The following is a 112,967-nucleotide window of genomic DNA, read 5'->3' on the forward strand; positions in this document are numbered from 1 at the left end:
CCTCGTGGGAGACGAAGGCCCGCTCCAGCGGCGGCCGGCCGGTCCACGAGTCGCGCACCACCCGCAGCACCCGCTCGGCGCACCGGTGGGCGCGGAGCAGCCGGGTGGGATCGGGGTGGCGGGCCCCGGCGTCGGCGGCGGGGCTGTTGACGGCGTCGCCACGGTACGACGGGACGACGGCACCGCCCGCCGTGCGCTCGTAGGGCGCCGAGCGGGGCTTGCCGTACTGCCCGGCCAGGCGTCCCACCGGCACGGTCACCGCGCCGGAGGCCGAGCGGATCGCCTCCGCCAGGCCGTAGAGCTGGGCGAGCTTGGCGCGCACCTCGGCGGGCCCGGACTCGTGGAAGCGCTCGGCGCAGTCGCCGCCCTGGAGGATGAAGCCCTCGCCCCGGGCGACCCGGGCGACGGCCCCGCTGAGCCGTTCGCACTCCGCCCTCGTGACCAGCGGCGGCATCCGGCGCAGCGCGCCGGTGACGCGGTCGAGCAGCGCCGGGTCGCCCCAGTCGGGCTGCTGCGCGACCCCGCCGCCCCCGCCGATGGCGCCGGTCGCGCCGGTCACGGCGACCCGTCCCGGAGCCTGGCCTTGTCGACCTTGCCCACCGGTGTGAGCGGCAGGCCGGGGACGACGACCACGCGGTCGGGGATCTTGTAGGCGGCCACGCCGCGCTCGCGCATGAACGCGGCGACCGTCCGCTGGGTGGGGGGCTCGTCCCGGGCGACGAGGTAGGCGCAGGTGCGTTCGCCGAGGTAGGGGTCAGGCACCGGGACCACCGCCGCGGCCTTCACGTCCGGGTGGGCCAGCAGGTGCTCCTCGACCTCCTCGGCGGGCACCTTGTCGGCGCCGCGGTTGATGACGTCCTTGACGCGGCCGCGGATCTCCAGGTGGCCGGTCCCGGTGCGGCGGGCGAGGTCGCCGGTGCGGAAGAAGCCGTCGGGGGTGAAGGCCCGGCCGTTGTGCTCCTCGGCCCGGAAGTAGCCCCTGATCGTGTACGGCCCGCGGACGAGCAGCTCGCCCGTCTCCCCGGGCGGCACATCGGCGCCCGCCTCGTCCACGATGCGGACCTCGTCGTGCGCCGACAGCGGCTTTCCCTGGACGCGGGCCAGCAGCTCGGGCGGGTCGTCCGGGGGGCTCTGGCTGAGCAGCCCCTCGGCCATCCCGAACGACTGCTGCACCGGGCCGAGCCGCCGGGCCACGTCGCGGGCCAGGTCCGGGCTGACGCCCGCGCCGCCGAGCTGGACGAGGCGCAGGCTCGACAGGTCGTGGGGGCTCCACGAGGCGGCGTCCACCCACAGCAGCGCCAGCGACGGCACCAGGCCGGTGACGGTGACGCGCTCGTCCTCGATGAGGGGGAAGGCGTCACCGACGCTCGGTGTCGGGCTGAGCACGACGCTGCCGCCCGCGTGGAAGGTGCCCAGCACGCCGGGGCATCCGAGGGCGTAGTTGTGTGCGATGGGGAGTGCGGCCAGGTAGACGTCGTCGGGGCCGAGACGGGCGTTGGCGGCGCTCAGCCTGATGTTGCACATGTAGTCGTCGTGGGTGCGCGGGATCAGTTTCGCGCGTCCGGTGGTGCCGCCCGACAGCAGGAAGAAGGCGACGTCGCCCGGATCGGGCGGCGGCAGCTCGGCGGGTTCGGCGTAGAGCGACGCCAGCGGCTCGAACTCCGCCGGTTCCCCCGCGACGATCACGTGCCGCGGGCCGTCGATCCGCCGGGCCAGCTCGCGGTGGTCGAAGCCCTGATGGACGTCGGGGACGACGTAGGCGGCGGCCTCGGTGAGGGCGGCCAGGTGGCCGATCTCGTCCCGCCGGTGAGGAGGCAGCGCGAGCACCGGGGCGGCGCCGAGCGTCACCAGGGCGAAGAACGTGTCGATCAGCTCCGGCGTGTTCGGCAACTGCACGATCACCCGGTCGCCCCGGCGCAGCCCGAGGCCGTGGAACCCCGCGGCCAGCCGGGCGGCGCGCTCGGCGAGCTCCCGGTACGTCCGCCGGGACGAGCCCGCGACCAGGGCGGTGCGCTCGCCGTGGGCGGACAGCAGGGTGTCGAGGGTCTGGCCGGTCCACAGGCCGAGCGCGCGGTAGCGCTCGGCGGTCTCCGCGGGGCAGGGCACGCATCCGGCGATCATCGTCTCCTCCTCATGGCGGTCCCGCGCACGGCTCGCGCTGCTCACGGCGCCACCCGGACCACCTGCCAGCCGTCGTCGCGGCGGCGGTAGCGCACCCGGTCCTGGATCTCGTCGGCCCGGCGCTGCCAGAACTCCATCTCCTGCGGGGTGAGCCGGTAGCCGCCCCAGTGGCCGGGACGCGGCACCTCCTGGCCGTCGAAGCGGGCGCGTTCGGCGTCGAAGCGCGCGCGCACCACCTGCCGGTCGTCGATCTCGGCGGACTGGTCGCTGCTCCAGGCCAGCAGTTGGAGCGAGCGGGGCAGGGTGGCGAAGTAGGCGTCGGACTCCACCTCGTCGAGCCGGGTGACCGGGCCCTCCGCCCTGACCTGGCGCCCCTTGGCGAGCCAGCCGAAGCAGAGCGCAGCCGCCGGGTTGACGGCCACGTCCGCGGCCTTGCGGCTGGCGTGGTTGGTGAAGTAGACGAAGCCGTGGTCGACGTAGGCGACGTCCACCCAGCGGGCCGAGGGGCGGCCGTGGTGGTCGGCCGTGGCCAGCACGGCGGAGTCGGGCGTCCGCGCGTCGACCGCGCGCCATTCCTCCCGCCAGCGCGTGAACTGCCGGAGCGGATCGGCCGGCGACTGAGTCGGCATTCTTTTCATCTCCTCATTCGGTGGCCTTCTTGAGCCTTTTCCCTATAATCGGCCATATGCACCAAGTCGCACAGGACCTCATCGCCCGGCACCGAGAAATCAGCACTCCCCGAACATTTCACCTGCTCGGCATGGAATGGGATCTCCTGCCCGGCGTCTACGCCCCGCAGCTGTCCCAGTCGGCGGCGCTGTACGCCGAATGGCTGCCCTATCCCGCGCACGGCTCCTTCTGCGAGGTCGGCAGCGGCACGGGATACGTCGCGGTGCTGGCGGCGCTGCGCGGCTGCGCCGCGGTGACGGCGCTGGACGTCAGCGCGGCGGCCGCCGAGAACACCCGGCGCAACGCCGAGCGGCACGGCGTCGGTCCGCTGGTCCAGGTGGCCTGCGGCGACATGTTCGAGCCGCTGACCGGCGAGGACAGGTTCGACGTCATCTACTGGAACTCCAACTTCGTCGAGGGCCGGCCCGCCGACGCCCTGGAGCGGGCCTTCCTCGACCCCGGCTACGCGGCGCACGCCGCCTTCTTCCGCGGCGCCGCCGCGCACCTGGAGCCCGGCGGCAGGCTGCTGCTCGGCTTCAGCGACCTCGGCGACGAGCGGCGCGTGCGCGCGCTGGCGGCCGAGCACGGCTGGCGGGCCGCACTGCTGCGCGCCGCGAGATGCGCCGCGGAAGAAGGGCATATCGAGTACCGCCTCCTCGAATTCAGGCGACGCGGCTGACCGAATTCGCCGGGCCCGCGCGGGCCCGGCGAATGTCATTTGTAGAGGCGCACGGCGAGCGGCACCAATACCACTGTCGCGGCCACCGCCCAGGCGGCGGTGAAAAGCGTCGGCCGCAGTATCTCGCCGCCGCTGGAAAGGCCGACCAGCGCGTCGGTCGCGAGCGACAGCGGATTGGCCCGCACCACGGGCCGCAGCCATGCGGCGAACTGGTCCGCCGGCACGAAACCCGACGACAGGAACAGCAGCAGCGTGACGGGGGTGCTGAGAGCCCCGCTGACCGCCTGCTCGCTCTTGGCCGACATGGCCACGACGACCGCGAGCCACAGGAAGATCCACGCGAAGAGGACGACGACCGCGAAGAAGCCGAGCGCGGCCAGCGGCCCCCGGGCGAAGCGGAACCCGACCGCGTGCGCGACGCCCGTGGTGACCGCCGCCACCAGCAGGACCCGCGCCAGGTCGCCGACGATCCGGCCCGCGAGCACCGACACCCGGCCGATGTCCATGGCCCTGAACCGGTCGACGATGCCGCCGCGCAGGTCGGTGAAGAACCCGAGGCCGGTGCCGACCGCGCCGTAGGCGGCGCTGAACAGCACGATGGCCGGGGCGAGCCGGTCGATGTAGCGGCCGCCGGACGCCTCGTCCACCAGCTCGCCGAAGACCAGCAGCATGAGGAAGAGCAGGATCAGCGGGAACAGCAGCGAGTCGGCGACCAGTTGCGTGCTCTTGGCGAAGCGGCGCAGGTTGCGGCCCGCCAGCAGGCCCGTCTCGGTGATCACGCTCATGCCGCCCTCCGGAACGCCTGGACCGCCGCCGCCGAGAAGACCGCGAGCAGCGCCGCCAGCCACGCGACCGCCTTCAGCACCGGCCCGGCCGTCGGGCCGCCGTCGGCGAGCGCCCGCAGGGCGTCCAGCACGACGCTCACCGGCTGGTGCCGCACGAACGGCTCGATCCAGCCGGGGAAGGCGTCGGCGGGCACGAAGGCCGAGGACACCATCAGCAGCGGCAGGTAGACGACGTGCAGCGTCGAGGAGACGGCCTCGGGATCGCGGGAGACGAGCCCGACGGCGCTCGTGCCCGCCGAGACCGTCAGCGCGAAGCCCACCGACAGCACCACGAAGCCCAGGGACGCCACGGGCCCGGCCTGGAACCGGAAGCCCGCCGCGTACCCGGTCGCGATGATCACCGCGAGGGCCAGCAGCGCCCGGACCGCGTCGGCGGCGATCCGGCCGACCACCACGGCGCCCCGGCTGATCGGCAGCGACCGGTAGCGGGCCAGCATGCCGCTCCGCCGGTCGGCGGCGAAGAAGAAGGCGGCGGTGATCGCCACCGAGAACATCCACTGCACGACGATCGCCGGGGGGAGGAACTGGGCGTAGTCGACGCCGCGCGTCCGCAGCAGGTTCTGGAACAGCGCCAGGAACCCGAAGACGAACACGATCGGGAACACCACCATGGTGCTGACGGTGTCGGCTATCGAGTTGAGCCGGAGGTTGCGTCCCGCCAGCAGCATTCCCTGCCCGAAGAGGTTGGCCGGGCCCGCCTCTGTGCCCGTGGCCATCAGCCGACCTCCTCGGGTTCCCGGTCGGCCTTCGCGCCGGTCAGCGTGAAGAACACCTCGTCGAGCGTGGGGCGCCGCAGCCTGATGTCGTCGGCGCCGATCCCCGCCTCGCGCAGGACCGCGACGACGTCGGTCAGCGTGCCGGGGTCGGCGCCGCGGACGGTGACCACCCCGCCGGACTCCGCCACGTCGCCGAACCGCTCCCGCAGGACGCGCAGCGTCCGCTCGCGCGGCTCGGCGCGCACCTCGCACACCTGCCCGCCGACCTGGTTCTTCAGCTCGTCCGGGGTGCCCTGCGCGATCACCCGGCCGTGGTCGATGACCACGATCCGGTCGGCCAGCCGGTCCGCCTCCTCCAGGTACTGGGTGGTGAGGAGCAGCGTGACGCCCTCCGCGCGCAGGCGGTCGACCATGTCCCACATCTCCTGGCGGCCGACCGGGTCGAGCCCGGTCGTCGGCTCGTCGAGGAAGAGCACGGGCCGCTTGACGACCAGGCCCGCCGCCAGGTCCAGGCGCCGCCGCATGCCGCCGGAGTAGGACTTGACCGGCTGGTCGGCGGCGTCGCCGAGCCGGAACCCGTCCAGCAGTTCGGCGGCCCGCGCGGCGGCGGCACGGCGGTCCAGCTTGAGCAGCCGGCCGAACAGGACGAGGTTCTGCCGCCCGGTCAGCATGTCGTCGACGGCGGCGAACTGCCCGGTCAGCGCGATGGAGGCGCGGACGCCCGCCGGGTCGCGGGCCACGTCGTGCCCCGCCACCGAGGCCCGGCCGCCGTCCAGCGGCAGGAGCGTGCTCAGGCAGTTCACCGTCGTGGTCTTGCCGGCGCCGTTCGGGCCGAGCAGGCCGACCACGGCCCCCGGCTCGACCGTGAACGACACCTCCTCCAAGGCGGTCTTCTTGCCGAAGACCTTGCGGAGGCGCTCGACCTCGACTCCCTCTTCACGCATGAGCGCTACCTCCCGATGGGGGCGGTCCCGTGCCGCCCGGACCTGTCAGCCGTCCTGCTTCACCGGGGTCTGCTGGTGGAAGACGAGTCTCCAGCCGCCGTCCCCGCCGCCGCGCTCGTAGACGCTCGTCATGTAGAGCTGGAAGGAGAAGTCCGCCTCGGTGAGCCGGATGGTGGCCCTGTAGGTGATCAGCGCCGACCCGTCGCCCAGGGGCAGCACCTTGACGTCGTCGAGCGTGTAGTCGTCGAACGGGGACTTGTTGGCCTCGATGTCGTCGGCCAGCTCGCGGCCGGTCTGCAGGCCGTCGGGCTCGACGCAGACCGTGCGGTCGGTGACCAGGCCGCGGTAGAAGTCGCCGTCGCCGACCGAGATGGCCGCCCAGCCCTTCTCCTCCAGCTCGCGCAGCTCGTTCTCGATGCTCATCAGGGGCTCCTTTCCGTTGGTGATCGTCATGGGCTCAGGGGGTGGACGGCCAGCGGCCGGGCACGCCGCAGAACCGCAGCACCTGCTCGACCAGCTCGTCCTCCCGGGGGATCAGGTAGAAGTGGTCGCCGGGGAACACCCGCAGCCGGAACGGGCCCGCGGTGTGGCGCTCCCATCCGGCGGCCTCGTCGCGGTCCACCTCGGGGTCGGCGGTGGAGACGCACGCGCAGACCGGCGTGCGGATCGGGGCCGGGTCGGCGGGCCGGTAGGTCTCGATCAGCTCGTAGTCGGCGGCGAGCGTCGGCAGGACCAGCTCGCGCAGCGCCGGATCGTCCAGGACCTCGTCGCTGGTGCCGCCCAGCCTGCGGAGGTCCGCCACCAGCGCCGGTTCGCCGCCGAGATGCACCTCGGTCGGACGAACCCGGTCCGGAGCCGGGCGGCCGGACACGACCAGCCCCGCCAGCGGGCGGCCGAGCATGCCCTCCAGCCGCCTGGCCGTCTCGTGCGCCACGGCGGCGCCCATGCTGTGGCCGAACAGGGCGAGCGGCGCCTCGCCCAGCGACGCGAGGGCGGCGGCGGTCGGCTCGGCGAGCTCGTCCATGGTCCGCGCGTGCGGTTCGCGCAGCCGGTCCTGGCGGCCCGGGTACTGGACGCCGTACAACTCGACGCCGTCGGGGAGGCGCGCCCCCCACGTCCTGAAGAATCCGGCGGCGCCGCCCGCGTGCGGGAAGCAGACGAGACGCAGCCGGGGCACGTCCTGGACCCGCAGCGGACGCAGCCACCGCTCCCGTTGCCGGACGGTCATGTCGGTGATTCCTCCAACTCGGTTCTCGCGGCGGCGATCAGCTCGTCGGCGGGCATCGGACGGTGCGGCGGTCCGGACAGGCGCTCGGGGTAGCCGAGGCTAGTGGCCATCGCCTGCCACACCGAGCTCACGGTCAGGTAGTACTGCCCTTCACGTAATGGATCACTGCCCTCACTCACCGCCTCCCATGTGCGCGCGATGGCGCGGCGGGCGCCCTCCGGCCACACGGACGCGAGGATCTCCCGGTAGGTCGGGGGAGCGGCGGGGCCGATCGCGCTGGTGGCGGGCAGGTCGAGGCCGGGGTCGGCGGCGGCGTCGAGCCGGGTCGTCCGCCTCGCCTCGGCGGGCAGGTGCGGACGGGGCGACCACAGCACCGGGCCGTGCGTCTCGGCGAGCGTGAGCGTGCCGCCGTCGGCGCCGATGGTGACGCGGTGCAGCAGGTGGGCGTGGTTGTCGGGGTCCGCCGGGTGCAACTGGTTCTGCACGCGCAGCGTGAACGGGACGCCCGCCAGCGTGCCGTCGATCGTCCGGAACGGGCCGCGTCCCGTCGGGGGCGGCAGGTCGAAGGGCCGAAGGCCGCCCAGCGCCCGGCCGAGGATGTCGAACAGGTGGTAGGAGACCTGCACGCCGCAGGCGGCCTCGACGTACACCGGCCGCAGCGCGCGGGCGGCGGCGATGAAGCGCCGCACCGGAGGAAGGTGAACGTAGTGGCTGTTCACGCGGTAGACGACCCGGTTCCGGCGGGCGGCGCGCAGGGCGGCGGCCAGTTCGTCGCGCAGCAGCGGCCCCTCCTGCAGGACGTGCACGCCGCGATCCATCAGCTCGGCCGCCACCGCGCTGCCGGGTCCCCCGTTGACCTCGCCGAGCAGGACGACGCAGGCCAGGTCGATGTCGCCGGGCACGTCGTCGACCCGCGTGAAGAGCGGGACGTCCGCCTCGTTCGCGCACGCCTTCGAGCGCTCGCCGCCCCTGGCGAGGATCCCGGCGAGCTCGAAGGCCGAGTCGGGCGCGGTGAGAGCGGCCAGGTGGACGCGGCCGAAGCCCGTCCCGCACACCAGCGCGCGCGGGCGCCGGTCCCCGTCCCCGTGCGTGCCGGTGTTCACAGCACCCCCTCCTCGACGCGCGCCCGTGACAGTTCGGTGACCTCCACGGCCGGGTCGTCGCGCAGTTCCTTGAGCACGGCGGCCGGGTCCAGCACGGCGGAGGCGTCGTGGGCGCCGGGCGGCACCCGGCCCGCCGCCACCGCCCGCGTGGCCGTGGCCGCGAGCGCGGCGGTCAGCTCGTAGCTGTCGGCGGCGCGGACGACGAGGACCCTCCCGTCCAGGTCGAAGACGAGCTGGAAGTACGGGCGGCGGCCGAGGGCGTCGAGGCGGGCCGCGAGTTCGAGGTCCTCGGCCGCCTGCCCGATCTCCTTGTCCCTGGCTCCGGACAGCGCGCGGAGCGTCCGCTCGCCGTCGAAGACGCCCCACCATTCGACCTCGGCGAGATCCAGCGTCCGCGCCAGCCGCTGCGTCTCCCCGCTCAGGTAGGGGTAGGCGCTGACACGTCCCGGGAAGTGCGGCAGGACGACGTTCTCCGCCGGGCGCAGCGCGCCGCGCAGCGGCCGGTGCCCCTGCCACGCGGCCAGCGGAGCGGCGTCCTCGCCGTGCAGGGCGGCGACGTAGTCGAGCGCGGCGGCCTTGGTGAAGCGGTCCAGGCCGCCGACGCGGGCGACCAGCCGGAAGGGCCGCCCGACCCGCTCCGCCAGCGCGCGGGGCAGCAGCGCGGACAGGCCGGGCATCATCCCGGCGGCCAGCACCGCCGCGCGTCCTCGGGCCAGGGCCGTGAGGCGGGAACGGTCGAGCTGCTCTCCGGCCACGTCCACGTAGTGGGCCCCCGCCCTCAGCGCGGCCAGCGCCACCGTGTCGCCGACGCTCGCCGAAGGGCCCGCGCAGTTCACCACCACCGCGCAGCCGTCGCAGAACTCCGCCAGCGCGGCGGCGTCGTCGACGTCCACCTCGACGGCCTCCGCTCCGGGCGGGGCGAGGCTCCGCACCTTCGCCAGGTCCCTGCCGCCCAGGCGCGGCCGCCCCCGCAGGCGGCGCACGAGCGCGCGGCCCACCGCGCCGTAGCATCCGGTCACGCCGACGGTCACGACCGCTCCCACCCTTCGGCCAGCAGGGCGGCGACCTCGTCCACGTGCGGCGGGCGCAGGCAGCTGAAGTGGTCGCCGGGGACGTCGGCCACCCTCAGCTCGCCCAGGCACAGCTCGCGCCAGAACCCGGTCATGTCGTCGCGCAGCCACGGCAGGAAGCGCGTGTCGCCGAGCTGGCGCAGGAACGTGATGTCGCCCGCGTACGGCTCCGGCTCGTGCGCGCCGACCGCGCGCAGGCTGTGCCGCACCACCTGGTAGAAGGCGGCGACCTGCCGTTCGACGTCGGCGTCCGCGTGCGCGTGGCGGCTCGCGGCGCGGCCGATGGCGGCCAGCCGTTCGTCCTGCGGGCGCCTCGCCTGGGCGCGGAAGACGTCGGCGACCGGCGCCAGCGCGCCGGTGAGCGCGGTGACGCGCCCGGCGGGCACCCTGTCCTCGTCTTCGCGGAGCAGCAGCTCGAAGACCTCGGACATCGTCCGCTCGTCGCCGGGGTAGCCCGCCTCGGCCGGGTCGGCGCCCATGACCTTGGCGAAGACGTACTCCACCACGAGGTCGTCCTCGATGATCCGGGGCAGCGTGTAGCTGCTGATCACGGTGAGGCTCGCGACCTCGGAGCCCGCCTCGGCGAGCTGCCTGGCGATCTCGGTGGCCAGCAGGCCGCCCATGCAGTAGCCGACGACGTGGAAGGCGCCTGCGCCGGTGTCGAGCAGCGCGCGGGTGTAGCCCGCGGCCCGGCGTTCGATCAGGCCGCGCGGGTCCTCGGCCAGGTAGGAGTCCACGTCGGTGATCGCGAGCCCGGCGAGCGCGCCGCCCTTGCCCGCCAGCAGCCGCGACAGCGCCCGGTAGGGGGCGAGCGTGCCGCTGCCCTCGTGGACGAGGACGCGCAGCGGCCCGCCGTCGCCGGGCTCCCCGCCGAGCGGGACGAGCGGGACGAGCGGCGACGCGTCGGCGCGCCCGGCGGCGCCGTCGCGGTCGCCGTCCGCGCGCAGCGCCTCGGCGAGCGCCGCCACCGTCGGCCGGTGCAGGATCTCGCGGACCAGGTCGTCCCAGAGCACCCCCTCCGCGGCGGGGACGCGGGCGCGGAGCGTGGCGGCGAGCTTGGCGACCACGAGGGAGTCGCCGCCGAGGTCGAAGAAGTCGTCGTCGCGGTTGGGCGCGGCCACGCCGAGCACCTCGCCCCAGACGGCGGCGAGCTCCCGTTCCAGGTCGTCGCGGGGCGGGCCGCCCGCCGAGGCGCGGCTCGCGGCGGCGTGCGGCAGCCAGGAGCGCAGCGCGGCCGTGTCGACCTTGCCGTTGCGGGTCAGCGGCAGCTCGTCGACGACCTGGAGGTGCGCCGGGATCATGTACTCGGGCAGCCGTCCGGCGAGGTGCCCGGCCAGCGCGGCGACGTCCAGCGGCCGCCGGTCCGCCTTGAACCGGGCGGCGAAGACGTGCTGCCCGAGCGGGGCCGTCACGTCGTCCGGGCCGGGGAGGCACACGGTCGTGTCGGCGCCCGCGTCGAGCAGCAGCCCGAGCCACTCGTCGCGGCCGAGGAAGGTCTGGTCGAGGCCCTTGCGCGAGTCCTCGTAGTCCCATTTGCGCGGGTCCTTCTCCGGCATCATGAACTCCATCGAGGTCATGATCTGGTAGCTGTCCTCGGTGGTCTCGACGAACACCAGCCAGCCGCCGGGCCGGAGCAGCTGCGTCAGCCGGTCGAGCACCCGTCCCGCGTGCCGGGAGTTGTGCAGGACGTTCACGCAGACGACGACCTCGAAGTCGTTGGGCCGGTACCCCTGCTCGCGGAAGTCCTCGTTGATGTCGAACAGCCCGTACCGCACCCAGGGCCGGTCGCCGAAGCGCTCGCGGGCCTCGTTGAGGAAGAACGGCGAGACGTCGGTGAACAGGTAGTCGACGTCGTACTCCGCGAGCGCCGGGATGAGCTGCGCGCTGATGCCGCCGACGCCCGCGCCGACCTCCAGCACCCGCAGGCCGCCGTCGTGCCGCCCGGCGATGCGGCGCAGCATCGCGATGGCGGCGTGGTTGACGTAGCGGCTGATGACGTTCTCCCGGTAGGCCGCCTCGGAGATCTCCAGGCGGCCCTCGGGGAAGAGCAGCGGCAGCGGGTCCAGCTCGTCGCGGACCAGCTCGGGCAGGCGGTTGGTGCTGGTCCTGAAGTAGTCGATCAGGACTGCGGGGTAGCTGTCCTCGCGTCGCAGCTCGGCGACCGACTCCCAGGCGGCGTCGAGGTCGTGCTCGGTGGCGGTGCGCACCGCGCGGCGGACGTTCCCGTCCCGCCGCAGGAACCCCTCGTCCTCCAGGACGCGCAGCCAGCGGCGCACCAGCCGGTGGTGCCGGGGGGCCGCGCCGACGGCCTCGATGACCTCGTCGGTGGTGGCGGCGTCGCCGGGCGCGCCGAACAACCCCCGGCGGACGAGGGCGCGCATGATGCCGACGACGGCGGCCCTGTCCAGGCGGGCCATGAACTCCATCAGCTCGTCGCGGTCGAGGTGCGCGGTGTGCGCGTCGCCCGCGCGGGAGCCCGCCGCCCGCAGTTCGTCCGCCAGTGCTTCGGCGGGCTCGCGCGGGCGGTCGCCGCGGGCGGGCTCGGCGAAGGCGGCGAGGCGGCGCTCCAGCCCGTCGCCGTCGACCAGCACGTGGGCGGCGGCGACCGCCGGGTGCTCCTGGACGGCGGCCTCGACCTCCGCGAGCTCGATCCGGTGCCCGCGGATCTTGACCTGCCGGTCCTCGCGGCCGAGGAACTCGATCACCCCGTCCTCGCGGTAGCGGCCGAGGTCGCCGGTGCGGTAGAGGCGCTCGCCGGTCTCCGGGTGCCGGACGAACCGCTGCCGCGTCTTCGCCTCGTCGCCCAGGTACCCGAGCGCCACCCCGGCGCCGCCGATGTACAGCTCGCCCGCCACCCAGTCCGGGCACGGCCGCATCGCCGCGTCCAGGACGTGGAAGGTCTGGTTGGCCAGCGGCTTCCCGTACGGGACGCTCGTCCAGTCCGGGGAGAGGTCGCCGATGGGGTGGCAGATCGACCAGATCGACGCCTCGGTCGCGCCGCCGAGGCTGACCAGCTCGGCTCCGGGCAGCCGCGCGCGGGCGGCCGCGGGGAGCGTGATCGGGATCCAGTCGCCGCTGAGCAGGGCCAGCCTGAGCGTGCGCAGGTCGGTCCCGGGGTCGGCGTCCAGGTAGTGGACCAGCATCTGGAGCTGCGCCGGGACGGAGTTCCACAGCGTGACCCCGTGCTCGGCGACGAGCCCGGCCCAGCGGGCCGGGTCGCCGCGCTCCTGCGGGCCGGGCAGCACCAGCGCGCCGCCCGCGGCCAACGGGCCGAAGACGTCGTAGACCGAGAGGTCGAAGCCGAGGCCGGCCAGGCCGAGCACCCGATCGGCGGCGGTGACCGAGAAGCGGCGGTTGATGTCGGCGACCGTGTTGAGCGCCGCCTCGTGGGAGATCATCACGCCCTTCGGCTCGCCGGTGGAGCCGGACGTGTAGATGACGTAGGCGAGGTCGCCGGGACGGGCGCGGCTCGTGGGAGCGGGCGCGGTGGACGGCGGCGCCGTGTCGACGTCCACGCAGCGCACCCCGGCCGGGCGCTCGCCGATCCAGGACTGCGTCAGCGCGGTGGCCACCCCGGCGTCGGCCATGATGCGGTCGCGCCGGGCGGGCGGCTGGGCGGCGTCCACCGGCAGGTAGGCGGCGCCGGAGAGCAGCGTGCCGAGCACGGCGACGACCTGCTCCCAGCCCTTCTCCATGAGCACCGCGACGGGCGCGTCCCCCGCCTCCGCGAGGCTCTCGGCCACGGCGGTCGCCCGCGCGAGCAGCTCGCCGTAGGTCAGCGTGCGCTCCGCCGTGACGACGGCGGGCGCGTCCGGCGTGGCCAAGGCTTGGGCGACGACCGGCTCGTGGAGCAGCCCCCCGGGACGGGGCGCGGCGGTCGCGTTGGCGCGGTCGCGCCGCTCGGCCTGCGCGGCGGGCAGCCCGACCGGCGCGGCCGACGTCCACGCGGAGTCGGCCGCGGCCAGGTCGAGGAGCAGCGTGCGCAGCGCGGCGAACAGGTCCTCGATCAGCCCGGCGGGGAAGACGCCGTCGCGCACGTCGGCCCTGACCTCCAGGACGCCGTTCTCGACCAGGGCCTGGCAGTCGATCCACACCTGGGGCGTCCGGCTCCCGCCGTGCACCACCTCGGCCAGGCCGCGCATGCCCTCGTTCTCGTCGCTGAGCCCGACGGTGCTGGTGAAGACGACCGGGTACAGGGCGGTCCGCCTGCCCTGCCGCCGGGCCATCTCGCGCATCAGCTCAACGCCCGAGTAGAGCCGGTGGTCCAGGTCGTCCCAGAGGCGGCGCTGGAGCGCGGCGGCGCGGTCGGCGAAGCGGTCCCCGGCGCCGTCCACCTCAAGGAGGCTGACGGTGGTGAAGTCGCCGACGAGCGAACCCACCTGCGGGTGGAGCGGATGCCGGTTGAGCAGCGTGAGGTTGAGGCAGAACGCGGGCTGGCGGCTCCAGCGTCCGACGACCTCGGCGAACGCGGCGAGCACGGCGGTCGAGGGCGTGACGCCGTGCTCCGCCGCCCGTTCGCGCAGCCCGCTCCACTGGCCGGGGGAGAAGCGGACCGCGTGGCGGGTGAAGGAGCCGGTCGCCTGGACGTCCCGGTCCTCGCGCAGCGGCAGCTCGGGCGCGCCGGGCAGCTCGTCCAGCCGGTCCTCCCAGTAGCGCCGGTCGCGCTCGCGGGCGGGGCCGTCGCGCAGGCCTCGGGCCGCCGCCACGTAGTCGCGGAAGGTGATCTCCAGCGGCGGCAGTTCCGCGTCCGGGTCGAGGTAGAGCCGCTTCAGCTCGGTGAGCAGGAGCTGGATGCTCAGGTAGTCGGCGATGAGGAAGTCGATGGAGACGTGCAGGAGGTCGCGGTCGCCGGTCCGGGTGATCCGCAGGTCGAACAGCGGCCAGACGGCGGGGTCGTAGCGGCGGCCGTCCATCGCGCTCCGGGTGGCGGCGACCCGCGCGTCGACCTCGGCGGGGGAGCGGCCCCGCAGGTCGGCCACCGCGATGCCGTACCGGGGCGTCTCGGGGGCGGTGACCTGGTAGCCCTCCACGTGGACGGTGCAGCGCAGCATGTCGTGCCGCTCGACCAGCCGGTTCCAGGCGTCCTCCATGCGCGGCGCGTCCAGGTCGGCGAACGCCAGCTCCGCGTAGACCTGGCAGGCGGTGCCGCCGTAGTCGAAGGCGTCGCCGCGGCCGAGCAGGTAGGCGGCCTGCACGTCGGTGAGGGGGAACGGCTCGTGCCGGGCGCCGGGCTCGGGCGCCAGCTCCGGCGGGGCCGGGCGGGTCAGGTGGTCCAGCAGTTCGTCCTTGCGGGCGGCGAGCTGCGCGCGCCGCTCCGCGGTGAGGACGCCCTCGGGAGCGCGGAACCGCAGCCGGCCCGCCTCCTCCCACAGCTGCACGCCCTCGCGGGCCAGTTCGGCGATGAGCTGACCAGCCGTCATATCGTGCCCTCCTCGAAGGCTCCGTCGTCGAAGGCCCCGTCGTCGTCGCGTCGCTCGATCAGGGCGGCGTGCCCGGCGATGGTCGGCTCGGCGAACAGCGCCCGCAGGGGCAGCTCGACGCCGAACTCGATCCTGATCTCCTCGGCCAGGCGGGTGGCCAGCACGCTGTCGCCGCCGAGGGTCACGAAGTTCTGGTGCCTGCCCACGTCGGGGACGTCGAGCAGCGCCCGCCAGATCCCGGCGAGGGCCTCCTCGACGGGGCCGGTGGGCGGGGCGTCCTCCGGCGGGCCGTCGCCGTGCTCCTCGACCAGGCGGTTCAGAGCGTTCCGGTCGATCTTTCCGTTGGGGGTGAGGGGGAGGTCGGGGACCTGGACGACCGGCTCCGGGATCATGTACGGCGGGAGCCGCCCGGCCAGCCAGTCGCGCAGGTCGCCCCCGTCCAGGTCACCGGCCGGGACGACCAGCGCGGCCAGCCCGCGGGCGGCGCCGCCGACCGTGGTCGCCACCGCGCGCTTCACGCCCGGGTGGGACAGCAGCGCCGCCTCGATCTCGCCGAGTTCGATGCGGTGGCCGCGGACCTTGACCTGGTGGTCCACCCGGCCGAGGAACTCCAGCGTCCCGTCCGGCCAGTAGCGGCCCATGTCGCCGGTGCGGTACCACCGCATCCCCTCGTGCTCGACGAACTTGGCGCGGGTGGTGTCCGGGTCGCCCCGGTACCCCTCGGCCACTCCCGCGCCGCCGATCCACAGCTCTCCCGGAGTCCAGTCCGGGCAGTCGCGCCCCAGCGAGTCGACGACCCGGAAGCACTGGTTGGCCAAGGGGCGGCCGTAGGGCACCGACACCCACTCCGGCGGCACCTCGGCGGGCACCGGGCAGTAGTTGGACCAGATCGCCGCCTCCGTGGCGCCGCCGAGCGCGATCAGGCGGCACTCCGGCGCGACGCGCGCGAGCCGGGCCGACATGTCCAGCGGGACCCAGTCGCCCGACACCATCGCCAGCCGCAGCGAGCCGAGCTGCCCGCGCTCGGCGACCAGCAGCATGTCCAGCAGCGCGGGGACGGTGTTCCACACGGTCACGCCGTGCTCGGCGACCAGGCGCGCCCACCGGGCGGCGTCGCGGCGGTCGTCCTCGTCCACCATGACCAGCGACCCACCGGCCGACAGCGGTCCGAACACGTCCCATACCGACAGGTCGAAGTCCAGGGCGGACACCGCCAGGACGCGGTCGTCCGCGCCGACGCCGAAGCGGGCGTTGACGTCCAGCACGGTGTTCAGGGCCGCGCGGTGGGAGACCTCCACGCCCTTCGGCTCGCCCGTGGACCCGGACGTGAAGATCACGTACGCGCTCGCGTCCGGCTTCACCTCCACCGGAGCGTCCAGCGGCTCCCCCTCGGGCGGTTCGGTCAGCAGCAGGCGCGCGTCGGCGCGGCGCATGATCTGCTCGCGCCGGGCCTTGGGCTGGTCGACGCCGATCGGCACGTAGAGCGCCCCCGCCGCCAGGACGCCCAGCACCGCCGCGATCTGGTCGGGGCCCTTCGGCAGCGACACCGCGACCGCATCGCCCGCGCGCACACCCCGCTCGCGCAGGAACCCGGCCACCCGCAACGCCCGTCCGGCCAGCTCGCCGTAGGAGACGCCGGGGCGGATCGCCACGCGGGACGGATCCCGGCGCGCCCGCTCGAAGAAGCGGCCGTGCAGCGTGCCCTCGGGAACCGGCGCCGCCGTGTCGTTGGCCGCCGCCCGCACCGCGAGCTGCGACGCCGGGACCAGCGACGGCGCGGGCGCGTCCCAGTCGGAGTCCAGCAGCCATTCCAGCAGCCGGCCGTAGCCGTCGGTCATGGCGTCCAGGACGCCGGGCGGGAACAGGTCCTCGACCGCGTCCCAGTTGACGACCAGCCCGCCGTCGACCTCGACCACCTGGTGGTCGATCCACACCTGCGGCGTCTGCGACACGCCCCAGACCGGGTCGGCGAAGAGCGTGCCGGTCAGGGCGCCGTCCTCGTCCGCCACGCCGAGCGTGCTGGTGAACACCACCGGCATGGCGGCGTCGGACGAGCCGGTCCGCCTGGCCAGCTCGCGCATCACCCACAGCGCGGACACGTCGCTGTGGTCGAGGTCGCGCGCCACCCGGCGCTGGAGCCTGCGGGCGCTGTCCAGCCAGGTATCGCCCGGCTCGTAGGCGACCAGCAGCAGCGAGGTGAAGTCGCCGAGGACCCTGTCGATGTCCGGGTGCACCTGGCGCCGGTCGAAGAGGGTGAGGTTGATCGTCATGTCGCGGCGGGCGCTCCACGCGCCGAGCGCGTCGGCGAACGCCGTGGCGAGGACGGTCGAGAGGGTGAGGCCGTGCCGCCGGGCGGTGTCCTTGACCGTCCGCCACTGCTCGGCGGGGACGCGGATCTGGCGGCGGGTGAAGCGCGGGCGGCCGAGGCCGGCCGGGTCGGCGGCCAGCGGGAGCTGGGGCGCGGGCGGCAGCTCGCCGACCCTGGCCGACCAGTACTCCTCGGCGTCCCGCCGCGCCTGCGGGTCGGGCCCGACCGTGAGCACGTAGTCGCGGAAGGACGGGCCGGTCGGCGGCAGGTCGGCGCCGGGGTCGCGGTAGAGGACGTCGAGCTCGCGCAGCAGGGTCATGATGCTGAGCGCGTCGAAGACGATGTTGTCGAAGCTGACGCCGATCCGGACGCGGCCCTCGCCGTACCGCACGGCCCGCACGTCGAACAGCGGCCACCGGGTGACGTCGATGAGCTGGTGCGACATCGACCCGCGCAGCTCGGCGAGGGCCTCGTCGGCGGCGCCGTCACCGGCCTCCGTGACGGGGATTACCAGCTCCGGCGCGGTGGGGAGGATGCGCTGCGCGCCGTCGGGCTGGAAGACCGCGCGCAGCATCTCGTGACGTTCGATCAGCCGGTTCCACGCCGCCCCGAAGCGGGCCAGGTCGAGGCCGTCGAAGTCGTACTCGGTGTAGAAGTGGCAGCCGACGCCGCCGAGCGCGAAGGCGTCGGTACGGCCGAACCAGTAGGCGCGCTGCACGTCGGTGGGCGGGAACGGCTCGTACCGGTGTTCCGGGTCGGCCCGCAGGACGGACGCCTCGGCGGCCTCGTCCTCCCCGCCGAGCCGTACCGTCCGGGCGAAGGCGGCCAGTTCGGGGTTGTCGAACAGGTTCGTCAGCTCGGCGCCCGCGACTCCTTCGGCGCGCAGGCGGAGGATGAGGCGGGTGGCGAGGAGGCTGTCGCCGCCGAGCGCGAAGAAGTTCTGGTCGCGGCCCACCGCCGGTACCTTCAGCACCTCGGTCCAGATCGCGGCCATGACGCTCTCGATACCGGGACGGGGCGGCTCGAAACGTTCCGCACGTCCGGCGAGTTCTCCGGTCAGGATCGTCCGGACCTCGGCGCGGTCGACCTTGCCGTTGGCGGTGAGCGGGAGGCCGGAGATCTGGGCGATGTGCTCGGGGACCATGTACGGGGGCAGACGGTCGGCGAGGTGCGCGCGGAGGTCGTCCTCATCGAGCCGCTGCTGATCGCCGGACGGGACGACGACGGCCGCCAACTGATGGGCTGCGCTCTCGACCGTGGTGGCCGTCGCCCTTTCGACCCCGGGATGGGAGAGCAGCGCCGCTTCGACTTCCCCGAGTTCGATGCGGTGGCCGCGGACCTTGACCTGGTGGTCGATGCGGCCGAGGAACTCCAAGGTGCCGTCCGGCCAGTAGCGGCCCATGTCGCCCGTGCGGTACCAACGGACTCCGTCGTGCTCGACGAATTTGGCGGCGGTGGTGTCGGGGTCGCCCCGGTAGCCCTTGGCGACTCCCGCTCCGCCGATCCACAGTTCTCCGCGTCCCCAGTCCGGGCAGTCGCGGCCTTGCGGGTCCACGACGCGGAAGCACTGGTTGGTCAGAGGTCTGCCGTAGGGGACGGACACCCATTCGGAGGGAATTCGGGGCGGCACCGGGCAGTAGTTGGACCAGATGGCGGCTTCGGTGGCGCCGCCGAGCGCGATGAGCCGACATCGCGGCGCCGCGTGGGCCAGGCGGGCGGACAGGTCCAGCGGGACCCAGTCGCCGGACACCAGGGCCAGCCGCAATGAGGGGAGCGGGCCGTCGGCGGCGGTCAGCAGCATGTCCAGCAGCGCGGGCACGGTGTTCCACACCGTCACCCGGTGCTCGTTCACCAGCCGCGCCCACCGCGCGGCGTCGCGCCGCTCGGCTTCGTCGATCATGACCAGCGAGGCGCCGGCCGACAGCGGGCCGAAGACGTCCCAGACCGACAGGTCGAAGTCCAGCGCCGACACGGCCAGGACGCGGTCGCCGCCGGTGACGCCGAAGCGGGCGTCGACGTCCAGCACGGTGTTGAGGGCGGCGCGATGGGCGACCTCGACGCCCTTCGGCGCGCCCGTGGACCCCGACGTGAAGATCACGTATGCGCTGCTCTCCGGGTCCACGGCGACGGGGGCGTCCAACGGCGGGACGTCGGGAAGCTCGTCGGGCGCCAGGGTCAGCGTGAAGCGGGCGCCGGCGGTGCGGACGATCTGGTCGCGCCGGGCGGGCGGCTGGTCGACGCCGACCGGGACGTACATCGCCCCGGCGGCGAGGACGCCGAGGACCGCCGCCACCTGGCCGGGGCCCTTGGGCAGACACACCGCCACCGCGTCGCCCGGCCGGACGCCGTTCCGCTGGAGGAACCCCGCGACGCGCAGCGCCCGGCCGGCGAGGTCGCCGTAGCTGATCGCGGGCCCGGCGGCATGGTGCACGGCGGGCCGGGACGGGTCGCGGCGCGCCAGCTCGAAGAACCGTTCGTGCAGGGTCCCTTCGGGGAGGGGCGCGGCGGTGTCGTTGACCGTCGCGCGGACGGCGAGTTGGGCGGGCGGTACCAGCGTCGGGACGGGCGCGTCCCAGTCGTTCTCCAGCAGCCAGTCCAGGAGCCGGTTGTGACCGTCGGCCATGCCGTCCAGCACGCCCGGCGGGAACAGCTCCTCGACGGCGTCCCAGTTGACCAGCAGCCCGCCGTCGACCTCGACCACCTGGTGGTCGAGCCACACCTGCGGCGTCTGCGACAGCATCGAGCCCAGCCGGCCGAGGCTCCGCCGCACGTCCGCGCCGACGAGGTCGCCCATGCCGAGCGCGCTGGTGAACACGACCGGCGCGGTGACCTGGTCATGGCGGCCGCCCCGGTTGAGGTCGCGAAGGACCTCGACGCCGGAGTAGGCCGAGTGCGCCGCGTCGCGCTGGAAACGCGCTTGCAGCGCCGCGACGCGCTCCGCGAACGTCTGGGGCCGCGACAGGTCCACCTCCAGCAGGACGAGGTTCGAGAAGTCGGCGACCATGTGCTCCACGTCCGGGTGGATCGCCTGGCGGTCGAACAGCGGGACGTTCAGCACGAAGCGCGGCGCGCCGCTCCACAGCCCGACGACCTCGGCCAGCGCGGCGGCCATGGCCATCGGCAGGGTGACGCCGTGCGCGCGAGCGCGCCCGGCCAGCCGCTCCCGCTCCCCGGCGGTGAGCTTGCGGTCGCGGCGCACCACCCGGACCCGCTCCACCCGCTCCGGCTCGACGGCCAGCGGCAGCGGCGGCCCGGGCGGCAGCTCGGCCAGGCGGTCGGCCCAGTACCGGCGGCCAGCCTCGCGGTCCTTCGCCCGCAGCGGCTCCCGCTGGGCGAGGTACTCGCGGAAGGAGTAGGTCAGCGGGGGCAGCTCGGCGTCCTCGCCGCGATAGAGGGCGGCCAGGTCTTGCAGGACGATCTGGATGCTGCGGACGTCCGCGACGAGCAGGTCGATGTTGACGTGCAGGCGGTAGGCGCCGCCGGGCAGCAGCGAGAGCGCCAGGTCGAGCACCTCGCCGCGCTCGACGTCCAGCCGCCGGTGCGACAGCAGCTCGCGCTTCCTGAGCAGGGCCTCTTCGGCGTCCTCCGCCGTGCTCAGGTCGTGGACGGTCAGGCCCGGCCAGGGGCTGTGCGGGAGAACCTGCTGGGTGCCGTCGTCGAGGAAGCGGGCGCGCAGCAGGTCGTGCCGCTCGAACAGGGCGCGGGCGGCGCGCTCCAGGGCGTCGCGGTCGATGGCGGTGCCGTCGAACTCGATGTAGAAGTGGCAGCCGACGCCGCCGAGCACCTGGCGGTCGCGGCGGCCGAACCAGTAGGCGTGCTGGAGCGGGGTGAGGGCGAAGGGGGCGTCGCGGTCGACCGGTTCGGCCTCGGGCCGCGGCAGGGCGACGGCGCCGCACGACCGGAGCAGCGCGTGCCATGACTCGATGGTCGGCGCCTCCACGAGGTCGGTGAACTTGACGTCCAGGCCCCGGCGCAGCCAGTCGTTGGCGAGCTGCATGACGCGGACGGAGTCGAGGCCCAGCGCGATGAGGTCCTCGCCGTGGTCGAGGTCCTCCGGGCGGACGCCGAGCAGGTCGGCCGCGGCGCGGGCGATCTCGTCCAGCGCGGGAGCCGGTGCGGAGGGGGCGGCGGCCCGGGCGCGCGAGCCGGGACGATCGGCGTCCGATGCGGCGCTCAACGGGACGGGCGGGGCGGCCAGGGTGTCGACGGCGCGGACCGGCAGCAGCCCGCGGCGGTAGCGGGTCACGAGGTCCGCCCGGTCGCCGGTCAGCGATCCCGGGTCGACGAACGCCACCGTCTCCACCACCGCGCCGCAGGCGTCGAGGGCGGCGCCGCGCACCCGGCGGGCCGACGGCCCGGCTCCCGGAACGGATTCCACCAATGCCGTCAGGCTTCCGTCCGGAACGGTCTGAATGGCGCGGCATGGCGATCCGGTCAGCTCGTTCACGGCCGCTTCGAGGTCGTTCGGGGAAAGCACCCGGCCGTGCGCGGACAGGCAGTACGAACGCATCGCCGTTTCCGTCATGGCGCATAACACTGGCATATACCTAAGTGCCTGACCAATCTTGAATTAGTGGAATGCAGTCCGCGGGTAGCCATTCGACTATTAGGGTTGCCTAACCTAACCGGTCGGCCCGGAAGAGTTCATCAGCGGGAACGTGCCACAGGTGCCCGGTCGACGCACCGCCCCAAGTCGGGAGGTGCTCTTTCGAGGTGCCCGTCCGGGCACTTGCCTCCGCTCCGGACCGCGCTTAGCTTCCGTCGATGATGTCCGGAGATGTCCGGAAGGAGAGGGGATGCCGCCCGCACTCACCGAGGAAGCCCGGGACGCCGCCGCGGCGCACGCGCTCGGCGCCGAGTACGTCACCGCGCTCGGCAAGATCATCAACAGTCATGTGCGCAATGAGGCGGCGGGGGCGGCGGTCTTCGACGAGCCGTCCATTTCGCTCGCGCCCACTCCGCGTGACAAATGGCTCGCCTGCAGAATGGCGATGGAGGAGTACGGCCACCATCTGAAGTTCAACAGACTGGCGAATGAGCTGGGGCTTGAGGACGCCCGCGACCGGCCGCCGCTGTCGGTCTTCGACTACCAGGTGGAGTCGTGGACCGGATATGTGATGACCAAGGCGATCGTGGATCTGGCCGAGGTCGTGCTCATGGAAGACCTGTGCGACTGCTCGTATGTGCCGCTGCGCGAGCTGTGCCGGTCGCTGATGCCGGAGGAGCGCTTCCACGTCGGGTTCGGCGCCGCGCGCGCCAGGCGGCTGGCCGCCGATCCGGGCGCCCGCGAGGAGGTCCGCTCGGCGGCGCACCGCCTCATCGCGATGACGCTGCCCTTCTTCGGCCGCAGCGACTCCCGCAACAACGAGACCTTCCGCAGGTGGGGCATCAAACGGCTGACCAACGACGAGGCGCGGGCGGAGTTCGTCCGGCGCACCCGGGCGCTGCTGTGCGACGACCTCGGCCTGGACTACCCGGAGGTGGCGACGCGTTGGCCCGCTACTACGAGCTGAGCGCCCCGCCGGAGGGACTCGCCCGCGACCTCGGCCCCGGCGGCGACCGCGTCGCGGCCCTGCTCGACGGTGTGTCCGCGCACGTCCCGCCGGACGGCGCGCACCGGCGGAGAAGCGAGGAGCTGCCGGAGACGCTCGCGGGCGCGCCGGTGCGGCGGGTGCCGGACGTCTCCGCGGCGGTCCTCGACCGCGTGGCGCCCGACTGGCTGGCCTCCCTGGAGCGCCGACGGCACGACGCGCGGCGCCGGCTCCTCGGAGCCGGCCGCGCGGACCGGCTGGAACTGGCCGAGCACGTGGCGATGCTGGTCGCGACGCCGCGGCTGCGCCCCGCCGACCCCGGGGACGCCGACGCGCTGGCGCTGTCGGGCGCGGTCCTCTGGCTGGTCGGCACCCTCGTCGCCGGCGCGCTGGCCGACGACCGCGCCGACGCGCTCGCCGAGCTGGTCACGGGCGGCTGGTGGCCGGTGGGCCCGGTGGACGGCGCCTTCCTCACCGCCCCCCTCGACCTGCCGCGCCGCCCCCGGGGCGGCCCGTCCGAAAGGCCCCGCCATGCCTGAGCCTCCGTCCGGCCGCGCCACGGTCCGGACGCCGACCGCCCCGAGGCGCGGCGGGCGGGTCGCGCAAGGCCCGCCCGCGAACCTCGCGCTGCGTCTCGACGCCCTGGCCCGCCGGGACGGCCGGTGGCGGCGGCCCGCCTTCCACAGCGCCGAGCGCTCCTGGACGCACGGCGAGGTGCACGCCCTCGCCGCGTCCGCCGCGTCGGTCCTCGCCGGGCAGGGCGTCCGCCCCGGTGACCGGGTGCTCATCGCGCTTTGCGACGGCATCGCGTGGGTGACGGCGTTCCTCGCGGCCGCGCGGCTCGGCGCGGTCGCCGTCCCGGTCAACCCCGAACTGGTCCCCGACGAGCACGGCTTCCTGGCCGACGACTGCCGGGCCCGTCTCGTGGTGGCGGAGGACCGCCTCGTCGGACGCTTCGACGGCGCCGCCGTCCTGGCGGGCGAGCGGCTGGTGCGGCTGGCCGCGGACGCCCCGTCCGGACCGGCCGCCGCCGTGACCGGCGACACGCCGCTGTACGCGCAGTACACGTCCGGCACGACCGGCGTCCCGAAGGCGGCGCTGCACCGCCACGCCGACCCGGCGCGCTACCAGCGGGCCGCGGGCGACGGCGTGGTGGGCGTGCGGCACGACGACGTGACGCTGTCGGTCTCGAAGCTGTTCTTCGCCTACGGCCTGGGGAACGCGCTGGTCTTCCCGCTCTTCTCCGGCTCCGCCGCCGTGCTCGTGCCGCACCGGCCGGCGTCGGCGGAGATCGCCGAGATCGCGGCGCGGCACGGCGTGACGCTGCTGTACGGCGTGCCGTCCGCGTACGCCAACCTGGTGGCCGAATGCCCGCCCGGTGCGTTCCCCTCGGTCCGGGTGGCCGTCTCGGCCGGCGAGTCCCTGTCCGTCTCCCTCGGCGCCAGGACCGGCGAGGTTCTCGGCGTTCCGGTCCTGGACCAGCTCGGCTCCACCGAGGTCGGCCACGCCTTCTGCTCCAACACCGCCTGGCGGGACGAGCCCGGCACCGTCGGCCGCCCGCTGCCCGGATACGAGGTCGAGCTGCGCGGCGAGGACGGCGCGCCCGTCACCGAGGGCCAGGGAGAGATCTGGGTGCGGGGCGCCTCGGTCATGACCGGGTACCTGGACCGGCCCGCCGAGACCGCACGGGCGCTGCGCGGCGGCTGGCTGCGCACCGGGGACCTGGCGGAACACGTGGACGGCGGCGCGCTGAAGCACCGCGGCCGCAACGACGACATGGAGATGGTGGGCGGCATCACCGTCTCCCCCCTGGAGATCGAACGCGTGCTGGCCGAGCACCCGGCGGTGTCCGAGGCCGCCGTGGCGGTCATCGCCGACGAGCACGGCGCGCGGAAGCTGCGCGCCTTCGTGGTGCCCCGCCCCGGCGCGCCCGGCGCGGACCGCGCCGGGCTGGCGGACGAGCTGATCGCCCTGGCGCGGCTCCGGCTCGCCCCCTACAAGGTGCCGCGCCGAGTGGAGTTCCGGACCGGACTGCCGCGCACCGCGACGGGCAAGCTGCGCCGCTTCGCGGTGCGCACGGGAGAGTGGTGACCATGTCGAGCCCGCGCCTGGCGTGGAACGAGCCGTCCGGCCTGACCCCCGTGCCGGACCGGCGCCTGGGCGCCCCGGCGGTCGTGGACTCCTGGCTGGTCGCCGACGGGCGGGTGCGCGACCTGATGCTGCACGGGCGGCGCTTCCTCGGCGCCTGCGCCGAACGGGTGCCGGGGCTGCCGCCCGCGACCGTCCTGGACTTCCTGGACGCGGTGCGCCACTGGCTGCCGCCGCGGGGCCGCTGGTTCCCGAGGATCGAGGCGTACGGCGGGCCCGAGCCCCGGCTGGCGCTGTGGCCGAGGCCCGCGCCCGCTCCCGGGGCCGGGGAGGTGACGCTGTGGATCCCGCCGGATCCGGATCCGCGCCGGTGCCCCACGGTCAAGGGCCCAGACCTCCGCGTCCTGGCCGGGCTGCGCGAGCGGGCCAGGGCGGTCGGCGCCGACGACGCCCTGCTCTACGAGGGCGGCGGCACCGTCCTGGAGACGGCCCACAGCGCGCTGGTGTGGTGGCGCGGCGACACGCTGTGCGTGCCCGAAGCCGACCTCCCCGTGCTCCCGTCGGTGACCAGGACCCACCTGGAACGGCTGGCCGAGTGCTGGCGGTGCGCCGTCCGGCGGGAGAGCGTCGACCTCGCCGAACTGCCGGGGCTGGAGACCTGGACCCTCAACGCCCTGCACGGCGTTCGCCCGGTGCGGGCCTGGATCGGCGCCGACTCCCGCCGGGCGCCCGCCAGGGTCTCGGCCCGGGCCGCGGACTGGCGGCGGGCCGTGCGGCACCGCGCCGTCCTGCCCGCCGCCAACCTCTGGGAACTGCCGTGCGCACACTGATCGTCGACAACCACGACTCCTACACCTACAACCTGTTCCAGCTCGCCGCCCGTGCCTACGGGGTGGAGCCGGTGGTGATGCCGAACGACGATCCGGGCTGGGCCGAGCTGGACCCGAGCCGCTTCGACGCGCTCATCGTCTCTCCCGGCCCGGGACGCCCGCAGCGGCACCGCGACGTCGGCGTCACGCTCGACCTCGTCCGCGACTCCGGGCTGCCGACGCTCGGCGTCTGCCTCGGCCACCAGGCGCTGGCCTGGCTGTCGGACGCCGACGTGGTGCCCGCGCCCGCGCCCGTCCACGGGCGGGTGGAGGAGATCAGGCACTGCGGGCGCGACCTGTTCCGCGGCCTGCCCCAGGGCTTCCACGCCGTCCGGTACCACTCGCTGTGCGTCGCGACGCCCGTGCCCGCCGACCTGGAGGTCACGGCATGGACCGCGGACGCGGTGGTGATGGGCCTGCGGCATCGCGAGATGCCCTGGTGGGGCGTGCAGTTCCACCCGGAGTCGGTCTCGACCGACTTCGGGCCGACGCTGATGTCCAACTTCCGCGACCTCGCGGCGGAGTACAACGCGACGGCCAGGCCGGGCAGGGGCGCCGTGAACGGCTCCGCTGCGCGGGCGGGGACGTCCGCGCGCTGGTCGCTGGAGGTCGAGCGGATCGCCGCCGTCCCCGACGCCGAGGACGTCTTCACCGAACTGTTCGCGGACGAGCCCTACTCCTTCTGGCTGGACAGCAGCCGGGTCGAGCCGGGCCTGTCCCGCTTCTCCTTCCTCGGCGACGCGGGCGGGCCGCACGGCGAGATCCTGTCCTGCCGCCCGGGGGCCGGCGACGTGGTGGTGCGTGCGGGCGGCCGGGAGTCCACGGTCTCCTCCTCGATCTTCGACGTGCTCGACGCGCGGCTCGCGGCGCGGGCCGTCCCGAGCGACCCGGCGCTGCCGTTCGACCTGAACGGCGGCTACGTCGGCTATCTCGGCTACGAGCTGAAGCGCGACTGCGGCGCTGGCGCGGCGCACGTCTCGTCCATGCCCGACGCCGCCTGGATGTCGGCGAGCAGGTTCGTGGCGATCGACCACGAGGACGGAGCGGCGTGGGCGCTCGCGCTGACCGACCGCGGGCCGCGGAGCCGGGCGGCGGCCCGCGCCTGGGTCTCCCGGGCCGCCGACGTCTGCCGGAGACGCGGGCCGAGGGCGCGACCCGCGCCGCGGCCGGGGCCGGAGTTCGATCCGGAGCCGTGGCTCGTCCGGCCGCGGGAGCGCTACCTGGCCGACATCGAGGAGTGCCTGCGGCTGCTGCGGGCCGGGGAGAGCTACGAGATCTGCCTGACCAACAGCGCGGAGATCCCCTTCGACGGCCCGCCCTACGAGCTCTACCTCGCCCAGCGGCGGCTCAACCCCGCGCCCTACGCCGCATATCTGCGGCTGGGCGAAACGCACGTCCTGTGTTCCTCCCCGGAGCGCTTTCTGAAGGTCGACAGGGAGGGGACGGCCGAGTCCAAGCCGATCAAGGGCACCGCGCCGCGTGCTCCCGAACCGCGCCTGGACGCCGCCCTGCGCGAGGAACTCGCCGCCTCGGACAAGACCAGGGCGGAGAACCTCATGATCGTCGACCTGCTCCGCAACGACCTCGGCCGGATCAGCGACATCGGCACGGTCAGCGTCCCGCGCTTCATGGCGGTGGAGTCCTACGAGACCGTGCACCAGCTCGTCTCCACCGTGCGCGGCCGGCTGCGGGACGGCGTGACCGCCGTCCGGGCGGCGCGGACGTGCTTCCCCGGCGGATCGATGACCGGCGCGCCGAAGTCGCGCACCATGGAGATCATCGACCGGCTGGAAGGGCGGGCGCGCGGCGTCTACTCCGGCGCGATCGGCTTCTTCGGCCTGGGCGGCACCGCCGACCTCAACATCGTCATCCGCACCATGGTGGCGCGCCCGGGCCGCCTGTCGGTGGGCGCGGGCGGCGCCATCGTGCTGGGCTCCGATCCCGCCGCCGAGTACGAGGAGATGCTGCTCAAGGCCCGCGCGCCGCTGCGCGCCCTGGCCGCGCTGTCCGCCCCGGCCGCCCTGGAGCGCGGCGGGGCGGGGCGCGGCGGGCTGGTGGTCAGCGGCGGCGGGCCCGGCGCGCGGCCCCGGGGTCGCGGACGAGTCCGCGGCTGAGCGCGACGGCCGCCGCCAGCGTCCTGTTCGAGCAGTGGAGCTTGGCGAGGATGTTGGCGACGTGCCGTTTGGCGCCGTGCTCGGAGATGCCCAGCCGGCGGGCGATCTGCTTGTTGCTCAGCCCCTCCACCATCAGCGCCAGGGCCTGCAGCTCGCGATCCGTCAGCGTGGTGGGCTCCGCGCCCTCGCGCACCGGAGCCGCCGCGACGGGCCCGGCCGGGTCGACCGGCTCGACGGGGGCGGACGCGGCGGGGGCGGACGGGGCGGCCGGGCCGACCTCGGCCAGGAGCCTGCGCGCCACCGGGTGCGGGATCGGCACCAGCCCGCTGTCCAGGTCGCTCAGCGCGTTCGACAGCACGTCGCGGGTCAGCGTCGGCTCCAGCAGGTAGCCGTCCGCCGGCACGGCGGCCACCGGCGCGAGCGTCTCCCCGGTGACGGTCCGCAGCATCAGCAGCACTCGCACGCCGACGTCGGCGGCCGTGCTCGCGAGCTTCTCCGCCTGCTGGGGCTCGTCGCCGTAGTTCAGGACGAGCAGCGTCGGACGGCCCGAGTGCAGCAACTCCATGCTGTGGTCGAAGTTGCCGCTGGCGACCACGTCGTCCAACGCGTTCAGCTCGCACAACATGGTGCGAAGCCCGCACCGGACGACCTCGCTGCCCAAGGAGACCAGCGCGATGTGGGTGCCGTCCCGCCCCACCTGCCGATTCGAAGCCATCGGGACCTATCGTCGTTCCAGAGAGCAATGACCGTTACTGTATTAATGGACCGCCGCAAACTCGGTCCTCTGTCGTAATACCCTCCAGAACGCACCTTATCCCCGGAAATGAACGTCGTCCCGTGCCATAACAGCCATGAAGCGGCCCCTTTCATCTCCGGGGTGAAGGCGGCGGGCTAAAAGGCGGCCAGGTCCCATACCCGAACCGTCCCGTCGTGGCTGCCGGAGACGGCGATGGCCTTGCCGTTCAGCTTTGTTCCGCTGCTCAGCCGCGACGGCCGCAACCGGTCGTCCAAGCCGTGCCGGGGCGGGTACACCGGCGGCGGCGGTCCCGCGCGGGCTTCGTGGCGCGTCGTTCGCCGAGCGTTCACCCGCCGGTCGGGATCAGCGCGGCGAATCATCATGTCGAACTGGTGCTCTGTGCGCTGTCCCAAATGGAGATCACAGGAGGTCGACCATGGTTTCGGCTTCGCACGTGCGGCGCACGGCGGCGATCGTGTGCGCGGGGGGAGCGGCCGTCGCGCTGCTGGGCTCCGGGCTGGCGGGGGCCTCTGGCGGTGACCGGACGCAGGACGTCCGCCGGGAGGTGCGGGGCGGCAAGGCGCGCAACGTCATCCTGCTGATCGGGGACGGGATGGGCGACTCGGAGATCACGATCGCGCGCAACTACACCAAGGGGGCGGCGGGCCGCCTCGCGCTGGACACGCTGCCGATGACCGGCGCGTACACCACCTACGCGGTCAGCAAGGCCGACCCGCGGCTGCCCGACTACGTCACCGACTCGGCGGCCAGCGGCACCGGCTGGGCGACCGGCCACAAGACCTACAACGGCGCCATCTCGGTGACCCCGGACGGCAAGCCCGTCCCGACGATCCTTGAGCTGGCGAAGCGGGCCGGGTTCCGCACCGGCGACGTCACCACGGCCGAGCTCGGCGACGCGACGCCCGCCGTGCTGACCGCGCACGTGGCCGACCGCGGCTGCCAGGGCCCGGCCGACATGGCGAAGTGCCCGGTGCAGGACAAGGTGAACGGCGGGCCGGGCTCGATCTCCGAGCAGCAGGTGCAGACCGGCGCCGACCTCTACCTCGGCGGCGGCAGGGCCCGCTGGACGCAGACGATCAAGGCGGGGCCGTTCGCGGGCAAGACCGTGATCGACCAGGCGAAGGCCGCCGGGTACACCGTGGTCACCGACGAGGCCGGGCTCGGCGCCGCCAGGCCGGGGCAGCGGCTGCTCGGGCTGTTCGCCGACGTCAACATGCCGCAGGAGTGGACCGGCCCGGCCGCCAAGGTCGGCGGTACCGATCCGGCGAGGTGCGCGCCTGACCCGTCCTTCCGGGGCCCGCACCTGTCCGACATGGCGGCCAAGGCGATCGGCCTGCTCGACGCGCAGTCCAGGACGGGGCGCAAGGGCTTCTTCCTGCAGATCGAGGGCGCCTCGATCGACAAGCGCGACCACGCCGCCGACCCGTGCGGCCAGATCGGCGAGACCGCCCAGTTCGACCAGGCGGTGCGCGTCTCGCTGGACTACGCCCGCCGCCACCCCGACACCCTGGTCGTCGTCACCGCCGACCACGGCCACACCAGCCAGATCATCCCCATCGAGGCGCGGAGCCCGGGCCAGACCGCCACGCTGATCACCTCCGACGGCGCCCCGATGAAGATCAACTACGCCACCAACACCCCCGGCCAGTCCCAGGAGCACACCGGGACCCAGGTCCGCATCGCCGCCCGCGGCCCGCAGGCCGCCAACGTCACCGGCGTGACCGACCAGACGGACCTGTTCCGCACCCTGGGCCGAGCGCTCGGCACCCACTGAGCACTCCGCGATCGGGCCGGTCACGAACCCTGTGACCGGCCCGTCGTCGTACGGTCGGCGGATTCCGCCGTCCATGCGGATCTGCTTGCGGGAGCGTGCCCTTAGTTAGTCGTGTTCCTCGGGAGGGGCGGCTCGGAACGAGCGTAGGTGCGCGAACGCGGCGTCGACGGCGATGCGGAGTGGCTCGACGTCCTTGCGGGTCTTGGCGAGGAGCAGCCCGCCTTGGATTCCGGCGAATACCGCGATGGCCAGTCGCCTGGGATCGGCGTCCGCCACGAGTAGGCCGCGTTCCCGCATGCTCTCCAGGCCGTCCACCAAATACTGCTCCCAGATCGTGAAGCAGCGATCGAGGTCGGCCCGTGCGGTTTCATCGCGGTCGGCGAGTTCGTTCGCGAGCGTGCCGATGGGGCAGCCGGGATGACCGTGCGCCTGGCTTTCGCCGACGAACATGTCGAACCAGCGGCGGATGCCCGCCCAGTCGCCGAGGTCGGTGAGCATGGGCATCTGGGCGTCCAGCACGCGCTCGAAACGGCAGGCGATCACGGCGCGGACCAGGTCGTCCTTGCCCGTGAAGAAGTGGTAGAGCTGGCTCTTGCTCACCTTGGCCATGGCGATGATCCGGTCGACGCCCGCGCCTTTGACGCCCTGGCCGTCGATCAGCGCGTCGGCGGCCGCGACGATCCGATCGCGGCTCCGTCGCCCGCGGTCGGTCATCGGCCTGTCACCCATGAACGCGACTCTATTCGCACTGGACGGTTCCGTCCACTCTGCCTACAGTGGACGGAACCGTCCAGTGCGGTCGGGGGCAAGCCCCGGCCCGGACCATGAAGGGACCGCGGACATGGACAAGCAGGACCTGGACGCCCACAACAGGCGGGTCATCGAGGAATTCAGGGCGCGCGGCGGAAAGGTCGGAGGCATGTACGACGGAATGCCTTTACTCGTGCTCCACCACGTGGGAGCCAGGACGGGCGCGCGGCGAACCAACCCGGTGACCTACCAGCGGCTCGATGAGACCGGCTTCGCCGTGTTCGCCTCCAACGACGCCGCGGCCGCCCATCCCGACTGGTACCACAATCTTCGCGCCCATCCCAGGACGGTCATCGAAGTGGGAGGCCGGACGATCGACGTCCTCGCCCGTGTCGCCGACGGCGCCGAACGCGAAAGGATCTGGTCGAGGCAGAAGGAGCTCAACCCGCTTTTCGCCAAGTTCGAGGAGCGAACGACACGACAGATCCCTGTCGTCATCCTCGAGACCATCTGACACCGCGGAACACCCGCGCCGCCGCGATGGGCGGGGGTTTCGTGCTCAACGCCAGCCGAGGTCGGGTGCCACGTGGGTCAGGATGTTCTCCAGGACGTGGGCGTTGTAGTCCACGCCGAGCTGGTTGGGGACGGTGAGCAGCAGCGTGTCCGCGGCCTGGATGGCCTCGTCCTCGGCGAGTTGCTTGACCAGCACGTCCGGTTCGGCGGCGTAGGAGCGTCCGAAGATCGCCCTGGTCTTCTCGTCGATCATCCCGATCTGGTCGGTGGAGTCGGCGTCGCGGCCGAAGTAGGCGCGGTCCAGGTCGCTGGTCAGCGCGAAGATGCTGCGGCTGACCGACACGCGCGGCTCGCGCCGGTGCCCGGCGTCCTTCCACGCCTGCCGGTAGGCCTCGATCTGCTTGCGCTGCTGGACGTGCAGCGGCTCGCCGGTCTCGTCGTCCTTGAGCGTGGAGCTCTGCAGGTTCATGCCCAGCTCGGCCGCCCACACGCTGGTGGCGTTGGAGCCCGAGCCCCACCAGATGCGGTCGCGCAGCCCCTCGGAATGCGGCTCGACGCGCAGCAGTCCTGGCGGGTTGGGGAACATCGGCCGCGGGTTCGGCTGGGCGAAGCCCTTGCCCCGCAGCACGGTGAGCAGTACCTCGGTGTGCTTGCGCGCCATGTCGGCATCGGTGTCGCCCTCGGACGGCTCGTACCCGAAGTACCTCCACCCGTCGACGACCTGTTCCGGCGATCCCCGGCTGATGCCGAGCTGCAGCCGCCCGCCGGAGATCAGGTCGGCGGCCCCGGCGTTCTCGGCGAAGTACAGCGGGTTCTCGTAGCGCATGTCGATCACGCCGGTGCCGATCTCGATACGCGAGGTCTTCGCGCCGATCGCGGACAGCAGCGGCAGGGGAGAGGCCAGCTGCCTGGCGAAATGGTGCACCCGGAAGTAGGCGCCGTCGGCGCCGAGCTCCTCCGCGGCCACGGCGAGATCGATCGACTGCAGCAGCGCGTCCCGCGCGGACCGGGTCCGCGAACCCGCGCCGTCGCTCCAGTGGCCGAACGAGAGAAAACCGATCCTCTTCACACTGGCGTCAACCACCCCGGCGCCCGCGAGATTCCGGAGCGGTGGCCCTCCCGGGGTTCTTGAGAAGAAGATTGCGGAAGGAGGCGGACGGAGAGGCGCACCACGCTGGGAGGGAACGATGCTGTTCAGGCGGGAGGTCCTTGAGGGGATCGCGGGCGGGCGGATCGATCGGGTGTTCCGGGTGTGGGCCGAGCCGCGGGTCCGTGCCGGGAGCACTCAGCGCACCTGGGCGGGGATCATCGTCATCGACTCGGTCACCGCCGTCACCCCCGAGGAGATCACCGAAGAGGACGCCCTGCGTTCGGGCTTCGAGGACCGCGCGGCCCTGCTCACCGCCCTGTCCAAGAGCACCAAGGAGGGCGGCTACCACCGCGTCATGCTCCATCTGGGCGGCCCCGACCCCAGCGCGGAGCTGGCCGCCAACGGCGACCTGACCGACCGGGAGCTGGCCGACCTCAAAGCCGCCCTGGACGCCATCGACGCCCGCGGCCGCCGCGCCCCCTGGACCCGCGAGGTCCTCCGCCTCATCGAGGAGAACCCCGGCCTGCGCGCCCAGGACCTGGCCGAACGCCTGAGCCGCGACAAACTCCCCTTCAAGGCCGACGTCCGCCGCCTGAAGGCCCTCGGCCTCACCCAGAGCCTGGAGACCGGTTACCGCCTCTCCCCGCGCGGCGACGCCCTCATGGCCTACCTACGCTCTTCGGGCGAATGACCGCCGAATTAGTTGCGAGCCGCAATCCGGTGGCACTCCTCGACAGATGATTATTCGGTGACGCCTGGCGTAGGGTTGATGCCATGGGGGACGGGGAGGCAAGCACTTTATTCACTCGGGTCGGAGCCGCTCTCGTCAGGGAAGTCGAAGGCGGCCCCGGACGGGATATCGGTCTTTCGGAAATCATTGATGAGTGCGTCTCTTCAGAGGGCGGCGACGGGGAGGCCGACGAGGAGGCGGAGGAGCTCGGGGCGGTCGCCGTCAGGGCCGTGGAACTGTGCGGGAACCCGGCGCTGCTCGACCCGCTGGACGACGCCGAGAGAGCCCGGCAACTCCTCCATTTCGGGGTGCTGCTGTCCTACTTGCTCGAAAACGAGGCCCACGGGCTCGCGCCGCGTCCCCTGGAAAGCTATGTCGAACTGATCGTGCGCAGCCCGGACCCGCACGTCGCAGCAATGGTGTGGATGATGGTCTCGGGCATCCTGGGCGGCCTCGGCGCACGGGAGATCAGCGCCGCCGCCGATGCCCGCATCCAGTCCTGGCTGAAGGAAAGCAAACCGCAATTCCGGGACGTCTTCCTCCGCGAGACCAGGGGCGTGGCCTCGGCGGTCGGCGCCGCGCTCCACGACGAGGCCGAGAACCGGACGCACCGCTACCCCGACCTCCGCACCCTCATCGACGAGGCCCCCGAGGAGGACGACGCCGCCGCGCCCCTCCGGGAGAACGAGGCCCACCTGCGCGGACTCGGCCACGGGGCCCTGCGCGCGGCCTCACTCTGCGAGCACGCCACCGAGATCGACGCGCTCTCACCGGAGGAACGCGCCGAAGGGCTCGCGGCGTTCGTCGCCTTCCTCAACTTCGTGGTCGAGAAGAAGGTCTGGCACCTCGCGCCGCGGCCCCTGGCGTCCTATCCGATCCTGTGCCCGCTGTTCGAGGATCCGGTCGTGCGAGCGCACGCCGTGGGCTGCGCGGCGTCGATCACCAGGGAGAGCGGCCGCGTCCAGGACTCGTTCGACCTCCTGCTCACCCTGGAGACCGATCTCCCGCGGATCCTTCCCGAGCAGGCCGTGACGTTCCGGCTGCACGGCGCCAACACCCTGCGCGACCTGCGCCGTCTCGACGAGGCGTCCGACTGGTACGCCCGGGCCGAGCAGGAGGCCGAGCGGCTCGACCCGGGTTCGAGGGCCGCCGTCCTCGACGACATCGCGCACCAGGACCACCGCAGGTCGCACTACACCGGTCGCTCCGAAGGGCGTCCCGGCCGGGGGACGGAGTACGACCCGAACCCCTTCCTTCCGGGATCGGTCTTCAACGATCCCGAGCGGTGGAGGCGCCGGCCCTGGCAGTTGCTGACGCTGGCCCAGAACGCCAGGCACGGCGACGACCCGGTCACCGCGTACGAGGCGCTGACCCATCTGGTCGACGTCGCCGCCCCGTCCGACCACGACCTGCTCGCCTCGGCGCACAACGAGGTCGCCGAGCTGGCCGACATGGTCGGGGCGCCGGCCCGGGTGACGCGGTGGCACGGCTTCCTCTGCCTGTGCGCGACGGTGCTCAGCGGCAACCACCGCGAGCTGGGCGGCAGGCTGTCGCGCCAGGCGACCCGGCTGGCCTCGCTGGACGACCACCTGTCGGCCTTCACGCTGGCCCGCTGGGCGATGGGCGCCGACCACGTCCCGCTCTACACGGCCGGAATCCAGGCCGACATCGGGTACGTGCTGCTGCGCAACGGCACCCTTGAGGCGTCCAGGGAAAGGTTCGAAAGCTCCCTGGAGTCCGTACCCGGGGACGGGCTCGTCCAGGCGCAGAAGGCCATGGTCGAAACGCTGCTGGGCCTGCCCGCCGCCGTGGACGACGAGCCTGGCCGCCGTCTGTCGCCGACCGGGGAGACGGTCCAGGGCGCGGGGGCGGCGCACGCGATCGCCTTCCGGTCCGGGTCCGCGCGGGAGGTCACGGTGGCCGACATCCCGGTCGGACGGGCCGCGGCGCAGGACGCGGTCGGCGCGCTCAAGGTGGCACCCGCGGTGCCGGACGCGGCGGAACGCCTGGCCGCGGCCCTCCGGGAGGCGGCGGGCGGGGCGGCGGAGGTGTCGCTGCGGCTGCGCGAGCCGTGGGAGCAGGTCCCGGTCGAGAACCTCCCCGACGCCACCGGACGTTCGCTGGCGCAGGACCACGTGGTCGTTCGGCGGCACGGCCGCCGCCCGCGTTTCGGGTTGGCGACGGTGCCTTTTCCCGACCGGGTCGAGGTGCTCGGCGACCCGATGGGCCCGGAGGACGCGCTCGGCCTGCCCGGCGCCCTCGACGAGGCCCGGGCCGTCGCGGACCTGTTCGGCACGGTTCCGGTCGTCCAGGACCAGGTCACCTGGGAACGCCTCCGCTACAGCGCCCGCACCGCCGATCTCCTCTGGCTGTCGACGCACTGCGAACCCGTCCCCGAACTCGGCGGAGCCGCCGCCCTCCGCCTCCACGACCGCTGGGTGCTGCCCTCGGAACTGGCCGCCCTGGACGTCAACCCGGGCCTGGTCGTGGTGCTGACGATCTGCGCGGGCGGCCGGGCCGTCCCCCTGGGCCGGGTCAGCGAACCCCCGACCGCCACCGCCTTCCTGCGCGCCGGAGCCGACCTCGTGATCTCCCCGCTGCGCCCCATCCGCGACACGACCTGGTCCCCCCTGATCGTGGACGCGCTGACCCGCACCCTGGACACCGACCCCACCCCGGCCGCCCTCGTCCGGGCCCTGAACGCCGCCACTCCCGGCACCGAACCCTCCGCCCCCTGGATCATGCACGCCTGACCCCTCTCTCCCCGGAGCCTCCATGCGCCTGGAACTTGAAAACAGCGGCCTCGCCCCCGAGGATCTGGCGTCGCTGGGCGACTTCACGTCCTCCCAGCGCCCGACCGGAGAGCGGGGCCCCACCACCGACCTCCTGGTGGGCGTCTCCGCCAACCTGGCCAGCGGCACCCTCTCCGCCACCGTCGCCACCCTCTGGCTCATCTGGCGCCGCCACCGCCAGCGGGCCCTCCTCGACGCGCACACCGCCACCGTCCACGTCGAGTTCGAAACCCCCACCGGCACCCACACGGCGATCATCCATTTCCGCACCACCGGTACCGAAGCCGCCGAAACCCTGGCCGCCAGCGCGCCCCCGGACACCCACACCGTCCGCATCACCTTCACGGCCCCCTGAACCGGAGTCGCGTGCTTCGGTGTCGTTCGCCGGTCAGCGGGTCGATAGCCTGCGCATGTGCTGAAAGCGGTGTCGGGGAGTGAGCGGGATGGCTGACGCCGACGACGTTCGCCGGTTGGCGCTCGCGCTGCCGCACGTGGTCGAGATCGACAGCGACGGCTTCGATTTCCGGGTCGGCGGCAAAGGGTTCGTCTGGTCCTACCCCGAGCGCAGGCCGGGCAAGCCGCGCGTCATCCGGACCGACGTCGCCGTGCTGTACGTCGGCGACGAGGCGGAGAAGCAGGCGCTGCTGCTCGGTGAGCCGGAGCGCTTCTTCACCACACCCGCCTACGACGGGCTGCCTCTGGTCATGCTGTGGCTGAGCGAAGTGGACACCGACCGCCTGGAAGAACTCGTCACCGACGCCTGGCGTATGCGTGCGCCGGACACGCTCGCCGACGCCCTCGACCCCGCCGATCAGCCCGGCACAGAACCCGGCCGCTGACGCGTCCTGCGCCACCTGACCATTACGTGACCTGTTCATGGCCTCTGTTTTGAACGCCTGTTTCCGGGCATCCGCGTTCCGTCCGATGATCCGGCGCACCTTGGAGGAACCACCATGTCGACCGCGATATGGGTCGTCATCGCCGTCATCGTCGTGGCCGCCCTGGTCATGGCCGCGTACCTGGCCCGGAACGCGGCGCGCACGCGGCGGCTCAGGCAGCGGTTCGGTCCCGAGTACGACCGTACCGTGGAGCGCGCGGGCGGCCGGGCGGCGGCCGAGCGGGAACTGCTCTCCCGCGAGCGCCGCCACGACGAGCTCGACCTGCGCGACCTCGACCCGGACCGGCGCGAGCGGTACCGCGAGCAATGGCTCCGCGTCCAGGAGCGCTTCGTCGACGCCCCGGACGCCGCGGTCGAGGAGGCCGACCGCCTCGTCACCCTCGTGATGGGCGAGCGCGGCTACCCGACCCGCGGCTTCGAGGAGAAGGTCGCGCACCTGTCCGTCGAGCACGGCCGCACGATGGAGCACTACCGGCACGCCCACGCGATCAGCGGGAAGGCCGCCGCCAAGCAGGCGTCCACCGAGGACCTGCGGCAGGCGATGGTGCACTACCGCGCCCTGTTCGAGGAACTGCTCGCCGCGCCCGGCGAGCCGACCGGGCGCGAGGCCGCCGCCGGGACGGCGGGACACCGCGGCGACCGGACCACGAGGAGCTGACCCCGATGGAGCACAGGCGACCCGCCGACGAGGCGCCGGGCACGGCCGGTGACACGCGCGTCGCGGGAACCGCGCCGCAGTCGCCGGTCGTCGAGGCCCGCCCCACCGCACCCCAACGCCGCGCCGCCTCCCCGTCCCCCGCGGCCTCTCCGCCCCCCGCCGCCGCCCCGACCCCGGCACCGGCATCCGCATCCGGACCGGCACCGGCATCCGGATCGGCGGAGACGCGGGCGCGGCTGCTCGACCCGGCCGAGGCGGAGCGGTTCCGGGCGCGCTGGCACGAGGTGCAGGCCGCGTTCGTCGACGATCCGGGCGAGGCCGTCCGCCGGGCGGACGATCTCGCGTCCGACGCCGTCGACGCCCTCGGCCGCGCGATCGCCGCACACCGGCGAACGCTCACCGAAGGCCGCGACGACCAGGGGAAACCCGACACCGAGCGACTCCGGCTGGCCCTACACGGCTACCGAGACCTCCTGAACCAGGTAATCGAAGCCTGACCCCCCACGCACAAGCGTCCCCCGGCCGCGGCCGGGGGACGCCGCACACCACACCGTCCCAAGCCTGAGACATCAAGTTGTCCGCCCGCATGGACAAGATCCTTTCGGAGAGCCCGGCAAGAAGTCGGCTATGAAGGCGCGCACGGGAACAATCTCGGTGCGTACGGTGGATTGGTCTCGGCGAGCACACCGTCCGGTCTCTTGGTCCGCGTCGGAAACTGCTCCTTGAATTCATGGCCATCGGGAGCTTGTGGCCGCGGCCTTTTCCGGTCTGAACCTTGACAACAGTTCGGTCGTCTGGGCGCGCCGTCTAAAAGCGTCGCCGCCGTCGGTTCACCCGTTCCGTACAGGCCGCTGGCCTGCGCGACTCCCCGGAAAGATCGGGAGCCGTTCCCGATGGGACCGGGAAACAATTCCCGGGGAGTCGCGGAGACCGTCCCTGGCGGAAGGGCGCCGAGTGGACGCACGCTTAAGCCATCGGTCCGAAGGGACCCGGTCGCGGTAGGCCGGTCCATTCGCGTGGAGGCGGGGCGTGAAGAAGGTCGTTGTCGCTGTGTTCGCCGCCATCCTGCTCGGGGTGGTGACGGTCTGCGTGGTGCTCTTAAAGGTGTGGCCGTTCTTTACGGCCGAGGAACGGTCGGTCACCGGCCTCGCCGTCGATCCGACGTGGCGGCTGGAAGCCCGCGCCCGCCTGGTGGTGACCATGCGGAAGTCGGGCAAGAGGTACGAGACGGTCACCGATCCCGCGGGCACGTTCCGCGTCACCGGCCTGCCGGACGGAGCGTTCACGGTCAGGTCCGCCGACGGGAGGCGCGTCGGCGAGGCCTTCGGAGTGCTGTCCTCGCAGTCGCCGCACGCGCTGGTGCGGCTCATGGTCGCCGCGGCCGGGGCCGGGAGCCTCACCGGAAGGGTCACCGACCCCTCCGCGGGACCGGTCCGCGGCGCGGTCGTCGTCGCCACCTTCGCCGAGTCGCAGCTGTCGGTCAGCACCACCACCGACGACGCGGGCGCCTACCGGCTGGCGGGGCTGCCGACCCTGGGCAACCTCACGCTCACCGCGCGCACCGCTGAGGGCCGGTCCGGGATGGCCGCCTCCTACCTCGTCGCCGGTGCGCCGACGCGGCAGACCGACGTCCAACTGGCCCCCGCCGGACGGGTCGAGCCGAAGCTCGTCAACCGCGACTTCAGCGCCGGGCTGCGCGGATGGACGACCACCGGGCAGGTCACCGTCAGGCCGGGCGGATCGGTGCTCTCCGGGCCGCCGGTCGTCCCGACGACACCGGGAACGCCCACCCAGATCCCTTCCCCGACCGCGCCGCCGACAGCCGAGAACACCCCCACCCCCGGGACCACGCCCACTCCCGAGATCACCTCGGTGCCCGATCCGTCCACGCCGGTGACGACGCCCGCCGCGTTCCGGCTACCCGCCGCCGAGGAGCCCCAGGAGGGGGCGGTGGTCGTCGCGACGCAGGGCGGCACCCCCGGCAGCATCGCCCAGACCTTCAAGGTCACCGATGGACGACTGACCGGCACGCTGCGCTTCCTGTCCGCCGAATGGCCCAGGTACTACGGCTCTCAGTACAACGACGCCTACGCCGTCGTCCTGACCACCCCCGACCAGAGCATGGTGCTGGCGACCGGAAACCTCAACGCGTCGTCGTGGCTGCCCGGGCGGCTCGGGTTCAACGGCATGACGCCGGAGGTCCCGCTCACCGCCGACCTGTCCCCCTACCGGGGCAAGGCCGTGACCCTGCGGCTGTCGGTCTGGAACGTCGCCGACGAGCTCTACCCGTCCGGACTGCTGCTCTCGGCGCTCGTCCCCGCCTCCGGGGAGTGCAAGGACGCCGACCTCGTCGCCTCGCACGGGGCCCGCCGCGACGTCAAGACCGATCGCGGGCTGGGCCGTCCCGCCATCGACACCTGGGACGCCAACCTGAACGGCCGGGCCCACCCCGGCACCGACCTCAGCGAGCGGTTCACGGCACTGGTGAAGGCCACCGCCGACGCGGTCGGCATCGACCCGGGGCTGCTGGCCGCCAACGCGATGGTCGAGCACAACGAGATCAAGACCTACCTGCAGTCCGAGCCCCTGTCCCAGTGGCGGGTCGGACTCGACACCTGGGAGAGCCGGAGCGCCGAAATCCAGAAGGACGTCAAGCTCGCCGCCCCGATCGTCACCAAGCGCACCGGCGACCTTTTCAAGCAGGAGGACACCGAGGACGGGAAGAGCCTCACCGTGCCCGTGATCACCTTCTCCAACGGTCCCAATGCTCTGCTGGCCATGGCCGCATATCTCAAGCACGTCGAGAACGGTCTGCAAAGGCAGGTCGGGGACGCCGCATGGAGCCAGCTGAGCGACCCGGACCGGTTCGAGCTCGTCCGAATCGCCTTCAACCGGCCCGGGACCGCGAGCGCGCTGGCCCGACGGGCGGCCGCGGGCAAGTCCATCGTCATCCCCAAAGGCCCGACCACGGAGATCATCACCAAGCCCGACGGCACCAGGCAGCGGATCGTCCACCCTCAGCGATCCGGAACCGTGACCGCCGCCCAGGCAGTCCACCTATCCCAAAAATTCTTCGGCACCCACCTGAACTGCCGCTAACCTCTGTCCTTCAAGAACGTAGGCCCCAGCCGAAACGGGCTCAGCTGGCTCTCTCATACCCCTTCCACTTTCGATTGGGCCCAAATTTCTGCATCCAGAAGACCGGGTTGCCCTCGATCTTGGCATCACAGTCCTGAGGCCCCGACCCGGGTCGATAGTCGCTCTTGGCCAGCAGGAAGCATGAACCAAGCCTACTTCCAGCGCTGGTAACGGCAATCGCATGGAAGGCGATGTACTCGACCCCCGTCGGTCGGCCGATTGACGGCAACCCGGCACGTGAAATCTCAAAACCGGCAACCCCGTTGATCATCTTAGTCACCCTGAGATCCCTGGGAACGTCGACTAGAATGGACGTGGTTGACCGTCGAGCAAGGATGGCGCCCGGGGGACGAAAACGCATCTGCAATTGATTGATCCCGCACCCCAGATTGAATTCCCCGGACGCGGGGGTTGTGAACCCTTGCGCCAAACCGGAATCCACCGCAACCGCCCCTTGGTCGATCCGCCCCGAGGGGCCCACGGCAACAGGAGTCTGGATCTCATACACGAGCACAAGAGGGGTCTCCGCACAAGGCGGACCCCGAAACGTGACAAGCAGGACAACCTCGTCAAGGCGCTGCTCTTTGGCCTGGGCATTAAAAAGAGGAAAGATGGCCCTATACTTCTTGTCTGATATGGCCGCCGTCAATCCTAATTGCTCAATCTCGCGCGTACCCTTGGACGCACTTCCCGAGGGTGTCCCACCCGAAGTCCCAGAATGGGTTCGAACCAATGGCAGTGCCAGCACCGCCGCTAACGCCACCGCACCGACGGCAGCCGTCAAAACAAGCGCCCGTCTCGTCCAGAAACCAGCAGCCCCGCCCAGAACCCGATCCGGTCGGCTCCCGCGGAACCCGGCCAACGCGGCGATCCGCCCGGCAAAGCCCAGCCCCGTCACTCCGTCCCCCGGTTCACCGATCACCCGACCCGGCGACTCTCCAGAGGACGGCTCGCTCTGCGGGACGATGTTGATGATGTACTGATCCCGGACGGCGGTGTAGGCATCGCGCTCGGCACTCACATGCTGGGAGACCTCGGTGGCGCCGGACTCAGCCGCGACCTCCGACTCGTCCCGGTCAGCTGGCTCACCTGGAGGATCACTTCCCACCCCCAACACGCTACGGACATCCCCCGCGCGGTACCCCTTCGTCGCCCGCACAGGCAGCCGTTAGGCCATGTCCGGCCACGCCACATCCCACACCCCCCTCACAGCCATGCCCCAAAATGCTGTGACCTTGTGCGCGGAGGCCTGGCCCGGTGCGAGGACCGATGGCCGGTCAACGCCGGGCAAGTGTTGTCGTGTGGTGTCCTCGAAGATCTCTGCTTTCGCTAGTCGGGCAGGAGAGCCGCACTTGCCGCGCGGTTCCTGCGGTGAGACTCCAAGGCGAGACCGGACATCTTGCCGCTGCCCTGGGCAAGGACCGTCGTCTCTGACCGCCGCGCACGCAGACTCTCTGTCACCCGAATGGTCGCTATCAGCGACGTCCAGCGGCATTGGCCGCCTACTCTGCCGGAAAGGTCCAGGTCTTCCTCGCGTAGGTCAACGGGCCTTTCCGCAGGTGATGAGGTGCGCCCTCTGCAGGATCCAAACCTGTGCCCACGGCTCTTGAGGGGGCGTACCTGATCCGCACGATCTTCCTGCTGACCTGAGTCAGGGCGCGCCGGTTGGGCTCTTACGCGACCAAACGTTCCGCGCATGTTCCGGATCAAGGCTCCTGACGGGGCTACTGCCTCTTTCGTTAGCTCCGGATCTTGTGTCACGCTAGGTTGTTTAACCAGCGCTGGAGGTGTGCCTTGCAAGCGTCGGGTTACGCCCATGGCAAGGGCAACTACGGGCTACGCATCCGACTCGCTGACAGAGATCGCTTCTTCGATCGAAGCTGGAAACATGTGAACTTGAACCTCTCGGGTGGCCCTGAACTTGTGGTGAACATCAAGCCTTCCTTCTGGCGACAGTGCCCAGAGCTGCTCGGCAAGGAGATCGGAAGATGGCTTCAAGAAAATAGCCTTGCGCCATGGCCAAAGGGCTAGCCACCGCAGATACAGATTGAACCTCTGAGAGGTAACTACTTCGTTGTTAAGCTTCCGAGTAGTCCTTGAACCTCGGCTCGGAGACTGAAGCACATTTTCTTTCCCGACTGCTCGGAGCGCGGATCCGGGAGAAGGCCACGGTCGGCTTGGGACGGGTTCCGTCAAGGGTGGGCGGTAGGCCTTCGGCGAAGCCGACGCGAAGCGCCCTTGACGGGTTCTGGTCGTCGCCATCTCGACAGATCGGGTCGGGAGAGCCCCGTGCAGTTCCCGGCTCAGTTTGCAGGACCCGGGACTGCGGAGTCTGATGGGCAGCTTGGTGAACGTCTTGGACGACGGCGGGGTAACCCGTGGCGGCCCGGCGGGGTTGGGCAGCGGGCGCTGCGCGATGCGCGGCTCGGCGCGCCAGCCGGTGAGCGGCGCCCACGCCGCACGCTCCGGGCGGCCCGGCGCCGCACGCATCAGCGGCCTGAGCGCTGCCACCCCTTGATCCAAAGCAGTTAAATTCGCATGCAAGCTATTTGGTCCGGAGCAAGATCAGAGGCGCCCTAGATCACCAGCCATCGATTCAACCTGGTTTCAGTGTTGCCAACACGCTGCCCCATCAACACGGTACGGTTCTATCACCCGTGGAACGAGAACGTCCGGTCAACAGGAGGCACTCGATGAGTCAGGCCACCCCGGCGATGAGCGCGGCTAGCGTCAAACCGACCAGCTTGCCCATAAGTGAACTGCTGTCTTCGCGTTCACCTGCTGTGGTGCCACAGTACCAACGCGCATACGCTTGGGAAGATGACCAAGTTACCGATCTAATCAACGATGTCAAACTCTTGCTTCCGACCCCCACTAAGTCACGCGGCCATTTTTACGGTGGGATGGTGGCTATCAGAACGGACGATGCCGCTGAACCGAGCGGACATTTTTATGAGATAGTCGACGGACAGCAGCGACTGGCTACATTCTGTCTTCTTCTTGCGCAGATTGCTCTACGTGCCGAGGACCTCGCCGAATCGGCCATGGAGAAGGGAGCGGAACAGGAAGCCTCTCAAATGAAGATGCTGGGGCTGCAGGTCCGCGAAACGTACCTTTACTATCCACGATACGACGTATACCAGGGGACTAAGACGGAGCATGAACGGGTTCGCCTGAGCAAGGCGGATGACGCGGTATTTTGTGCCCTCCTCAGAGGGGATGAAGTAACGCCGAGTCGGGAAAGTCACCACCGCCTGATTGCCGCAGCTAAGCTGCTGCGAAATGAACTGGTCTGGCCTGAGACATCTCAGGCTGACCCTAGCATTGCCCGGAACAGCCTGATCAGGCTTCGTGATGCGACAGTTGACGACTCGTTCGTCATTCATATCGTGGGCGAGAACCGGTCTACAGGATATCGATTGTTCTCGGTCCTAAACGACCGAGGTGCTCGTCTTACGGTCGCAGATCTCTTGAGAAGTCACACTCTGGAAATTCTCGACCTTAATGCGCCACTGCGAGACAATGCGGCGCTGATGTGGGATGACCTCCTGGCCGAGGGGGGTGAGGTGGTAGATGAATTCCTTATGACCTACTACACGTCACTAACAGGAAGGCGGGCCAGACGCGACGATCTATTCGACACCCTTGTTTCACTCCTCTTCGCACCTAGTTCGCAGCCAGCTGAGATCATCGGCAGGCTACAGCAAATGGGAATTGAACTTACTGCCTACATGGCGATACAGGATGGCAAATGGCCATACAAGGAAGAGGATCGACTGCCTAACAAGGTAACCAAGTGGCAGAGGGAGCGACTTGCACATCTCAGGCGAACGCTCCGCCACGAACTCGCCGACCCGCTTCTCCTTGCCGCCCGTGCTCGCTGTGACGAGGCACAGTTCGCCGAGTTGGTGCAATTGATAGAAAAGTTTGCGTTCAGATATAAGAACGTATGCGGTGCTCACGCGACCCCTGCTTCTTCTGCCTACTATGTGCAGTGCAAGACCTTGCGCGATCTCAGCAAACAGGTCGACTTCTCAGATCTTGCCGCCGCACTTCGAAAGTTGATCGAAGCGCGCGCCAATGACAGAATATTTAGGGCGACCATCGAGACTCAACTCAGATACGATGGTGGAGGTGCCGCGAGGGCGAATATACGTCACCTCCTCACTATGATCGAGGCCCACCGTCCATGGATTAAGCAGGGCGCCCATGGCCAGCCGAAGCCGTCAATGATCGCCTTGACGGACATGGATCAGGTCACTATCGAGCACATATACCCGCAGAATGCCAGGCCAGTGGACCCGCAGTTTTCTGGTCAGGTCCATCGACTCGGGAATCTTTCCTATTGGGCGCCGGACGATAATAGCGCAGCAGGCAACGATCCCTTCGATGTCAAGAAGCCCGCATACGCAGTGAGTCAAGTCACGCTCAATCAGGACCTGTCCAAGCTTCCGGCTTGGGACATGGCTGCCTTGGAGAAGCGGGAGAACGATCTCATCAAGGATGCCTGCCTAATTTGGAAGATCTGATACTTGGTATCTGAATATCGCCCATTTGATGAATTGCTGCGATCGCGGGCTGAGTGCGGGCGGTGGCATTGCGGGCCTGGGGCGTGGGGAGTTGCAGGTGGCGGCATGATCCGGTCGGTTGTGTTCGATATTCCGGCGGTAATTGCTCGCGGCTGGCCTACCGAGAGACGTTCCAGACGCAGCAGCGTGAGGACCGTGCCGAGGTGGGGCAGGCTGAGCGGTTCAGGGGTTCTGTACCCCGGATGCGTGTCCGGCGTTGGCCAGGCTTTGGGGTGATGAGCTGTGGGTGGGACGGTGGTGCGGGATCCCATCTGATTGCCACCCTCATGGCGGACCCGTGCTTGAGTCCCCTCGTCAATGGCCGCAGAGAAGGGGGTCCTGTCGTGCTGCCACTGTCATCAACGGCTCAGCCGCCACCCTCGCCTCCCGTTGGCGAGAACTACACCGTCCGTCAAACTGGACCCACGCGTGGTATCAGCCGGACGACCGAATTTCGAAACATTCCAGGTGCGCATTCACGACAGGCGACAGGCCACCATCCAGGCTGAGCCCGCACCGCCTCGACCGCACCGAGATCGGAGGTCGTGTGGGCATTGGCGACGCGCGACCGAACTGTACGTCGCCGCTCACGCAGCCTGGTTGATCGCCCAGCATGTCGATGCCGACCCAGCCCGACTACTCCCGGAGAGAGATCTTGGCGGCCACCTCGGGGATCGGCTTCCAGCGTGGACCCCGTCGCTTCTCCCAGATCTCACGAAGGGCGCGAACCTCTTTATCCACGTCGGCCTCGTTGGAGATCAGGTGCGGTAGGAAGATTTCTCGGCCCTGGAAATTGTAGATCACAACGTACCGGTATCTGGGGCCCTGCTTGGTTTCGATGCCCTGGATCGCCTGCCATGGTGTCGCGATGGTCCGGAACAGTCCGCGCTTCAGGATCCGATCGCGCGACACATAGGTTCGCGTCCGTACCTCGACCCCCAGATAAAGGAGAGGGATCCCGACCAGCAGTCCGAGCACGAGAACCTTGACCGCGGAATGGCTCTCCGTCCGCACAATGAGGATGGCCACGACCAGGAAGAAGAAACCCCACACGAAGGGCATGCCGACGAGCGTCCCGATGTCCGCCCGATACTCGCGTTTGAAGGGGTCAGTAGCCCTTCTCACCTCTGGGGTCACACGTACACCACCCGAAGACCGTGGACCAGATGTTGATCCGCAATCAAATCTAGCGATCGTTCGGGAGCCGGACCAGCCAAAGCGCGCGGAGTTGCCGTTCCACTGAGTCGCCTCGTCCAGCAGCTCCGCCGAACTTGTGCGCACGCTGCACTGAGTGACACGCCTCCTGCGCTCGGTGATCTGAGCGACGAGCTCTCAGCCGGGCGATGCATCCGTGTCGGCCCACGACAGTTGGCAAATCCGTGCGAGCGGTTCCAAGCGAGCCGCCATCAGCGGCAACCGACGGCACTGGCCGCCTACGCCGCCAAAATGGCTCCGGTGTCTTCAGACAGGTCAGCGGACATTTCCGCTGGTGATGGTGGTGGGCCTCCTGCAGGACACCCAGAACATGGGAACAGGCTCGACCAGGCTTCCTATCGTGGGAGGAGCGGTTCTCCCTGCCCGGTGCGCCGCCGGGGAGGCGGAACGGCCGTGACCGAATTGCAGCGGGGCTGGAGTGATCGGGCGATCCGATGGGTGACCACCGTTAGCGTCGTGATGCTGGCCGGGATCGCGCCAGTGTTGTCTTGTCGGGACATGTACACGCTGGTCCGCCAGTATGGCGAGGCCTCGTGGACGGCGGCGCTGTTGCCGGTGTCGGTGGATGGGATGATCGCGGTCGCTTCGATGACGTTGCTGGCCGATTCCCGGCAGGGAAGGCGCAGCGGCTTTCGTCGGGGGCGTTGCTGGTGACTGGAAGCGCCGCTAGCCTGGCGGCCAATGTGGCAGTGGCCGAGCCGTCGCTGGTGAGGAGGCTGATCGCCGCGTGGCCCTCGGCGGCGTTGATAGGTTCCTATGAGTTGTTGATGCGTCAGGTCCGGCACGGCGCTGGGCTGAACACCGAGTCCAGTAACGCCGCCTCCGGCAATGCTCACGCCAGCTCCGAGGTGGCTCAAGGCGCCCCTGAGAAATCTCACAGAACGTTGCGCGTTGCGGTGGCGCGCTCGAAAGCGTCTATTACGGGCCAGGGATGTTATCGAGAGCTGTCCGGCCTGGGCGCCAACTGGATCCAAAGACACGGGATGAATCTCCCCGCACCGGTTCGAATCAAGTACGGGGAACCACGCGCATGGCTGCTCCCGCCACCCCACCGCTGCCAATTGACGATCCCGTCCCGATTCACGACCCCTAACCGCGCGGTCCGCCTCGCTGGTTGATCACACCATTCACGCCTCCGATTAAAACCCGATCGGCATCGTCACGAACTGGTGGGAGCCCAGCCATCCAAGCCACACTTGCGTGGCCATGCTCGGGGTTTCCACCCCTCGCAGAGGGGATGAAGACCGGATCCTCGACGGCCGGGCACGTTGACCTACCTGATGTTGCGACCTCTTACAGGGGCGATGAAGACGACCGCGCAGCTCCGCTCGATCGGGGACCGGGGTGAGGGTTGCGACCCCTCGCAGGGGCGATGAGGACGCCATGCTCCTCCGGCTCGGTGGGCTCGTGCCAGCGGCCATGGATCTGCTGCAGTTTCTAATGGCAGCCAGGGACATCACGCTTCGTCCCTAAAGGGGTCTCGCCGGATGGCATCGCCCACCATTCGCTGTGCCTTGCGGTACGCCTCTAGCGTGGCTACTGAAGCTTGGTCCTGCGCATGAGCGGTTTCCATGTACTCGTCAACTGCGCTCCTGGCATCGTTATCCAAGACGCGTGATTTGAGCTGAGTCAATCTCGTAGCGTTTGACCTTGAAAGCGTCTCGCCGTGCTCCTCGTTCGCGCTCGTATGTGCCGCGGTGGGTGAGGACTTGTCCCCAGATTGCGGCACCTCCGGTGATGATGCCGCCGACCGCGACGCCAGTGGCAGGAACGAGGAGCCTTGCCCAGGCTGTCACCTGCCTAGGATGCCCCAAGTGATCGAGTGGTGGGTCATGCTGCGGGGATCTGGGCTGTCGCGGGCGGCGGACGTGCGCGGCCGGGTTGCGTGGGACGACGTCCTCGATGAGCCAGTAGGTGGAGAACGAAGGGATCGCGGCCAGGCGGCGGCGCCGGGTCCGGGCGGCGAGCGGCGGGTCGTGGTCGTCAAGTTCGGCGCGGTAGGCGTCGACGTCGCCGCGGCGGCTGTCGGCGATGTCGTAGTCGTGGCACCAGGTGAACCAGCGCCCGACGTCGCGGTTGTAGGCGTCGCGGGTGTTGGGGCTGGTGTAGGCGCGCAGCCAGATCTCCATCGCGGCCTCGAGAGTGCCAGGCCCCGCGATCGTCAGGGTCCTACCCAGCGGGTGAGTCCTGCTTCGCGGTGGCCGGTGACGCGCTCATCAGCCCGCAGATCACCGTCCGGATGCCGCGCCGCCTCGCCCATCCCCCGACGACCGCTCCGCACCGCGCTTGAGTGCCGCGCCTTTGCGCGAGACCGACATTGCACGCCGTGTCGCCAGCGGCAAGACCAACGTCGAGATCGCCGCCGGTCTCCACCTCGCGTCCGCCACCGTCAAGGACCACCTGGCCGCCATCCAGCGCCCGCAACCGTGTGGGCATCGCTACCTGGGCCTGGGACGACGTCCCTCCCATTCACGAGCACTGACCGGCACGCCTCATTCAGCGGCGTCGTACGGACCGACGTCGCGGCGCCCGTGCTGCCGACCGCCTTCGTCTCCGTCATCGCGACCGGCAGCGTCTGCGCCATCCGGACCTTTAGCTGTATGCGAAAAGGTCCTGCCGTATGCCTGCCGCCTTGAAGAGGTAGTCGCGTGACGCTTCGAGTTCGCGTCGCAGACGGCCGAGGTCGGCGCCGAGCAGGCGCCCTCGCCACTTGCGGACCTTGCCGGCGACGATCACCGTCTCGACGTTCGTGCGGTCCATCAGCGTGACGACCGCTCCGGGCACGCTGTTGAGCGGGGCCACGTTCAGCGCGGTGGCGTCGAGCACGACGATGTCGGCCTCCGGCCGGGCGTGAGCGTGCCCGTCTTACCGGCGAGCCCGAGGTGTTTCGCACCGTTGACGGTCGCGTAGCGCAGCACGTCCCGGACGGTGAGGAGCCCCGGCGTTCCCTCGGCCGGCGTGGGCCAGTTGTTGGGCGGCACAGGGTCGCCCTGGTCCAAGACGATCTGGTTGACGACCATACGCTGCATGATCATGGCGGAGCGCATCAGCGTGAACGGGTCAGCGGCCATCGTCGTCTCGACGTCGGAGCTCAGCGAGGGCTCCATGCCGAGCTCCTGCAACTTGAGGATCGGCGGGGTGCCGTGCCGCATGACCATCTCGATCGGGAAGGCGAGCGAGACCTGCGCGCCGGCGTCCCGAAACCGTTTCCAGACCCGGTCGGACATCCCGGTCATGTGAATGAACAGGTTGTCCGGCCCCACCCGGACCCCGGCGGTCCCCCGGGCGAGGTCCTCGAAGACCGGCAGCATCCCCCACGACCCGACCGAGTGCGCCGCGATCTTGATGTCCAGCTCGCGGGCGATCGTCCAGGACCGGGTGTACACATTCCTGCCGAGGTGGAGTTCGCCGCCCATGACCATGCTCACCAGCTGGTCGTCCGAGGAGAACCAGCGGTCCCTGATGCGGCGGGCGTCTTCCGGATACCGGGCGGTGGCGCGGCCGTCACCCTCGAAATAGCCGAACGCGGCGCGCCGCCCGGTGTCGATCAGCGCCTGGATCGCCGCGTCGGTGTGCTCGGGGGAATGGTGGATCTGAGATACGTCCAGCACCGTGGTGACGCCCGCGTCAAGCTGGGAAAGTCCTGCGAAAAGGTCATTGATGTACACGTCCTGCGGCCGGTACACCAGCCGGAACCCGTCGAGAATGTGCTTGCCGTAGTTCGGGTCCGCGCTCGGTGACCCTGAGCGGTCGTCGAGGAGCAGACCATTGGCCAGAAACGCGCGCTCCGCCGTCTCGAACAAATGGTGGTGCGTGTCGACGAAACCCGGCATGACGATGCGGCCGCGCGCGTCGATCACGTCCGCGCCGGAGGCCCGCAGGTCACGTCCGACCGCGACGATCTTCTTGCCCTCGACCAGGATGTCGGCGACCTCGAAGTCGCCCACCTTCGGGTCCATCGACATCACCGCCCCGCCCCGGATGACGTAGCGGCGTCCGCGGGCGCCGCTGTCCCTCGGCGGCGGCTGGTCACGGTCCCGCGCGGTGGCCGGAGAGGCCGCGAGCAGGCCCGCGCCGCCCGCCGCCGTGGCCACTGTCGAGGTCTTAAGGAAACTGCGACGCCCCCAAATCGCGGAGCGACATTCTTGCGTCGCTCGTCGTCGTTCTGCTCGCTGGACACGCTCCTCCTCCTTCGGAAAAGGCCCTTCGAAACGCGGTGATCGCAGGTATTCGAGGGCGCGCGCCGCCGCCCGCCATGGCGCAGGGGACGGAACCGACCGCCCTGTCGCCCCCTCGATCAGTGAGTTGATGTGTCAACTAGACGGTACATGATCGAGTTGATGTGTCAACTCCCGGTCTAGGATGTTCCCATGGCGCATCTTGGATTGACCGAACGCGAGCTCCGCGCATGGCGGACCTCCTTCCGGATGGTGGAGCTGCTGCGGGCACGCCTCGAACAGCAGCTTCAGGCGACCAGCGGCCTGTCCAACGCCGACTACACCGTGCTGGCTCTACTGTCCGAATCGCCCGACAGGCGCATGCGCCTCTACGAGCTGTGCCGGGCAGCCGGTTGGGAGAAGAGCCGCATGCACCACCAGCTCACCCGGATGAGCCGGCGGAACCTGATCGCCCGCGAGCGGTGCGGCTCGCGCGGCGTCCATGTCGCGCTCACCGCGGCAGGGCTCGACGCCCTCAGAAAAGCGGTGCCCCGCCACGGCCAAGAAGTCCGGCGCCTGTTCGTTGACCGCCTCACACCCGAAGAGCTCGACCAGTTCGCTGACCTCTCCGCCAAGATCCTCCACAACCTGGAAACGAACGAGCCGTGAGCCGAGCCAGAGAAGGCCACCGAGCGGGTGCCGGTGCACGAAGCCGACCCCAACCCTGGGTCCGGGTCTCCGCGGTGATGGCGGCCCGGACCCGCGAACAGGGCCGCTACCTGGGACGGCGACCGCCGTACGGATACCGGTTGGTGGACGCCGGCCCGTCCTGGACTCGGCGACCGGGACTGCGGTGTGGTTCTCCTCAGCTGCCGGCGGTTCTGGCGATCAGGCGTGCTCGGGTCCGGTCGGAGCTGGCGATGTCGGCGATGGTGAGGGCCATGGCCAGGCCCGCGTCGCGGACGAACCGGTCGCCTTCGGGGCCCCCGGCGGCGGCGGCGAAGGCCGCGGTGTGGTTGCCGTCCTCGGGCGGGAGGTCGAAGGAGAGCATGGGGTGGATCGCGGGGATCCGCAGCGAGACGTTGCCCATGTCGGTCGACCCGAACATCGTGTCCGGGTAGTCGGGAAACGTCCGGCCGACGGCCTTGGCGTTCTTTTCGAACAACGGGGCCAGGTCGGCATCGTGCCGGAACTCGCGGTAGATGGAGGGCAGCGAGACGTACTCGACGGTGGTGCCGGTGGCGACGGCGCCGGCGTCGAAGCAGGGCCGGACCCGGTCCCAGATCTGGTCGACCTCGTCGATGGTGTCGCAACGGATCATGCAGTCGACCACCGCGCGGTCAGCGATGACGTTGACGGCCGCACCGGCCTCCTTGACGAGGTGGTGGACCCGGACGCCGTCGCGCAACTGCTGCCGCAGGAGGGCGATGGCGGTCTGGGCGACGACGGTCGCGTCGCCGGCGTTCAACGCGCGCCAGGGGCGGGACGCGTGTCCGCCGCGACCCGTGTAGGTCACCTGCCAGGAGCGGGACGCACGCAGTGTCGGGACGACGACGTCCTTGAGCGTCGGATGGACCATCATGGCCGCGTGGGTGTCGTCGAAGACGCCGCGGTTGACCATGATCTCCTTGCCGGTGCCGCTTTCCTCGGCGGGAGTGCCGAAGACCCGCACGGTGAGGCCGAGTTCGCCGGCGAAGGGGGCCAGGGCCAGGGCCGCGCCCACGGCCGACGCGGCGATGACGTTGTGGCCGCAGCCGTGGCCTATGCCGGGGAGCGCGTCCATTTCCGCGCAGATGCCTATCGCCAGGTCTCCGGACCCCGCCGACGCCACGAACGCCGTCGGCAGGTCGGCCACGCCCTTCTCGACGGTGAACTCTCCGCCGTCCTGGAGCGCCTCGATGATCGACGCCGACGTCTCGTGCTCCTCGAAGGCCAGTTCGGGGTTGGCGTTGATCCGGTGGGAGAGTTCCAGGACCAAGGGCAGGTTCCGCTCGAACGTGCGCTCGATGCGTTCCTTGGTACCGGTCATCGCGACAGGTCCTTTCCGGTGAGTGCGTGGGTGGCGACCTGGGCGTGCGTGGCGAACCAGACGCCCTCGTGCGAGGCGATGTGTTCGAGCAGTCGGGTGAGGATCGAGAGCCGTGAGCGGTGCCCGATGAAGTGGGGGTGCAGCGTGAGCTGGAAGATCCCGCCCTCGGCGTAGGCGGCGTCGAACTCGTCGCGCCAGATCGACAGCACCCCGCGCGGCGGCGTGTAGGGCCGCGGCGAGGAGAAGCGGTCCATCATGAAGTACGGCATGTCGTCGCGGATCCACTCGACCGGCAGTTCGACGATGCCGGTGGGCTCACCGTCGGCCAGGATCTCGTAGCAGTCGTCGTCGGCCATCAGGGACGAGTCGTACGCCAGTCCCAGCTCGCGGATGATGCGCAGCGAGTGGGACGAGAAGTCCCAGGACGGCGTGCGGATACCGACCGGGCGGGTCCCGGCGAGACGTTCGAGGGTGTCGGCGGCCCGGAAGGCGAGGTCGCGTTCGGCCGCGGCGGGCAGCAGTGTGTTGCGTTCGTGGATCCAGCCGTGCAGCGCCACCTCGTGTCCGGCGTCCGCATAGGACCTGGCTTCGCCGTCGTGCAGCAGCGCGGACACGGCGGGCATGAAGAAGGTCGACGGCGCCTCGAAGCGTTCGAGCAGTTTCAGGATTCGCGGCACGGCGACACGTGCGCCGTACTCACCCTGCGACAGTTTGCCCGGCAGCACCTCGCCGTCCCGCAGTGCCGGTGTCTCGTGATCGGAGTCGAACGACAGCGCCACGGCGACCTTCGCCTCACCGGGCCAGGACCGTGGTCGCAGCGGGCGTCCCGCGCGCACGCGCTCGACGTGCCCGCGCCAGGTCGGCTCGTCCCACTCCCAAGGCTGTTCCAGGGTCACGTCGCCCTCCGGTCGTTGTTCACGACGCCCTCCTCATCGACCGTGAGGGACGGATCCAGCTCCCTCGACGCCTTCGCGAACCGGGCGAGGATCGAGGCCGCCACCTCGGGCCGGGGCATGATCGGGTAGAACTCGACCGGGTGCAGGCAGTGCGGGTGGTGCCCGATCACGAGGTCCGCGCCCGCGTCGATCAGGCGCAGCGCCAACGGCCGCTGGTATTGCGCGAGCGGTCCCTGCGCTTCCGGCAGGTAGCAGAACGGCACGCCCCAGTGCAGTGCCACCGCGACGAGGTCGTTGTCCCGCTTGGCTTCGCCGATCAGGGTCTCGGCCAGGCGGACGTCCGGCTCGTGCGCGCCCGAACGCACGAAGGGCGGCGTGCCCGGGGTCTCGTCCAGGAACCCGCTGTCGAACTCGAAGGTCTGGCGGACCCGGATGGCGCCGATGCCGGGCCGGTCGGCGGTCGCGTTGAAGCCCAGCGGCAGGGCGGAGCAGAAGCTGAAGAACGCCAGGCTTCGCCCGCCGGCGGTGACCACGCGGGGCCGGGTCGCCTCGGAGGCCGACTCGCCGAACCCGGCGTGCCGGACGCCGGCGTCGTCCAGCGCCCGGACGGTGTCGCGCATGCCCTCGGCGCCGTAGTCCAGCGCGTGGTTCGTGGCCAGGGACACGAGGTCGAAGCCGAACGCCGCGAGCTCCCTCGCGCCCGAGGCCGGAGCGCGCATCGCGACCAGTTTCTCGGCGCGCCGCCCGGATTCGGTGAACGGCGCCTCCAGGTTCCCGATGGTCACGTCGCCGCCCCGGAGCAGTCCGAAGGCGGAGTCGCCCGGGCCGGCGGGGTCCACGACCGGGCGCCGGGGCCATCCCGCGGCGACGACGTCTCCCACGATGGTCAGATCCATGCGCACCGTTCCGTATTGCGATACATTATGCCGCAGAGTAGCACGGCAGCGGGCGAGGTCAAGCGTGCCGCCAGTAGAGACGGCAGTGCGCGCGTTGGTACGCTCAGTCCACATGCACATGGCAGAGGGCGACGGCGACAGCGGACAGGGCAGGCCGGGCAGCAGTGTCCGGTCGATGAACAGCGTGCTCAGCACCCTGCGCGTCTTCGAGGAGGTCGCCCTCCGGCAGCCCATCGGCGTTTCGGAGTTGGCCCGCGTGACGGAGATCCCGAAGAGCTCCGTCCAGCGATGCCTGGTGACACTCAGGCAGGCGGGCTGGCTGAGGGTCGTGGACCCTGAGCACGCGCGGTGGGGCGTGACGATGAAGGCGCTGACGCTCGGTTTGCGCAGCGCGGGGGAGCAGGACCTCCGCGAACTGGCGGGGCCCGCGATGAAACGCCTCGCGGCGGAGACGGACGAGACCGTTCTCCTCGGCGTGCGCGACGGCGACGAGTACGCCATCGTCGCCCGGGAGGACACCACGCAGGTCGTGCGCGTGCATCAGGAGATCGGCGCGCGCGTCCCGCTGCGCGCCACGTCGGCCGGTGTGGCGATCATGGCGCGCCTCTCCGACGCCGAGGTGGACGAACTCCTGCGGCACGAGCTCACGGAGTTCGCGCGACACCCCGTGCCGGACTCCGGTGCACTCCGGGAGGAGATCGCGGAGACCGCGGAGCGTGGATACGCGCTCCACGGCTCGTCGTCGTGGTATCGACCGCACGTGGCCTCCATCGGCGCGGCCATCACGAACGCGGCCGGGTATCCGATCGCGGCACTCACGCTCTCCGTGCCAGAGATGCGATATGACCGGTCCAAGGAGAAGGCGTGGGCGCCGCTGGTGATGGCGGCGGCGGACGAGATCAGCCGGCTGCTCTCCTCCGGCTGACCCGTCCGTCCCCGGCCATCGCTCCGGCGGGCGACCCGGCCACGCCCTCGGGCTCCTCGACGATGAAGGCGGTGCCTTCCCCAGGTCGACGAGCACGGTCCGGTAGCGGTCGCGGCTCCGTCATCGAGCATCCGGCGTCGCGGTGCGCTGGCCCGCGCCCTCGTTGTGCCACAAAGTGATACGGCGTACCCTAATCTGGCACATCGCTTTCCCGTCGCCTTGACCTGGGCAATGGCCTCGAAGGAGTGCCGGAATGCCGGCGAACTCGTCAGTCGCCCGTGTCCCCGCGGGCGCTGCGCCACACATGGTCGGCGAGCTCCCCATGCGTCGCGAACCACACGCCGTCGTGCGCCCGGATGTGCTCGACGAGCCCGCGCAACGCGTGCATCCGCGACCGGTGCCCGACGATGTGCGGATGGCAGACCAGCTGGAAGACCGCCCCGTCGGCATAGGCCGAGTCGAATTCGTCCTTCATGATCTCGGCCCAGGCGCGGGGCGGGGTGTAGGGCCGGTAGGGGCCGTAGCGCGTCATCGTGAAGTAGGGCGCGTCGTCGCGGATCCACTCCATGGGCACCTCGACGATCCCCGTCGGCCGCCCGTCCGAGAGGATCTCGTACGGCATGTCGTCGGCCATGAGGGACGAGTCGTACCTGAACCCGAGGTCCCGCAGGATCTCCAGGGTCGAGTCGGAGAAGTCGGCGCTCGGCGTCCTGATCCCGGTCGGCCGCCGCCCGGCGAGGTCCTCCAGGGTGTCCAGGCTGCGGCGCGTGAGATCGAACTCGTCCTTCGCCTCCAGCAGTGCGTTCCGCTCGTGGATCCAGCCGTGCGCACCGATCTCGTGGCCCGCCGCGGCATAGTCCTTGACCTCCCGCGGGTGCAACAGCGCGGACACCGCGGGGATGAAGAACGTGGCCGGGATCCCGGACTCGTCGAGAAGCCGGAGGATCCGGCGGGCTCCCACGCGCGCCCCGAACTCACCCCTGCCCATCGCGCCGGGCGAGGTCTCCCCGTCGCGGAGCGAGATCGTCTCGTGGTCCGGGTCGAATGAGAGCGCCACGGCCATCCGGGCGCCGCCCGGCCACCCCGGCGGCGTCAGGTCGCGTCCCGCTCGTACCGCCCCGGCGTACCTCCGCCACGTGGCCTCGCTCCATTGCCACGGCTCCCGCTCGTCCGGTGTTTCCGCCGCTGGAGTCATCAGTCGAGTGCTCCCTTCCTGGCGCCGTCGGGCATCGTCATGATCGTGGCCATGCCGACCATCGCCGAGACGACGACGTAGATCCAGATCTCGTCCTGGCGCCCGATGCTGGCCAGCCAGGTGGTGAAGTACGGTGCGGTGCCACCGAAGACGGCGACGGCCGTCGCGTAGGGAAGCCCCGTCCCGGTCGTGCGCACCGAGGTCGGGAACAGTTCGGCGTAGATGGCGGCCACGTTCGCCGAGTTGCCCACGAGCAGGACCACCCCGGCGAGTTCGATCAGGAGCAGCGTCCAGAAGCCGCCGTCGTCGAGCAGGCGGTACGCGGGCCACGAGAACAGCGCGAAACCGACCAGGAAGGACATGAACGTGGAACGCCTCCCGAAGCGGTCGGACAGCATGCCGCCGAAGGGCAGCAGCAGCATGAACGCGATGACCGCGATCGTGTTCGCGAGAAGTGCCCTGTCCAGGTCAAGGCCGGCCGTCGTGCTGGCGTAGCCGGGCATGCCGACGACCCACAGGTAGTAGATGATCGTTCCGGGGACCGTGATTCCGACGACGCGGAGCATGCTCGTCTTATGGGCGGCGAACAGCGTCCGCACCGGCTTGTGCGCCTTGCCGGACACTTCCGCGTCGTCGAAGTGCCGGGTCTCTCGCGTGCGGGTGCGCAACCACAGGACGCCCAGCCCCATGGCCGCGGAGACGGCGAATGCGATCCGCCAGCCGAAGCTCTCCGCCTGCTGGTCGTCCAGGACCGAGGTCACGACGAGCGCCAGCAGCGAGGCGAGCAGGATGCCGCCCGCCGTCGACACCTGCTGGAACGATCCCGCGAAGGCCCGTCTCCCCGGTGCCGCGCTCTCGACGATGTACGACACCGAGCTGGGCCATTCCCCGCCGGCGGAGAACGCCTGCACGAGCCTGGCCGTCAGCAGCACCAGTGGCGCGAAGACGCCGATCTGCCCGTAGGTCGGGCACACCGCGATGGCGAGACCCCCTGCGGACATCATGCTCACCGTCAGCACCAGGGCCTTCTTGCGGCCGTACCGGTCGGCATAGGCGCCGAGGACGGCGCCGCCGATCGGGCGCATCAGGAAGCCCACGGCGAAGATCGCCAGAGTGGACAGGAAGGCGGTGACGGGATCGCCGCTGGGGAAGAACCGGCCCGCGAAGACCGGAGCCAGGGAGGCGTAGATCCCCCAGTCCAGGTACTCGATCGCGTTCCCGAGCGCCCCGGCGAAGATCGCCTTTTTCTCTTCGCCGCTCGTCCCGGCCGGTGGTGCGCCTTCGGCCACGGCGAAGGCCTCCTCTGCGGACATGGCTCTCCTTTGGATCGGACGGAGGACGGAGGTAAGGAGGCTCCGCGCACCCGGACGACTGTGGCCGGCGCGGTGGGGGTGACCGCCGCCTCGCAGACCGTAGTATCGTATTATGGTAATCTCGCGTCAAGGTTTGGCCGATTCCGCCGGCCGCGATGGTGTGAGGAAGTGAAGTTCAGCCGTGCCCAGCGCAGAGTTCACCGGCCCGGAGATGACCCCGCTTCGACTCCGGGAGGTAACGGTCCCCAACCGGGTGTGGATGTCGCCCATGGCCCAGTACGCCGCGGGAACCGACGGGAAGCCGACTGATTGGCACCTCGTGCACTACGGAGCGCGCGCGGTCGGCGGAGTGGGCCTGGTCATGGTCGAGTCCGCGGCGGTCGGGCCGCTGCACCGGACCACCTCGGCGGACCTCGGGATCTGGAACGAGGACCAGGCCGCCGCGCACCGCCGGTTGACCGCGTTCATAGCCGGGCAGGGCGCGGTTCCCGCGATCCAGTTGCTGGCGGCGGGCAGGAAGGGGTCACACCAGGTCCCCTGGGAAGGGGAGGGGCAGAACGGCCCGGTGCGCGTGGCGGACGGCGGCTGGGATCTGATCGCGCCGTCGCCGATCCCCTTCGGTGACCTGGCCGTCCCCCGGGAAGCCGACCAGGCGGACATGGACGAGGTCGTCGAGGCGTTCGCCCAGGCGGCCCGCATGGCCCACCTGGCGGGCTACCAGCTCGTGGAGATCCACGCCGCGCACGGCTACATCCTGCACCAGTTCCTGTCACCGCTCGCCAACCACCGGGTGGACGAGTACGGCGGATGCCCGCAGAACCGGATGCGTCTTCCCCTGCGGGTGGCCCGCGCCGTCCGCGACGCCTTTCCAGCGGACAAACCCGTCTCCGTGCGCATCACCGCCACCGACTGGGCCGCGGGCGGCATCTCCATCGACGAGGCGGCGCTGTTCGCCAAGGAGCTGGCGGCCGTGGGCGTCGACCTCCTCGACGTCACGTCCGGCGTGCTGGTGCGCGACCTGGAGGCGCGGCCGCCGGTCAAGGACGGGGTGAACGTCGCGTTCGCGGCAGCGCTCAAGAAGGCATCGGGGCTCGTGGTCGCCCCGGTCGGCCAGATCGGCGACCTCTCGCTGGCCGGCGAGGTCGTCGGCGGCGGCCAGGCGGACGCCGTGCTGGTCGGACGTGCGCTGCTCCGCGACCCGTACTTCGCCTTGCGCAACCGTCCCGGGGACAGGACGGCCTGGCCGAAGCAGTACCACCGCGCGTTGTGAGCCGGATCCACGGCCGGAAGGAAAGAGGAGACCTGGGATGACGATGACCACGAGGGCCGCCGCCGTGCGGCGCCCGAACGACACGACGATCCACTACACGGTCAGCGGTTCGGGCGACGGGCCCACGCTGGCCCTCGTCCACGGCTGGGGCTGCGACCGTACCGACTTCGACGCGATCACCGGCTTCCTGCCCGAGCACTACCGCGTTCTCGCGATCGATCTCGCCGAACACGGCGAGTCCCGGTCCGCGCGGGACGTCTGGACAATGGAGGAGTTCGCCCGCGACGTGGCGGCCGTGTTGGAGGCCGAGTCGGTGGGCTCCTGCGTCGTGGTCGGGCACTCCCTCGGCGGGGCGGTGGCCGTGGAGACCGGGCGGATCCTCCCCGGCGTGGTCTCGCACGTGGTCGCGCTCGACGCCCTGCACTACCTGTCCCTGTTCCCCGCCCAGGACGAAGACCAGGCCGAGGCGGTGCTGCGGCCGTTCCACGAGGACTTCGCCTCCGCCATGCGGGGCATGGTCGAGGCCGGGTCGCCGGAAGGCACCGACCCCGCGTTGAACGACATGTACTTCGCCAAGATGGTCGCCGTGCGGCAGCCGGCCGGCCTGCGGTGCCTCGAAGGGCTGGTGCGCTGGGACATGGACGCCGCGCTACGCGAGGTCAAGCAGCCGATCACGCTGTTCGCGGTGCGCTCGATCATCACGCGGGAGGCCATCGACCGCTACCGCGACCGCATCCGGATCGTGCCCGTCGACCTGGGAAGCCACCACTTCCACGTCGAGTCGCCCGAGGCCACGGCCATGCTGCTCACCGATCTGACGTCCGCCTAGCACGCAACACCCGCAGCGAGCACCCCGACCGCCCGGCTGGCCCGTCGACCGCCCGACCAGCACGCCGACCGCCCGGCGAGCATGTCGACCGCCCGGCGAGCATGTCGGCCGCCCGGACGGCGTGTGATGTCCGACCGACACGTGGCGTCCGGTCAGGGGGCGGGCGGTGCTCGGTCAGGGATGCGGGGGGAGGGCTCTGGGCTCAGGGGATCGGAGGGCCTTCCCGATCATTGTCCGGCTTGGCCGTCGGCGGGCTGCCGCTCCTCGCGTTGACGGGCGGCGAGCTCGCGCAGCGCGATCGCCGCGGCCTTGCGGACGTGGTCCTCGCACGCGGCACGGGCGGCGTCGGCGTCGCCCCGCACGGCCGCGGCGTCATAGATCGCGGCCAGCTCCTTGACGGTCTCCGGCAGACGGTCCTCGGCCTGCAGGGACAGCCCGCGCAACATCTGCACGCGGGCGTGAACACCGCGCAGCATCGAGTCGATGACCGGGTTCACCGCCCCGGCGATGAGGACGTCGTAGAAATCGTCCTTCATCGCCAGCCGCTCGGCCAGGTCGGCCTCGCCGCAGGTGCGGGAGAACCGCCGGACCACCCTGCCCATCTCTTCGCGCTGCTCGGCGGTGGCCCGCTCGGCGAACAGCGCCCCGGCCAGGCCCTCCAGCGCGCCTCGCACCTCGAACAGGGCCCTGGCGTCGAAGGCCGTCAGCTCGGTGATGACCGGGCCGCGGTTGGGCACGATGGTCACGAGTCCTTCCGACTCGAGCTGCCGCAGGACCTCGCGGATGACCGTCCGGGAGACCTCGTACCGCTCACACAGCCGCGCCTCGACGAGCCGCTCGCCGGGTTCGAATTCCGCTGCCAGAATGTCCTGGCGGAACACCTCGAGCACCTGGGCTCGCAGGGGCGCGGCCACACGCTGGACCCGCTGCGCTGCCATACGGTCGTCTCCCCTCAACGGCCAACGACCATATCATGGTAATACACCGGTCAGCGGGTGAGGTCGACCCCCGTCAGCTTCGCCAGGTAGCGGGCGATTTCGGACTGATCCGGGTTCCCTTCGCCGAGGCCGGCGAGCGCGGCCTGGCAGAACCGGACGCAGGCCCGCGACACCTCCGGCGACAGGCCCAGGGAGGTCGCCAGGTCCAGTGCGGTGGTGATGTCCTTGACGGTCAGCGGGAGCGAGAAACCCACCTGGAACCGTCCGTCCAGCACCTCCGGGCCGATCTTGACCTCGGTCGACTGGTTGCGGCCGGTGGAGGCGTTGATGACGTCGAGCATCGTCCGGGGGGCGAGGCCGAACGCGGCTCCCGCGGTGAGCACCTCCAGCGCCCCGACCAGGCCGATGGCCGACAGCAGGTTGTTGAGCGCCTTCAGCGCGTGCGCGGACCCCGCCGGGCCGACGCGCGTCACCGAGGCGCCCATCGCGCGCAGCAGCGGAAGGGCCCGCCGGTAGTCCTCGGCCGGCCCACCGACCATGATCGTCAACTCGGCGGTCGCGGCCTTGCGCGGGCCTCCGGAGACCGGCGCGTCGACCATCGCCACGCCGCGCTCCCGGAGCCGCTCGGCGAGTCCCTGGGTCGCCCGCGGCGCCGACGACCCCATGTCGACGACCAGCGCGCCCGGACGCAGGCGCCCGGCGAAGCTCGCCGGGTCCGCCGGATCGCCGAGCACGCGCCCGACCACCGTGCTGTCGGGCAACATGAGGATCACGACGTCCGCGCCGGCTCCCTCGGCGAGGCTCCCCAACGCCGTCACACCGCCGTAGCGGGCGGCCGCGGCGAGCGCCTCGGGGTCGGCGTCGTAGACCGCCACGGGCACGGACCGCGCGAGGTTGCGGACCATGGGCCGGCCCATCGTGCCCAGGCCGATGAAGCTGACGGTGTCCGCCGTGGCCGGGATGTCAGGCATCGGCGCCCGCACCTCCTTGGAACGCGTCCACGGTCGGCTCCAGGCCTTCGGCGCCGACGACCTCGCGCCACGCCTCGAAGCCGGCCTGGAAGGCCACGACGCCCGCCTCGGGCAGGCTGATCTCGATCGCTTCGAGGATCTCCCGCGGAGTGAGCCCCAAGTCGAGCGCGACCTTGATGTGACTCTGGATGTGCCCCCTCGAAGCGCGCATCACCGTGAGACTGACGATGAAGATGAGCTCCTTCGTCCTGCGGTCCAGCGTCCGCTGGTCGAGGTAGGCCGCGGCGACGAGACCGTTGGCGGCGCGCAGCACGTCGAAATCCTGCTTGGCCATCACCTTGTGGTACTCGAGGACATAGCCCCGGCTGCGCGCCATGTCGTCGATGTAGAGCTGCGGATCCTGGACGCTGGTCACGAGTGTCCCCTCAGATAGTCAACACGATGATCGTAATACAGTAATACCCCCTTGCCAAGCTCCCCTGCCTGCGCTCGCACGAGGTCGTGAAAGTAGAGCCAGTGCCTGTACGACCGGCCCGTCACGACGCGATCCCATCGCCGTCACCTCCGCGTCGGCGGGAACCGGAAACGTAGAGGCCGCCGCGGCTGACAAGTTGCCGGACGATCACGTTGCGCTGGCTCTCGCTGGCGCCCCCGCCGACGATCATCAGCGGGGCGTCGCTGAGATAGCGCTCCACGTCGAACTTGGTGGAGTAGCCGTAGCCGTGGTGGATGGGCACGGCGTTCAGCGCGATCTGCATGGTGACCTCGGATGCGAACAGCTTGGCCATGCCCGCCTCCATGTCCACCCGGCACCCGCGTCGGCCTCGCGGGCGGCGTGCAAGGTGAGCTGGCGCGCCGCGGTCAGGGACGTCGCAATTCGGCCAGGGGGTTGCCGATCGACTGGTGCCGTTGGTCAGGGTCGGGGTCCGCGCGCCGACTTCGATCGCGGCCGGCCCCACCACCCCAGGGTGCGAACCCGGCGTTCCCGGTGAAGGTCGCGCGGTCGAACTTGGCGGTTCCGGTGAAGGTCGTACTGCTGAAGTCGGCAGTTCCTATCTGAGGGCGGCCTCGCGGAGGACAGAGCGCCTTCAGCAACTGTGTGAGCAAGTCCCCGGAGATGGTCACGCCCCAAAGCGTTGATGTCGGACCCGGGACCCAAGGTGGCGAGGTGGGCGGTTCTGGCGTCATGGGACCGATGGACTAGACACAGGTGATCGGCGGCGGTGGCAGCCCCGCACACTGCCGACGGGTCCTCGGCACCAGGATGTTGGCAGGTGTTCTCGTTCTGGGCAGTGGCCATGCGCCAATGCCTACCGAAGCCTCCCGTTTCCCGAGGGAGGACGTCAGCATCGGCAACAACCGGAACCACCAGACGGCCAGGACCAAGAGAAGAATGTCAGTCGCCTAGCCTCACCACCGCCGCCGAGACCAGACAGGGCGGTGAGCTGTTGAGATCAACGCCACAGCGGCGTGGGCGTCTCTCGGCCTGCCCGGCGGTTGTTCCCCAACCCTGTGCGGCATTCAATCCGACCACTCCCACCAGGCGCACGCGGGGTCGGACGGCTCGACGTCCGCCGCAGGGGTCGCCGCTTCGGCGAATGCGTCCTCACCGGAGGGTGCTTCGGGAGGGCGCGCCGGGTCGGGGGAGGGCTCGATGCCGGGTTTGGGTGGGTTTTCTGGTACCCGCTGGGTACCCAGATGGTCGCCATCGGCGGCATCCGGTGGCACTTGGCCGCCTACGCCGTCCGGAAGGGGTGGGCCTTCCTCGGGCAGGTCAGCGGGTGTTTCCGCTGGTGATGGTGGTGCGCCCCCTGCAGGATTCGAACCTGCGCACACGGCTCCGGAGACCGGCACTGATCAAGCGATCCACCAGGAAAGACGGCCGCCTTCCGTCCCACTGTGGACGCAAGTGGAACATGCAACGCCGCTGAGAACCCTTCTATGCGTGGCCGTCATCCGCCTCGACCTGCGTCTCTGCCGACCGGTGTCGGCCTAACCCCACGGAGGCGGAGGGCCATTCGTCGAGTCGGCGGCGCGTGTGACCCCGGTTCTCGGGTCGCCTTCAGTTGAGCTGGTCCTGCCGGGACGACGGCAACATGGGAGGAACCTCGATGACACACCCCTCATCCGGGGGGCGGGAGGGGTCCCCTTCCGGAAGTGCGCTGTTCTTTCGGCGATTGCGCTGAAAAGGTCATACCGTTCGTCTACCTTGTACTTCGTGGCCGAGCATCTGCCTCCAGGAGTGAAAGGATAGAGTCATGTCCAATATCCGCCGCACTGTTGAGAAGCGCCAAGAATGGGGTGCCTGGGCTGGATCGGTGGCCGAGTTGCGACGAATAGGAGAAATGGTCGAGCAATCCTGCCTTAGGCGCAGAGTTGCAATATTGGCGATGTTCGATGAGAAAACTCGCGAAATCCTAGAGGAAATGGGCGACGATAGGGCGCGTTACCGGGAGGAAATGAATCGGCAGCTAAGTAGGGAATCGCTCGCCCGGTCGCTGGACATGAAGGCGACAATCGTCGACGGCGATGACAAGGTATCTGGGCCGCTTGATATTCTAGGGGAACTTGATCGACGCACTGTGGAGTGCGTCCAGTTCGAGGCCGAGTGCTTCGACAGGACATTCAGGGAAAGAGTATTTGTCGAGTTTAAGAAGCCGCACCGCAGTTGGGAGTCTGGTGCTCGACTGGTTGTCGAGTCCTCGGATCAAGGCTGGGGGCGGCAGATTTTTGTATCTGTCGCAGAACAAATTGAAAAGGGTGTGCCGCGTTGGCAGTTCGTTCACAACTTCCCCAGAGGAACCCCATTGCTCTTTTTGATCGTCTACATAGTGCTCTACTTTCCAAGCATAGTTGCCCTTTTGCCTACCTTTGGCGAGATGGACTCGGGCAGTCTAGTGTCGGCCAACATTTTGCTCTACCTCGTCTGTCTTGGCGCAACATTTCTACTCACTCAGCACAAGGTCAGAGCATGGGTATTTCCGCAATTCGACATCACTAGTGAGATGGGGGATTCCACTGGCTCTCGGCGGTTGATTTACATCGCGACGCTGCTCGCATCTATACCTACTGGCATTCTCGTAAACTTGATTTCTTGATCCAGTATCGCCCGATGCCTCGTCAACAATCTCGATGGGATGTGGAAATGCATGGGGGAAGGAGGCAATAAAGAAGCCTCGGCCATCCGTCGGCCGAGGCTTCTTGCGATGACCTGGTGAGTTAGCCTTGAAGGTACCGGAAGGCTGGCTTCGGATGCATGAGAAAGTCGTGATGAGAGATATTCCAGGCGTAGGCGCCAGCCATCGAGAAAGCGACTAGGTCGCCGACCGCGATGCGGTCAGAGCGCACCTCGCGTGCGAAGACATCCTTTGGCGTGCAGAGTTGCCCGACTAGGGTTACGGGTCCGCCAGCCACCGCGGGCTTGTCGCCGTTGATGGGCAGGACGGTGAACGGTTGGTTGTGCTGTTTGGTTACTGGTGTGCGGATGTGCATGGTGCCGCCGCGTAGGACGGCGTACCAATGGCCGTGTGCCTTCTTCACGTCCAGTACTTCGGTGATGTACCACCCGGCGTAGACGCTGATGGAGCGGCCTGGTTCGATGCGCAGTGTTTCGCCCGGCTCGGCGAGTGCGGCGACGTCGGCACCATACTGCTTCCAGTCGAACCGGATGTCGGGAGTGGAGTAGTCGACGGCCATGCCGCCGCCGAGGTTGAACTCACGCGGTCCGGTGTGGCCGATTCTGTCGAGCCACGCGCGGCTCCACGCGAGGATCTCGGCGGACTGAGCGACCATGGCGGAGGCGTCCAAGCCAGACGCCAGGTGCGCGTGGATGCCGCGGAGGCGCACCTGCGGAGAGTTCTCCAGGATGACGACGCACGACTCGATGAGGTCAGGGTCCATGCCGAACGGGCCGCTCATGGCAAGCGCGACGCCGCGGCGGTCGCCCGCGAGGTTGAGGCGTAGCAGGACATCGACCTCACGGCCGGACGTCCGAGCGATGTCAGCCAGGCGGGTTAGCTCGTACGGGCTTTCGACGTGAATGCGCTCGACGCCGAGGTCGAGGGCAAGCCGTAGTTCATCGTCGGTCTTGCCGGGGCCGCCGAACGCCAACCGCGCGTCTGGCAGTGCCTCGCGAACGTGCGCCAGCTCGCCGCCGGACGCGACCTCGATGCCATCGACGTACGGGGCGAGAGCTTGCAGGATCGGCGCGTCCGGGTTGGCCTTTGCGGCGTAGAAGATCTCCGGCGCACCAGGTGCCGAGAGCGCAGCTCTGACCCCGGCTGCGTGCTCGCGCAGTGCGGCGAGGTCGTAGACGAACGCGGGTAGCTCACACTTGTCGGCGAGTGCTTGGGCGTGGTCTTGGACTGGGCGCGTGATCATCGGGTGTGGTCTCTCCGGTTGTCAGGCGAGCGGGAACTCGTATTGAGCCGTGAGGTAGTGGGCGGGGGCGACCGAGATCGTGACCTCGACGGCGCGGCCCTCGGCCGTCATGCCGACATGCGTGATCTCGACGACCGTGCGCTCCGGGCTGATCTCCAGCGCGTGCGCCTCCGCATCGGTGGGTAGACGGCTCGGGATGATCTGTTCGCGCGCCCTGGTCTGCGCGTAGCCGAGTTCGGCAAGCGCGCTCTTGACGCCGCCGACGATCACCGGGCCGTCTTCCTCCAGGACGGTCCCCTCGGCGATGTCGAGCGGGAACCAACTGGCGTTGAGCCGGACGGGAATGCCGCTGGCGAGCAGTCGCCGACGCCGGACGAGGCAGTTCACTTCTCCGGTCGGTAGGCCGAGCGTCTCGGCGACGTCCGCCGGTGGTTCGGCGCGTCCGGTGGTGATCTCGTGTTGTGGCTCCAGGCCACGGGCGCGAACCTCGGCGTCGAAAGCACCGCGGGCGCCCTGGTTCTCGCGGGCCGCCCGGTCGTAGCGCGCTGGTGAGTGGAGCATCGGCGGAAGCCAGGTGACCATGGTGCCCCGTCCCTGCCGAGGCCGGACGATGCCCTCGGCGGCGAGTACCTGCATTGCCCTGTTCACCAAGCTACGGGACGCCCCGTACCGGTCGGCAAGCTCCGGCTCGGCTGGCAGAACGGTCCCGGTGGGGTACCGGCCGTCGATGATTTCTTCTCGGATTTTCGCGGCGATGTCGCGGAACCCGTGGCGCTCCGGTGTGGGCATCTACCTGCTCCTTTCACTGTCTACCCGCTGTCTGCCTGTTGTGTTAGGTCCACCTAACCAGAGTGGACGCCAAACGACAAACGACTGATGTCTCTTGACAACGGCTCCAGGGTGAGCACAATCGAGACTACGACAAACGACAAACGTTTGACGTATGGCTCGATGTGAGGAGTGCTCGGATGTTCCCTCAGAAGTCCGGCCTGTCGCAGTACATCGGCTACGTGATGGTGCTGGCCGCGCTGGCGTTCGCGATCAAGAACCCGGCGGAAGCGGCGCACGCGATCAATCAGTTGCTGGCCAGTCTGGCGACGTTCATGGATGAGCTGGGCTGATCTGCGATGACCGCCCTTCCCGTGCAGACGTCGGCCCTCGGCGCACAAGCCACCAAGCACGCCGCCGAGGGCCGCACCTTCCAACCGATCACGACCCCTGCCGAGGTACCCGTGTCCCGTCCCCTGTCCCCGTTCGCCGTGCTGGCCGAGGTCGACTTGCGTGGCAAGCCGATTGAGGGTGCGCAGTGTCGTTTTGACCCCGAGTTGCACACCGGTCCGGACGGCGCCGAGTCGCCGGAGGAGCGGGCGGCCCGTGAGCTGGTCGCGGTGGAGGTGTGCGAGTCGTGCCCGCTGCGCGCCGAGTGCCTGGACCTGGCGACGCGGATCCGTCCCGAGGGCGCGGTGTGGGCCGGGTTCACCCCGGTTCAGCTCGCCGCCCTGTTCGCCATGTACGAGCTGACGGAGGTGGCGTGATGCACGGCGACCCGACCGTGTTCGCCGCGGTGTTCGTCGCGCTGTATGCCGCGCATGAGGTGGGGGACCACTGGTTGCAGACGCACGGGCAGGCGTGCGGCAAGGGCGCGCCGAGCTGGCGGGGCCGGGTGCTGTGTGTCCGGCACGTCGCGGTCCTGACCGCCGTCAAGGCCGCCGCGGTCACCCTCGCCGCCGTGGTGCTGGGCCTGCCGGTCAACCCCTACGCCGCCGCGGTCGCGCTGGTGGCCGATGGCGTCTCGCACTACTGGGCGGATCGGCGGTTCACGCTGCTGAGGCTGGCGGACTGGTTGGGCCGCACCGTGGCGCCGGGCAAGGGCGAGTTCGCCCGGCTCGGCGACGGCGCCGCCGCTCCGACCGGGACCGGCGCCTACGCCCTGGATCAGTCCTGGCACATCGGCTGGCTGTTCATCGCGTCCCTGCTGGCTTCGCTGGGGGTGGCCCCGTGGTGAGGATCCGCTTGACCGGTCTGCCCGCCGAGGTTGACACCGCCGCCGTCCGCATCGGCCGCGTGGTCACCGTGCTGGAGACCTCCCGGCACTACCCGCGTCGTGGAACTCGGCGCTGGTCTCGCTCTACTTCGACATCGTCTTCGACACCCCGCCGCCGGGCGCCGACCCGGTCACCGACCCGCACTGACCTGTTCGTGCCCGGGACGCCAGCACCTTCCACAGCAACAGGCGTCCCGGGCCCTTCAAAGAAGGAGATTCCACCATGGCCGACTCCGCGACCTCCGGCAAGTCCTCGACCTGGCCTAAGGGTGAGCCCAAGTCCGTCCGGGACGCCTACGACAAGTCCCAGAAGGGCGGCAAGAAGTGACCGCGCTCAACACCGGCCCGCTGTTCGTCTACGACGACGCCGACGACCGTGACCGCGCCTCGGACGGGGTGTCCCGGTACGGCGTCTACCTTCGCCGCAACCCGAGGCTGTTCGCGCCGTGGGACGGCGACGCGCCGGTGACCGATGACCCGGTGGTGTTCGCCGCCGCCGCGTGGCAGGTGGCGACCTCCCCGACCATGGCACCGCCGTACCTGTCTTGGACGGCCGAGCGGATCCAGTCGGTGACCCTCGCCCACAGCGACCACGCCCCCGCGCTGATCGCCCGGGTGCGGGTCGCGGCGCCGCGCCCCGCTCCGCTGGCCGGGCTGCGGGGGTTCGGCGACTGGGACCGCGGCGACCGGTGGAACCGCGGCTACCACACCCCCGACGACGCCGCCCTGGCCCACGCCCCGGCGCTGCTGACCAGCGCCGAGGTGCTGTTCCACCTGCCCGCCGCCGACCTGTACGTCCCGGCCGACGCGCCCGCCCGGCTGACCGTCACTGACGCCAAAGCGTCGGTGAAGCGGCTGGCCCGGCTGCTGCACGAGCGTCTGGTGCCGGTGCTGGCCGCTCTCGACAGCTCGGAGGCGACCGCCCGGGGTGGTAGGCGACTGGTGAGGCCGGTGTGCGGGATTCCCGACCCGGACGGTGAGGACGGGGTGTGCGGCCTCCCGCTGGAGTACGGCATCTGCCCCGACCACGGCACCACCCTCGACACCGACCACGACGGCGAAGGCGACGACGGCTGGGCGGGGGTGGCGTGGTGACCGCGCTCCTGTTCTTTTCGGCCGTGCTGGTGGTGACGGTGCGGTGGCTGTGCAGTTCGCCGCTGCGGCTGGCCGCGGCCGGTGGGGTGCTGGCTTTCGCGCACCCGGTGCCGGTCGTGGCGGTGGCCGTGGTGACGGCGGTGGCGGTGATCGCGGTCGCCGGTCGGGTGATCTACCGGTCGCTGCGCGCCGAGGGCTGGCACCTGGTCACCGTGCACCGTCCCGGCTACGCGGTGAGCCGGGCGGGGGTGACCTCATGACTCGCCGCCGCAGCCTCGCCCGGTTCTTCGACCCGACCGGCGCCCGGTACGGGATCCCCACCTGGCCGTGGCAGATGGCACCGCCGGCGGACGCGACGCCGGATACGTCCTGCCCCGCCACCTGGGCACCTGCCTCGACTGCGCCGACCGTGAACGCGCCGAGACCACGGAGGTGACCGCGGCATGACCGCCACCACCCTGCACGCCGCCGAGACCACCACACCCCGACCGATCATCCCCGACGACACCCCGCCGACCATGCCCACCACGCTTGACGGTGCCACCGCCGCGGCGGGCGAGACGTCGCGCCCAGCTGAAAGCGACGTCTCGCCCGGCGATGCGCGGGGGCGTGCGTTGACCAGTAGCGAGTTCTCCGCGGTCGCGGTGGTCGCCGCGCTGGTGGCGGTGCTGGGCTTGCTGGGGTTTGTGAACAGTTTCGCTGCCGTGGTCGGGGCGGCGGCGCCGTCGTTCGGGCGGCTGGCGTTCACGGTGCCGCTCGGTATCGACCTGGGCATTGCGATCTTCGCCGCCCTGGACATCGTGCTGGCCCGCCTGGACATGCGGATTCGGTGGCTGCGGTTCATCCCGTGGGCGCTGACCGCCGCGACCGTGTACCTCAACATCGCGACCGAGGATGGCGTGTTCGGGAAGGTCGCGCATGCGGTGCTTCCCGCGCTGTGGGTGGTGGCGGTGGAGATCGCTGCGCACGTGATCCGGATCCGCGCCGGGCTGGCCGCCGGAACCCGCATCGACAGCATCCGCGCGTCCCGATGGCTGCTGGCCCCCTGGCCCACGGCCAAGTTGTGGCGGCGGATGGTGCTGTGGGAGATCCGCTCCTACCCTGACGCCCTGGCCCGTGAACGCGACCGCGTCCTGGCCCTGACCGACCTGCAGGACACCTACGGCCGGTGGGCCTGGCGCCGCAAGGCACCCCGGCGGGTCCGCGCCCTGTACCGGCTCGGCGAACTCGTCCCCACGCCCGCCGTGCTGACCGCTGACCGGCCCGAGGCCGAGCCGCCGGGCGCACTGTCCGGGGTGGCGTTCGCCGGACCCGGCGCGGACCGTCCCGCGCTGGAAACCGGACCGTCCACCCCGGCCGTGGCCGGACCGTCCGGCGCGCCGTCCGGAGGCCCGTCCCGGCCCCGGACGCGGACCACTGGGCCCCGGTCCGGTGGACGCAAGCGCGGACCGTCCGGCCGCCGGTCCCGGACCCGGTCCACCAAGACCGCGCCGCCGCCGGATGTGGACGATCTGTTGCCACTCGGCCGTCAAATCGCCGCCGACCTGGCCGCGTCCGGTGAACCGCTGACCCGCAACACCTTGGCCGCCCGGCTCCGCGCGGCCGGACAGAGCGCGGGCAACGCGCGCGTCGGTGGCCTGTTGGGTCGCCTCAAGACCGAAGCACCCCCTGACCCCGCCGACAGTCCGGCCGCCGAGGGCATGGCCGCGGCGCCGTTCGCCGAGGGAGAGAACGCACGATGAATCACGCCAAGGCCATGGGCGAGGTCGTCCGCCTGCCCGTCAAGCACGCCGACCACACTGCCGATCCCGACACCGCGCACGCCCTCGATGCCCCGGCCACCGGATCGGACGGCATCGGCGACGGCATCCCGGACGGCACCCCGCCCGCGCCGGTCCCGGCCGCTGACGACGGGGAGGCGCTTGAGGGCCGCGTGCTGGTCGACCGCCCCGACACGTTCCGGCCGGATGTGCGCGCCCGCCGGATGTCCGGCGAGCGTGTGCAGCGCCGCCCGATCATCGCGCCATGGCTGCGCGACCGTAGCGAGGCCCGCGCCACCATCCGGTGGGCGGTCGGCTACGCCGGACACGTCACCGGCTACCACGCCGCCCGGATCCCGCTGTACTCGCTGCGTCTGGCCGGACGCTCCCCGCGCGGCCTGTTCCGGGTGGTGGTGGGCACGTGGCGGTGGACGTTCGATATCGAGTCGCGGCCGCTGCGCACGCACGCCATCGACCGCCGCAACGACGAGGCGTACCTGAAGTTGATGAGCGAGCGCAACGACCGCGTCCGCGCCCGCATGCTCGTCACTGGCGCCGGGCTGGCCGGTACCGGGCTGGCTGCCATGTCGGTGGTCGCTGCCGGTGGCGTCACCCAAACCGCCGTGCTGGCCGCGCTGGTGCTGCTGCTGGGGTGGATCGGGACGCCGACCGATCGCCGGATCCTGGACACCGCTGTCGTGTCGACCAAGGCGCCCAAGCTCACCTCGGAGATCGTGGTGCGGGCGCTGGCCGCGCTCGGTAACGCCGAGATCAACAAGGCGGTCGGCAAGGGCGGGACCGGGATCACTTTCCCCGCCCCGATCACGCGGGACGGCCCCGGATGGCGCGCTGAGGTCGACTTGCCGTACGGGGTGACGGCGACCGACATCATGGAGCGTCGCGATCGCCTCGCCTCCGGTCTGCGCCGCCCCCTTGGGTGCGTGTGGCCTGAACCTGCGCACGACCAGCACGCCGGGCGGTTGGTGCTGTGGGTCGGTGACCAGGACATGAACCAGGTCAAGCCGGTCGCCGGACCGCTGGCCAAGACCGCCGCCCGCGTGGACCTGTTCAAGCCGGTCCCGTTCGGCACCGACCAGCGCGGACGCCCGGTCACCGTGGAACTGATGTACGCCAACGCCCTGATCGGGGCGATGCCCGGCATGGGCAAGACGTTCGCGATGCGCGTGCTGGCCCTGGCCGCCGCCCTGGACCCGTCTGCCGAACTGCGCGTCTACGAACTCAAGGGCACCGGTGACCTGTCGGGCCTGGAGAAGGTCGCCCACCAGTATGGATCCGGGCAGGATGACGACACCCTCGCCGAGTGCCTGGCCGCGCTGCGCGAGCTGCGCAAGGACCTGGAGCGGCGCGCCAAGGCGATTCGCAAGCTGCCCAAGGACATCTGTCCGGAGAACAAGGTCACTCCGGAACTGGCCGCCAAGCGGTCGCTGGGCCTGTTCCCGTCGGTGTTCATCCTGGACGAGTGCCAGAACCTGTTCGCCCACCCCGACTTTGGTGACGAGGCCGCCCGGCTGGCCATCGACATCATCAAACTCGGCCGCGCCCTGGGCGTGATCCTGCTGCTGGCCACCCAGCGGCCGGACAAGGACTCGTTGCCGACTGGTGTCTCGGCGAACGTGGGGCTGCGGTTCTGCCTGAAGGTCATGGGCCAGACCGAGAACGACATGATCCTGGGCACCTCGATGTACAAGAACGGGATCCGCGCCACCACCTTCACCAAGAAGGACAAGGGCATCGGCTACCTGGCAGGCGAGGCCGACGACCCGCAGATCGTCCGCAGCTACTACATCGACAACCCCGCCGCCGACCGCATCGCCGACCGCGCCCGCGCGCTGCGCAAGGCCGCTGGCACCCTCACTGGCCACGCCATCGGGGAGGACACCGCACCGGCCGCCGACGACGGCGCGTCCCTGCTGGAAGACCTCGCCGCCGTCATGGCGCCCGGCGAGGCCAAGGTGCACTCCCAAGTGCTGGTCGACCGCCTCGCCGAACTCCGCCCGGCTGTCTACGGCCCGTGGAGCGACCTCGACCCGACCGGCAAGGCACGCCAGCTCGCCGCCGCGCTCAAGCCCTACGGAATCGGCACACCGCAGGTTTGGGGACAGGACGAAACCGGCAAGGGCCGCAACCTCAAGGGCGTCCACCGCGACCACATCACCGACGCCCTGAACGCCACCCGCCGCACCGCCCGGTAGACCGCCGCCGCGCCTCTAGGTCTAGAGGCCGCCACCTCTAGACCTAGAGGCCTCTCTAGACACCCATCGGCCGTCTGACCAGTGATCTAGCGCCTAGACCCGCCACCTGCGACAACCGCCCAAACCGCCCTGGAGGCCACTTGTGAGCCCCCTGCTCGCCGCTGCTAGCCACACCGCCCACCCGTCCGCCGCATGGCTCCTGCTCGCCACCCTCGGCGCCGCCGCCTACCTCGCCCACTGCGTCATCTGGCCATATCGGGCCTGCCGCAAATGCGACGGCGCCGGGCGCTTCCGCTCCCCATCCGGCCGCACCTGGCGCTACTGCAACCGCTGCAAAGGCCGCGGTGCGCAACTGCGCACCGGCCGCCGCGTCTGGACCCACCTCAAGAACGTCGACCGCAACCGCCGTTAACCAGCCGCCCAGCCCCGGCGGCGCCGCCGACCGCCCGACAGACAAACGGGCGGCCCGACGCACAAGCCACCAAGCACGCCGCCGGACCGCCCTACCCAACCGTTCACGCGCCCCAACGAGGACTCGCGAAATGGAGGTACGTCCATCATGACGCACAACCCCTCCGAACTTCCGCCTGTCGAGCAATGGCCCATGCTGGCCGCGCCCGACTGCCCCACCTGCCAACGCCCCACCGACGTGGCATGGATCAGCCCCGCCACCATGGCGACCGGCGCCGAGGTCAACGTCTGGCGCTGCCACGCCTGCCCCGCCGACTTCGCCATCCCCGCCGTCCGCTGGCCCGTGCTGGACGGCCCCGACTGCCCGCACTGCCGCACCGACGTCACCTGCTGGGCCGCGCTCGCCCCCGACACCCTCGGCGACCTGTGGACGTGTGAGCACGGGCACGAGTTCGTGCTCACCCCCGAAGGGATCGTCATCACGCCTGGCAATGAGGACCTGTCGGACTGGGCGCCGGTCTGGCCGCGCACCAAGCGCGACCGGCACGACGGTGACCCCGCATGACGCGCCCCGCCAAGCCCGTCGCACCGGTGACCCGAAGGACCGCCGAGTTGCGCCGAGGGAACGCGATCTATGTCCGCGGCATCGGCACCGTGCCCGTGGTCGCGGTGATGCCACTGCCGCGCGGTCAGGCGCTCATCGTGCTGCCTGGGGAGGCGTGATGGGACGCCGGATCACTGCCCCGGCGATGCTGCCCGGGATGCCCGACACGGTCGGCGGGCAGCCCGCCAAGGCCGACGCGCCGCCACCCGCCCGCACCTTGGACGAGGCCATTGCGCGCAGCCATGACATCATCGCCGAAGCCCTGGACCGGTACCCGATCGTGGCGCGGCAAGCGCTGATATCGGGCGGTAACGACTCCACCGTCCTGGCGCATCTGGTGCGCGGCTATCTGGACTCCTCACCCGATGACGCCCTGGTGCACGTCAACACCGGCATCGGGATCGAGGACACCCGCCAATACGTCCGCGACACCGCCGCCGCCTGGGGACTGCCGCTGCGGGAGCTGCACCCCCGCGACTCCTACGAAGACCTCGTTCTCGGCAAGGTCATCGCCCGTACTGGACCCAATGCGGGCAAACGGCAGGTGTGGGTGGGGTTCCCCGGTCCGGCCGGACACAAGGTGATGTATCGCCGGTTGAAGGACGAGCCGTTGCAGCGCAACCGCGCCGCGATCCTTGGCCGGTCGGGCAGGTCGCGCAAGGTGCTGTACCTGGCGGGGATGCGGTGGGGCGAGTCTGACCGCCGGTTCCGCAACGCCCAAGAGATCGACCCGCAAGGCGGCATCGTGTGGTGCTCGCCCATCGTGCACTTCACCAACACCCAAATGGCCGAGTACAAACGCCGGTTCGGTCTGCCGCGCAACGAGGTCACCGACCACCTGCACATGTCCGCCGAATGCCTGTGCGGCTCCTACGCCAAACCCGGTGAACTGGAAGAAATCGAATTCTTCTACCCCCGCACCGCCTACCGCATCCGATCCCTGGAGAAGAAGGCCGCCGACCTGGGCATCACCAACTGCCGGTGGGGCCGCAAACCCCCCACCGGTAGCACGGTCAAGCCCGGCACGGTGGCCGGACGGCTGTGCTCGGGCTGCCCCGAACCCCAGCAGGGACAGACCGACCTATTCCAGCAATGGGCCGCTCAAGGACTGCTGAGCCCCGAACACGCCCGCGCCTTCACCACCCAAACCGACACGTCACCGGGCGGGGCCTGCGCCACCGCCACGCCTGGGGGTGGGGCATGACTCGCCCGCCTACTGGCCTGAACTGGCGCTCGGCCGTGCACTGGGGAGGCGGACGCCGCCTGCCGTGCGCGCACTGCGGAAGGGGCGCGTTCTGCCGCGACGAGCACGGCCACCCCTGCCACAAGACGTGCGCCGAAGCGGTCATGCGGTACGCCACCCGTGGTGCCCGGGACAACGCTGGGCGCTCGTCCAGCGCCCTGGGGTTGGACGGTGAGGCCGCATGACCGCCACCCGAGCTACGGGCAGGACCATGCACACCGCTGCCGCCGCGCTGGCGTGCGCGGCGCGCGGCTGGCACGTGTTCCCGCTGCGTCCCGGCGACAAGCGGCCCCTGCCCCGGTTCACCGACTGGGAAGCCCACGCCACCACCGACCCGGCCCGGATCCGCGCCTTCTGGGGCCGCGGCCCGGCGTTCAACATCGCGATAGCGTGCGGCCCCTCCGAGCTGGTGGTGGTCGACCTGGACACCCCCAAGCCCGGCGAGCACCCGCCCGCCGCCTGGGCGCTGCCGGGGGTGAACGAGGGCGCCGATGTGCTGGCCGTGCTCGCCGAACGACACGGCGAGGCGTTCCCCCCTCGACACCTTCACCGTGACCACCCGCCGCGGCGGAACCCACCTGTACTTCACCACCCCGCCCGGCACTGAACTGCGCAACACCTCAGGGCGGCACGCCACCGGGTTGGGCTGGCTGGTCGACACCCGCGCCGCCGGTGGCTACGTCCTCGCCCCGGGAAGCTTCGTAGATCTGCCGGACGGCACCGGGCCCTACCAGGTCGCCAACCCGGCGGCCCCGGCCCCGCTGCCGCAATGGCTGGCCCGGCTGCTCACCCCCGCCCCGCGCCCCGCTCCGCCCTTGAGTGCCTCGCCTGTCGCCGGGACCGTGGCGGACCTGCCCGCCTACGTCCAAGCGGCACTCAAGGGAGAAGCGGCGCGCGTCACCGCAGCGGTCACGGGTGGCCGCAACCACGCGCTCAACAAAGCCGCCTACAACCTCGGCCGCCTGACCGCCACCGGCGCCCTAGACGCCGACTTGGCCGCGTCCGTGCTATTCGAGGCCGCCTCCGTCCACTTCTGCACTGGCCCCACCGCCTTCACACCCGCCGACGCCCGCGCCACCATCCGATCCGCGCTGGCCGCGGGGGCTCGCAACCCACGCACCATCACCAGGGGGAACCCCGCATGACCACACCCGCCGACCAACCCCGCCACCCCGGCGGCACCGACGCCGCCGACCCGCCCGCCGATCTGGACGGCGCGGCCCTGCTGAACAGGCTGCGCGGCGCGCTGACCCGGTATGTGATCCTGCCGTCCCCGCAAGCCGCCGATGCCGTCACACTGTGGATCGCCGCGACCCACGCTCAACCGGCGTGGCCGCACGCGCCCCGGCTGGTGATCCGCGCACCGGAGAAGCGGTGCGGCAAGTCCCGGCTGCTGGACGTGGTGGAGGCGACATGCCACGCCCCGTTCATCACCGTCAATTCCTCCCCGGCCGCGGTCTACCGCTCCATCACCGACGACCCGCCCACCCTGCTAGTGGACGAGGCCGACACCATCTTCGGCGCCAAAGCCGAAGGAAACGAAGACCTACGCGGACTGCTCAACGCCGGGCATCAACGCAACCGCCCGGCCAAGCGCTACGACGCCAACTCCAACCGCGTCGAATCCATCCCCACCTTCGCCATGGCCGCACTCGCCGGAATCGGCGCCATGCCCGACACCATCGAAGACCGCGCCGTGGTCGTCCGTATGCGCCGCCGCGCACCCGGCGAAACCGTCGCGCCGTTCCGGCACCGCCGCGACCGGCCGCCGCTCCGCCACCTCGCCGCCGACCTGTCGCGCTGGCTGCGCGCCGACCTGCCGACACTGGAAGCCGCCGAACCGCCCATGCCGGTCGAAGACCGCGCCGCCGACACCTGGGAACCCCTCGTCACCGTCGCCGACTACGCGGGCGGACAGTGGCCCGACCGCGCCCGCGCCGCCGTCCTGGCCCTGACCGCCGAGGCCGACGACAACGGCCAGATGTCCACCCGGCTGCGGCTGCTCACCGACTGCCGCACCGCGTTCGGCGCCGACCCGGCCCTACCGACCGCCGTTCTCCTTGACCGACTCAAGACCGACCCCGAAGCCCCGTGGTGCGACTACGGGCCCAACGGGCTGACCGCCATGAAACTCGGCACCATCCTGCGCGAATACGAGATCCGCTCCAGCAACATCCGGTTCCTGGACGGCACCCAGGCCAAGGGCTACCAGCGCGCCGACTTCACCGACGCATGGGCCCGCTACTGCCCCCAACCCACCCGACCCGAGGACGAGAACACCCCGGCCGCCAGGGGTAGCCGTCCCAGCCGTCCCAGCCTCGTCATCGCAGGTCAACGCGGGACGGCTTGAAACCCTGGGACGGCTAAGCCGTCCCACCCGCGCAAGCCGTCCCAGCCTCACCAGCACAAATGACCCTGGGACGGCTGGGACGGCTACCCCTCGCCCAACCACCACACCCACCCCGGCGCACAAGCCACCAAGCCCGCCGCCGGAACCAACCCCGAACCCAACCGGTCACGCTCGCAGCGATGAGGTGAAAGCCACCGATGGCCAAGAGGTCAAGAACGTGGATCACAGTTCCCGAAATCCTCGAAGAACTCGACATCACGCGCCGCACGTGGCAGCGGTGGCGCGCCCTCGGTAAGACGCCGCCCTGCACGGTCCTGCCGAACCGCAAGCTTCGGGTCCGCCGCGTGGATTTCGAGAACTGGCTCTCTAGCCTGGAAGAGAGGGCCGCGTGAACAAGAGTTACGACGTCCGATTCTGGAACGTCACCGTTAAGAAGGGCAGGAAACGCCCCTACGTCCTGCGCTGGCGCGTGGGCGGCAAAGTCCAAACCAGGCCGTTCACCACACAAGAACTCGCAGCCAGCTATAAATCGGAACTCATCCAAGCGGCGCGGCGCGGTGAGGCATTCGACATCGACAGCGGCCTACCTGAATCCATGATTCGCGCCGCGCTTTCTGTGACCTGGTACAGGCACGCGCGGGACTACGTAGACGACCGCTGGGACAAGGTGTCCGCCAAACAGCGGATTTCGATCGCTGAAACGCTCACCGCCGTCACAGTAGCCCTCACGACCAGCCACAAGGGCGCACCGGACTCCGAGACACTGCGGAACGCGCTACGCCGCTGGGAGTACAACAAGGCACGACGCGAAACCGACCGCCCCGCCGAGGTGGCCGCTGCACTCAGCTGGGCTAGTAGGGCATCGGTACCGCTCGCTCACCTCGCCGAGTTTGAGGGCATCACGCTCGCCCTAGGCGCGTGCGCTCGCAAGCTGGACGGTACCGCCGCCTCTCCGAGCTATTACACGCGACGCCGCCGTGTGCTCTACAACGTGCTCAAGTACGCCGTCCAACGAAAACGCCTCACCGTCAACCCCATCGACGGACTCGACTGGAAGCCAATAGAAGACGACGAGGTGTGGGAAGAAGTAGACCCGGCGGCCGTCCCCTCTCCCCGCCAAATGGAGGAACTTCTTACGGCAGTCAGCTACGCCGGACCTCGGCGAGGCCCTCGACTGGTGGCGTTCTACGCCTGCATCTACTACGCGATGATGCGCCCCGGCGAGGTTGTGTCTCTGCGGGAAGATGATTGCGAGCTTCCCTCGATGGGATGGGGACGGCTGATGCTCGCCGGTTCCAAGCCTTCGGTCGGAACCGAATGGACAGACTCCGGCGAATACCACGATGACCGCGGGCTGAAAGGACGCAGCCGCAAGGCCAAGCGTCCTGTACCGATTCCGCCGCAACTCGTCCGGATTCTGCGAGACCACATCACCCAGCACGGCATAGCCCCAGACGGCCGGTTGTTCCGCACCGAACGCGGGGGAGTGCTGCTCCCCTCCGGCTACGGCCAGACCTGGCACATGGCGCGTGAGCTGGCGCTCACGCCTGCCGAGGTCGCATCGGACCTGGCCCGGCGCCCGTACGACCTCCGCCACGCTGGCGTCTCGCTACGGCTCAACGCTGGCGTCCCGCCTACTCAGGTCGCCGCGTGGGCGGGACACAGCGTTGAGGTTCTGCTCAGGATCTACGCCAAGGTCGTCGCCGGTCTGGACAGCCTGTGGGAGGGGCCATCGACGACGCCCTCGGCGGCTAGATCCTGGAACACAAATGGAACACGTTCCGTGGCATTCCGCGTCCCGTGGTGGCATCTGATGTCACCTGGCCCATGAACGAAGAGAGCCGGTTTCCGCAGGTCAAGCGCGGGAACCGGCTGTTCGTTGTGGTGCGCCCCCTGCAGGATTCGAACCTGCGCACACGGCTCCGGAGGCCCTGTTCGTAAACTTCGTTGAGCTGCGGAGATAGGGGGTCCTAGGGCCCCTCGGTACCCGCTCGGTACCCGACCTCGATGAGGACCTCGGGGAGCGGGCCAGCACCGCGTCGAGCCGATCGAGCCAGACGTCCTCGAAGCCGGCGACGACCTTGGCGTAGATCTTCTGCAGCACCTCCGGGCTGTGCCCGGCCCATTCGGCGACCTGGGTGGGAGGAATCCCCGCGTAGAGCCTCACCGACACCCCGCCGTGACGAAGGTCGTAGGGCCGCCTCATCAGAGGCGAGTCCCGCTCCTCGGGGGTGAGCCCGATCTCGCGCGCCCGCTGCCAGACCCGCCAGTACGTCGACGGCTGGATGATGTTGCCGTTGACGCTCCGGAAGAGGCGGCCGTCCTTCGCGACCCCGAACACGTCGATGTGATACCTGAGGATCGCGACCAGTTCCGGAGGGATCGGAACCGGACGCACGGTCTTGCGGCTGCGCCCCTTCAAGCCCCGCTCTTCGTGGACCTGGCCGCTGTCGGTCCATGCCTTGCCCGTGGAGGGCGCCGTCTTGGAGACAAGGAGCCGCCCCCAGCCGGTGGCCGGCAGGACGCAGTCCTGCTTTCGGAGGCCGATCGCCTCCGAGGGGCGCAGCATTGCGAAGTACAGGCACGCGAAGAACGCGACGAACCGCGGGCCTGGGTCCTACCGACCTTGCCGATCGCGGTCAGCATCAGACGCATCTGTTCAGGGCTGCCGACGACCCGGGGATCGACCTCCTCGTCCTCCTCGTCCCTTCGCGGCGGCTCCCAATGCAGGCTTTCATCGTGAAGAGGATTGCTGCCCAGACGTTTCCTGCTGACCGCGTATCTGAGCGCGTTGGAGAGAACCCGGCGTCTGCGGCTGAAGTAGGCCGGGGCCGAAGGGGTGCCATCCAGGTTCTTGGCGCAGGCGTCCAGCAGCGTCCGCAGCACATCGTGGTCGGCGAGGTCGGAGACGGCGGGGGTGGCCTTGGCCACCCACCGCAGTGCCGCATCGGTCTGCGCCGAGCGCGGCTCGTCGCGCTTTCGGGGATTGAACGCCCAGTTCCGCAGCGCGCGCCTCAACACGTCCGGGTCCGGTTCTCCCCGCTTCCCGGCGACCAGAGCGGCGGTCACCGTGACCAGCGTCTCGACCATGGAGACCCGGTGGTTGGCAGAGGCCGCGGGCCATTTCTCGTCGATGTACTCGACCGCGTGCTGGAACCACGGGACATTGCACATCTCGCGGAGCTTGCTCTCCGGCCACCCGCTCTCGACGTCGAAACCCTCGCCCCGTCGAGCGGCCTGGATCAGCGCCGACCGTTCGCTGTCGGCCAGGGCCTCGGTCTGATACCACCGTGAGTGGCGCTTGTTCCTGACCTTCCAGCGCACCCCATAGGGATGCTCCTTGCCCTCGCGGTAATTGATCTTGTAGATCGTGACATCGTGGCTCATGCTCACCTGACGTCGACCTCCTCAAGGGAGTCGAGCCAGGACTCGTAGTCGGTGCGTCGGATCCGCAGTTCGCCGTTGGGTAGGCGTTTGCACGGGGGAGTGCGGCCCAGCGCACGCCATTGCTGCCAGGTCCGGCGGGGGATGTCCAGGTCGTCCAGGATTTGCCTGACGGTGAGCCAGTTCGGTTGTCGGTGTGCCATCGTAGGAGGCGCTCCTTTGAAGGGGCCGCGGTCCCGGCGTCGTTCTTGGTGGTTCGGCTGCCGGGACCGTGTCATGAGGGGACGGAAGCGGGGAGCGGCGAGGCCGGGGCTCCGCCGCTGCGACCTCGCTGCGGCACGTCACACCCCGACCGGGCGGTCGTGCAGATCATCATAAGCACCCTGCCGCTTCCAAGACCGTAGGTCGGAGGCGCTGAGGCGCCCTGCGCACGCACTTCGCTTGTTGAGGCGAGAGGGTCATCTTCGGCGCCGCCTGCTGAGAACAGGCAGGTCGTTCGCCGGTGGCAGGGCGAGGCGTTGAAGCTTGCCGCGTCGCCCTGGGCATGATGACTGGCCCACTGCGTTGGAGGCGTTGTGCGCCGGAGTTCGGGCTGGCCGTCCTGGTCGATGACATCGGCGGCGCGCGTACGTGACGAGGGGCCGGAAGAATGCCGGGGACGCGAAGACGGCGCGGGCGCGAAGTCCGGAGAGTCGACGGTTGGTCGGACGGACTCGGGATGATCTCGGGAAGGCGCGATGGAGGCGGTTGCTTCGGCCTGTTAGACATGCCAAACGCATGGCCTGATGGTATGTGATGGATTGTCACGGAGAGTGTCAATAGCTCTGTAGACGAGTATCTGTCATTCGGCCAAGTCACCGATCGTGCTTGTCAGTGCATTCTCCTCCGGAGAGTTGTGAACCGTCCGTGTAGGCCGCCGAGCCAAGCCGGTCACTGTCTTCGCCGCGGCGAGGTGTGGCTCGATCTCAAACCCGAGGTCGACAAGGACGAGGAAGTCGGAGACGGGATTCCAAGAGCGTTTCTGGGGAGCTTCCGGCCTGCGGTCGGCGTTCAGGTCCAGGGTTCCTCAACTTCTCCGGCGGCGGTCAGGCCGAAGCGGCGGAGTTGAGTGCCCTGGCGGTCACCGGCTTTCTCCCGTGTTCGGGCAAGGCTAAGTAGTGCGTAGGGGTACCCGGCGTCGACAGCCTGGAGGGCAAGCCTTTTAGCGTTTCGGAAATCGCCCGTTCTTTCGCGCTCCTGGGCTAGGCCCATCAGCGGTTTGGCGTTGCCGGCGTGGGCGGCATAGAAGGCGAGCCGTTCAGCGCCCTGGGGATCACCAGTCCATTCTCGAAGTGAGGCAAGGCGTGCCATTGCGTCGGCGTTTCCGGCGTCGGTGGCCTGCTGGTAAAGACGTTCGGTGACTCCGTGATCACTTTCCTTCGCATGCGCTATGGCCAGGCCCCCTGTCCGCTGTGGTGTTTCCGGCGTCGGTGGCCTGCTGGGCGAGCCGTTCAGCGCCCTGGGTATCACCGGCCGCTTCTAGAAGCGGAGCAAGGTGCGCCATCGCCTCGGTGTTTCCGGTGTTGGCAGCCCGCTGGTAGAGCGGGCGCGTTCTGTATGGGCGTGTTGTTCAAGGTAGTCGGCAAGCCGGTACAGCGCATGGGGAGCGCGAGGGTCACCTGGGCGGGGCTGGTGCTCGACCAGCGCGCCGGGCAGGCGCCGATGTTGGGAGGCGAGTTCGTCCAGCGCGGTCGGGAACCAGGCGGTGCCGCCGACCTGGTCCCATTCGTCCTCATCGAGGTAGCCGGGGGCGGCGTCGTGTACAGCGGTTCGGGCAGGAACAGGCTGTGGCCCAGGCGGCGAGCGTCCATCGCCGCCCGCAGCACAGCCCGCGCCGGGCTCGTCTGCTCGTAGCGGCGCAGCAACTCGGGGCCGCCTGCCAACTCCTGGGTGAGCCGCCCGCCGTGGGCCTGATCGGCCGCGGTGCGCAGCCGCGGGTTGGTGCCGATGATCGTGGCCAGGTCGGTGAGCTGCTCGTCGGTGAACCCTGACGGTGCGGTGACGGACGCGGCCTGCCCGAGCAGGGGTCCGCGCGGCACGGTGCGGATCGGGCCCTGAAGGACTTGCGGGAACATCGGTCAGCGCAGCCCGGAAGCCGGGCCACATCGATCCCAGCACCAGCCCGCGTGCGGGGTCGGCCAGCAGCGCCTGCAATTCGGTCGTCACTCTTCCCCGCCGACAGCCTGCAAGTAGAACTGGGCCTCGTTCAGCCAGATCACCGTGCGCGCGGCGAGCCGCCCGGCGCGGACCGCCTCGGCCAGCGCGGTCGGACGCTCGGGGGGCAATGGATGCCAGACCCGCCAGTCGGTCAGTTCGGCGCGGATCGCCTTTTCGCGGCCACTTTTGGACTGGGGCGTCGGTGGTGTAGCGGGTGGTGATGGATACACCGTTGGATTGTGGAACAGCCAGGGCGTAGTTATGTCGAGGACATCACAGAGTTCACCCATCAGCTGATGCATACCGGTCGGCGCTGGCGTCGGTGGTTCGCTGCTGGCCGGATGACGGCTATCACCTGCTCGGCGGCGGTCCCAGTTACCGCTGCGACGGCAGCTCCACGGTGGGTCATGGCGCTCTTGGGGGCTGTAGCCGTAGTGGCCGAGGGAGCCATCGGCATCTCTCGGTTCGATCAACGGGGACTTGTTGCCACTGCTGTTGCGCGGGACATGCTGAGCGAGCTTCGCCTGTACAAGGCCAAGGCCGGCCCGTACAAGGGAACAGACGCCGTGGCGGTCCTGGCTGACCGCATCGAGGGCATGCATCACAGCGCCTTCGTCTCGATGACCGAGCTTCGCCTAGGGGCTCGAGACCAGCCCGCTGCATCAGACGCTGACGCTGCCAGGGGCACGTCGCCGAGTCGTTGACACGTCCCGCCGATATCGGCGAAGGAATCTTGTCGGTGGCCGGCCGGGTGGCGGTCGCCCTGGTGCCTTGGACCGCATGAAGAGTCCCAGTCCCCTCGCAGCGCTCCGTGCTGCGGTGAGGGGACTGGAACTCCTGAGGTGCGGCTTGTCAGAAGGTGGGGCGTGGGCCCTTGTCTGCGTCGTTGTGGAGTTTGATGCCGCGGAGCTTGCGTGCGGACGGATTGCAGGAGAAACGCGCATCGTTGTTCGCTCTCTACCCTTTTCTGCGTGTTTGCGTCTCAGCGAAAGCACCGATGGGTCAGAATCGAACCGGTGGTCTCCGGCGGCCGCAATCCTTGCCGGAACACCGGGTTTTTCCGGGACGGCTACCGCGATGACCTGCAGAGATGCGACGCTGAAGCGGGACGGGGTGGGACGGGAGAGGCGCAAATGGGCCAACGATCAAGACCGAATCGGGATCGGTTGGTGTCCGGTGAACGAAAACGTCTGGCTGAAATGATCGCGGTTCTGGCCAGAGGAACAGGCGAAACGGGATTGAGAGCGCAAGCCGCCGCTCTCGGGGTCAGCAAGACCAGTTTGAGCAACTGGATCAAGGCGCGCCAGTTTTCAATAACGGCCCTTCACCGAACTCCTCGCGGGCGCAAAGCTGACCGATGCGGAACTCGCGGAGTATTGGGCTGCTTATCGGGCCGCTGCCGACTGTCCTGTCTTCCCTCTGCCACCCGAACCGGATGGCTCCGATGCCGTCGAGCAGCCTGCTTCCCAGGAGCCTCAGGCTGCGAACCGGTCGGCTGGCCGCGACGCCCCCCGCACCTCCGCCGCCCTTCGGCGTGAGTCCGCCCGTGCCGAGTCCAGCGTCCTGGATGCCACCGGACTCTCCGCGGGCTCCGTCGGCGCCCCATCGCCAGTTGTATCCCCTCCGCCGCATGCGCGGCTGTCGCCGCCGCGTCGGAAACGGCGGGTCCGGGGTCCGGTGGGAGCGCTGATCGCTGTCGCGGCGGCCAGCCTCGGCGCGACTGCGCTGCTTCTGTCCTGGCCCGGTTCCCCGCCCTCACTCCGGGCCGTTCCGCAGACACCCGAGCGGCGGTCGTCACCACCATCAACGACGAACCCTGGCCCGTCGCGTTCCGCTTCATCCACAGACGGCGAGGCCGCCGGCGACGGCGCCCCCGCCACCAACAGTCACAGCCCCAGCGCCCAGCCCCCTCAATGAGACCGATACCAGGTGACCGCCCGCGAGATGCCCCTACGCACTGAGGACAGCCGCCCGTTGAGAAACCAGGTCCTGCAACACGGCACCAACCTCCTGTGCAACGCCGAGGCACCTCCACAGGCCGCACCCAGTTGTGGTACGTCACCGCCGATAACGGCCAGGCCGGCTGGCTTCGTCCCGACAGCCGTTGGCTCGAACCCATCTGCGCGGGAGCTCACTAAAGCCGTGTCGGCCATCTGAGGATCGCCTGATCAAACCCCTGCTTAGGCCGTGGCGGGGGCGGTTCGCCGGCGTCGCCGGTACAAACTCAGGCCCGTCCTGATCTTCCAGGACGTGACCGGACTCGACCAGCGCCTCCCATGAGGGCTTGCGACGTAACGACGTTAGTTGTACTCTAAGTGAGTCAATCTCAACTAGAGAATAACTGGAGGGAGGTCGGCGAGGTGGGCTGGCGTAGAGTGTCGGGCCGTGAGTGCCTCTCTACGCTGGCGGGAAATGTCCCGTAGGACGGTCTTTGAGAAGCACGGCCGGGGGATCGACCAGGTCGTCTTCGAAATGCCGGACGGGCGGACGGAGGAGTTCTACATCAAGTCCGGGCGGGCCACGGCCGCAGTGGTGGCCCTGACCGCGGAGCACCGGGTCATCGTCGCCCGGCAGTTTCGTCCCGGGCCGCAGGAGTTCCTGTACGAACTTCCCGGGGGGTTCGTGGGTCCTGGCGAGGATCCGCGACACGCCGTCGAGCGCGAGCTGCTCGAAGAGACGGGGTACCGGGGGGACGTCTCCTTTGTCGCGCGCTGTCATGTCGACGCCTATTCGTCGGTGGCACGGCACTGTTTCGTGGCCACCAACTGCGTGAAGATCGCGGAACCAGCGCTGGAGGACAACGAGTACGTCGAGGTGGGGCTCCATTCCGTCACATCTTTCAGGCAATTGTTGCGCAATGGACGGATGAGCGACTCAGAGGCCGGCTATCTCGGCCTTGACCATCTTGGGCTGCTCTGACGCTTTCTCCGAGCGTGCGCCGCGGCTCATGTCCACGGTTCTCCTCAGAACACACGGATGAGTCCATGAGAACAGCAGCCAAGAAGGCTTGGTACTCCAGTCTCCGGATCTCGCTGCCGGACGACGCCCTCGCTCTCGTCCTCGCCGGCGGCAAGGGCACGCGTCTCAAGGCCGACGGCGACCCCGAGCTGCGCTCGACGCCGAAGGTCCTGGTGTCCATCGACCGGCCCGGCGGGGCCACTGCGATGCTCGGGCACACGCTGACCGAGCTCGACCGCTGCGGTTTCCCCCACATCGCCGTCCTGACCGGGGCGGATCCCGAGGCGGGGGCGGCCGCGGTCGAGAGTTACACCCTCACCCGGCGGGCGGGCTGCCGGTTCGGGATCTACCGGGAGCCCTATCCGCTCGGCACGGCCGGGGCCGTGTACGCCGCGCTCAGCCAGGTCACGGCGAGCGTCGCGGTGGTCGTACCGGCGGACACGCTGTTTCCGCACGCGCTGCTGCCGGCCGCCGTGGTCGCCCATCAGGCGTCCGGGCACGGCGTGACGTGGACGGTGACGACGGAGCCGGACGAGCGAGCGCAGAACCGCGGCAAGCTCCTCGTCGAGAACGACCGCATCGCCCACGTGCTGGAAGGGCTGGAGCTGGACGAACCCGACTGCCCCGCCGGGGCCGACCTGCGCCCGGCGACCAGCGCGGGCGTGATCATCGTCGACCGCGCTCGCTACGTCGATCATTTCGAGCGATACGTCGAGCGGCTGGACGAGCCCGGCCCGACCGACCTGTACCGGCAGTTCGTGCCGTGGCTGCTGAGCCGGCGCGCCGGAATCGGGGCCTTCGACATCAGGCAGGCCGCGCCCGACCTCGGGACGCCCGAGCGGTTCCGCGCGTTCGGCCGTACCGGCGCCGTCGAGGCGGAGGGACGATGATGCTCACCGCAGAAGAGGTACGCCATTTCCGGCACAACGGGTACCTGGTGGTACGTCATGCGGTGCCGGACGCGCTGCTCAAGCAGACCCGCGAGCTCGTCCAGGAGCACTGGAGCCCGGCGGACGAGCTTTCCGAGGACGGGCAGGTGAAGCTCTACCGCATGTACGAGCGCGATCCGGGGCGCATGCACGCGCTCGTCGCCCATCGCGGCATCGTGGAGCCGTTACGGGACCTGCTCGGACCCAACATCGTCTACGTCCTGAACCGGCACAACCAGGCGACGGTCAACGGACCGGGCGAGTCGAGACCACGGCTGCACCGGGACGTGCTCCAGTGGAGCCGCGGCCTGGTCACCGTGATCGTCTACCTGGAGGACGCGACTGTCGACAACGGCTGCACCAGGCTTGTACCGGGGTCGCAGTACCTGCCCTTCTTCGGGGTTCCCCAGCCGGAGGGCGGGGGGACCTGGATGGACGAGCACGCAGAGTTGCGCGACCTCGCCGACCAGGCGGTCCCCGTGCCCGTCCCGGCCGGGGGGATCCTGGTCTTCGACAGCCTGGTTTTCCACTCCGTCGGCCTGAACCGCAGCACGGGCACGCGGATGAGCGTCACGGCGGGCTACCGGAGCGTGGACGAGCTGGACGCCACACCCGACGCCACGCGGGAGATCCTGGTCACCGGGGAGCTGATCTATCGCGGCAACGACCGCGGCTGACCCGAGGGCGGCGGGGCCCGCCCCGCCGCCCTACGCCGTCAGGCCAGCAGGGCGCGCAGCCGGTCCACGGCGGCGTTGTCGGCGGCGCCTTCGAGACGCTGTAGGTAGCCGTCGATCCGGTGGGGCGGGACCGGCAGCGAAAGGTCCCCGTCCTTCATGACCAACAACACCTTCAGCGCCAGCGACGGGTTGCCGCACACGTCGGCGAGCCGCAGGGCCTCGACGAGATGGTCCTCCGCCTGGCCGCGCAGCGCGGAGCGCTCGGCGGGGTCGGCGGTCGCGGCGGAGAGGGCGAGCAGCCGCTGCCCCGCGTCCCGCGCCGAGATCCCGCCCGCCATCACGTCTCCGACCACCTCGGCGTGGGACAGCCCGCCGGTGTCGACCGCCGAGCCCGGAGCGAGCCGCGCCCGGTACTTGGCGACGTTGAGCACGCCGCGCATGTAGCCCGCGAGCCTGGCGGCAAAGCCGACCGGCGTCCACATCAGGCGGGCGACGGTCCGCCGCGGCGCCGCCGGGAGCCTTTGCAGGACGTGTGCGACGACCGAGCAGATGCGCACGAGATGCTCGATGTAGTCGAAGGCGAAGTCGAGCGCGTCGTAGAACCGCGTGCTCTCGCGCCGCACGCGGCCCCGCAGCAACGCCCAGCCGAACAGCGGGAAGAGCAGCCACGCGGCAACGACCATTCCCGCCAACGCCCGGGTCCGCAGCCGCCGGGGGACGAGCCGGGACCGGACGCGCCGGTCCTGGATGATCCCACCGCGATCCCGGAACCGGCAGTTGACGACGGCGAGCTGCGCCCGGCCGAAACCGAGGACATCGCGCCGGCGGAGCGCCTGGCTCCGGGCCCGGACCGCGAGGCGGCCCGCCGTGACGAACTGGTCCATCGACTCTTCGGCGAACTGGAGCGCCATGATCCCCCGCAGCGTCGTGCAGGGATCGGGGCGCCCGGTCAGCAGCTCGACGGTCTGCGGGAAGTCGGCGACGGTGTTCAAGGTCACCGCGAGCGCTTCCAGCGCGGACTGCTCACCGGTGACGACCTCGCCGATGCGACACCGGACGGCGTCGCGCAGGCGGCGCTCGAACCTCGACCGGACGGTGTCGGACACGGATGCGGGCACGGCGACTGCGCCTTTCACCGCCGAGGCCCCCTCCTCGTGGCCGGGTTCGCGGTCGTGGACGCGCCAGTACTCGCGGGCGAGGTCCTCAAAGCTCGTCTCGCAGAGGGTGACGCCCGGGATCGTCCGGGCACGGTGGTCACCGTCGAACTTCCGGTCGACCCAGAGAACGTCGCGGCCTCGGGCGTAGCGGAAGAGCCACGGGAAGACGTCGAAGTCACGTCCGCTGTAGCCGACGACGAGAATCTTCACGGCTCCGCCGACGTAGTCGCCGCGCAGCGCGCGGAAGGAGCTGCGCACGAGGTCGGCGGACTGGCTGCGCAGGCGCGCGGTGTCGGCCGCGCTGCCGTGCAGTTTCCAGACGGCCACCTCGTCCGCGCCGCGGGGACGGCGGCCGGAGAACGACGTCCCGCGGGCGGGCAGCCCGATGACGGCCCGGCGGCCCTGGCGGCGTACCGCCGCCTCCAGGAAGCAGTCGAAGTTCGTGGTCAGGATGGGCAGGCCGTCACGCGCCGCGAGCTGCGCGAGCAGGTGGTGGCCCGCGTTGGGCCGCGGAGCGTCCGCACCGTCCCGCCAGGCCACCCAGTCATAGGCGCCCCAGAGCTTGAGGTGTCGGGCGGTGCCCATGACGGCGGCGATAGCGGCGTAGCAGGACTCCGGGAGCAGCCGCTCCCGGAACTCGGGCGACAGCGCGTCCGGCGACCCTTCGGGCACTCCGGCGATTTCGGCCAGCGTGCCGAGCGTCTCGCTGATCACGGTTGGCACGCTCGGCGCGCAGGCGGGTGCGGGAATGGACAGTCCGGCGCCGGCGATGGACAGGCACGGTCCGGGGGAGGTGAGCCAGGCGACGGCCTCGTCGGTGCGGATGGTCTTGGTCATGGGCCTTCCCAGGAAGTCGGAGGGATGTTCTACTAACCCTGAGAAAAACTCAATCTGAGTTTAACTATTCTCGGCGCCCGGAGGGGATCATGGAAAGCGTCGTCACCGCCCGCCCGGAAACGGCCGCGTGCTTAGACGTGGCAGAGGGCATCGCCGACATGGGAGCGCACGTCCTCGCGGTCGCGGGCGCCCCGGTCACCCATCTCGCCCGGCTGCTCGAAGGGCGGTCGGCCTTCGAGTGGGCGATCAACGAGAAAAGCGCCCTTGACACCGCGGTCGGCATCTCCGCCGCTGGGGGCCGGGCATGCGTGGTGCTCAAGCACAACGGGCTGTGCACAGCCCTGGACTCCCTGGTCAACGCCTCCGCGCACACGATCGGCGGCGGCCTCGTCGTCGTGGCCGGGGACGACCTGGACGCGTCGAGCTCCACATGCCTGAACGACTCGCGAGCCCTCGCCTGCGCGGCGCGCACGCCGATCCTTGAGCCCATCGGGCGAACGGACGCCCCCCGCATCGTGCAGGACGCCACCGTGCTGTCCGAGCGGCTCGGCGTCCCCGTCCTCGTCCGGCTGACGTCGGCCGCGCACGGCCACTGTGGGACGGGCGAGCTGCCCGGAGGGGCCGGTGTCCTCACCAAGACCGGTCTCGGCGTCGACCGGGATGTTGCGCATGGCCTCACCAAGCTGGGACGCCACCAACGGCAGCGGCTCATCACCCTCGAAGCCGTCCGCCAGGAGATCGACCACGGCGCGTACACCGACCTGTCCTGCGCGAGAACGTGCCGCGACGGGGTGATCGCCGTGGGCGCGGCGACCCGCCACGTGGCCGCTGGCGACGGCCGGTGCGTCCTCACCCTGCGGGTCGGCTGGCCGCTGCCCGCGCAGGTCGCCGAATTCGTCAAGTGGCATCCGCGGGTGCTGGTGGTCGAGGAGCCCCTGCCGTTCACAGAGGGTCTCGTCCGCGCTCTGCCGACCGGGCCGACCCGAGTGCGCGGACGGAGCAGCGGCCATCTGCCGCCCGAGGGCGCGCTGTCGACCGAACTGGTCGCGCGGGCGTGGGACCGCGAGCCCGGCGGCTGGACGACGATCGGCCGCAAGCCCGACCGGCTGCCGCCGATCGGCCGATACGACGCGCTCTACCGAGCGGTGTCCCGGCTCTACACGGAAGGCGCGTTCGTCGCCGCCGACGTCGGCTCCTCGGTGCGCCTCTGCTACCCGCCCTACACCGCGGCGGACGTGGCGCTGAGCCTCGGGTCGGCGGTGGCGGTGGCGTCCGGCGCGGCGCGGGCGGGCCGCCGGGCCGTAGGGGTGATCGGCGACTACGGGCTGCTGCACAGCGGTATGGAGTCGCTGGCGGAGGCGGCGGCCCGGCGAGTGCCGGTGCTGGCGGTCGTGCTCGCCAACGGCGTCCAGGCCAAGACAGGCGGGCAGCCCGTCCCGCCGGTCGGGCTGGAGCGGCTCGTGCGGTCGCTCGGCATCCGCCGCGTCGACGGCTGGGACGACGAGGCCGTGCCCGCGGACGCCGCCCACCGCAGGCTGCGCACGCTGCTGCACGGGGACCTGCCCGCGGTCGCGCTCGTCCGGGACGGCCGCCCATGAACCTGCACGTCGTCGTCCTCGCGGGCGGACAGGGCACCCGGCTGTGGCCGCTCAGCCGACAGCGCGCACCGAAGTTCCTCCTCGACGTCGGGCTGGGCGAGCCGCTGCTGGCGGACGCGCTGCGCCGGGCCGTCCGGCTCACCGACCCGTCGCGCGTCCACATCGTCACCGGAGCCGACCATGTCCAAGAGGTCAGGGCGATCGCCGCGCCGTTCAGGGTGCTGCAGGTGATCGTCGAACCGTCCGCCCGCGACACGGCCGCCGCCCTCTGCCTGGCCACGGGCGTGGTTGCCCGCGCCGACCCCGATGCGACGCTGGTGTCGCTACCCGCCGACCAGGTCGTCCGGGACACCCGGCAGCGCTGGACGGACGTCCTCGCACGCGCCGTGGACGCCGCGCAAACTGGCCACCGCCTGGTCTGCGTCGGTCTCGTTCCGGAAGAGCCGAAGACCGGTCTCGGCTACATCCGGGCACCCGCCACACGCGATCCGGGCGGCGCACGACCGGTCCTGGCCTTCCACGAGAAGCCGGACCGAGCGACGGCCGAGGACTACGTCGCGTCCGGGGAGTGCTTCTGGAACACGGCGATCATGGCCTGGGAGGCGGAGACGTTCGCGGCAATGGTCGGCGCACACGCGCCCCACCTCGCGCCCCTGCTCGCGCCGGGGCCGCTCAACCGGGAGAGGTGGGAGAGCGTCCCGCGGATGGCGATCGAACCTGCCCTACTCGAACCCGCCGCCGCGGCGGGCAGCCTTTCCCTCGTGCCCGCCGCCTTCGAGTGGAGCGACGTCGGCTCCTGGACGACGGTCGCGCGGCTCGACGGGACGGAACCGGGCGAGTCGGTGATCCGCCGCGACGCCGACGGCTGCTTCGTGCACCCCACCCCGGGGCGGCGCTACGTGCTGCTCGGAACCCGGAACCTGGTCATCGTGGACACCGGCGACGTCGTCCTGATCGCCGACCGTGACAGTGACCAGGACCTCAAGGGCCTCGTGAGCGGGCCGATCCGACAGACCTGGCCAGACCTGCTGTGACCCGGGTCATGCCTCGGTGAGGACGAGATCGCGGCTTCCTCGTTAAGCGCCCATCGGCGCGATCCTGCTGGTGGTCGGGCGACGCATCCTGGCAAAGTCCCGCGGCGGAGTCTCTCCGCGCCAGGTCCGGGAAGGGGCTGGGTTAGGGGTGACTGAGGGGACTTGAACCGGACATCTTGTACCACAACCAAGTAATACGTCCCCGCCCACCTGCAGCGATCAAGGAACCAGCAGGTCAGGCCATTAGGGTCGCCCAGCCTGAACTAGTCTGACGCGGTCTGACCCTCATGATCATCCCACGGATTTCCCACAGCGGGGCAGTAGGTCGGGGCGCGCCGTTGGGGGATCGGTACTTGTCGGGGTCATGGTCGGGATGGTGTTCGTGGTCCCCGTGAGGCGTCGCAGGGTGCTGAAGGTGCCTTTGCGGCATCACGGAGGTGTCGCTGCACAGCTTTCTGGGGACGTCGGTCGGGTTCGATGCGCGTTTGGAGCCGGGGTGTGAAGTGGCTTGGCTCTACTGTTTGTGAGCCCCGGACGTGGCCGCAAGGTCGCTCCTCCGGGGCCTTCGCGCGGGGCATCGCCGCCGGGGACCGCCAAAGGTGGTCTCCGGCGGCGACGCTCGGCTGTGATCGGGTGAATCGAGCCGACGGGTCAGGCGAGCGCGGCCCGGAGGGGCAAGGGGTTGAAGTACTCCCGCCAGGTGGTGATCTTGCCGTCATGGACTTGGAAGACGGCGGCGTAGCGCTGCCGGTATTCGTGGTCCTTGGCGGCTGCTTTGCCGGTGGAGTTGTATTCGGCGAAGTATTTGCCGTTCTCGTGCGCGGGTGTCACCTCGATGTCATGCAGTGTGAATTCGGTGTAGAAGCCGTGCAGGAACTCTTCAAGGAGTTTCTGTAGGGCCTCTCGGCCGTGAACGGATGAGGGCGGCTCGGCGAACGGCATCTCGAATACCACGTCGTCGGCCAGCAGAGCGGCCATTGAGGTGACGTCGCGGCGGGCTTCGGCGCGCAGCAGATCGGTGACGATGTCGGTCACGGTGACTCCTTTTTGATCGCTTCGATGTCCAGGGTCACCTCGACGGTGTCGCCGACCACGACGCCGCCCGAAGGCATCGGGCCCATCGACTCGGCGACGTCGAAGTCGGAGCGGCTGAACTGAGCAGTGGCTGTGAAACCCGCGCGGCGATGGCCTAGCGGGTCGTCGACGACGCCGCCGTAGTCGAGTCGTAGGGTGACGGGCTGGGTGACGCCCTTGAGCGTGAGGTCGCCGCTGACGATGAAGTGGTGGGATTCCCGGTCGACTTTGCGGGACCGGTAGGTGATCTCCGGGTGGCTCTGTGCATCGAGGAACCTCCCTCCTCGCACGTGAGTGTCGCGTTCGGGATGGCCGGTGTCGATCGATGCCGGGTCGATCGTCGCGACGACGGTGGAGGCGAAGGGGGAGTCGCCGATGTGGATCCGGCCGGCGAAGCCGCCGAACCGGCCGGTGATCCGGCTGACCAGCATGTGCCGGACGCTGAAGATGATGCTGGAGTTGGCGGCGTCGATGGCCCATTCGCCGGGTTCGGGAAAGGTCATTCGGGATCCGCAAGGCCGAAGACCTCCTGGGTGCCGAGCATGACGTACAGGCGCTCGTCGAATCGCTTGAAGCGCCAGCCTTCGTGGGTGCGCACGGCGGTCGCCTGGAAGCCGGCCAGCGATTCCTCGAACAGATCGCCCTCGCCGACGTGGTAGGCGCGTACGCGCACGGCGGCCTCGGCGGTGTCGCCTCGGACGTCGCTGGTGTAGTTGCCGAGCAGGTGATGGGTCCTGAGAGTACGGCCGATCAGGTCGCTGATGTAGGCGACCACTTCGGTCCGGCCCGATACCTGGTAGGCGCCGAACCAGTCGGTGGTCACGTCCTCGGTGAAGACGCCCTTCAGCAGGTCCCAGTCCCGGTGGTCGAGCGCATCGGCGTACCGGCTGAACAGAGCGAAGATCTCTTCGCGGTCGGACACGGTCGTCTCCCTTCTCATGAGGCCGGTGCGGCCCCGTCTCCGGCGACAACCCGCGACCCGGAAGGAGGATTCCAGAATCGAACTAGGCACTATTTTGTGCTATAGGTTACTAATGACAACTAACCAGGTGGGCGAGGCTTTGCGTGCAAACACGGTGGCCCGCCAGATCATCGACCGGGTGGGGGACAAGTGGACGTTGCTCGTCATCTCGGCCCTTGGTGACGGGCCGTTGAGGTTCTCCCATCTCAAGGAGCGGGTCGAGGGGATCAACCAGCGGATGCTCACGCAGACCCTGCGGGGGCTGGAACGAGACGGCATTGTGGTCCGCAGCGTGTACCCGACCGCGCCGCCCCGTGTCGAGTACGGGTTGACCGCCGTCGGCGGCGAACTCCTCGACGTCGTCACGGGCATCTGCTCCTGGACCCGCCGCCACTTGGCGGCCATCGAGGCAGCCCGCGACGACTACGACGCCCGCGCCGCCCGACTGGCCCGACCCCTCTAAGGGGGTCAGCGAGGGGCGGGGGGCGGGCCCGCAGTCTCGGCGAGAACCGCGAGGACGGCCGCGTGCGGCGGGAGCGGCGGCGGGGGAGGGCGTAGCCGGGTTCATGGACCGCCTTCGGCCTCGTTGGCGAGTGCTCCCCCTCCTTGGACGATCAGGGAGCCTGGGAGGGAACTGCCGGCGTCGTGGCCGCACTCCCAGAACCGTCGAACCGTCCGACCTGTGTGCTCCTTTGCGCGTTCACCGTGAAGGTGTGCGTTCCCCGGACGTCGCCTGTGTGGGGACGAGCGTCATCGCCAGAACGGTCAAGCGGGTCGGCGGTCGTCGTCCCCGGGCGCGTGCCCGGCCACGGTGGCCGCTCTCGAGCCGCCCACGTTCCCGCAGTGCGGTGACCGCACGGCCCTCCTCGACTTCCTCGGGGAGGCGTCCGGGCCGAGGAGCGCTGAGCGGACCGGAAGGCGCGAGGCGGCGGCGGGATCCCCGGTCTCGTTGCATGTGAGGGCCGCCCGCGTCGCGCCCTCACCGGCCGTCGGCCACATGGCAGAGGCCTCGGCCGTCCTGGGTGTGTCCGTTGTCTCTCGGACCCGGGCTGGTCGGGAGCGACAACTTGTCCCTCCGCCCCCGCTCGACGCACGTCAGGCTGGACGAATGGCAGTGGAAACGCCGCTTTCGGCGGACATCTTCTTGAGTATCGCCCGAAACTGGACCTTGGATGGTTCCAAGGCCGACGATATGACGGACATTGGTGCTCTGAGAGGCGGATTGAATGACTCGCCGTTCCCTGCTCCCCGGTGACGAGCCGATACGGCTGGTGGACCCGGCCGGGCGGCTCGTGAACGACCCGCAGGCCCCGCTGCCCCCGGGCGAGGTCCTGGTGCGCGCGCACGAGGCGCTCGTGGTCGGGCGTCGTATCAACGATCAGGCCCACGCGCTGGTCAGACAGGGGAGGCTCGCGGTCTATCCGTCGTCGCATGGGCAGGAGGCATGCGAGGTCGCGGCGGCGCTCGTGCTGGGCGAGCGGGACTGGCTATTCCCCACCTACCGCGACACCGTATCGATCGTTGAACGGGGGGTCGACCCCGCCGCCGCCCTCGTGCTCCTGCGCGGGGACTGGCACAGCGGGTACGACCCGGTGGCCGCCCGCGTCGCGCCGCAGGCCACACCGCTGGCGACGCAGTTGCTCCACGCGGTCGGCGTCGCGCATGCCGCCACGTTGCGTGACGAGGACACCGTCGTGCTGGCGATGTGCGGCGACGGGGCGACCAGCGAGGGCGACTTCCATGAGGCACTGAACTTCGCCGCCGTCTTCCGCGCGCCGGTGGTGTTCTTCGTGCAGAACAATGAGTACGCCATCTCCGTTCCGCTCTCGCGCCAGAGCGTCGCGCCCTCGCTGGCGCACAAGGGTGTCGGCTACGGGATCCCCGGGACGCGCGTGGACGGCAACGACGTCGCCGCGCTGCTGGCCGTCCTCGGCGGGGCCGTCGAGGCGGCGCGGGCGGGGGAGGGGCCGCAGCTCGTCGAGGCCCACACCTACCGGATGCAGGCGCACACCAACGCCGACGACGCGACCCGCTACCGCTCGGACGACGAGGTGGAGGCGTGGCAGGGCAGGGACCCGATCCTGCGGAGCAGGGCTTACCTCGTCTCCGCCGGGCTCCTGGACGAGGCACGCGAAGCACGCATCGCCGAGACGGCCGAGGAGGTGGCCGCCGCGTTGCGCCAGGGACTCGCGGACGAGTCCGTCCCCGATCCGGCCGACCTGTTCGCCCACGTGTATGCCACCGCCACGCCCCAACTGCGCGAGCAGGCGGATCTCCTGGCCGAGGAGCTGACCCGAGAGGAGGTCTCCTGATGTCCGCCGTCGAGGAGATCACGATGGCGCAGGCGCTGAACCGCGCGTTGCGCGACGCGATGGCCGAGGACGAGTCCGTCCTGATGTTCGGCGAGGACGTCGGGCCGCTCGGCGGCGTCTTCCGCGTCACCGACGGCCTCACCGAGACGTTCGGCGAGCGCCGGTGCTTCGACACGCCGCTGGCCGAGTCCGGGATCGTCGGCATGGCGGTCGGGCTGGCGATGAACGGGATGCGGCCGGTCGTGGAGATGCAGTTCGACGCCTTCGCCTATCCGGCGTTCGAGCAGATCGTGAGCCATGTCGCCAAGATGCGCAACCGCTCGCGCGGTCGGCTCCCGATGCCCATCACGATCCGGGTCCCTTACGCCGGAGGCATCGGGGGCGTGGAGCACCACTGCGACTCGTCAGAGGCGTACTACGCGCACACGCCCGGTCTCACGGTCCTGGCGCCGTCGACGGCGGCGGACGGATACACCCTGCTGCGGGAGGCCATCGACCTGCCGGATCCGGTGGTCCTGCTCGAACCGAAGAAGCTGTACTTCAGCCGGGAGAAGGTCGATCTGGCCGAGGCCCGGGCGGGCATCGGGCGCGCGGTCGTTCGCCGGAGCGGGACCGACGCGACCCTGATCGCCTACGGCACCGCGGTGCCGGTCGCGCTCGAGGCCGCCGAGGCAGCGGCCGCCGAGGGTCGCAGCCTCGGCGTGGTCGACCTGCGCTCGATCGTGCCGTTCGACGACGAGACGGTCTGCGCCGCCGTCCGCTCCACCGGCCGCGCCGTCCTCGTGGCCGAGGCGCCGGGCTTCGTCTCGGTGGCCTCCGAGATCGCCGCGCGGGTCACCGAGCGGTGCTTCCATCACCTCGCCGCGCCCGTCCGCCGCGTGACCGGCTTCGACATCCCCTATCCCCCGCCGAAGCTGGAGCGATACCACCTGCCGAGCGTGGACCGAGTGCTCGACGCCGTCGACACCCTGCAGTGGGAGGACCGGTGACCACACAGACGTTCGAGCTGCCCGACCTGGGCGAGGGCCTGGCCGAGGCGGAGATCGTTCGCTGGCTCGTCGGCGCGGGCGACACCGTCGCCGTTGACCAGCCGGTCGTCGAGGTGGAGACCGCGAAGTCGCTGGTCGAGGTGCCCTCTCCCTATGCCGGGACGGTCAGTCGGCTGCACGGCGCCGCAGGGGAGGTCGTCGCCGTGGGCGCGCCGCTCATCTCGATCGCGGCGGGGAACACCGGCCGCGCCGACGCGGACGCCGAGCGCTACCGCGAGGAGGAGCTCGGCGGCTCCGGCAACGTCCTGGTCGGCTACGGCACGTCCGGAGGGTCCGCTCCGCGCCGCCGCCGACGGCCGTCGGCGCGGGTGGACGGCGCCGCCATCGGGGCCCCTGCGGGACCGGCGGCGCGTCAGGTCCGGCGGGTGACGTCGCCGCTTGTCCGGCGCCTCGCCAGAGACGCCGGGCTGGCGATCGGCGACCTGGTGGGCACCGGGGACAGCGGTCTGATCACCCGCCGCGATGTCGAGGCGGCGATCGCCGCACGCTGCGCGTCACCAGCCGCCGCGCCTCGCGCTGCCGCTGCCGCGGGCCCGGCCGAGACCCGGACGCCGATGAGCGGATTCCGCAAGGCGGTCTCGCTGACACTCACCCGCAGCCGCTCCCAGATCCCCGAAGCGACCGTGTGGGTCGATGTCGACTTCACGGAGCTGTTCGCGCTGCGCGAGCGGCTGAAGTCGTCGGGACGGCCCGTCCCGGGGCTGCTGGCGTACGTGGCGCGGTTCACCGTGGCCGCGCTGCGAGCCCATCCCGAGCTCAACGGCACCGTCGACGCCGAGCGTCAGGAACTGGTCCAGTTCAGGGACGTCGACCTCGGCATCGCCGTGCAGACCGACCGGGGGCTGCTCGTCCCGGCCGTGATGAGAGCCCAGGAGATGACGGCGGCGCGGCTGGACACCGAGATCCGCCGGCTGACCGCGGCGGCGCGCGAGGGCCGTGCGACGCCGGCCGAGCTGACCGCCGGGACGTTCACGCTCAACAACTACGGCTCATTCAACGTCGACGGCAGCGCGGCCATCATCAACCACCCGCAGGTGGCGATCCTCGGCTTCGGCCGGGTCATCGACCGGCCGTGGGCGGTCGGCGGCGAACTGGCCGTGCGCAAGATCGGCCAGATGTCGTTCGTGTTCGACCACCGCGTGTGCGACGGCGGGACCGCCGCCGCGTTCATGCGGATGGTCGCCGATTCCATCGAGTGCCCCGGCGCGGCGCTCAGCGACCTATAGGAGCCCCAATGACATCCCCACCTCCCGTCCTCGTCGAGCGCTCCGGCGCCGCCGCGGTCGTCACGATCAACCGTCCGGACCGCCACAACGCCCTCACCGCCCAGGTGAAGGACGCGCTGCGCGAGGCGCTGGACGGCCTCGGCGCGGACTCGTCCGTGCGGGCGCTGGTGCTGACCGGCGCGGGCCGCTCGTTCTGCGTCGGGCAGGACCTCGCCGAGCACGCGCAGGCGCTCCGCTCCGCTCCGGAGTCCGCCTTCTCAACGGTCGAAGAGCACTACAACCCGATCGTGCTGGCCCTGACGACGATGCCCAAACCGGTCGTCGCCGCGGTCAACGGGACCTGCGCGGGCGCCGGGGTCGGGCTCGCCCTGGCGTGCGACCTTCGCGTGATGGCGTCGACGGCGCGCTGGTCGACCGCGTTCACCGGCATCGGCCTGGGCTGCGACACCGGACTGTCGGCGAGCCTCGCGCGGTCGGTCGGCGAGTCGCGCGCCCGCGAACTGCTCCTGCTCGGCCGCGCCTTCACCACCGCTCAAGCGATCCAATGGGGGATCACGGGAGACGCCGTTGACACCGCTCGGGTGGTGCCGGCCGCGACCGAGCTGGCGCAGCGACTGGCCGCCGGGCCGACGACGGCGTACGCGGAGGCGAAGCGGGCCCTGGCCGCCGCGTGGTCGAGGCCGCTCCCCGAGGTGCTGGCCGCCGAGGCCGCCGCCCAGCGGCGGGCCGGGGCCACCGATGACCACGCGAGGGCCGTCGAGGCCTTTCTCGCCAAGCGCTCGCCCGAATTCACCGGGCGCTGAGCATGACATCCCGGCCGGAGGACTGGAGGAACCGACGTGGCCGCTGACCTTGAGGAACCGATCGAGAAGGCGTCGGTCGACGAACTGCGGGCGGTGCAACTCGAACGGCTGCGGTGGAGCGTGCGGCACGCCTACGAGAACGTTTCGCACTACCGCCGCTCGTTCGACGCCGCCGGGGTCCACCCCGACGACGTCCGCGACCTCGCCGACCTCGCGCGACTGCCGCTCACGACGAAGGCGGACCTGCGCGGCAACTACCCGTTCGGGATGTTCGCGGTGCCGCGCGAGCAGGTGGCGCGTGTGCACGCGTCGTCCGGAACCACGGGCCGGCCGACCGTGGTCGGCTACACCCGCGACGACCTCGACCTGTGGGCCACCGTAATGGCCCGCAGCATCCGCGCCGCCGGCGGACACCCTGGTCAGGTGTTGCACAACGCCTACGGATACGGGCTGTTCACCGGCGGGCTGGGCGCGCACGCGGGCGCGGAGAAGCTCGGCTGCACGGTGGTCCCCGTCTCCGGCGGCATGACCGAGCGTCAGGTCCGGCTGATACAGGACTTCCGGCCCGAGATCATCATGGTGACGCCGTCATACATGCTCGCCCTGGTCGACGAGATGGAGCGGCAGGGAGTCGACCCGGCGGCGACCTCCCTCAAGGTCGGCATCTTCGGCGCCGAACCGTGGACGAACGAGACCCGCGCGGCGGTGGAGGCCCGCCTGGGCATCGACGCCGTCGACATCTACGGGCTCTCCGAGGTGATCGGCCCGGGGGTCGCGCAGGAGTTCGCGGAGACCAAGGACGGCCTGCACGTCTGGGAGGACCACTTCTACCCCGAGGTGATCGACCCGCTCACCGGGGAGGCGCTGCCCGACGGCGAGCCGGGCGAACTGGTGTTCACATCGCTGACCAAGCAGGCGATGCCCGTCATCCGCTACCGGACGCGGGACCTCACCCGGCTGCTACCGGGCACGATGCGTCCGATGCGGCGCATCGAGAAGATCACCGGCCGAAGCGACGACATGATCATCCTTCGCGGGGTGAACCTCTTCCCTACCCAGATCGAGGAACTGGTGGTCGCGGCGGACGAACTCACCCCGCATTTCCAGTGCGTGCTCGACCGCGACGGACATCTCGACACGATGACCGTCCGCGTCGAGCGACGCGGCGGCGCTGACGCGGCGGCGGCGCGCGCCGCCGGCGAGCGGGTGCGCCATCTCGTGAAGAGCACGATCGGGGTCTCGGTCGGCGTCGACGTCGTCGAGCCCGACACCATCGAGCGGTCGGTCGGGAAGATGCGCCGCATCGTCGACAACCGTCCACCACGGTGATCCCAGGGCTCCCCGCCGGGGCCGCACCCCGGCGAGGAGCAGGGACAATGGACGGATGCGAGTATTGACTTGCAATATCGTCCTACAATAATGTCTTCGTATGGATACTTCGCAGTCCGCCGACGTCGCGTGCGACGTCGGCGTCCGGCACCTGATCGCCCATTACGAGAAGGCCGGGTTCACCCACCGTCTGGGGTTCGGAGCGAAGCCCGCCGTGCTCGTCATCGATCTGGTGAACGCCTTCACCGACCCGTCCTCGGACCTGGCGCTGCCGATCGAGGACGTCGTTCACCACAGTGCCAAGCTGATCGCGGTCGCCCGTGACGCGGGCGTCCCCGTGATCGCCTTCCGGGTCGAGTTCGCCGACGAGCGATCCGCGCCGATGATGCTGCGCAAGAACCCGGTGCTCGCCCGGCTCCGGCCGGGCAGCCAGGAGGCCCGGCTCGACCCCCGCCTCGGCATCGACGAGCGGGACATCGTGCTGGTCAAAACGGGTGCCAGTGCGTTCTTCCAGACCACCCTCCCGGCGGTGCTGGCGGGGCTCGGCGTCGACACCGTCCTGCTCGTCGGCTCGGCGACGAGCGGCTGCGTGCGCGCCACCGCCGTCGATGCGATCCAGCACGGGTTCCGCCCCATCGTGGTGGCCGAGTGCGTGGGCGACCGGCTGACCGTCGCGCACGAGGTGAGCCTCGCCGAGATGGACGCCAAGTACGCCGATGTCGAGTCGCTCGACGTCGTGATCCGTTACCTGAAGGAACGAGCATGAGGGTCGCAACCGACATCGGCGGGACGTTCACCGACCTCGCCTACCTCGACGACGGCGGGCGGCTGCGGGTCGCCAAGTCGCCCAGCACGCCCGGCGGGTTCGACCGCGGTGTCGGCGACGTGTTGACCCTGGCGGGCATCGACGGCGGCGCTGGCGGGGGCGTCGAGGCGTTCGTCCACGGCACGACCGTCGTGATCAACGCGCTCCTGGAGCGCAAGGGCGCCACGGTCGCGTTGCTGACCACCAAAGGTTTCCGGGACGTGCTCGACATCGGCCGCGCCAGTCGTCCCGACCTGTACAACTTCCGCTACCGGGCTCCGGAGCCGTTCGTCCCCCGGCACCTGCGGTTCGAGATCGGGGGGCGGCGGGCCGCCACCGGCGCCGAGGTCGCGCCGCTGGCCGAGGACGACGTCCGTGCGGCTGTCGAGGCGGCGCGCGCGGCGGGCGCGACCGCCGTGGCCGTGGCGTTCCTGCACTCCTACGCCGACCCTGCGCACGAGGTGCGGTGCGGGGAGCTGATCGCGGAGCTGTGGCCGGAGGCGTTCGTGACGCTGTCCTACGACGTCACCCGGGAATGGCGCGAGTACGAGCGGTCGAACACCGCCGTGTTCAACGCCTACGTTCAGGAGACCGCCGCGACCTACCTGGACCGGCTCGAAGCGCGGCTCGGCAAGCACGGCATCACGGGCAACTCCCGGGTGATGCAGTCCAACGGCGGTGCGATGACGTTCGCGCAGGCGCAACGCTTGCCGATCACGCTGGTGGAGTCCGGACCGGCCGCCGGGGTGATCGCGGCGGCGGCGGTCGGCGCGGCGATGGGCGTCGCCGACGTGATCACGCTCGACATCGGCGGCACGACCGCGAAGACGTCCCTCATCGAGGGCGGCGAGGTCAGGGTCACCACGGACTACCGCGTCGACTGGACGCCCGACTCGCCCGGCTACCCGATCAAGGCGCCCGTCGTGGACATCGTCGAGATCGGCGCGGGCGGCGGCTCCATCGCCTGGGTCGACGAGCGCGGACGCCTTGGACTCGGGCCGCAGAGCGCGGGCGCTGAACCGGGCCCCGCCTGCTACCCGAACGGAGGTGCGGAGCCGACCCTGACCGACGCGAACCTGGTCGCCGGGCGGCTGAACCCCGACAACTTCCTCGGCGGCCAGATGCCGGTCTCCGTCGAGCGCGCCCGCGCCGCGCTGGCTGGCGTCGGCGCGGCGCTCGGGCTGGACGCCGAGGCGACCGCCCTCGGCCTGATCCGGCTCGCCAACGCCAAGATGCTGAACGCGATCAAGCTGGTGTCGGTGCGCCGGGGCCATGACCCCCGCGACTTCTCCCTGCTGGCCTTCGGGGGAGGCGGTGCCGTCCACGCGCTGGCACTCGGCGCGGAACTCCAGGTCAAGAACGTCGTGATCCCGCGGATGCCCGCCAACTTCTCGGCGGTCGGGATGCTCATGACCCGGCTCAGGTCCGACTGGGTGCGCACCTGTGTGCTCCCGGTGGCGGCGCCGTCCGGTCCGGAGTGGACGGCGGTGTGGGAGTCGCTGAAGCGGCAGGCCGCCGAGTACTTCGCCGCAGAGTCGGTCGGCGCGGGCGCGCTGACCTTCACCGGCTCGGTCGACGCCCGCTACCTGGGCCAGGAGCACACCGTCACCATCCCCGTGGACACGGCCGCGCCGATCGAGGCGATCCTCGACGGCTTCCACGACGCGCACGAGAAGCTCTACACATTCCGGCTGGACGTTCCGGTGCAGGTGGTGAACTTCCGGCTGGCGGCGGCCGCCGCCGAAGCCGCCTCCGCCGTGGCGTGGAGTCCCGCTCCCGACGCGAGCGTCGACGCCGCCCGCAAAGGCCTCCGGCGGGTGCTGTTCGATGACGGCGGCACGCTGGAGACCCCTTATTACGACCGCGAACTGCTGCCGGTCGGCGCCGCGCTGAGCGGGCCGTCCATCATCGAGGAGTCGGGCACCTCGACGGTCGTCCATCCCGGCCAAACGGCGGTCGTCGACGAGCGGGGCAGCCTCGTCGTCGAACTGTCCGCCCGTCGCGAGAAGCGGAGCGGCGCATGAGCACCTCCATCGACCCCTTCGAACTGGAGATCATCTCCGAACACCTGTCGGCGACCGCCGACGAGATGTTCATCACCACGACCCGCACCGCGCAGAGCGCCATGATCTACGAGGTACTCGACTTCTCGGTCGGCGTCACCGACGCGACCGGGCGGCTCGTCACGCAGGGCAACGGCCTGACGATCCTGCTGCGCATCTTCGGCGAGCAGGTCAGGGACACCCTGCGGATGTACGGCGCGGACGGTCTCGCCGAGGGCGACATCGTGATGACCAACAACCCCTACGGTCCCGGCGGCAGCCACCTCAACGACATGACGCTGGTGATGCCGGTGTTCGTGGACGGGGAGATCGTCGCCTTCACCTGCAATCAGGCGCACTGGGCCGACGTCGGCGGCAAGGATCCCGGCAGCGTGAGCGTCGACGCCACCGACATCTTCCAGGAAGGCCTGCAACTTCCCCGGGTGAAGATCTTCAAGGCGGGCGTGCTGGACGACGAGCTTGCCCGCATCCTGCAGAGCAACTCCCGGCTCCCGCAGGTCGCGCTCGGCGACCTGCACGCGCAGGCCGCATCGGTGAAGGTCGGCGCGCAGCGGATCAAGGAGATCTGCGTGCGGCACGGCGTCACCGCCTTCCGGGCCGCAGTCGCGCGGGGAATCGAGACCACCGACGAGCAGGTCAGGTCGGCGCTGGCCGCGATCCCCGCCGGAACCTACCGGGCGGAGGACAAACTGGTGTTCTCCGGCCGTGAGGCGGTCGTCAAGGTCGCCGTCACACTCGACGGCGAACGGCTGGTGTGCGATTTCGAGGGAACCGACCCGCAGATCGACGGCGCTCCGGTGAACTGCGGGCGCGCCGGTCTCCTCGCCGCCGCGAGCGTCGTGTTCAAGGCCCTGGCCGGTGCGGACGCGAAGGTCAACGAGGGCATCTTCCAACGGCTCGACGTGCGGTGCCCGTCCGGCACCGTGTTCACCACGACGCCGCCGCACGCCCTGTCGATCTACTTCCAGGGCGTCGCGCTCGCCGCCGACCTGGTCTGGCGGGCGCTGGCGCCGGTCATCCCGGAGCGACTGCCCGCCGGGCACTACCTCGACGCGGGCATCGTCATCATCGCCGGACCCTCGGACGGCCCCGGCGGCATGTTCATCATGAACGAACCGAACCCCGGCGGCTGGGGCGCGGGCCAGGGCGCCGACGGGCAGCGCGGTCTCGTCGCGATCCACGGCGGCGACTCCCTGAACATCCCCGTGGAGGTGGTCGAGCAGCGGTATCCGGTGCGCATCGGGCAGTACACGCTCGACACGTCCGAGGCGGGCGCCGGGCGGTGGCGCGGTGGCGAGGGGGTCGTCCGGGAGTATGAGGTGCTTACCGACTGGGCCATGATTGCGTCCCTGGGCAACAACCGGGACGGCGCCCCGTGGGGCCTGCGCGGCGGCGGGGAGGGAACCCGCTCCCGCTGCGAGGTGCTGCGGCTCGACGGCACTGTCGAGACCCACTTCGAAAGCACGAAGGTCCACCTGCGCCGAGGCGACCTCGCGCGGATCGTGACGGGAACCGGCGGCGGCTGGGGCGACCCCGCGACGCGCGCCGCCGCCGACCTCGCCGCCGACGTGCGCGACGGGTTCGTGTCCGAGCAGCAGGCGGCCGACCTGTACGGCGCGCCCCAGGGAGCGTGATCGAGGTGGGGATGACGATCGCGGAGAAGATCCTCGCCCGGCACAGCGCGCACGACGTGCTGGCCCCTGGCGACCTGGCCGTCGTCGAGGTCGACACCGCTGTGCCGCTCGACCTGAACTTCTACCCGGAGGCGTGGTCGGAGCCGGTGTCGGTGTTCGACCCGGACAAGGTGGTCGTGATCTTCGATCACATCGTGCCCGCGCCGAACCACCGGGTCGCGGAGTCCCTGGAGCGGGGCCGCGCCTTCGTGGAGCGGCTCGGCATCACGCGCTTCCACGACGTCGGCGCCCGGCAGGGCATCTGCCACCAGGTGATCGCGGACGTGCCGTACGCCCGGCCAGGGGAGATCCTGGTCTGCTGCGACAGCCACACCTGCTCCAGCGGCGCGTTCAATTGCGCCGCCCGCGGCATCGGCACGCCGGAGCTGATCTACGTGCTCGCCAAGGGCAGGACGTGGTTCCAGGTCGGGCCCACGATCCGGTACGACCTGCTGGGCGAGCTGCGAGACGGGGTCACCACCAAGGACCTCTTCCTGCACATCGCCGGCACCTACGGCGACCACGTCGGGTGCAACGTCGAGTTCGGCGGCCCCGGGCTCGCCTCGCTCACCATCGACCAGCGCCGGACACTGTGCACGATGTGCGCCGAGATCAGCGCGGAGTTCGCCATCATGGAGCCCGACGAGGTCCTCGCCGCCTACATGGCCGAGCGCGGCGTCGGCATGGACAATGCGGTATGGCCCGACGCCGACGCCGTCTACCAGGACAGCCGCGCGATCGACCTCAGCGCCATCCAGCCGATGGTCGGCCTGCCGGACTCGGTCGTGGGCAACACCGCGCCGGTCGCGTCGGTCGAGGGCGTGCCGATCACCCGGGCGTTCGTCGGCTCCTGCTCCAACGGGACGCTGGAGGACCTGCGCGAGGTCGCCGCCGTCCTGGCGGGCCGCCGCGTCCACCCCGGCGTCCAGCTCCTGGTAACGCCAGGCTCGCAGGAGATCCACCGGCGGGCGCTCGCCGAGGGCATCGTCGCCACGCTCATCGACGCGGGCGCGCTCATCACGACGTCGTCCTGCGGCATGTGCGCCGGGTTCGTCAACGCGCTGTCGGCCAAGGACGTGTGCATCGCCTCGAGCACACGCAACTTCAAGGGACGCATGGGCCATCCCGACGCCCGGATCCATCTCGCCTCGTCCCGGACGGTCGCCCTGTCCGCGCTGGCGGGCCACATCACCGCCGGGACACGGCGACCGCAGGACGCGGAGGTGACGCCGGCATGAGGACGACCGGACGGGTGTGGTGCTTCGGCGACGACATCAACACCGACCTGATCGAGCCGTCGTCGGCGGTGCTGCTGTCGACGGCGGAGAAGGCCCGGCACTGCTTCGAGGCCAACCGGCCGGGCTGGGTCGACCTGGTCGAACCCGGCGATCTCGTGGTCGCGGGCCGCAACTTCGGAACCGGGTCCAGCCGACCGGCGGCCCTCACGCTGCGCGCGGCGGGCATCGCCGGGATCATCGCGGAGTCGGTGAACGGCCTGTTCTTCCGCAACTGCGTGAACTTCGCCGTCCCGGCGCTGTCGTGCCCGGGCATCACCGGTGCCGTGACGGAGGGCGACGTCGTCTCCTTCGACCCTGCTGACGGATCGGTCCGCAATGACACGACGGGCGCGACGCTGCGCGGACGGGCCTGGGCGCCCGAACTGATCGACATCCTGGACGCGGGCGGCCTCATCCGCCAGCTGGAGTCCGAGGGCCTGCTGCTGGAGGCCCCATGACGACCGCCGGTGCGCCGACGTCGCCGACCGGCGGAGCCGCGCTGCTCGACCTGGCGCGCCAGGGCCCGGTGATGCTCGCCGGCTGCTACGACGGCCTCTCGGCGGCGGCGCTCCAGGAAGCGGGTTTCCCCGCCTTGGCCGTCTCGGGGGCGGGCCTTTCGGCGAGCCTGCTCGGCGTCCCCGACCTCGGGCTGCTCACACTCACCGAACTCGTCGGGGCCGTCCGGCACATCGCCGCGCGCTCGTCGGTGCCCGTCGTGGTGGACGCCGACGCGGGCTTCGGCAACCAGCTCAACGTGGTGCGCACCGTCGAGGAGCTGGCGGACGTCGGCGTGGCCGCGATCCAGCTCGAAGACCAGGTGCTGCCCAAGAGATGCGGGCATCTCGACGGCAAGGCGGTGGTCGGCGCCCAGGAGTTCGCCGCGAAGATCGCCGCCGCCGACCACGCCCGCGACGGCCGCGACACCCTGCTGATCGCGCGGACGGACGCGCTCGCCGTCGAGGGCGTCGACAGCGCGGTGGACCGGGCGAACCGCTGCCTGGACGCGGGTGCCGACGTGACGTTCGTGGAGGCGCCCCGCACCCTCGCCGACCTCGACGCGATCGCCGAACGGGTCCCCGGGCCCAAGCTGTACAACCTCGCGACCGGCGGGCGCAGCCCCTCGCTCACGGTCAAGGAGCTGAGCGAACGCGGGTTCGGCCTGGTCGTCCTTCCGGCGGTCGCGATGTTCGCCGCCCTGGAGGCGATGCGGCGGGTCGCGCGGGCCGTGCTGGCGGCGGGAGACGACTCTCCCGTCGCGGAACTGGGCCTGACGGTGACGGACTTCTACGGCGCGGTGGGCCTCGAACGCTGGCTCGACCTCGACGCCCGCTTCGCGGGCTGAGGCCCGGACGAGGTCCCGGCCGGATCCTCCGGCCGGGACCTCACTTCTGGGTGTCGGCGAGGGAGGCGCCAGTGTGCCGGACGTGCTCGCGCATCAGCCGCTCGGCCAGGTCGGCGTCTCCCGCCAGGATCGCCTTGGCGACCTGCTCATGCTCGTCCACCGAGTCGCTGATCGACACCCGGGCCTTGGACGACGCGGCCGTGACGAGGTTGCGCAGCTGAATGCCCAGCGCCTGGCCGCGGAACCGTCCGACCAGGCTCGCGAGCAGGTCGTTCCCCGCGATCCGCATGATCAGGTTGTGGAACTCCTCGTTGTGCTCCAGGTACGAGGTGAGGTCCATCGACTCGCGGAAGCGGGCGTTCTCCTCCAGGGCGGCCTCCAGGCGCGCCCGGTGGTCGCCCTCGTCGATGCGCCGCGCGGCGACCGCCGCCGCCTCGCCCTCCAGGACCCGGCGCACGTCGTACAGCTCCTCGATGTCGCGCCGGGTCAGGCGCCGCACCAGCGCGCCCCGGTTCGGCTCCATCGTCACGAGCCCCTCGGCCGCGAGCCGTCCGAACGCCTCGCGGAGCGGACCCCGGCTGACGTTCAGCTCCGCGGTCAGGTCCGTCTCGATGAGCCGCTGACCGGCGGCGAACTCGCCGCGCTGGATGCGCTCGCGCAGCTCGTCGACGACCCGCTCGACCGTCGTGCCCCGGGGCTTTCGTGATGTCGCCATGGCGCCATCATCCCACAGGGCAAGCACTAGATCGGGACAAAAGTGTCAGACAAGAACTGTTGACAAACATGATTTCGATGACACTCTTGTCCTACAAGAATATCATCGAGTGTGCTTGGAGGGCAGGCCGATGAACGACCGCGACGAGATCCGCGACCAGTTGGCCCGCGTGATCTACGCCATCGACCGCAACCGCCCCGAGGAGCTCGCCGACTGCCTGACCGAGGACTTCACCTACGGGATCACCCAGGAGGACGGTTCGGAGCTGACCTGGATCTACGGCCGGTCGGAGATGCTGGCCCGCTGCTTCGCCGTGGTCGACACCGTGGTCGCCGCGCAGCACGTCTGCGCCAACCTGCTCGCCGACATCGACGGCGACACCGCGACGGCCATGACGAACCACATCGGCTACGTCGTGATGCCGGAGGACGGCGACGGGCCGCGCCGCGTCGTCACGATCGGCGGCCGCTGGTACGGCGACCTGGCACGGACCGCGGACGGCTGGAGGTTCACCCGGCTTGTTTACGACCCGGTCTTCGTCGACCCCTACCGGGATGACCTGCGCTCGTTCCCGCCCCGCGGCGAGCGGATGCGGGCCCCGGAACCGACGACGGCCCGGGCCTCGTGATGGCCTCCTCCGACACCGCCGAGATGCCCGACGCGACGACCTCCGCCCCCTGCGAGGAGCCCGCGGTGTCGGTCGCCGGGCTGCGGCACGACTTCTCGGGTGGCCACCGGGCGCTGGACGGCGTCGACCTCGACGTGCGGCGCGGCGAGTTCCTGTCGATCGTGGGCCCGTCCGGGTGCGGCAAGTCGACGCTGCTGTCGTTCGTCGCCGGGCTGGCGCGGCCGAGCGCCGGAGAGGTCACCGCCCTGGGCGGGACGCCCGAGCGGGCGCGTCCCCGCATCGGGTTCGTGTTCCAGCGCGACGCGCTCCTGCCGTGGCGCACCGCGCTCGACAACGTCGCCCTGCCGCTGCGGCTGCGCGGCGCTCCCCGGCGGGAGGCGCGGGCGACGGCCGCCCAGTGGCTCGAACGGGTCGGCCTGCCGCGCGCGGGCGCCAAGTACCCGCGGCAGCTCTCCGGCGGCATGCGCAAACGCGTCGCGATTGCGGCCACCCTCGCCTACCAGCCCGAACTGCTGTTGATGGACGAGCCGTTCAGCGCCTTGGACGTTCAGACGCGGCTCGCGATGGAGAACGACCTGCTGACCCTGTGGGCCGAACAGCGCTCCACGGTCGTCTTCGTGACGCACGACCTGGAGGAGGCGGTCGGGCTGTCCGACCGGGTGGCGCTGTTGTCGGCGTCGCCCGGCCGGATCGTGGCGACCTACGACGTCCCTATCGAACGTCCTCGCGACCTGCTGGAGCTGCGCTTCGAGCCGTCCTTCAGGGAGACCAGCGAGACCATCTGGCACGACCTGCGCCGCGAGGTCGCCCGTGCCGAGAACGATCCCACCCGAGGAGAGGGCTGACCATGAAACGAACGATCCGCGCGGCCGTGGCCGCGCCCGCGGCTGTCGGTCTCGCCGCGCTCGTAGCCCTCGGCCTCGCCGGATGCGGCTCGGGCGGCGGGGACGACCGGTCAGGCCCCGGCGTCCGCATCGGGCAGTACGCCGGCTTCTCGCTGTTCGACGCCCCTACCTACGCGGCGTTTGGCACGGGACTGATGGACAGGGCCGCCCGCGACGGCGGCTTTCACGCCGAGCGCAAGACCGTCGGCAACGGCACCGACCTCATCGCGGGCATGATGAGCGGTGCCGTCGACTTCGGCGTGCTGCCCGCCGCGACGGTCATGGCCGTCAACGCCAAACGCGGCGCGCCCGTCCTGAAGACGGTGTCGTGCACGTTCGACGGCGCCGCGATCGTGTTCGTCGGCGCCGCCAAGTATGAGAAGACGCGCGGCGACGACATCACCGCCTACGACGGCGGCAACTGGGGCTACTCCAAGGTCGGCTCGCAGTCGGAGATCCTGGGGAAACTCGTCGCCGACAAGGTCGGAATCGGGTGGAAGAACCAGAAGGGCATCGCGCTCGGCCCCGTCACCGCGTACGTTCCCGCGCTGAAGACCGGCAAGGTCGACATCATCATGACCGATGCCACCGGCGCGGCGCTCGCGCTGGAGCAGAAGGCCGGGTACGTGGTCCACAACACCAACGGTTCTGCCGAGCACTTCGCGCAGTCGGCGGCGTGCAACGGCCTGGTGACCACTGCGGCGTTCGCCAAGAAGCACCCGAAGGTCGTCGACGCCGTCGTCAGAACGCAGGGGGAGGCACGGCGCAAGCTGCTGGACACCGGGTCCGGCGCGCTGCTTTCGCTGATGACGCCCGACTTCCGCAAGTCGGCCGCGGACGGCTTCCCGCGCGCCTGGGAGCTGTTCGCGCCCGCTGTCCGCGCCGCCGACACCAACCCGGTGGACGTGCAGGTCAAGGCCGCCGTGGAGTACGCGCGGATCCAGGGGGTGCCGAACCCCGACCCGAAGGCGATCGACGTCGGGGAGGGCCGATGACCGGTCGCGCAGCCCGGTGGCGCGGCCCCGGCGCGCGCGTGTCGGCGCTGCGTGTGGCGGCCGGTGCCGCGCTGGTCGCGTGCTGGCAGGCGGCGTCCTACTCCGATGTGCTGGTGCTGGGCACCGGGCGTCCGTCGGAGCTGGCGGGCGTCGTACGCGGCTGGTTCGACGGCCCGGCGATGGCCGAGGCGGTGGGCTCGACGCTGTGCTCGGCCGCCGCGGGGCTCGCGGTCGGCGTCGTGGGTGCGCTCGCGCTGCTCCTGCTGACCGCCAACCGCTACACGATGCGGCTGTCGATGCCGCTGGTCGCGGCGGCGAACGCCGTGCCGAAGATCGTTCTGGCCCCGCTGTTCATCCTGTGGTTCGGCATCGGACGCCTCACCGCCGTCGCGTTCGTGGCCACGCTGGTCGGCTTCATCGTCTTCTACAACCTCAACGCCGGGGTGCGGAGCATCGACCCGCTGCTGCGCCGCCAGGTCGCCGCCTGGGGCGGGGGACGGCGCTGGATCCTCGGCGAGGTGACCGTCCCGGCTGTCATGGGCTGGCTCATCGCCTCCCTGCGGGTGAGCGCCGCGTTCGCGCTGCTGGCCGCCGTCGTCGTGGAGTACCTCGGCTCGGAGACCGGCATCGGATACCAGATCAGTCAGGCGCAGTCGGCGCAGTCGGCGTCGGCGGTGATGGCGATGTCGATCCTCGTCGGCGTCCTCGGCCTGGGCGTCGACCGCGCGATCCTGTGGCTGGAACGCCGGCTGCTGAGCTGGAGGGCCGCGTGAGGACGCGCGTGACGAACCTGCTCGTGCCGCTCGCCACCGTCGCCCTCCTGGTCGCGGCATGGTGGTGGACGACCTCCAGCGGCCTGCTCGACCCGTTCTACTTCGGCAGCCCGGGCAGGGTCGCCCGCGTCATCGGCACCTGGGCGGACGATGGGACGCTGCTGCGCGACACGACGGCGAC

At 70.6% G+C, this 112,967-nt stretch carries 102 protein-coding genes (1 of these 102 running past the window's edge); 62 read left to right on the plus strand and 40 right to left on the minus strand.

Translation table 11 applies throughout. From position 1 onward, the window contains the following. The 3 genes from ACH01S_RS18025 to pdxH form a co-directional block, all read right to left on the minus strand. Positions 1-559 (minus strand): 3-deoxy-7-phosphoheptulonate synthase (locus tag ACH01S_RS18025; protein WP_255220225.1); only part of this gene is annotated, 559 nt, incomplete at its 3' end. Beyond that, positions 556-2,121 carry a (2,3-dihydroxybenzoyl)adenylate synthase gene (locus ACH01S_RS18030; RefSeq protein WP_067892667.1) on the minus strand — a complete coding sequence of 522 codons (1,566 nt, stop codon included), beginning with the start codon at positions 2,119-2,121 and terminating at the stop codon, positions 556-558. The genes ACH01S_RS18030 and ACH01S_RS18025, both read right to left, overlap by 4 nt. A gap of 41 nt (positions 2,122-2,162) precedes the next feature. Beyond that, positions 2,163-2,750: a pyridoxamine 5'-phosphate oxidase gene (gene pdxH / locus ACH01S_RS18035; protein WP_246236399.1), complete on the minus strand. Its 588-nt coding sequence runs from the start codon at positions 2,748-2,750 to the stop codon at positions 2,163-2,165. A 56-nt stretch (positions 2,751-2,806) separates the two neighbouring features. Between pdxH and ACH01S_RS18040 the strand changes: the two genes are divergently transcribed. Next, positions 2,807-3,469: a methyltransferase gene (locus tag ACH01S_RS18040; protein ID WP_067892671.1), complete on the plus strand. Its 663-nt coding sequence runs from the start codon at positions 2,807-2,809 to the stop codon at positions 3,467-3,469. 35 nt (positions 3,470-3,504) lie between these two features. Here ACH01S_RS18040 and ACH01S_RS18045 read toward each other — a convergent pair whose 3' ends face one another. From ACH01S_RS18045 to ACH01S_RS18085, 9 genes are read right to left on the minus strand one after another with little or no spacing between them, the layout of a single operon-like run. After that, positions 3,505-4,254, minus strand: a complete 750-nt coding sequence (locus ACH01S_RS18045) for an ABC transporter permease (protein WP_067892673.1) — start codon at positions 4,252-4,254, stop codon at positions 3,505-3,507. Then, positions 4,251-5,030 carry an ABC transporter permease gene (locus ACH01S_RS18050; protein ID WP_067892675.1) on the minus strand — a complete coding sequence of 260 codons (780 nt, stop codon included), beginning with the start codon at positions 5,028-5,030 and terminating at the stop codon, positions 4,251-4,253. Before ACH01S_RS18050 ends, ACH01S_RS18045 begins: the two co-directional genes overlap by 4 nt. Continuing rightward, positions 5,030-5,974: a daunorubicin/doxorubicin resistance ABC transporter ATP-binding protein DrrA gene (locus ACH01S_RS18055; protein ID WP_067892676.1), complete on the minus strand. Its 945-nt coding sequence runs from the start codon at positions 5,972-5,974 to the stop codon at positions 5,030-5,032. The genes ACH01S_RS18050 and ACH01S_RS18055 overlap by 1 nt, the downstream gene beginning before the upstream one ends. A 45-nt stretch (positions 5,975-6,019) precedes the next feature. Continuing rightward, on the minus strand, positions 6,020-6,397 hold the full coding sequence (locus ACH01S_RS18060) for a nuclear transport factor 2 family protein (protein ID WP_067892923.1): 378 nt from the start codon (positions 6,395-6,397) through the stop codon (positions 6,020-6,022). Between the two features lie 34 nt (positions 6,398-6,431). After that, on the minus strand, positions 6,432-7,202 hold the full coding sequence (locus ACH01S_RS18065; protein ID WP_067892678.1) for a thioesterase II family protein: 771 nt from the start codon (positions 7,200-7,202) through the stop codon (positions 6,432-6,434). Continuing rightward, positions 7,199-8,305: a Gfo/Idh/MocA family oxidoreductase gene (locus tag ACH01S_RS18070; RefSeq protein WP_067892680.1), complete on the minus strand. Its 1,107-nt coding sequence runs from the start codon at positions 8,303-8,305 to the stop codon at positions 7,199-7,201. The genes ACH01S_RS18065 and ACH01S_RS18070 overlap by 4 nt, the downstream gene beginning before the upstream one ends. Continuing rightward, positions 8,302-9,336 (minus strand): saccharopine dehydrogenase NADP-binding domain-containing protein, encoded by a 1,035-nt coding sequence (locus ACH01S_RS46015; RefSeq protein WP_246236398.1) that lies wholly within the window; start codon positions 9,334-9,336, stop codon positions 8,302-8,304. The genes ACH01S_RS18070 and ACH01S_RS46015 overlap by 4 nt, the downstream gene beginning before the upstream one ends. Next, complete coding sequence (locus ACH01S_RS18080) at positions 9,333-14,795, minus strand: non-ribosomal peptide synthetase (protein ID WP_067892685.1); 5,463 nt, start codon at positions 14,793-14,795, stop codon at positions 9,333-9,335. Before ACH01S_RS18080 ends, ACH01S_RS46015 begins: the two co-directional genes overlap by 4 nt. Continuing rightward, a complete protein-coding gene (locus ACH01S_RS18085; protein ID WP_246236397.1) occupies positions 14,792-21,613 on the minus strand; it encodes a non-ribosomal peptide synthetase in 6,822 nt (2,273 codons plus the stop codon). Before ACH01S_RS18085 ends, ACH01S_RS18080 begins: the two co-directional genes overlap by 4 nt. Positions 21,614-21,899: 286 nt before the next feature. Between ACH01S_RS18085 and ACH01S_RS18090 the strand changes: the two genes are divergently transcribed. From ACH01S_RS18090 to pabB, 5 genes are read left to right on the plus strand one after another with little or no spacing between them, the layout of a single operon-like run. Next, the gene (locus tag ACH01S_RS18090; protein WP_174564891.1) at positions 21,900-22,616 is read left to right on the plus strand and encodes a Phenylacetic acid catabolic protein; all 717 of its coding nucleotides are present in this window, start codon (positions 21,900-21,902) and stop codon (positions 22,614-22,616) included. After that, positions 22,595-23,173 carry a hypothetical protein gene (locus ACH01S_RS18095; RefSeq protein WP_067892687.1) on the plus strand — a complete coding sequence of 193 codons (579 nt, stop codon included), beginning with the start codon at positions 22,595-22,597 and terminating at the stop codon, positions 23,171-23,173. The genes ACH01S_RS18090 and ACH01S_RS18095 overlap by 22 nt, the downstream gene beginning before the upstream one ends. Further along, a complete protein-coding gene (locus ACH01S_RS18100; RefSeq protein WP_083980834.1) occupies positions 23,166-24,725 on the plus strand; it encodes a benzoate-CoA ligase family protein in 1,560 nt (519 codons plus the stop codon). The genes ACH01S_RS18095 and ACH01S_RS18100 overlap by 8 nt, the downstream gene beginning before the upstream one ends. A gap of 2 nt (positions 24,726-24,727) precedes the next feature. Next, positions 24,728-25,552 carry an aminotransferase class IV gene (locus tag ACH01S_RS18105; RefSeq protein ID WP_083980835.1) on the plus strand — a complete coding sequence of 275 codons (825 nt, stop codon included), beginning with the start codon at positions 24,728-24,730 and terminating at the stop codon, positions 25,550-25,552. Next, a complete protein-coding gene (gene pabB / locus ACH01S_RS18110) occupies positions 25,540-27,705 on the plus strand; it encodes an aminodeoxychorismate synthase component I (RefSeq protein WP_083980836.1) in 2,166 nt (721 codons plus the stop codon). Before ACH01S_RS18105 ends, pabB begins: the two co-directional genes overlap by 13 nt. On the opposite strand, the gene ACH01S_RS46020 is transcribed toward pabB, so the two are convergent. After that, the gene (locus ACH01S_RS46020) at positions 27,650-28,420 is read right to left on the minus strand and encodes a helix-turn-helix transcriptional regulator (protein WP_148344028.1); all 771 of its coding nucleotides are present in this window, start codon (positions 28,418-28,420) and stop codon (positions 27,650-27,652) included. The genes pabB and ACH01S_RS46020 overlap by 56 nt on opposite strands. Before the next feature lie 457 nt (positions 28,421-28,877). Here ACH01S_RS46020 and phoA point away from each other — a divergent pair, with 457 nt between their 5' ends. After that, positions 28,878-30,236 (plus strand): alkaline phosphatase, encoded by a 1,359-nt coding sequence (gene phoA / locus ACH01S_RS18120; protein ID WP_067892689.1) that lies wholly within the window; start codon positions 28,878-28,880, stop codon positions 30,234-30,236. Positions 30,237-30,341: 105 nt separating this feature from the next. Here phoA and ACH01S_RS18125 read toward each other — a convergent pair whose 3' ends face one another. Further along, complete coding sequence (locus ACH01S_RS18125) at positions 30,342-30,950, minus strand: TetR/AcrR family transcriptional regulator (protein WP_169809293.1); 609 nt, start codon at positions 30,948-30,950, stop codon at positions 30,342-30,344. Between the two features lie 127 nt (positions 30,951-31,077). On the opposite strand from ACH01S_RS18125, the gene ACH01S_RS18130 reads away from it, so the two are divergent. Continuing rightward, positions 31,078-31,500: a nitroreductase family deazaflavin-dependent oxidoreductase gene (locus ACH01S_RS18130; RefSeq protein WP_218010300.1), complete on the plus strand. Its 423-nt coding sequence runs from the start codon at positions 31,078-31,080 to the stop codon at positions 31,498-31,500. 45 nt (positions 31,501-31,545) lie between these two features. On the opposite strand, the gene ACH01S_RS18135 is transcribed toward ACH01S_RS18130, so the two are convergent. After that, on the minus strand, positions 31,546-32,568 hold the full coding sequence (locus ACH01S_RS18135) for an LLM class flavin-dependent oxidoreductase (RefSeq protein WP_067892692.1): 1,023 nt from the start codon (positions 32,566-32,568) through the stop codon (positions 31,546-31,548). 118 nt (positions 32,569-32,686) lie between these two features. Between ACH01S_RS18135 and ACH01S_RS18140 the strand changes: the two genes are divergently transcribed. The 7 genes from ACH01S_RS18140 to ACH01S_RS18170 all read left to right on the plus strand — a co-directional run bounded on the left by ACH01S_RS18140 (position 32,687) and on the right by ACH01S_RS18170 (position 40,766). Beyond that, complete coding sequence (locus tag ACH01S_RS18140) at positions 32,687-33,280, plus strand: ASCH domain-containing protein (protein ID WP_067892694.1); 594 nt, start codon at positions 32,687-32,689, stop codon at positions 33,278-33,280. Between the two features lie 269 nt (positions 33,281-33,549). Continuing rightward, positions 33,550-36,072 (plus strand): CHAT domain-containing protein, encoded by a 2,523-nt coding sequence (locus ACH01S_RS18145; protein WP_067892696.1) that lies wholly within the window; start codon positions 33,550-33,552, stop codon positions 36,070-36,072. Positions 36,073-36,094: 22 nt separating this feature from the next. Then, positions 36,095-36,466 (plus strand): hypothetical protein, encoded by a 372-nt coding sequence (locus ACH01S_RS18150; protein WP_067892697.1) that lies wholly within the window; start codon positions 36,095-36,097, stop codon positions 36,464-36,466. A gap of 88 nt (positions 36,467-36,554) precedes the next feature. After that, the gene (locus ACH01S_RS18155) at positions 36,555-36,950 is read left to right on the plus strand and encodes an MmcQ/YjbR family DNA-binding protein (protein WP_174564892.1); all 396 of its coding nucleotides are present in this window, start codon (positions 36,555-36,557) and stop codon (positions 36,948-36,950) included. A 114-nt stretch (positions 36,951-37,064) separates the two neighbouring features. Then, a complete protein-coding gene (locus ACH01S_RS18160; RefSeq protein WP_067892701.1) occupies positions 37,065-37,667 on the plus strand; it encodes a hypothetical protein in 603 nt (200 codons plus the stop codon). A 5-nt stretch (positions 37,668-37,672) separates the two neighbouring features. Continuing rightward, positions 37,673-38,164, plus strand: coding sequence for a hypothetical protein (locus ACH01S_RS18165; protein ID WP_067892703.1), 492 nt, complete (start codon positions 37,673-37,675; stop codon positions 38,162-38,164). 532 nt (positions 38,165-38,696) lie between these two features. Continuing rightward, on the plus strand, positions 38,697-40,766 hold the full coding sequence (locus ACH01S_RS18170) for a carboxypeptidase-like regulatory domain-containing protein (RefSeq protein WP_148344027.1): 2,070 nt from the start codon (positions 38,697-38,699) through the stop codon (positions 40,764-40,766). Between the two features lie 40 nt (positions 40,767-40,806). Here ACH01S_RS18170 and ACH01S_RS43610 read toward each other — a convergent pair whose 3' ends face one another. Further along, a complete protein-coding gene (locus ACH01S_RS43610) occupies positions 40,807-41,826 on the minus strand; it encodes a hypothetical protein (RefSeq protein ID WP_218010301.1) in 1,020 nt (339 codons plus the stop codon). 1,672 nt (positions 41,827-43,498) lie between these two features. Between ACH01S_RS43610 and ACH01S_RS42315 the strand changes: the two genes are divergently transcribed. Then, positions 43,499-45,334, plus strand: coding sequence for a DUF262 domain-containing protein (locus ACH01S_RS42315; protein WP_083980838.1), 1,836 nt, complete (start codon positions 43,499-43,501; stop codon positions 45,332-45,334). A gap of 675 nt (positions 45,335-46,009) precedes the next feature. Here the strand turns inward: ACH01S_RS42315 and ACH01S_RS18180 are convergent. Beyond that, on the minus strand, positions 46,010-46,510 hold the full coding sequence (locus ACH01S_RS18180) for a PH domain-containing protein (RefSeq protein WP_067892709.1): 501 nt from the start codon (positions 46,508-46,510) through the stop codon (positions 46,010-46,012). Positions 46,511-46,981: 471 nt separating this feature from the next. On the opposite strand from ACH01S_RS18180, the gene ACH01S_RS46025 reads away from it, so the two are divergent. After that, a complete protein-coding gene (locus tag ACH01S_RS46025; protein ID WP_067892710.1) occupies positions 46,982-47,242 on the plus strand; it encodes a DUF2637 domain-containing protein in 261 nt (86 codons plus the stop codon). A gap of 947 nt (positions 47,243-48,189) precedes the next feature. Here the strand turns inward: ACH01S_RS46025 and ACH01S_RS18190 are convergent. Further along, complete coding sequence (locus tag ACH01S_RS18190; RefSeq protein ID WP_067892712.1) at positions 48,190-48,717, minus strand: site-specific integrase; 528 nt, start codon at positions 48,715-48,717, stop codon at positions 48,190-48,192. 172 nt (positions 48,718-48,889) lie between these two features. On the opposite strand from ACH01S_RS18190, the gene ACH01S_RS46800 reads away from it, so the two are divergent. Then, positions 48,890-49,240 (plus strand): LuxR C-terminal-related transcriptional regulator, encoded by a 351-nt coding sequence (locus ACH01S_RS46800; protein WP_218010302.1) that lies wholly within the window; start codon positions 48,890-48,892, stop codon positions 49,238-49,240. Here ACH01S_RS46800 and ACH01S_RS45385 read toward each other — a convergent pair. Continuing rightward, positions 49,181-49,414, minus strand: a complete 234-nt coding sequence (locus tag ACH01S_RS45385; RefSeq protein ID WP_218010303.1) for a hypothetical protein — start codon at positions 49,412-49,414, stop codon at positions 49,181-49,183. The two genes, ACH01S_RS46800 and ACH01S_RS45385, sit on opposite strands and share 60 nt — an antisense overlap. Next, positions 49,393-50,898 carry an amidohydrolase family protein gene (locus ACH01S_RS18200; RefSeq protein ID WP_306303251.1) on the minus strand — a complete coding sequence of 502 codons (1,506 nt, stop codon included), beginning with the start codon at positions 50,896-50,898 and terminating at the stop codon, positions 49,393-49,395. Before ACH01S_RS18200 ends, ACH01S_RS45385 begins: the two co-directional genes overlap by 22 nt. Positions 50,899-50,958: 60 nt before the next feature. On the opposite strand from ACH01S_RS18200, the gene ACH01S_RS18205 reads away from it, so the two are divergent. Then, on the plus strand, positions 50,959-51,414 hold the full coding sequence (locus ACH01S_RS18205) for a MarR family winged helix-turn-helix transcriptional regulator (protein WP_067892716.1): 456 nt from the start codon (positions 50,959-50,961) through the stop codon (positions 51,412-51,414). A 196-nt stretch (positions 51,415-51,610) separates the two neighbouring features. Here ACH01S_RS18205 and ACH01S_RS18210 read toward each other — a convergent pair whose 3' ends face one another. Genes ACH01S_RS18210 through ACH01S_RS18220 form a run of 3 tightly spaced genes read right to left on the minus strand, consistent with a single transcriptional unit; the run spans position 51,611 to position 54,566 of the window. Continuing rightward, on the minus strand, positions 51,611-52,774 hold the full coding sequence (locus tag ACH01S_RS18210; protein WP_067892718.1) for a M20 family metallopeptidase: 1,164 nt from the start codon (positions 52,772-52,774) through the stop codon (positions 51,611-51,613). Beyond that, positions 52,771-53,670, minus strand: a complete 900-nt coding sequence (locus tag ACH01S_RS18215; RefSeq protein WP_067892720.1) for a polysaccharide deacetylase family protein — start codon at positions 53,668-53,670, stop codon at positions 52,771-52,773. Before ACH01S_RS18215 ends, ACH01S_RS18210 begins: the two co-directional genes overlap by 4 nt. Beyond that, on the minus strand, positions 53,667-54,566 hold the full coding sequence (locus ACH01S_RS18220; RefSeq protein WP_067892722.1) for a CapA family protein: 900 nt from the start codon (positions 54,564-54,566) through the stop codon (positions 53,667-53,669). The genes ACH01S_RS18215 and ACH01S_RS18220 overlap by 4 nt, the downstream gene beginning before the upstream one ends. A gap of 112 nt (positions 54,567-54,678) precedes the next feature. On the opposite strand from ACH01S_RS18220, the gene ACH01S_RS18225 reads away from it, so the two are divergent. Further along, positions 54,679-55,491, plus strand: a complete 813-nt coding sequence (locus ACH01S_RS18225; RefSeq protein ID WP_067892936.1) for an IclR family transcriptional regulator — start codon at positions 54,679-54,681, stop codon at positions 55,489-55,491. 268 nt (positions 55,492-55,759) lie between these two features. On the opposite strand, the gene ACH01S_RS18230 is transcribed toward ACH01S_RS18225, so the two are convergent. Both ACH01S_RS18230 and ACH01S_RS18235 read right to left on the minus strand, forming a co-directional pair. Beyond that, positions 55,760-56,686, minus strand: a complete 927-nt coding sequence (locus ACH01S_RS18230) for a polysaccharide deacetylase family protein (RefSeq protein WP_067892724.1) — start codon at positions 56,684-56,686, stop codon at positions 55,760-55,762. Continuing rightward, entirely contained in the window at positions 56,686-57,999 is a 1,314-nt protein-coding gene (locus ACH01S_RS18235) for an MFS transporter (protein WP_067892725.1), read from the minus strand. The genes ACH01S_RS18230 and ACH01S_RS18235 overlap by 1 nt, the downstream gene beginning before the upstream one ends. Positions 58,000-58,210: 211 nt before the next feature. Here ACH01S_RS18235 and ACH01S_RS18240 point away from each other — a divergent pair, with 211 nt between their 5' ends. Both ACH01S_RS18240 and ACH01S_RS18245 read left to right on the plus strand, forming a co-directional pair. Beyond that, a complete protein-coding gene (locus tag ACH01S_RS18240) occupies positions 58,211-59,269 on the plus strand; it encodes an NADH:flavin oxidoreductase/NADH oxidase (RefSeq protein WP_067892937.1) in 1,059 nt (352 codons plus the stop codon). A gap of 37 nt (positions 59,270-59,306) precedes the next feature. Continuing rightward, positions 59,307-60,098 carry an alpha/beta fold hydrolase gene (locus ACH01S_RS18245; RefSeq protein WP_067892727.1) on the plus strand — a complete coding sequence of 264 codons (792 nt, stop codon included), beginning with the start codon at positions 59,307-59,309 and terminating at the stop codon, positions 60,096-60,098. 227 nt (positions 60,099-60,325) lie between these two features. Here the strand turns inward: ACH01S_RS18245 and ACH01S_RS18250 are convergent, their stop codons facing one another. The 4 genes from ACH01S_RS18250 to ACH01S_RS46030 all read right to left on the minus strand — a co-directional run bounded on the left by ACH01S_RS18250 (position 60,326) and on the right by ACH01S_RS46030 (position 62,795). Next, the gene (locus tag ACH01S_RS18250) at positions 60,326-61,036 is read right to left on the minus strand and encodes a GntR family transcriptional regulator (RefSeq protein WP_067892729.1); all 711 of its coding nucleotides are present in this window, start codon (positions 61,034-61,036) and stop codon (positions 60,326-60,328) included. A gap of 50 nt (positions 61,037-61,086) precedes the next feature. After that, positions 61,087-62,007, minus strand: coding sequence for an NAD(P)-dependent oxidoreductase (locus ACH01S_RS18255; protein ID WP_067892938.1), 921 nt, complete (start codon positions 62,005-62,007; stop codon positions 61,087-61,089). Beyond that, a complete protein-coding gene (locus ACH01S_RS18260; RefSeq protein WP_218010305.1) occupies positions 62,000-62,422 on the minus strand; it encodes a carboxymuconolactone decarboxylase family protein in 423 nt (140 codons plus the stop codon). Before ACH01S_RS18260 ends, ACH01S_RS18255 begins: the two co-directional genes overlap by 8 nt. 121 nt (positions 62,423-62,543) lie before the next feature. After that, positions 62,544-62,795 carry an acyl-CoA dehydrogenase family protein gene (locus tag ACH01S_RS46030; protein WP_425458262.1) on the minus strand — a complete coding sequence of 84 codons (252 nt, stop codon included), beginning with the start codon at positions 62,793-62,795 and terminating at the stop codon, positions 62,544-62,546. Between the two features lie 1,470 nt (positions 62,796-64,265). On the opposite strand from ACH01S_RS46030, the gene ACH01S_RS43615 reads away from it, so the two are divergent. Beyond that, a complete protein-coding gene (locus ACH01S_RS43615) occupies positions 64,266-65,105 on the plus strand; it encodes a hypothetical protein (RefSeq protein WP_148344024.1) in 840 nt (279 codons plus the stop codon). Between the two features lie 121 nt (positions 65,106-65,226). On the opposite strand, the gene ACH01S_RS18270 is transcribed toward ACH01S_RS43615, so the two are convergent. Together ACH01S_RS18270 and ACH01S_RS18275 are read right to left on the minus strand one after the other, a co-directional pair. Beyond that, the gene (locus tag ACH01S_RS18270; protein WP_067892732.1) at positions 65,227-66,387 is read right to left on the minus strand and encodes a type III PLP-dependent enzyme; all 1,161 of its coding nucleotides are present in this window, start codon (positions 66,385-66,387) and stop codon (positions 65,227-65,229) included. 21 nt (positions 66,388-66,408) lie between these two features. Next, entirely contained in the window at positions 66,409-67,176 is a 768-nt protein-coding gene (locus ACH01S_RS18275) for a GntR family transcriptional regulator (RefSeq protein ID WP_067892734.1), read from the minus strand. A 179-nt stretch (positions 67,177-67,355) separates the two neighbouring features. On the opposite strand from ACH01S_RS18275, the gene ACH01S_RS43620 reads away from it, so the two are divergent. From ACH01S_RS43620 to ACH01S_RS42335, 16 genes are all read left to right on the plus strand, one after another. Next, entirely contained in the window at positions 67,356-67,508 is a 153-nt protein-coding gene (locus ACH01S_RS43620) for a hypothetical protein (protein ID WP_157406293.1), read from the plus strand. 6 nt (positions 67,509-67,514) lie between these two features. Next, positions 67,515-67,922, plus strand: coding sequence for a WhiB family transcriptional regulator (locus ACH01S_RS18280; protein WP_067892736.1), 408 nt, complete (start codon positions 67,515-67,517; stop codon positions 67,920-67,922). Beyond that, positions 67,922-68,392, plus strand: a complete 471-nt coding sequence (locus ACH01S_RS18285; protein ID WP_067892738.1) for a DUF3307 domain-containing protein — start codon at positions 67,922-67,924, stop codon at positions 68,390-68,392. The genes ACH01S_RS18280 and ACH01S_RS18285 overlap by 1 nt, the downstream gene beginning before the upstream one ends. 363 nt (positions 68,393-68,755) lie before the next feature. Next, on the plus strand, positions 68,756-69,526 hold the full coding sequence (locus tag ACH01S_RS18290) for a hypothetical protein (RefSeq protein WP_067892739.1): 771 nt from the start codon (positions 68,756-68,758) through the stop codon (positions 69,524-69,526). Further along, positions 69,523-69,786: a hypothetical protein gene (locus ACH01S_RS18295; protein WP_148344023.1), complete on the plus strand. Its 264-nt coding sequence runs from the start codon at positions 69,523-69,525 to the stop codon at positions 69,784-69,786. Before ACH01S_RS18290 ends, ACH01S_RS18295 begins: the two co-directional genes overlap by 4 nt. A 183-nt stretch (positions 69,787-69,969) precedes the next feature. Next, on the plus strand, positions 69,970-71,268 hold the full coding sequence (locus ACH01S_RS18300) for a DUF2637 domain-containing protein (RefSeq protein WP_067892743.1): 1,299 nt from the start codon (positions 69,970-69,972) through the stop codon (positions 71,266-71,268). Further along, on the plus strand, positions 71,265-73,499 hold the full coding sequence (locus tag ACH01S_RS18305) for an FtsK/SpoIIIE domain-containing protein (protein WP_067892746.1): 2,235 nt from the start codon (positions 71,265-71,267) through the stop codon (positions 73,497-73,499). Before ACH01S_RS18300 ends, ACH01S_RS18305 begins: the two co-directional genes overlap by 4 nt. A gap of 142 nt (positions 73,500-73,641) precedes the next feature. Beyond that, complete coding sequence (locus tag ACH01S_RS18310) at positions 73,642-73,911, plus strand: hypothetical protein (protein WP_067892749.1); 270 nt, start codon at positions 73,642-73,644, stop codon at positions 73,909-73,911. A gap of 147 nt (positions 73,912-74,058) precedes the next feature. Continuing rightward, positions 74,059-74,475 (plus strand): hypothetical protein, encoded by a 417-nt coding sequence (locus tag ACH01S_RS18315; RefSeq protein ID WP_067892751.1) that lies wholly within the window; start codon positions 74,059-74,061, stop codon positions 74,473-74,475. Then, a complete protein-coding gene (locus ACH01S_RS44450; protein ID WP_169809294.1) occupies positions 74,472-74,633 on the plus strand; it encodes a hypothetical protein in 162 nt (53 codons plus the stop codon). The genes ACH01S_RS18315 and ACH01S_RS44450 overlap by 4 nt, the downstream gene beginning before the upstream one ends. Next, positions 74,633-75,718, plus strand: coding sequence for a phosphoadenosine phosphosulfate reductase family protein (locus tag ACH01S_RS18320; RefSeq protein WP_067892753.1), 1,086 nt, complete (start codon positions 74,633-74,635; stop codon positions 75,716-75,718). Before ACH01S_RS44450 ends, ACH01S_RS18320 begins: the two co-directional genes overlap by 1 nt. Positions 75,719-75,938: 220 nt before the next feature. After that, on the plus strand, positions 75,939-76,364 hold the full coding sequence (locus ACH01S_RS46035) for a bifunctional DNA primase/polymerase (protein ID WP_246236395.1): 426 nt from the start codon (positions 75,939-75,941) through the stop codon (positions 76,362-76,364). After that, positions 76,309-76,902 (plus strand): bifunctional DNA primase/polymerase, encoded by a 594-nt coding sequence (locus ACH01S_RS46040; protein ID WP_246236394.1) that lies wholly within the window; start codon positions 76,309-76,311, stop codon positions 76,900-76,902. Before ACH01S_RS46035 ends, ACH01S_RS46040 begins: the two co-directional genes overlap by 56 nt. Continuing rightward, positions 76,899-78,107 carry a DUF3631 domain-containing protein gene (locus tag ACH01S_RS18330; RefSeq protein WP_174564893.1) on the plus strand — a complete coding sequence of 403 codons (1,209 nt, stop codon included), beginning with the start codon at positions 76,899-76,901 and terminating at the stop codon, positions 78,105-78,107. The genes ACH01S_RS46040 and ACH01S_RS18330 overlap by 4 nt, the downstream gene beginning before the upstream one ends. Positions 78,108-78,304: 197 nt before the next feature. Beyond that, positions 78,305-78,499: a helix-turn-helix transcriptional regulator gene (locus tag ACH01S_RS18335; RefSeq protein ID WP_067892755.1), complete on the plus strand. Its 195-nt coding sequence runs from the start codon at positions 78,305-78,307 to the stop codon at positions 78,497-78,499. Beyond that, on the plus strand, positions 78,496-79,938 hold the full coding sequence (locus ACH01S_RS42335) for a tyrosine-type recombinase/integrase (RefSeq protein ID WP_174564894.1): 1,443 nt from the start codon (positions 78,496-78,498) through the stop codon (positions 79,936-79,938). Before ACH01S_RS18335 ends, ACH01S_RS42335 begins: the two co-directional genes overlap by 4 nt. 24 nt (positions 79,939-79,962) lie before the next feature. On the opposite strand, the gene ACH01S_RS45395 is transcribed toward ACH01S_RS42335, so the two are convergent. From ACH01S_RS45395 to ACH01S_RS18350, 3 genes are read right to left on the minus strand one after another with little or no spacing between them, the layout of a single operon-like run. Next, complete coding sequence (locus tag ACH01S_RS45395; protein ID WP_218010306.1) at positions 79,963-80,529, minus strand: site-specific integrase; 567 nt, start codon at positions 80,527-80,529, stop codon at positions 79,963-79,965. Then, positions 80,526-81,500: a hypothetical protein gene (locus ACH01S_RS45400; RefSeq protein ID WP_218010307.1), complete on the minus strand. Its 975-nt coding sequence runs from the start codon at positions 81,498-81,500 to the stop codon at positions 80,526-80,528. Before ACH01S_RS45400 ends, ACH01S_RS45395 begins: the two co-directional genes overlap by 4 nt. Then, complete coding sequence (locus ACH01S_RS18350) at positions 81,497-81,694, minus strand: helix-turn-helix transcriptional regulator (protein ID WP_067892761.1); 198 nt, start codon at positions 81,692-81,694, stop codon at positions 81,497-81,499. Before ACH01S_RS18350 ends, ACH01S_RS45400 begins: the two co-directional genes overlap by 4 nt. 1,399 nt (positions 81,695-83,093) lie before the next feature. Here ACH01S_RS18350 and ACH01S_RS18355 point away from each other — a divergent pair. After that, the gene (locus ACH01S_RS18355) at positions 83,094-83,384 is read left to right on the plus strand and encodes a hypothetical protein (RefSeq protein ID WP_148344022.1); all 291 of its coding nucleotides are present in this window, start codon (positions 83,094-83,096) and stop codon (positions 83,382-83,384) included. Between the two features lie 308 nt (positions 83,385-83,692). Here ACH01S_RS18355 and ACH01S_RS46900 read toward each other — a convergent pair whose 3' ends face one another. After that, entirely contained in the window at positions 83,693-84,289 is a 597-nt protein-coding gene (locus ACH01S_RS46900; protein WP_222869194.1) for a hypothetical protein, read from the minus strand. Positions 84,290-86,099: 1,810 nt separating this feature from the next. Between ACH01S_RS46900 and ACH01S_RS18365 the strand changes: the two genes are divergently transcribed. From ACH01S_RS18365 to ACH01S_RS18375, 3 genes are all read left to right on the plus strand, one after another. Then, positions 86,100-86,606, plus strand: coding sequence for an NUDIX hydrolase (locus ACH01S_RS18365; protein ID WP_218010308.1), 507 nt, complete (start codon positions 86,100-86,102; stop codon positions 86,604-86,606). Positions 86,607-86,671: 65 nt separating this feature from the next. Continuing rightward, positions 86,672-87,535, plus strand: coding sequence for an NTP transferase domain-containing protein (locus tag ACH01S_RS18370; protein WP_067892768.1), 864 nt, complete (start codon positions 86,672-86,674; stop codon positions 87,533-87,535). Then, on the plus strand, positions 87,532-88,251 hold the full coding sequence (locus ACH01S_RS18375; protein ID WP_067892770.1) for a phytanoyl-CoA dioxygenase family protein: 720 nt from the start codon (positions 87,532-87,534) through the stop codon (positions 88,249-88,251). Before ACH01S_RS18370 ends, ACH01S_RS18375 begins: the two co-directional genes overlap by 4 nt. A 38-nt stretch (positions 88,252-88,289) precedes the next feature. Here ACH01S_RS18375 and ACH01S_RS18380 read toward each other — a convergent pair whose 3' ends face one another. Further along, positions 88,290-90,245 carry an SIR2 family protein gene (locus ACH01S_RS18380; RefSeq protein WP_067892773.1) on the minus strand — a complete coding sequence of 652 codons (1,956 nt, stop codon included), beginning with the start codon at positions 90,243-90,245 and terminating at the stop codon, positions 88,290-88,292. Between the two features lie 137 nt (positions 90,246-90,382). On the opposite strand from ACH01S_RS18380, the gene ACH01S_RS18385 reads away from it, so the two are divergent. Then, entirely contained in the window at positions 90,383-91,843 is a 1,461-nt protein-coding gene (locus ACH01S_RS18385) for a thiamine pyrophosphate-dependent enzyme (RefSeq protein ID WP_169809297.1), read from the plus strand. Continuing rightward, positions 91,840-92,877, plus strand: coding sequence for a mannose-1-phosphate guanylyltransferase (locus ACH01S_RS18390; protein ID WP_067892777.1), 1,038 nt, complete (start codon positions 91,840-91,842; stop codon positions 92,875-92,877). Before ACH01S_RS18385 ends, ACH01S_RS18390 begins: the two co-directional genes overlap by 4 nt. A gap of 651 nt (positions 92,878-93,528) precedes the next feature. On the opposite strand, the gene ACH01S_RS18395 is transcribed toward ACH01S_RS18390, so the two are convergent. From ACH01S_RS18395 to ACH01S_RS18405, 3 genes are read right to left on the minus strand one after another with little or no spacing between them, the layout of a single operon-like run. Next, complete coding sequence (locus tag ACH01S_RS18395) at positions 93,529-93,912, minus strand: nuclear transport factor 2 family protein (protein ID WP_067892779.1); 384 nt, start codon at positions 93,910-93,912, stop codon at positions 93,529-93,531. Further along, positions 93,909-94,454, minus strand: coding sequence for a YceI family protein (locus ACH01S_RS18400; protein WP_067892781.1), 546 nt, complete (start codon positions 94,452-94,454; stop codon positions 93,909-93,911). The genes ACH01S_RS18395 and ACH01S_RS18400 overlap by 4 nt, the downstream gene beginning before the upstream one ends. Continuing rightward, the gene (locus tag ACH01S_RS18405; protein ID WP_067892783.1) at positions 94,451-94,873 is read right to left on the minus strand and encodes a nuclear transport factor 2 family protein; all 423 of its coding nucleotides are present in this window, start codon (positions 94,871-94,873) and stop codon (positions 94,451-94,453) included. Before ACH01S_RS18405 ends, ACH01S_RS18400 begins: the two co-directional genes overlap by 4 nt. A gap of 127 nt (positions 94,874-95,000) precedes the next feature. Here ACH01S_RS18405 and ACH01S_RS18410 point away from each other — a divergent pair, with 127 nt between their 5' ends. The 12 genes from ACH01S_RS18410 (at position 95,001) to ACH01S_RS18465 (ending at position 108,791) form a co-directional block, all read left to right on the plus strand. After that, the gene (locus tag ACH01S_RS18410; protein ID WP_246236392.1) at positions 95,001-95,375 is read left to right on the plus strand and encodes a winged helix-turn-helix transcriptional regulator; all 375 of its coding nucleotides are present in this window, start codon (positions 95,001-95,003) and stop codon (positions 95,373-95,375) included. Positions 95,376-96,138: 763 nt separating this feature from the next. Continuing rightward, complete coding sequence (gene pdhA, locus ACH01S_RS18415) at positions 96,139-97,224, plus strand: pyruvate dehydrogenase (acetyl-transferring) E1 component subunit alpha (protein ID WP_067892787.1); 1,086 nt, start codon at positions 96,139-96,141, stop codon at positions 97,222-97,224. Beyond that, entirely contained in the window at positions 97,224-98,213 is a 990-nt protein-coding gene (locus tag ACH01S_RS18420) for an alpha-ketoacid dehydrogenase subunit beta (protein ID WP_067892789.1), read from the plus strand. The genes pdhA and ACH01S_RS18420 overlap by 1 nt, the downstream gene beginning before the upstream one ends. Continuing rightward, the gene (locus ACH01S_RS18425) at positions 98,210-99,499 is read left to right on the plus strand and encodes a dihydrolipoamide acetyltransferase family protein (RefSeq protein WP_067892791.1); all 1,290 of its coding nucleotides are present in this window, start codon (positions 98,210-98,212) and stop codon (positions 99,497-99,499) included. The genes ACH01S_RS18420 and ACH01S_RS18425 overlap by 4 nt, the downstream gene beginning before the upstream one ends. Positions 99,500-99,507: 8 nt before the next feature. Further along, entirely contained in the window at positions 99,508-100,302 is a 795-nt protein-coding gene (locus ACH01S_RS18430) for an enoyl-CoA hydratase/isomerase family protein (protein WP_067892793.1), read from the plus strand. A 36-nt stretch (positions 100,303-100,338) separates the two neighbouring features. Further along, positions 100,339-101,631, plus strand: coding sequence for a phenylacetate--CoA ligase PaaK (gene paaK / locus ACH01S_RS18435; protein WP_067892795.1), 1,293 nt, complete (start codon positions 100,339-100,341; stop codon positions 101,629-101,631). A 100-nt stretch (positions 101,632-101,731) separates the two neighbouring features. Next, the gene (locus ACH01S_RS18440) at positions 101,732-102,397 is read left to right on the plus strand and encodes an isochorismatase family protein (RefSeq protein ID WP_083980845.1); all 666 of its coding nucleotides are present in this window, start codon (positions 101,732-101,734) and stop codon (positions 102,395-102,397) included. Beyond that, positions 102,394-104,460 (plus strand): hydantoinase/oxoprolinase family protein, encoded by a 2,067-nt coding sequence (locus tag ACH01S_RS18445; protein ID WP_067892796.1) that lies wholly within the window; start codon positions 102,394-102,396, stop codon positions 104,458-104,460. Before ACH01S_RS18440 ends, ACH01S_RS18445 begins: the two co-directional genes overlap by 4 nt. Next, positions 104,457-106,133, plus strand: a complete 1,677-nt coding sequence (locus ACH01S_RS18450) for a hydantoinase B/oxoprolinase family protein (protein ID WP_067892798.1) — start codon at positions 104,457-104,459, stop codon at positions 106,131-106,133. Before ACH01S_RS18445 ends, ACH01S_RS18450 begins: the two co-directional genes overlap by 4 nt. Before the next feature lie 11 nt (positions 106,134-106,144). Further along, positions 106,145-107,410, plus strand: coding sequence for a 3-isopropylmalate dehydratase large subunit (locus ACH01S_RS18455; RefSeq protein WP_218010309.1), 1,266 nt, complete (start codon positions 106,145-106,147; stop codon positions 107,408-107,410). Then, positions 107,407-107,907 (plus strand): LeuD/DmdB family oxidoreductase small subunit, encoded by a 501-nt coding sequence (locus ACH01S_RS18460; RefSeq protein WP_067892800.1) that lies wholly within the window; start codon positions 107,407-107,409, stop codon positions 107,905-107,907. The genes ACH01S_RS18455 and ACH01S_RS18460 overlap by 4 nt, the downstream gene beginning before the upstream one ends. Continuing rightward, positions 107,904-108,791 (plus strand): isocitrate lyase/PEP mutase family protein, encoded by an 888-nt coding sequence (locus ACH01S_RS18465; protein WP_067892802.1) that lies wholly within the window; start codon positions 107,904-107,906, stop codon positions 108,789-108,791. The genes ACH01S_RS18460 and ACH01S_RS18465 overlap by 4 nt, the downstream gene beginning before the upstream one ends. A gap of 40 nt (positions 108,792-108,831) precedes the next feature. Here the strand turns inward: ACH01S_RS18465 and ACH01S_RS18470 are convergent, their stop codons facing one another. Further along, positions 108,832-109,506 (minus strand): GntR family transcriptional regulator, encoded by a 675-nt coding sequence (locus tag ACH01S_RS18470; RefSeq protein ID WP_083980846.1) that lies wholly within the window; start codon positions 109,504-109,506, stop codon positions 108,832-108,834. 130 nt (positions 109,507-109,636) lie between these two features. Here ACH01S_RS18470 and ACH01S_RS18475 point away from each other — a divergent pair, with 130 nt between their 5' ends. The 5 genes in view from ACH01S_RS18475 to ACH01S_RS18495 are tightly spaced (at most 2 nt apart) and all read left to right on the plus strand, a layout consistent with a single transcriptional unit that may run on beyond the window. Next, positions 109,637-110,134: a nuclear transport factor 2 family protein gene (locus tag ACH01S_RS18475; RefSeq protein WP_067892805.1), complete on the plus strand. Its 498-nt coding sequence runs from the start codon at positions 109,637-109,639 to the stop codon at positions 110,132-110,134. Further along, positions 110,134-110,979 carry an ABC transporter ATP-binding protein gene (locus ACH01S_RS18480; RefSeq protein WP_246236391.1) on the plus strand — a complete coding sequence of 282 codons (846 nt, stop codon included), beginning with the start codon at positions 110,134-110,136 and terminating at the stop codon, positions 110,977-110,979. Before ACH01S_RS18475 ends, ACH01S_RS18480 begins: the two co-directional genes overlap by 1 nt. A 2-nt stretch (positions 110,980-110,981) precedes the next feature. Beyond that, positions 110,982-112,013, plus strand: a complete 1,032-nt coding sequence (locus tag ACH01S_RS18485; RefSeq protein ID WP_067892807.1) for an ABC transporter substrate-binding protein — start codon at positions 110,982-110,984, stop codon at positions 112,011-112,013. Further along, positions 112,010-112,786 (plus strand): ABC transporter permease, encoded by a 777-nt coding sequence (locus ACH01S_RS18490; protein WP_067892809.1) that lies wholly within the window; start codon positions 112,010-112,012, stop codon positions 112,784-112,786. Before ACH01S_RS18485 ends, ACH01S_RS18490 begins: the two co-directional genes overlap by 4 nt. Next, positions 112,783-112,967, plus strand: the start of a protein-coding gene (locus tag ACH01S_RS18495) for an ABC transporter permease (RefSeq protein WP_067892811.1). Its footprint extends 574 nt past the window's final position; the window shows 185 of its 759 coding nt (coding positions 1-185); the start codon lies at positions 112,783-112,785; the stop codon falls past the right edge of the window. Before ACH01S_RS18490 ends, ACH01S_RS18495 begins: the two co-directional genes overlap by 4 nt.

Origin of the sequence: Actinomadura chibensis NBRC 106107, assembly GCF_001552135.1 — a bacterium.
Classification (GTDB): Bacteria; Actinomycetota; Actinomycetes; order Streptosporangiales; family Streptosporangiaceae; genus Spirillospora; species Spirillospora chibensis.

What these genes read in the sequence shown, in the direction of transcription:
- ACH01S_RS18130 (WP_218010300.1), top strand. Translation starts at nt 31,078, where the DNA reads ATGGACAAGCAGGACCTGGACGCCCACAACAGGCGGGTCATCGAGGAA.
- ACH01S_RS18390 (WP_067892777.1), top strand. Translation starts at nt 91,840, where the DNA reads ATGAACCTGCACGTCGTCGTCCTCGCGGGCGGACAGGGCACCCGGCTG.
- ACH01S_RS18315 (WP_067892751.1), top strand. Translation starts at nt 74,059, where the DNA reads ATGACGCACAACCCCTCCGAACTTCCGCCTGTCGAGCAATGGCCCATG.
- ACH01S_RS18030 (WP_067892667.1), bottom strand. Translation starts at nt 2,121, where the DNA reads ATGATCGCCGGATGCGTGCCCTGCCCCGCGGAGACCGCCGAGCGCTAC.
- ACH01S_RS18490 (WP_067892809.1), top strand. Translation starts at nt 112,010, where the DNA reads ATGACCGGTCGCGCAGCCCGGTGGCGCGGCCCCGGCGCGCGCGTGTCG.
- ACH01S_RS18455 (WP_218010309.1), top strand. Translation starts at nt 106,145, where the DNA reads ATGACGATCGCGGAGAAGATCCTCGCCCGGCACAGCGCGCACGACGTG.
- ACH01S_RS46020 (WP_148344028.1), bottom strand. Translation starts at nt 28,420, where the DNA reads ATGGCTTCGAATCGGCAGGTGGGGCGGGACGGCACCCACATCGCGCTG.
- ACH01S_RS18485 (WP_067892807.1), top strand. Translation starts at nt 110,982, where the DNA reads ATGAAACGAACGATCCGCGCGGCCGTGGCCGCGCCCGCGGCTGTCGGT.
- ACH01S_RS18230 (WP_067892724.1), bottom strand. Translation starts at nt 56,686, where the DNA reads ATGACTCCAGCGGCGGAAACACCGGACGAGCGGGAGCCGTGGCAATGG.
- ACH01S_RS18475 (WP_067892805.1), top strand. Translation starts at nt 109,637, where the DNA reads ATGAACGACCGCGACGAGATCCGCGACCAGTTGGCCCGCGTGATCTAC.
- ACH01S_RS18440 (WP_083980845.1), top strand. Translation starts at nt 101,732, where the DNA reads ATGGATACTTCGCAGTCCGCCGACGTCGCGTGCGACGTCGGCGTCCGG.
- ACH01S_RS18205 (WP_067892716.1), top strand. Translation starts at nt 50,959, where the DNA reads ATGGCGCATCTTGGATTGACCGAACGCGAGCTCCGCGCATGGCGGACC.
- ACH01S_RS18050 (WP_067892675.1), bottom strand. Translation starts at nt 5,030, where the DNA reads ATGGCCACGGGCACAGAGGCGGGCCCGGCCAACCTCTTCGGGCAGGGA.
- ACH01S_RS18445 (WP_067892796.1), top strand. Translation starts at nt 102,394, where the DNA reads ATGAGGGTCGCAACCGACATCGGCGGGACGTTCACCGACCTCGCCTAC.
- ACH01S_RS18125 (WP_169809293.1), bottom strand. Translation starts at nt 30,950, where the DNA reads ATGACCGACCGCGGGCGACGGAGCCGCGATCGGATCGTCGCGGCCGCC.
- ACH01S_RS18155 (WP_174564892.1), top strand. Translation starts at nt 36,555, where the DNA reads ATGGCTGACGCCGACGACGTTCGCCGGTTGGCGCTCGCGCTGCCGCAC.
- ACH01S_RS18085 (WP_246236397.1), bottom strand. Translation starts at nt 21,613, where the DNA reads ATGCGTTCGTACTGCCTGTCCGCGCACGGCCGGGTGCTTTCCCCGAAC.
- ACH01S_RS18150 (WP_067892697.1), top strand. Translation starts at nt 36,095, where the DNA reads ATGCGCCTGGAACTTGAAAACAGCGGCCTCGCCCCCGAGGATCTGGCG.
- ACH01S_RS18165 (WP_067892703.1), top strand. Translation starts at nt 37,673, where the DNA reads ATGGAGCACAGGCGACCCGCCGACGAGGCGCCGGGCACGGCCGGTGAC.
- ACH01S_RS43615 (WP_148344024.1), top strand. Translation starts at nt 64,266, where the DNA reads ATGTCCAATATCCGCCGCACTGTTGAGAAGCGCCAAGAATGGGGTGCC.
- ACH01S_RS18080 (WP_067892685.1), bottom strand. Translation starts at nt 14,795, where the DNA reads ATGACGGCTGGTCAGCTCATCGCCGAACTGGCCCGCGAGGGCGTGCAG.
- ACH01S_RS18400 (WP_067892781.1), bottom strand. Translation starts at nt 94,454, where the DNA reads ATGACCTTTCCCGAACCCGGCGAATGGGCCATCGACGCCGCCAACTCC.
- ACH01S_RS18270 (WP_067892732.1), bottom strand. Translation starts at nt 66,387, where the DNA reads ATGATCACGCGCCCAGTCCAAGACCACGCCCAAGCACTCGCCGACAAG.
- ACH01S_RS46900 (WP_222869194.1), bottom strand. Translation starts at nt 84,289, where the DNA reads ATGCATGCCCTCGATGCGGTCAGCCAGGACCGCCACGGCGTCTGTTCC.
- ACH01S_RS18210 (WP_067892718.1), bottom strand. Translation starts at nt 52,774, where the DNA reads ATGACCGGTACCAAGGAACGCATCGAGCGCACGTTCGAGCGGAACCTG.
- ACH01S_RS18320 (WP_067892753.1), top strand. Translation starts at nt 74,633, where the DNA reads ATGGGACGCCGGATCACTGCCCCGGCGATGCTGCCCGGGATGCCCGAC.
- phoA (WP_067892689.1), top strand. Translation starts at nt 28,878, where the DNA reads ATGGTTTCGGCTTCGCACGTGCGGCGCACGGCGGCGATCGTGTGCGCG.
- ACH01S_RS18060 (WP_067892923.1), bottom strand. Translation starts at nt 6,397, where the DNA reads ATGAGCATCGAGAACGAGCTGCGCGAGCTGGAGGAGAAGGGCTGGGCG.
- ACH01S_RS18240 (WP_067892937.1), top strand. Translation starts at nt 58,211, where the DNA reads ATGACCCCGCTTCGACTCCGGGAGGTAACGGTCCCCAACCGGGTGTGG.
- ACH01S_RS18235 (WP_067892725.1), bottom strand. Translation starts at nt 57,999, where the DNA reads ATGTCCGCAGAGGAGGCCTTCGCCGTGGCCGAAGGCGCACCACCGGCC.
- ACH01S_RS18465 (WP_067892802.1), top strand. Translation starts at nt 107,904, where the DNA reads ATGACGACCGCCGGTGCGCCGACGTCGCCGACCGGCGGAGCCGCGCTG.
- ACH01S_RS18250 (WP_067892729.1), bottom strand. Translation starts at nt 61,036, where the DNA reads ATGGCAGCGCAGCGGGTCCAGCGTGTGGCCGCGCCCCTGCGAGCCCAG.
- ACH01S_RS18300 (WP_067892743.1), top strand. Translation starts at nt 69,970, where the DNA reads ATGACCGCCACCACCCTGCACGCCGCCGAGACCACCACACCCCGACCG.
- ACH01S_RS18140 (WP_067892694.1), top strand. Translation starts at nt 32,687, where the DNA reads ATGCTGTTCAGGCGGGAGGTCCTTGAGGGGATCGCGGGCGGGCGGATC.
- ACH01S_RS18275 (WP_067892734.1), bottom strand. Translation starts at nt 67,176, where the DNA reads ATGCCCACACCGGAGCGCCACGGGTTCCGCGACATCGCCGCGAAAATC.
- ACH01S_RS18380 (WP_067892773.1), bottom strand. Translation starts at nt 90,245, where the DNA reads ATGACCAAGACCATCCGCACCGACGAGGCCGTCGCCTGGCTCACCTCC.
- ACH01S_RS18105 (WP_083980835.1), top strand. Translation starts at nt 24,728, where the DNA reads ATGTCGAGCCCGCGCCTGGCGTGGAACGAGCCGTCCGGCCTGACCCCC.
- ACH01S_RS18255 (WP_067892938.1), bottom strand. Translation starts at nt 62,007, where the DNA reads ATGCCTGACATCCCGGCCACGGCGGACACCGTCAGCTTCATCGGCCTG.
- ACH01S_RS18365 (WP_218010308.1), top strand. Translation starts at nt 86,100, where the DNA reads ATGTCCCGTAGGACGGTCTTTGAGAAGCACGGCCGGGGGATCGACCAG.
- ACH01S_RS43620 (WP_157406293.1), top strand. Translation starts at nt 67,356, where the DNA reads ATGTTCCCTCAGAAGTCCGGCCTGTCGCAGTACATCGGCTACGTGATG.
- ACH01S_RS18190 (WP_067892712.1), bottom strand. Translation starts at nt 48,717, where the DNA reads ATGGAGATCTGGCTGCGCGCCTACACCAGCCCCAACACCCGCGACGCC.
- ACH01S_RS18335 (WP_067892755.1), top strand. Translation starts at nt 78,305, where the DNA reads ATGGCCAAGAGGTCAAGAACGTGGATCACAGTTCCCGAAATCCTCGAA.
- ACH01S_RS18100 (WP_083980834.1), top strand. Translation starts at nt 23,166, where the DNA reads ATGCCTGAGCCTCCGTCCGGCCGCGCCACGGTCCGGACGCCGACCGCC.
- ACH01S_RS18220 (WP_067892722.1), bottom strand. Translation starts at nt 54,566, where the DNA reads ATGGATCTGACCATCGTGGGAGACGTCGTCGCCGCGGGATGGCCCCGG.
- ACH01S_RS44450 (WP_169809294.1), top strand. Translation starts at nt 74,472, where the DNA reads ATGACGCGCCCCGCCAAGCCCGTCGCACCGGTGACCCGAAGGACCGCC.
- ACH01S_RS18330 (WP_174564893.1), top strand. Translation starts at nt 76,899, where the DNA reads ATGACCACACCCGCCGACCAACCCCGCCACCCCGGCGGCACCGACGCC.
- ACH01S_RS18430 (WP_067892793.1), top strand. Translation starts at nt 99,508, where the DNA reads ATGACATCCCCACCTCCCGTCCTCGTCGAGCGCTCCGGCGCCGCCGCG.
- ACH01S_RS18285 (WP_067892738.1), top strand. Translation starts at nt 67,922, where the DNA reads ATGCACGGCGACCCGACCGTGTTCGCCGCGGTGTTCGTCGCGCTGTAT.
- ACH01S_RS18225 (WP_067892936.1), top strand. Translation starts at nt 54,679, where the DNA reads ATGCACATGGCAGAGGGCGACGGCGACAGCGGACAGGGCAGGCCGGGC.
- ACH01S_RS18280 (WP_067892736.1), top strand. Translation starts at nt 67,515, where the DNA reads ATGACCGCCCTTCCCGTGCAGACGTCGGCCCTCGGCGCACAAGCCACC.
- ACH01S_RS18055 (WP_067892676.1), bottom strand. Translation starts at nt 5,974, where the DNA reads ATGCGTGAAGAGGGAGTCGAGGTCGAGCGCCTCCGCAAGGTCTTCGGC.
- ACH01S_RS18375 (WP_067892770.1), top strand. Translation starts at nt 87,532, where the DNA reads ATGATGCTCACCGCAGAAGAGGTACGCCATTTCCGGCACAACGGGTAC.
- ACH01S_RS18450 (WP_067892798.1), top strand. Translation starts at nt 104,457, where the DNA reads ATGAGCACCTCCATCGACCCCTTCGAACTGGAGATCATCTCCGAACAC.
- ACH01S_RS18090 (WP_174564891.1), top strand. Translation starts at nt 21,900, where the DNA reads ATGCCGCCCGCACTCACCGAGGAAGCCCGGGACGCCGCCGCGGCGCAC.
- ACH01S_RS18370 (WP_067892768.1), top strand. Translation starts at nt 86,672, where the DNA reads ATGAGAACAGCAGCCAAGAAGGCTTGGTACTCCAGTCTCCGGATCTCG.
- ACH01S_RS46035 (WP_246236395.1), top strand. Translation starts at nt 75,939, where the DNA reads ATGACCGCCACCCGAGCTACGGGCAGGACCATGCACACCGCTGCCGCC.
- ACH01S_RS18470 (WP_083980846.1), bottom strand. Translation starts at nt 109,506, where the DNA reads ATGGCGACATCACGAAAGCCCCGGGGCACGACGGTCGAGCGGGTCGTC.
- ACH01S_RS46030 (WP_425458262.1), bottom strand. Translation starts at nt 62,795, where the DNA reads ATGGCCAAGCTGTTCGCATCCGAGGTCACCATGCAGATCGCGCTGAAC.
- pdhA (WP_067892787.1), top strand. Translation starts at nt 96,139, where the DNA reads ATGACTCGCCGTTCCCTGCTCCCCGGTGACGAGCCGATACGGCTGGTG.
- ACH01S_RS18040 (WP_067892671.1), top strand. Translation starts at nt 2,807, where the DNA reads ATGCACCAAGTCGCACAGGACCTCATCGCCCGGCACCGAGAAATCAGC.
- ACH01S_RS18480 (WP_246236391.1), top strand. Translation starts at nt 110,134, where the DNA reads ATGGCCTCCTCCGACACCGCCGAGATGCCCGACGCGACGACCTCCGCC.
- pdxH (WP_246236399.1), bottom strand. Translation starts at nt 2,750, where the DNA reads ATGCCGACTCAGTCGCCGGCCGATCCGCTCCGGCAGTTCACGCGCTGG.
- ACH01S_RS18350 (WP_067892761.1), bottom strand. Translation starts at nt 81,694, where the DNA reads ATGGCACACCGACAACCGAACTGGCTCACCGTCAGGCAAATCCTGGAC.
- ACH01S_RS18420 (WP_067892789.1), top strand. Translation starts at nt 97,224, where the DNA reads ATGTCCGCCGTCGAGGAGATCACGATGGCGCAGGCGCTGAACCGCGCG.
- ACH01S_RS18045 (WP_067892673.1), bottom strand. Translation starts at nt 4,254, where the DNA reads ATGAGCGTGATCACCGAGACGGGCCTGCTGGCGGGCCGCAACCTGCGC.
- ACH01S_RS18460 (WP_067892800.1), top strand. Translation starts at nt 107,407, where the DNA reads ATGAGGACGACCGGACGGGTGTGGTGCTTCGGCGACGACATCAACACC.
- ACH01S_RS18065 (WP_067892678.1), bottom strand. Translation starts at nt 7,202, where the DNA reads ATGACCGTCCGGCAACGGGAGCGGTGGCTGCGTCCGCTGCGGGTCCAG.
- ACH01S_RS42315 (WP_083980838.1), top strand. Translation starts at nt 43,499, where the DNA reads ATGAGTCAGGCCACCCCGGCGATGAGCGCGGCTAGCGTCAAACCGACC.
- ACH01S_RS18305 (WP_067892746.1), top strand. Translation starts at nt 71,265, where the DNA reads ATGAATCACGCCAAGGCCATGGGCGAGGTCGTCCGCCTGCCCGTCAAG.
- ACH01S_RS18160 (WP_067892701.1), top strand. Translation starts at nt 37,065, where the DNA reads ATGTCGACCGCGATATGGGTCGTCATCGCCGTCATCGTCGTGGCCGCC.
- ACH01S_RS18245 (WP_067892727.1), top strand. Translation starts at nt 59,307, where the DNA reads ATGACGATGACCACGAGGGCCGCCGCCGTGCGGCGCCCGAACGACACG.